Source organism: Campylobacter gracilis, assembly GCF_001190745.1.
Taxonomy (GTDB): Bacteria; Campylobacterota; Campylobacteria; order Campylobacterales; family Campylobacteraceae; genus Campylobacter_B; species Campylobacter_B gracilis.
Window position 1 is genome coordinate 2,114,673 of record NZ_CP012196.1, and the last position, 115,343, is coordinate 2,230,015.

The 115,343-nt window shown below is 46.4% G+C and carries 102 protein-coding genes, 13 tRNA genes and 1 pseudogene (1 of these 116 only partly in view); 61 read left to right on the forward strand and 55 right to left on the reverse strand.

Annotated elements, in window-relative coordinates:
* Positions 1-363 precede the first annotated feature (363 nt).
* From CGRAC_RS10480 to CGRAC_RS10490, 3 genes are all read right to left on the reverse strand, one after another.
* Positions 364-1,371, reverse strand: coding sequence for a hypothetical protein (locus CGRAC_RS10480; RefSeq protein WP_005870915.1), 1,008 nt, complete (start codon positions 1,369-1,371; stop codon positions 364-366).
* A gap of 191 nt (positions 1,372-1,562) precedes the next feature.
* Positions 1,563-2,912, reverse strand: a complete 1,350-nt coding sequence (locus CGRAC_RS10485) for a hypothetical protein (protein ID WP_050346354.1) — start codon at positions 2,910-2,912, stop codon at positions 1,563-1,565.
* A gap of 35 nt (positions 2,913-2,947) precedes the next feature.
* Positions 2,948-3,667, reverse strand: a complete 720-nt coding sequence (locus CGRAC_RS10490) for a TerC family protein (protein WP_005870921.1) — start codon at positions 3,665-3,667, stop codon at positions 2,948-2,950.
* Between the two features lie 44 nt (positions 3,668-3,711).
* Here CGRAC_RS10490 and CGRAC_RS10495 point away from each other — a divergent pair, with 44 nt between their 5' ends.
* Together CGRAC_RS10495 and CGRAC_RS10500 are read left to right on the forward strand one after the other, a co-directional pair.
* Positions 3,712-3,903: a hypothetical protein gene (locus tag CGRAC_RS10495; protein ID WP_005870923.1), complete on the forward strand. Its 192-nt coding sequence runs from the start codon at positions 3,712-3,714 to the stop codon at positions 3,901-3,903.
* A gap of 69 nt (positions 3,904-3,972) precedes the next feature.
* Complete coding sequence (locus CGRAC_RS10500; RefSeq protein WP_005870925.1) at positions 3,973-4,740, forward strand: hypothetical protein; 768 nt, start codon at positions 3,973-3,975, stop codon at positions 4,738-4,740.
* 526 nt (positions 4,741-5,266) lie between these two features.
* Here CGRAC_RS10500 and CGRAC_RS10505 read toward each other — a convergent pair.
* From CGRAC_RS10505 to CGRAC_RS10530, 6 genes and pseudogenes are all read right to left on the reverse strand, one after another.
* Positions 5,267-5,830, reverse strand: a complete 564-nt coding sequence (locus CGRAC_RS10505; RefSeq protein WP_005870930.1) for a ribonuclease HII — start codon at positions 5,828-5,830, stop codon at positions 5,267-5,269.
* The gene (locus CGRAC_RS10510; protein ID WP_005870931.1) at positions 5,827-6,252 is read right to left on the reverse strand and encodes an RDD family protein; all 426 of its coding nucleotides are present in this window, start codon (positions 6,250-6,252) and stop codon (positions 5,827-5,829) included. The genes CGRAC_RS10505 and CGRAC_RS10510 overlap by 4 nt, the downstream gene beginning before the upstream one ends.
* A gap of 102 nt (positions 6,253-6,354) precedes the next feature.
* Positions 6,355-6,966: an orotate phosphoribosyltransferase gene (gene pyrE, locus CGRAC_RS10515; RefSeq protein WP_005870932.1), complete on the reverse strand. Its 612-nt coding sequence runs from the start codon at positions 6,964-6,966 to the stop codon at positions 6,355-6,357.
* A gap of 3 nt (positions 6,967-6,969) precedes the next feature.
* A complete protein-coding gene (frr, locus tag CGRAC_RS10520; RefSeq protein WP_005870933.1) occupies positions 6,970-7,527 on the reverse strand; it encodes a ribosome recycling factor in 558 nt (185 codons plus the stop codon).
* Positions 7,528-7,805: 278 nt separating this feature from the next.
* Positions 7,806-8,159, reverse strand: a pseudogene (gene secG / locus CGRAC_RS11380) (preprotein translocase subunit SecG); the annotation flags it as partial.
* 94 nt (positions 8,160-8,253) lie between these two features.
* Positions 8,254-8,949, reverse strand: a complete 696-nt coding sequence (locus CGRAC_RS10530) for a Bax inhibitor-1/YccA family protein (RefSeq protein ID WP_005870935.1) — start codon at positions 8,947-8,949, stop codon at positions 8,254-8,256.
* 131 nt (positions 8,950-9,080) lie between these two features.
* Here CGRAC_RS10530 and CGRAC_RS10535 point away from each other — a divergent pair, with 131 nt between their 5' ends.
* Genes CGRAC_RS10535 through CGRAC_RS10545 form a run of 4 tightly spaced genes read left to right on the forward strand, consistent with a single transcriptional unit; the run spans position 9,081 to position 12,726 of the window.
* The gene (locus CGRAC_RS10535; protein ID WP_005870936.1) at positions 9,081-9,749 is read left to right on the forward strand and encodes a carbonic anhydrase; all 669 of its coding nucleotides are present in this window, start codon (positions 9,081-9,083) and stop codon (positions 9,747-9,749) included.
* A complete protein-coding gene (locus CGRAC_RS10540) occupies positions 9,715-11,829 on the forward strand; it encodes a mechanosensitive ion channel family protein (protein ID WP_082170451.1) in 2,115 nt (704 codons plus the stop codon). Before CGRAC_RS10535 ends, CGRAC_RS10540 begins: the two co-directional genes overlap by 35 nt.
* On the forward strand, positions 11,822-11,995 hold the full coding sequence (locus CGRAC_RS12250; RefSeq protein ID WP_005870938.1) for a hypothetical protein: 174 nt from the start codon (positions 11,822-11,824) through the stop codon (positions 11,993-11,995). Before CGRAC_RS10540 ends, CGRAC_RS12250 begins: the two co-directional genes overlap by 8 nt.
* Positions 11,995-12,726, forward strand: coding sequence for a superoxide dismutase (locus CGRAC_RS10545; RefSeq protein WP_005870940.1), 732 nt, complete (start codon positions 11,995-11,997; stop codon positions 12,724-12,726). The genes CGRAC_RS12250 and CGRAC_RS10545 overlap by 1 nt, the downstream gene beginning before the upstream one ends.
* An 895-nt stretch (positions 12,727-13,621) precedes the next feature.
* On the opposite strand, the gene CGRAC_RS10550 is transcribed toward CGRAC_RS10545, so the two are convergent.
* The 8 genes from CGRAC_RS10550 to CGRAC_RS10585 all read right to left on the reverse strand — a co-directional run bounded on the left by CGRAC_RS10550 (position 13,622) and on the right by CGRAC_RS10585 (position 24,271).
* Positions 13,622-15,409, reverse strand: a complete 1,788-nt coding sequence (locus CGRAC_RS10550) for a M3 family metallopeptidase (protein ID WP_005870944.1) — start codon at positions 15,407-15,409, stop codon at positions 13,622-13,624.
* A gap of 8 nt (positions 15,410-15,417) precedes the next feature.
* Complete coding sequence (gene dcuC, locus CGRAC_RS12665) at positions 15,418-16,293, reverse strand: C4-dicarboxylate transporter DcuC (RefSeq protein WP_227940500.1); 876 nt, start codon at positions 16,291-16,293, stop codon at positions 15,418-15,420.
* On the reverse strand, positions 16,241-16,810 hold the full coding sequence (locus CGRAC_RS12670) for a transporter permease (RefSeq protein WP_005870946.1): 570 nt from the start codon (positions 16,808-16,810) through the stop codon (positions 16,241-16,243). The genes dcuC and CGRAC_RS12670 overlap by 53 nt, the downstream gene beginning before the upstream one ends.
* A gap of 1,387 nt (positions 16,811-18,197) precedes the next feature.
* Positions 18,198-19,349: a toxin-antitoxin system YwqK family antitoxin gene (locus CGRAC_RS10565; RefSeq protein ID WP_005870951.1), complete on the reverse strand. Its 1,152-nt coding sequence runs from the start codon at positions 19,347-19,349 to the stop codon at positions 18,198-18,200.
* Positions 19,350-19,399: 50 nt separating this feature from the next.
* A complete protein-coding gene (locus CGRAC_RS10570) occupies positions 19,400-20,818 on the reverse strand; it encodes a hypothetical protein (RefSeq protein WP_005870952.1) in 1,419 nt (472 codons plus the stop codon).
* Between the two features lie 98 nt (positions 20,819-20,916).
* Entirely contained in the window at positions 20,917-21,423 is a 507-nt protein-coding gene (locus CGRAC_RS10575) for a DNA-deoxyinosine glycosylase (RefSeq protein ID WP_005870955.1), read from the reverse strand.
* 341 nt (positions 21,424-21,764) lie between these two features.
* Positions 21,765-22,976, reverse strand: a complete 1,212-nt coding sequence (locus CGRAC_RS10580) for a molybdopterin molybdotransferase MoeA (protein ID WP_005870958.1) — start codon at positions 22,974-22,976, stop codon at positions 21,765-21,767.
* Entirely contained in the window at positions 22,973-24,271 is a 1,299-nt protein-coding gene (locus CGRAC_RS10585) for an MFS transporter (RefSeq protein WP_005870961.1), read from the reverse strand. The genes CGRAC_RS10580 and CGRAC_RS10585 overlap by 4 nt, the downstream gene beginning before the upstream one ends.
* A gap of 105 nt (positions 24,272-24,376) precedes the next feature.
* Between CGRAC_RS10585 and CGRAC_RS10590 the strand changes: the two genes are divergently transcribed.
* From CGRAC_RS10590 to hcp, 8 genes are all read left to right on the forward strand, one after another.
* Positions 24,377-25,006 carry a non-canonical purine NTP pyrophosphatase gene (locus CGRAC_RS10590; RefSeq protein ID WP_005870962.1) on the forward strand — a complete coding sequence of 210 codons (630 nt, stop codon included), beginning with the start codon at positions 24,377-24,379 and terminating at the stop codon, positions 25,004-25,006.
* A gap of 74 nt (positions 25,007-25,080) precedes the next feature.
* A tRNA-Pro gene (locus CGRAC_RS10595) sits at positions 25,081-25,157 on the forward strand.
* 5 nt (positions 25,158-25,162) lie between these two features.
* Positions 25,163-25,239 (forward strand) — tRNA-His (locus tag CGRAC_RS10600).
* Positions 25,240-25,245: 6 nt separating this feature from the next.
* Positions 25,246-25,322: transfer RNA gene (locus CGRAC_RS10605), tRNA-Arg, on the forward strand.
* A gap of 15 nt (positions 25,323-25,337) precedes the next feature.
* Positions 25,338-25,414 (forward strand) — tRNA-Arg (locus CGRAC_RS10610).
* A gap of 49 nt (positions 25,415-25,463) precedes the next feature.
* A tRNA-Leu gene (locus CGRAC_RS10615) sits at positions 25,464-25,548 on the forward strand.
* 14 nt (positions 25,549-25,562) lie between these two features.
* Positions 25,563-25,637 (forward strand) — tRNA-Asn (locus tag CGRAC_RS10620).
* Between the two features lie 273 nt (positions 25,638-25,910).
* A complete protein-coding gene (hcp, locus tag CGRAC_RS10625) occupies positions 25,911-27,239 on the forward strand; it encodes a hydroxylamine reductase (protein WP_005870964.1) in 1,329 nt (442 codons plus the stop codon).
* A 672-nt stretch (positions 27,240-27,911) separates the two neighbouring features.
* On the opposite strand, the gene CGRAC_RS12100 is transcribed toward hcp, so the two are convergent.
* Positions 27,912-28,118 carry a hypothetical protein gene (locus tag CGRAC_RS12100; protein ID WP_005870966.1) on the reverse strand — a complete coding sequence of 69 codons (207 nt, stop codon included), beginning with the start codon at positions 28,116-28,118 and terminating at the stop codon, positions 27,912-27,914.
* Positions 28,119-28,131: 13 nt separating this feature from the next.
* Positions 28,132-28,962: a pyridoxamine kinase gene (locus CGRAC_RS10630; RefSeq protein ID WP_005870968.1), complete on the reverse strand. Its 831-nt coding sequence runs from the start codon at positions 28,960-28,962 to the stop codon at positions 28,132-28,134.
* 177 nt (positions 28,963-29,139) lie between these two features.
* Here CGRAC_RS10630 and menA point away from each other — a divergent pair, with 177 nt between their 5' ends.
* On the forward strand, positions 29,140-30,042 hold the full coding sequence (gene menA / locus CGRAC_RS10635; RefSeq protein ID WP_005870970.1) for a 1,4-dihydroxy-2-naphthoate octaprenyltransferase: 903 nt from the start codon (positions 29,140-29,142) through the stop codon (positions 30,040-30,042).
* 534 nt (positions 30,043-30,576) lie between these two features.
* Here menA and CGRAC_RS10640 read toward each other — a convergent pair.
* Positions 30,577-30,786, reverse strand: coding sequence for a DUF2695 domain-containing protein (locus CGRAC_RS10640; RefSeq protein ID WP_005870976.1), 210 nt, complete (start codon positions 30,784-30,786; stop codon positions 30,577-30,579).
* A gap of 447 nt (positions 30,787-31,233) precedes the next feature.
* Positions 31,234-33,081 (reverse strand): aryl-sulfate sulfotransferase, encoded by a 1,848-nt coding sequence (locus tag CGRAC_RS10645; protein ID WP_005870979.1) that lies wholly within the window; start codon positions 33,079-33,081, stop codon positions 31,234-31,236.
* 234 nt (positions 33,082-33,315) lie between these two features.
* On the opposite strand from CGRAC_RS10645, the gene CGRAC_RS10650 reads away from it, so the two are divergent.
* The 6 genes from CGRAC_RS10650 (at position 33,316) to CGRAC_RS10675 (ending at position 39,625) form a co-directional block, all read left to right on the forward strand.
* Positions 33,316-33,972 (forward strand): thiol:disulfide interchange protein DsbA/DsbL, encoded by a 657-nt coding sequence (locus tag CGRAC_RS10650; RefSeq protein ID WP_005870980.1) that lies wholly within the window; start codon positions 33,316-33,318, stop codon positions 33,970-33,972.
* 8 nt (positions 33,973-33,980) lie between these two features.
* Entirely contained in the window at positions 33,981-34,604 is a 624-nt protein-coding gene (dsbI, locus tag CGRAC_RS10655; RefSeq protein ID WP_005870981.1) for a protein-disulfide oxidoreductase DsbI, read from the forward strand.
* A gap of 39 nt (positions 34,605-34,643) precedes the next feature.
* Positions 34,644-36,293 carry a sensor histidine kinase gene (locus tag CGRAC_RS10660; protein ID WP_005870982.1) on the forward strand — a complete coding sequence of 550 codons (1,650 nt, stop codon included), beginning with the start codon at positions 34,644-34,646 and terminating at the stop codon, positions 36,291-36,293.
* Between the two features lies 1 nt (position 36,294).
* A complete protein-coding gene (locus tag CGRAC_RS10665; protein WP_005870983.1) occupies positions 36,295-36,987 on the forward strand; it encodes a response regulator transcription factor in 693 nt (230 codons plus the stop codon).
* Between the two features lie 146 nt (positions 36,988-37,133).
* Entirely contained in the window at positions 37,134-38,087 is a 954-nt protein-coding gene (locus tag CGRAC_RS10670; RefSeq protein WP_005870984.1) for a TonB-dependent receptor plug domain-containing protein, read from the forward strand.
* Complete coding sequence (locus CGRAC_RS10675) at positions 38,072-39,625, forward strand: TonB-dependent receptor (protein WP_005870986.1); 1,554 nt, start codon at positions 38,072-38,074, stop codon at positions 39,623-39,625. Before CGRAC_RS10670 ends, CGRAC_RS10675 begins: the two co-directional genes overlap by 16 nt.
* A 212-nt stretch (positions 39,626-39,837) precedes the next feature.
* Here the strand turns inward: CGRAC_RS10675 and CGRAC_RS12105 are convergent, their stop codons facing one another.
* From CGRAC_RS12105 to CGRAC_RS10690, 4 genes are all read right to left on the reverse strand, one after another.
* Complete coding sequence (locus CGRAC_RS12105; protein ID WP_005870988.1) at positions 39,838-39,978, reverse strand: hypothetical protein; 141 nt, start codon at positions 39,976-39,978, stop codon at positions 39,838-39,840.
* 169 nt (positions 39,979-40,147) lie between these two features.
* Entirely contained in the window at positions 40,148-40,798 is a 651-nt protein-coding gene (locus CGRAC_RS10680) for a thiol:disulfide interchange protein DsbA/DsbL (RefSeq protein ID WP_005870989.1), read from the reverse strand.
* Between the two features lie 255 nt (positions 40,799-41,053).
* Complete coding sequence (locus CGRAC_RS10685; protein ID WP_050346355.1) at positions 41,054-41,908, reverse strand: aldo/keto reductase; 855 nt, start codon at positions 41,906-41,908, stop codon at positions 41,054-41,056.
* A 129-nt stretch (positions 41,909-42,037) separates the two neighbouring features.
* A complete protein-coding gene (locus tag CGRAC_RS10690) occupies positions 42,038-43,810 on the reverse strand; it encodes an aryl-sulfate sulfotransferase (protein WP_005872686.1) in 1,773 nt (590 codons plus the stop codon).
* 188 nt (positions 43,811-43,998) lie between these two features.
* Between CGRAC_RS10690 and CGRAC_RS10695 the strand changes: the two genes are divergently transcribed.
* Complete coding sequence (locus CGRAC_RS10695) at positions 43,999-44,208, forward strand: tautomerase family protein (RefSeq protein ID WP_005872687.1); 210 nt, start codon at positions 43,999-44,001, stop codon at positions 44,206-44,208.
* Here the strand turns inward: CGRAC_RS10695 and CGRAC_RS10700 are convergent.
* From CGRAC_RS10700 to thiD, 9 genes are all read right to left on the reverse strand, one after another.
* The gene (locus CGRAC_RS10700) at positions 44,183-44,494 is read right to left on the reverse strand and encodes a Rossmann-fold NAD(P)-binding domain-containing protein (RefSeq protein ID WP_143297831.1); all 312 of its coding nucleotides are present in this window, start codon (positions 44,492-44,494) and stop codon (positions 44,183-44,185) included. The genes CGRAC_RS10695 and CGRAC_RS10700 overlap by 26 nt on opposite strands.
* Positions 44,495-44,581: 87 nt before the next feature.
* The gene (locus tag CGRAC_RS10705) at positions 44,582-44,848 is read right to left on the reverse strand and encodes a hypothetical protein (protein WP_005872690.1); all 267 of its coding nucleotides are present in this window, start codon (positions 44,846-44,848) and stop codon (positions 44,582-44,584) included.
* 69 nt (positions 44,849-44,917) lie between these two features.
* Entirely contained in the window at positions 44,918-45,877 is a 960-nt protein-coding gene (locus CGRAC_RS10710; RefSeq protein ID WP_005872691.1) for an NAD(P)H-dependent flavin oxidoreductase, read from the reverse strand.
* A 333-nt stretch (positions 45,878-46,210) separates the two neighbouring features.
* On the reverse strand, positions 46,211-46,855 hold the full coding sequence (locus tag CGRAC_RS10715) for an NAD(P)H-binding protein (protein WP_227940507.1): 645 nt from the start codon (positions 46,853-46,855) through the stop codon (positions 46,211-46,213).
* 193 nt (positions 46,856-47,048) lie between these two features.
* A complete protein-coding gene (locus tag CGRAC_RS10720) occupies positions 47,049-47,522 on the reverse strand; it encodes a hypothetical protein (protein ID WP_005872694.1) in 474 nt (157 codons plus the stop codon).
* A 21-nt stretch (positions 47,523-47,543) separates the two neighbouring features.
* Positions 47,544-49,127 (reverse strand): tannase/feruloyl esterase family alpha/beta hydrolase, encoded by a 1,584-nt coding sequence (locus CGRAC_RS10725; protein WP_050346356.1) that lies wholly within the window; start codon positions 49,125-49,127, stop codon positions 47,544-47,546.
* Positions 49,128-49,246: 119 nt separating this feature from the next.
* A complete protein-coding gene (locus CGRAC_RS10730) occupies positions 49,247-49,846 on the reverse strand; it encodes a YagU family protein (RefSeq protein ID WP_005872696.1) in 600 nt (199 codons plus the stop codon).
* A 271-nt stretch (positions 49,847-50,117) separates the two neighbouring features.
* Positions 50,118-51,269, reverse strand: coding sequence for an MFS transporter (locus tag CGRAC_RS10735; RefSeq protein ID WP_005872698.1), 1,152 nt, complete (start codon positions 51,267-51,269; stop codon positions 50,118-50,120).
* A 561-nt stretch (positions 51,270-51,830) separates the two neighbouring features.
* A complete protein-coding gene (gene thiD, locus CGRAC_RS12335; RefSeq protein WP_005872699.1) occupies positions 51,831-52,931 on the reverse strand; it encodes a bifunctional hydroxymethylpyrimidine kinase/phosphomethylpyrimidine kinase in 1,101 nt (366 codons plus the stop codon).
* 173 nt (positions 52,932-53,104) lie between these two features.
* Between thiD and CGRAC_RS10745 the strand changes: the two genes are divergently transcribed.
* The 8 genes from CGRAC_RS10745 to CGRAC_RS10780 all read left to right on the forward strand — a co-directional run bounded on the left by CGRAC_RS10745 (position 53,105) and on the right by CGRAC_RS10780 (position 62,855).
* Complete coding sequence (locus CGRAC_RS10745) at positions 53,105-54,238, forward strand: efflux RND transporter periplasmic adaptor subunit (RefSeq protein WP_005872700.1); 1,134 nt, start codon at positions 53,105-53,107, stop codon at positions 54,236-54,238.
* A complete protein-coding gene (locus tag CGRAC_RS10750) occupies positions 54,238-57,396 on the forward strand; it encodes an efflux RND transporter permease subunit (RefSeq protein ID WP_005872701.1) in 3,159 nt (1,052 codons plus the stop codon). The genes CGRAC_RS10745 and CGRAC_RS10750 overlap by 1 nt, the downstream gene beginning before the upstream one ends.
* A complete protein-coding gene (locus CGRAC_RS10755; RefSeq protein ID WP_005872702.1) occupies positions 57,383-58,840 on the forward strand; it encodes an efflux transporter outer membrane subunit in 1,458 nt (485 codons plus the stop codon). The genes CGRAC_RS10750 and CGRAC_RS10755 overlap by 14 nt, the downstream gene beginning before the upstream one ends.
* A 377-nt stretch (positions 58,841-59,217) precedes the next feature.
* Positions 59,218-59,305 (forward strand) — tRNA-Ser (locus CGRAC_RS10760).
* Between the two features lie 347 nt (positions 59,306-59,652).
* Positions 59,653-60,606, forward strand: coding sequence for a Dyp-type peroxidase (locus CGRAC_RS10765; RefSeq protein ID WP_005872709.1), 954 nt, complete (start codon positions 59,653-59,655; stop codon positions 60,604-60,606).
* 27 nt (positions 60,607-60,633) lie between these two features.
* Positions 60,634-61,248 carry a hypothetical protein gene (locus tag CGRAC_RS10770; protein WP_005872711.1) on the forward strand — a complete coding sequence of 205 codons (615 nt, stop codon included), beginning with the start codon at positions 60,634-60,636 and terminating at the stop codon, positions 61,246-61,248.
* The gene (locus CGRAC_RS10775) at positions 61,211-61,573 is read left to right on the forward strand and encodes a hypothetical protein (protein WP_005872713.1); all 363 of its coding nucleotides are present in this window, start codon (positions 61,211-61,213) and stop codon (positions 61,571-61,573) included. Before CGRAC_RS10770 ends, CGRAC_RS10775 begins: the two co-directional genes overlap by 38 nt.
* A 550-nt stretch (positions 61,574-62,123) precedes the next feature.
* A complete protein-coding gene (locus CGRAC_RS10780; RefSeq protein WP_005872719.1) occupies positions 62,124-62,855 on the forward strand; it encodes a hypothetical protein in 732 nt (243 codons plus the stop codon).
* A gap of 293 nt (positions 62,856-63,148) precedes the next feature.
* Here the strand turns inward: CGRAC_RS10780 and CGRAC_RS10785 are convergent, their stop codons facing one another.
* The 7 genes from CGRAC_RS10785 to CGRAC_RS10810 form a co-directional block, all read right to left on the reverse strand.
* Complete coding sequence (locus tag CGRAC_RS10785; protein WP_005872722.1) at positions 63,149-65,875, reverse strand: TonB-dependent receptor plug domain-containing protein; 2,727 nt, start codon at positions 65,873-65,875, stop codon at positions 63,149-63,151.
* 330 nt (positions 65,876-66,205) lie between these two features.
* A complete protein-coding gene (locus CGRAC_RS10790; RefSeq protein ID WP_005872725.1) occupies positions 66,206-68,947 on the reverse strand; it encodes a M16 family metallopeptidase in 2,742 nt (913 codons plus the stop codon).
* Between the two features lie 734 nt (positions 68,948-69,681).
* A tRNA-Ser gene (locus CGRAC_RS10795) sits at positions 69,682-69,769 on the reverse strand.
* Positions 69,770-69,826: 57 nt separating this feature from the next.
* A complete protein-coding gene (locus tag CGRAC_RS12260; RefSeq protein ID WP_005872732.1) occupies positions 69,827-69,982 on the reverse strand; it encodes a hypothetical protein in 156 nt (51 codons plus the stop codon).
* Positions 69,983-70,002: 20 nt separating this feature from the next.
* Positions 70,003-70,076 (reverse strand) — tRNA-Cys (locus tag CGRAC_RS10800).
* A gap of 16 nt (positions 70,077-70,092) precedes the next feature.
* Positions 70,093-70,179 (reverse strand) — tRNA-Leu (locus CGRAC_RS10805).
* A 27-nt stretch (positions 70,180-70,206) separates the two neighbouring features.
* Positions 70,207-70,281 (reverse strand) — tRNA-Gly (locus CGRAC_RS10810).
* A gap of 133 nt (positions 70,282-70,414) precedes the next feature.
* Here CGRAC_RS10810 and CGRAC_RS10815 point away from each other — a divergent pair.
* The 10 genes from CGRAC_RS10815 to CGRAC_RS10860 all read left to right on the forward strand — a co-directional run bounded on the left by CGRAC_RS10815 (position 70,415) and on the right by CGRAC_RS10860 (position 75,885).
* Positions 70,415-70,490 (forward strand) — tRNA-Ala (locus tag CGRAC_RS10815).
* 459 nt (positions 70,491-70,949) lie between these two features.
* Positions 70,950-71,315, forward strand: coding sequence for an Imm40 family immunity protein (gene imm40, locus CGRAC_RS10820; protein ID WP_005872734.1), 366 nt, complete (start codon positions 70,950-70,952; stop codon positions 71,313-71,315).
* Positions 71,316-71,438: 123 nt separating this feature from the next.
* Positions 71,439-71,828 (forward strand): hypothetical protein, encoded by a 390-nt coding sequence (locus CGRAC_RS10825; RefSeq protein ID WP_005872736.1) that lies wholly within the window; start codon positions 71,439-71,441, stop codon positions 71,826-71,828.
* Positions 71,821-72,342, forward strand: a complete 522-nt coding sequence (locus CGRAC_RS10830; RefSeq protein ID WP_005872738.1) for a hypothetical protein — start codon at positions 71,821-71,823, stop codon at positions 72,340-72,342. The genes CGRAC_RS10825 and CGRAC_RS10830 overlap by 8 nt, the downstream gene beginning before the upstream one ends.
* A 44-nt stretch (positions 72,343-72,386) precedes the next feature.
* Entirely contained in the window at positions 72,387-72,776 is a 390-nt protein-coding gene (locus CGRAC_RS10835; protein ID WP_005872740.1) for a DUF7674 family protein, read from the forward strand.
* Between the two features lie 48 nt (positions 72,777-72,824).
* Positions 72,825-73,199: a hypothetical protein gene (locus tag CGRAC_RS10840; protein ID WP_005872742.1), complete on the forward strand. Its 375-nt coding sequence runs from the start codon at positions 72,825-72,827 to the stop codon at positions 73,197-73,199.
* A 40-nt stretch (positions 73,200-73,239) separates the two neighbouring features.
* On the forward strand, positions 73,240-73,992 hold the full coding sequence (locus tag CGRAC_RS10845; protein ID WP_005872743.1) for a hypothetical protein: 753 nt from the start codon (positions 73,240-73,242) through the stop codon (positions 73,990-73,992).
* A 13-nt stretch (positions 73,993-74,005) separates the two neighbouring features.
* The gene (locus tag CGRAC_RS10850) at positions 74,006-74,632 is read left to right on the forward strand and encodes a hypothetical protein (RefSeq protein WP_005872745.1); all 627 of its coding nucleotides are present in this window, start codon (positions 74,006-74,008) and stop codon (positions 74,630-74,632) included.
* A 19-nt stretch (positions 74,633-74,651) separates the two neighbouring features.
* The gene (locus tag CGRAC_RS10855; protein WP_005872747.1) at positions 74,652-74,873 is read left to right on the forward strand and encodes a hypothetical protein; all 222 of its coding nucleotides are present in this window, start codon (positions 74,652-74,654) and stop codon (positions 74,871-74,873) included.
* A gap of 97 nt (positions 74,874-74,970) precedes the next feature.
* Positions 74,971-75,885, forward strand: a complete 915-nt coding sequence (locus CGRAC_RS10860; protein WP_005872749.1) for a DUF3137 domain-containing protein — start codon at positions 74,971-74,973, stop codon at positions 75,883-75,885.
* A 208-nt stretch (positions 75,886-76,093) separates the two neighbouring features.
* On the opposite strand, the gene CGRAC_RS10865 is transcribed toward CGRAC_RS10860, so the two are convergent.
* Together CGRAC_RS10865 and CGRAC_RS10870 are read right to left on the reverse strand one after the other, a co-directional pair.
* Positions 76,094-78,466, reverse strand: coding sequence for a ribonucleoside-diphosphate reductase subunit alpha (locus CGRAC_RS10865; protein WP_005872752.1), 2,373 nt, complete (start codon positions 78,464-78,466; stop codon positions 76,094-76,096).
* A 383-nt stretch (positions 78,467-78,849) separates the two neighbouring features.
* Positions 78,850-80,298 carry a DUF945 family protein gene (locus tag CGRAC_RS10870; RefSeq protein ID WP_005872754.1) on the reverse strand — a complete coding sequence of 483 codons (1,449 nt, stop codon included), beginning with the start codon at positions 80,296-80,298 and terminating at the stop codon, positions 78,850-78,852.
* Between the two features lie 138 nt (positions 80,299-80,436).
* On the opposite strand from CGRAC_RS10870, the gene CGRAC_RS10875 reads away from it, so the two are divergent.
* A complete protein-coding gene (locus CGRAC_RS10875) occupies positions 80,437-82,068 on the forward strand; it encodes a CTP synthase (protein WP_005872755.1) in 1,632 nt (543 codons plus the stop codon).
* The gene (recJ, locus tag CGRAC_RS10880; protein WP_005872756.1) at positions 82,058-83,638 is read left to right on the forward strand and encodes a single-stranded-DNA-specific exonuclease RecJ; all 1,581 of its coding nucleotides are present in this window, start codon (positions 82,058-82,060) and stop codon (positions 83,636-83,638) included. Before CGRAC_RS10875 ends, recJ begins: the two co-directional genes overlap by 11 nt.
* Before the next feature lie 472 nt (positions 83,639-84,110).
* On the opposite strand, the gene CGRAC_RS10885 is transcribed toward recJ, so the two are convergent.
* From CGRAC_RS10885 to CGRAC_RS10905, 5 genes are all read right to left on the reverse strand, one after another.
* Entirely contained in the window at positions 84,111-84,440 is a 330-nt protein-coding gene (locus CGRAC_RS10885) for a cupin domain-containing protein (RefSeq protein WP_040304307.1), read from the reverse strand.
* Positions 84,441-84,506: 66 nt separating this feature from the next.
* Positions 84,507-87,068: an NnrS family protein gene (locus CGRAC_RS11620; RefSeq protein WP_005872762.1), complete on the reverse strand. Its 2,562-nt coding sequence runs from the start codon at positions 87,066-87,068 to the stop codon at positions 84,507-84,509.
* Entirely contained in the window at positions 87,061-87,750 is a 690-nt protein-coding gene (locus tag CGRAC_RS10895) for an ATP-binding cassette domain-containing protein (RefSeq protein ID WP_172539840.1), read from the reverse strand. Before CGRAC_RS10895 ends, CGRAC_RS11620 begins: the two co-directional genes overlap by 8 nt.
* Entirely contained in the window at positions 87,750-88,547 is a 798-nt protein-coding gene (locus CGRAC_RS10900; protein ID WP_005872764.1) for an ABC transporter permease, read from the reverse strand. Before CGRAC_RS10900 ends, CGRAC_RS10895 begins: the two co-directional genes overlap by 1 nt.
* Positions 88,541-89,500, reverse strand: coding sequence for an ABC transporter substrate-binding protein (locus CGRAC_RS10905; RefSeq protein WP_005872765.1), 960 nt, complete (start codon positions 89,498-89,500; stop codon positions 88,541-88,543). The genes CGRAC_RS10900 and CGRAC_RS10905 overlap by 7 nt, the downstream gene beginning before the upstream one ends.
* A gap of 374 nt (positions 89,501-89,874) precedes the next feature.
* Between CGRAC_RS10905 and CGRAC_RS10910 the strand changes: the two genes are divergently transcribed.
* From CGRAC_RS10910 to CGRAC_RS10925, 4 genes are read left to right on the forward strand one after another with little or no spacing between them, the layout of a single operon-like run.
* The gene (locus CGRAC_RS10910) at positions 89,875-92,346 is read left to right on the forward strand and encodes a DNA methyltransferase (protein ID WP_005872766.1); all 2,472 of its coding nucleotides are present in this window, start codon (positions 89,875-89,877) and stop codon (positions 92,344-92,346) included.
* A 6-nt stretch (positions 92,347-92,352) separates the two neighbouring features.
* On the forward strand, positions 92,353-95,178 hold the full coding sequence (locus CGRAC_RS10915) for a DEAD/DEAH box helicase family protein (RefSeq protein ID WP_005872767.1): 2,826 nt from the start codon (positions 92,353-92,355) through the stop codon (positions 95,176-95,178).
* 50 nt (positions 95,179-95,228) lie between these two features.
* Positions 95,229-96,902, forward strand: coding sequence for a dihydroxy-acid dehydratase (gene ilvD, locus CGRAC_RS10920; RefSeq protein ID WP_005872768.1), 1,674 nt, complete (start codon positions 95,229-95,231; stop codon positions 96,900-96,902).
* A 55-nt stretch (positions 96,903-96,957) separates the two neighbouring features.
* The gene (locus CGRAC_RS10925) at positions 96,958-98,541 is read left to right on the forward strand and encodes a hypothetical protein (RefSeq protein WP_005872769.1); all 1,584 of its coding nucleotides are present in this window, start codon (positions 96,958-96,960) and stop codon (positions 98,539-98,541) included.
* A gap of 39 nt (positions 98,542-98,580) precedes the next feature.
* On the opposite strand, the gene CGRAC_RS12110 is transcribed toward CGRAC_RS10925, so the two are convergent.
* Complete coding sequence (locus tag CGRAC_RS12110) at positions 98,581-98,757, reverse strand: hypothetical protein (protein ID WP_005872771.1); 177 nt, start codon at positions 98,755-98,757, stop codon at positions 98,581-98,583.
* Positions 98,758-98,794: 37 nt separating this feature from the next.
* Between CGRAC_RS12110 and CGRAC_RS12115 the strand changes: the two genes are divergently transcribed.
* The gene (locus CGRAC_RS12115; RefSeq protein ID WP_407637291.1) at positions 98,795-98,989 is read left to right on the forward strand and encodes a hypothetical protein; all 195 of its coding nucleotides are present in this window, start codon (positions 98,795-98,797) and stop codon (positions 98,987-98,989) included.
* 16 nt (positions 98,990-99,005) lie between these two features.
* Here CGRAC_RS12115 and CGRAC_RS10930 read toward each other — a convergent pair whose 3' ends face one another.
* Positions 99,006-100,271 (reverse strand): 3-isopropylmalate dehydratase large subunit, encoded by a 1,266-nt coding sequence (locus tag CGRAC_RS10930; protein ID WP_005872772.1) that lies wholly within the window; start codon positions 100,269-100,271, stop codon positions 99,006-99,008.
* A gap of 97 nt (positions 100,272-100,368) precedes the next feature.
* Here CGRAC_RS10930 and CGRAC_RS10935 point away from each other — a divergent pair, with 97 nt between their 5' ends.
* The 12 genes from CGRAC_RS10935 to CGRAC_RS10990 all read left to right on the forward strand — a co-directional run bounded on the left by CGRAC_RS10935 (position 100,369) and on the right by CGRAC_RS10990 (position 110,920).
* A complete protein-coding gene (locus CGRAC_RS10935) occupies positions 100,369-100,893 on the forward strand; it encodes a nitroreductase family protein (protein WP_005872774.1) in 525 nt (174 codons plus the stop codon).
* Between the two features lie 5 nt (positions 100,894-100,898).
* Positions 100,899-102,221 (forward strand): NFACT RNA binding domain-containing protein, encoded by a 1,323-nt coding sequence (locus CGRAC_RS10940; protein WP_005872776.1) that lies wholly within the window; start codon positions 100,899-100,901, stop codon positions 102,219-102,221.
* A 49-nt stretch (positions 102,222-102,270) separates the two neighbouring features.
* On the forward strand, positions 102,271-103,035 hold the full coding sequence (locus CGRAC_RS10945; protein WP_005872778.1) for a phosphatidate cytidylyltransferase: 765 nt from the start codon (positions 102,271-102,273) through the stop codon (positions 103,033-103,035).
* Positions 103,029-104,114: a 1-deoxy-D-xylulose-5-phosphate reductoisomerase gene (gene dxr / locus CGRAC_RS10950; protein WP_005872780.1), complete on the forward strand. Its 1,086-nt coding sequence runs from the start codon at positions 103,029-103,031 to the stop codon at positions 104,112-104,114. The genes CGRAC_RS10945 and dxr overlap by 7 nt, the downstream gene beginning before the upstream one ends.
* A 189-nt stretch (positions 104,115-104,303) precedes the next feature.
* Positions 104,304-105,278 (forward strand): DUF3137 domain-containing protein, encoded by a 975-nt coding sequence (locus tag CGRAC_RS10955; RefSeq protein WP_005872782.1) that lies wholly within the window; start codon positions 104,304-104,306, stop codon positions 105,276-105,278.
* Between the two features lie 394 nt (positions 105,279-105,672).
* Positions 105,673-105,748, forward strand: a tRNA-Val gene (locus CGRAC_RS10960).
* Between the two features lie 234 nt (positions 105,749-105,982).
* Positions 105,983-106,252 carry an Imm32 family immunity protein gene (locus tag CGRAC_RS10965; RefSeq protein ID WP_005872783.1) on the forward strand — a complete coding sequence of 90 codons (270 nt, stop codon included), beginning with the start codon at positions 105,983-105,985 and terminating at the stop codon, positions 106,250-106,252.
* 31 nt (positions 106,253-106,283) lie between these two features.
* The gene (locus tag CGRAC_RS10970; RefSeq protein WP_005872785.1) at positions 106,284-106,604 is read left to right on the forward strand and encodes a hypothetical protein; all 321 of its coding nucleotides are present in this window, start codon (positions 106,284-106,286) and stop codon (positions 106,602-106,604) included.
* A gap of 105 nt (positions 106,605-106,709) precedes the next feature.
* Positions 106,710-107,114, forward strand: a complete 405-nt coding sequence (locus CGRAC_RS10975) for a hypothetical protein (RefSeq protein ID WP_005872789.1) — start codon at positions 106,710-106,712, stop codon at positions 107,112-107,114.
* A gap of 101 nt (positions 107,115-107,215) precedes the next feature.
* On the forward strand, positions 107,216-107,575 hold the full coding sequence (locus tag CGRAC_RS10980; RefSeq protein WP_143297829.1) for a hypothetical protein: 360 nt from the start codon (positions 107,216-107,218) through the stop codon (positions 107,573-107,575).
* Positions 107,576-107,935: 360 nt separating this feature from the next.
* Positions 107,936-110,008 carry a TonB-dependent receptor gene (locus tag CGRAC_RS10985; RefSeq protein WP_005872795.1) on the forward strand — a complete coding sequence of 691 codons (2,073 nt, stop codon included), beginning with the start codon at positions 107,936-107,938 and terminating at the stop codon, positions 110,006-110,008.
* Positions 110,009-110,128: 120 nt separating this feature from the next.
* Positions 110,129-110,920 (forward strand): class I SAM-dependent methyltransferase, encoded by a 792-nt coding sequence (locus CGRAC_RS10990; RefSeq protein ID WP_005872797.1) that lies wholly within the window; start codon positions 110,129-110,131, stop codon positions 110,918-110,920.
* A 47-nt stretch (positions 110,921-110,967) separates the two neighbouring features.
* On the opposite strand, the gene CGRAC_RS10995 is transcribed toward CGRAC_RS10990, so the two are convergent.
* The 5 genes from CGRAC_RS10995 to CGRAC_RS11010 all read right to left on the reverse strand — a co-directional run bounded on the left by CGRAC_RS10995 (position 110,968) and on the right by CGRAC_RS11010 (position 114,485).
* Entirely contained in the window at positions 110,968-111,174 is a 207-nt protein-coding gene (locus tag CGRAC_RS10995; RefSeq protein ID WP_005872798.1) for a hotdog domain-containing protein, read from the reverse strand.
* Entirely contained in the window at positions 111,174-112,175 is a 1,002-nt protein-coding gene (locus CGRAC_RS11000) for a hypothetical protein (protein ID WP_005872800.1), read from the reverse strand. The genes CGRAC_RS10995 and CGRAC_RS11000 overlap by 1 nt, the downstream gene beginning before the upstream one ends.
* 651 nt (positions 112,176-112,826) lie before the next feature.
* Positions 112,827-113,729 carry a WD40 repeat domain-containing protein gene (locus tag CGRAC_RS11005; RefSeq protein ID WP_005872802.1) on the reverse strand — a complete coding sequence of 301 codons (903 nt, stop codon included), beginning with the start codon at positions 113,727-113,729 and terminating at the stop codon, positions 112,827-112,829.
* 20 nt (positions 113,730-113,749) lie between these two features.
* Positions 113,750-113,875 carry a hypothetical protein gene (locus tag CGRAC_RS12780; RefSeq protein ID WP_005872804.1) on the reverse strand — a complete coding sequence of 42 codons (126 nt, stop codon included), beginning with the start codon at positions 113,873-113,875 and terminating at the stop codon, positions 113,750-113,752.
* Positions 113,876-113,930: 55 nt separating this feature from the next.
* Entirely contained in the window at positions 113,931-114,485 is a 555-nt protein-coding gene (locus tag CGRAC_RS11010) for a manganese efflux pump MntP (RefSeq protein ID WP_005872806.1), read from the reverse strand.
* 86 nt (positions 114,486-114,571) lie between these two features.
* On the opposite strand from CGRAC_RS11010, the gene CGRAC_RS11015 reads away from it, so the two are divergent.
* A complete protein-coding gene (locus tag CGRAC_RS11015; RefSeq protein WP_005872809.1) occupies positions 114,572-115,201 on the forward strand; it encodes a hypothetical protein in 630 nt (209 codons plus the stop codon).
* Between the two features lie 43 nt (positions 115,202-115,244).
* A protein-coding gene (locus tag CGRAC_RS11625; protein WP_005872811.1) for a DMT family transporter crosses the window boundary here: on the forward strand, positions 115,245-115,343 show its start. It continues 1,431 nt past the right edge of the window; only the first 99 of its 1,530 coding nucleotides appear in the window; the start codon lies at positions 115,245-115,247; the stop codon falls past the right edge of the window.

A 115,343-nucleotide genomic window follows, 5' to 3' on the forward strand; every position in this document is an offset into this window, starting at 1 on the left:
CTCGCCGCAGCTTTGTGTGTCACAGCCTCGCTCACTATAACTTCACACGCCGCGCCGCAGCTCCACATGCTACAGCTCTGCGCGCCTTAAAATTTGAAATTTTAAAACCCCGCTTTTTGATTTCGCGCTTTAGAATTTTAAGGCGCATAAAATCCCGCGCGTTTTGAAATTTAAAATTTTAATCCACGCCGAGTAATTCTGCAGCGTAAAATTTAAAATTCTGAAATTAAAATCCGCATCTTGAAATTATACGCTTCAAAATTTAGAATTTTAAAATTCCGCAGCCGAAATCATACGCGCCTGAAATTTGAAATTTTGTCGCGCTTTAAAATTTAGCGCACCCACCAAGCATCACGGTACCCATCAAAGCCCCTGCGCGCTAGAGGGCGCGACTAACTCCTCTATAATTCTACCGGGCTCGCAATGAATTATTTTACTCTCTATCGTAAATTTTTCGCCGTCAAATTTAAAGTATTGATATTCATCGACAAGCTCGCCGTCCGGGTATTTATCGCTATATTTTACCTTAAGAGCGCCCAGTATGCCGTTTTCAAAGGTCAAAAACGTCCTTTTAGCGTATTTATTCTTTATCTCGTCACTGCCGTCTAAATATGAGTATGAGAAAAAATCATATTCTATGCCGAATCGAGCGGAGTCGTGCGGCGGCGACACCAAAGAGCTCCTTTTAGAGCAGTCGCAATCTCCGCCGCATGAACGGACGTAGTGGAATATATTCGCTAGGTTTATACCCGCTTCGCTTGCTTCTACCGCCCAAAATTCGTCGTTTGTGAGCTTAGTAGAGCCCTTTGATGCTCCGTAAATAAGATATAGATTTTCTTTAACTTTAAAAACTTTTATCACTCGATCGCCGCCCCATGCGGTACCGACTGCCCAATCGCCGCAGGCGCAATCCCGCCTGCCGCCAAGAACGCATTCTTGCATCTGCTGCGCACCTTTGTCTGCAAAATCCATAATGAAATTTTGCCCGCCGCTTGCGTATTGATACGCTACGTAGCTCGCGCCCATCGTGCCGCCGGTGCTGATATCTACCGAATATGCCCGAAACTTGCCGTCCTGCGAGATCGCCATATTCGGGGCGAACCTCAAGGATTTTAAAATTTGCGGAGCGCTCTCGCCCGCGCTTTGCAAAAACTCCATAAACGCAGCCCTTAACCTAACGATGCTCTCGCAGGGTATTCCATCGGGGCGATGCCCGGCTTCGTCAATCTCCTGAAGCGCCGTGCTTAAATTTGCGGTTAAAATTTCCAGGCTTTGATCTTTTTGAGCGCTGTTTGTGCCTCCCGCCAAAGCGAGCGCCGCCTCGGCGAATACGAAGCTTAATAAGCATAAAAACGAGATTAAAATTTTCAAAACGGCTTCCTTTAAATTTCAATTTTTCGCTAGATTATAGCGCAAATTTGCGCCGCGCGAGATTTGGGTTTAGAATTCGTGCCGCTAAATTTAAAATCCAAATCCGCTCGCTGCGGAATTCTGCGAAATTGCGAAATTGAAATTCCTTGAAGTTGCAAAATTCCGCGAGGTTGTCGCTTGAAATTCGCCTTTCAAAGCATAAGGCTAAGCAGCAGCAAAAATCCGATGAAGCTTAGAGCGTTGCCAAAGTCGCCGCCGATGTGATCGCCGAGCCGCGTCAGCACGAGCGTGCCGCCCAGACGCAGACCTATTTGTAGCGCCACGCTCGCGATAAAATCTATCACGCGCCGAAGTCCGCTGCGCGTATCGCCGAGCTTCATGCCGCGGCTTTGATTCCAAAGCCCGCTTATGCGGTAGTCTTTGTAGCGGGCGCGGAGAATATCGCCGTTTTGCAGCTCGAAGCTCTGAGGGGCGTCTTTTGCTTTAGCGGGCGCCGCGACTTCGGCGGAGCGGGCGGAATTTATAGAATTTGCTGCGTTAGTAGAATTTGCAGAGCTTGTGGAATTCGCTGATTTCGCAAAATTCTTAACGCTCGCAGAATTTGCGGAATCTTCTGCGTTTAAATTCTTAAATTTCATACAATTTTCGCCGTCCGCAAGCTCCGCTAAATTTTGATCTACGCGTAGCGCGTCAGAGACAATACGCCGCTTGCTATCGCCCGATAAATACAGCCCGTCCAGCGCGAAGCCATAATAATAAACGTCGTCGCTTTGCAGTACGCGCACGCCGCTAGCATAGCCCTCCGCTTCGCCGCTTCGCTTGGGCTCTTTGGAGTGCGCGAGAGCCGCAAATATGCGCCCGAACTTTGCGGCGCGCCAGTCTCTTCGCATAAACCTAAAGCTGCAATACGCAAAAGGCGCGAGGATGAGCAGGGCTAGCAGTCCGGCAGGAGCCTTTGCATCAAAGATAAAGATTATGCAGTAGATACTCATCGCAGCTAGCGCTACGCCGAAGGCTGCGAATATCGCGGCGAGTGCCGTGCTACCGGCGTCCTTCCAGCGCTGTGCGCCTAGGCTTAGATTAACAAAGTCTAGCGGAGATGCGGCGGAGTTTATGCCGCTGCGATCTTTGTCCGATAAATCAGATGCTGTAGAATTTTGGCGCGCACTTGCCGCCGTATCGCTATATGCGTCGCGGTTTGAATTTGCGGTGGTGGAATTTCCGCTACTTGAAATTTCGCAGTTAGGGCGCTCTGCGGAATTTTCGCCGCTTAAAGCCTCGCGATCGGAATTTAAGCCTCTCAAAGCTTCGCGGCTGGAATTTGAGCTCGAAGCCTCATATATCACCGCCAGCTCGTCGCCCTCGCGTATCGGCAGATAAAGTCCGTCGCGTTTTAAATCCAAAATTCCTGTAAAGCACAAGCGCTCCAGTGTAAAGCTAAATTTCGCCGTATCTGCAGCCGCGAGTTCTAGCTTGAAATTCCTGGCCGTGCCGCGAGCAAGCTTGATACGTCGCGGCGAAAGAAATTTAGCAAATCCCATGCGCGCCTTTCAGATCTCGCAAAATTCCGCTCCTCCTATTTCGCGGCGGATTTTTTGCGGATCTGGATATTGATGAGCTCCACCAGCAGCGAAAACGCCATCGAGAAGTAGATGTAACCCTTAGGTATGTGAAAGCCCAGCCCGTCGGCGATCAGCGAGACGCCCACCAAAATCAAAAATGCAAGCGCTAAAATTTTGATCGTCGGGTTTGTGTCCACGAAGCGCGCGATCGCGCCGCTAGCGAGCATCATCACGCCCACGGCGATGATGACTGCGAGGATCATCACAGGTAGGTGCTGTGCCATGCCCACGGCGGTGATGACGCTGTCGAGCGAAAAGATGATGTCCAAAACGGCGATCTGCACGAGCGTGCCGCCAAAGCTCGCCTTGCCGCCGCTAGCGCTATGCTCGTGTGCCTCGCCCGTGGCGCTGGAGTGGATCTCGAGCGTGGATTTGACGAGCAGAAAAAGTCCGCCACCGATCAGTACGAGGTCGCGTCCGCTAAAATCGCGCGCAAGCACGCTAAATAGCGGCTTGGTAAGCCCCATGATCCAGCTTAGGCTAAGAAGCAGCAGTATGCGCGTGAACATCGCAAGCGCAAGCCCCATTATGCGGGCGCGCCCGCGCTGTGCCTCGGGCAAGCGGCCGCATAAAATCGCGATAAAGATGATATTGTCGATGCCAAGCACGATCTCAAGCCCCGTGAGCGTCGCCAGGCTGATCCATGCCTCGGGTGAGGCGATCCATTCAAACATCGGTTTCCTTTGGGTGAAATTTAAGCCGTGATGATAGCGAAAGTTTGGTTAAAATTTCTAAATTTTACCGCCTTTGTGCGCGAAACTGCGCGGAGAATTTCAGCGATGCGATGCGGACGGTTTATCTTGGAATTTTACCGCAAGACTATTTCGCTAAAAGGCGCAAAACGCCGCATGCGCGGCAGAATTTTGGCGCGGAGAATTTTTGCGGCGAAATTTTAAAATTTAAGCTCTAAATTTACCCGTTTTTAAGCAGGGGGGGGGGTAGCATTATTTTCTAGAAAATTCACCTCAAGGAGTTAAAGATGAAATATGTGCTAAGTGTCGCGCTGGCGGCATTTATTTTTGCGGGATGTGGCGAGGACGAAGTAGAGCTCGTGAAAAACTATACTCTGCCCGATTTTAAGTCTATGAGTATCGGCACGGCTATTGAGGGTTCGAAAATCTGCAAAAATATCACTTGGAACAAAGAGGAAAACGGCGGATTAAAGACGGTTAAGATGGTCTGCGACTTGGATATGGAGCGCATGAAAGCAAAGATAGTGCAAGATAAAACCGAGAGCCTTAAATCTTATAAACAAAGAGCATTGGATACATCTTTAAATAATGCTATGATTTATTACAAAAGTAAGGTCTATGATGAGCAAGGCCTGCTTAAGCTAGCAAAAGAACACTGCAAACTCAATGAGGTAAAATTCCAAGAAACATTTAAAACTAAAGGCAAAATAGAATTCGACGATGAAGATAAGATAGTTGATTGTGACGATAAATTAAAAGGGGAATTCCAAAAAGAATATAGCGTTGATTATATTATAGAATATCTTAAGAGAGCTGTCTATTACTCGCAGCTAACAGTAGAGCAATATGATGCAGTTTTTGGACGCAAAAAAGTAGAGTATCCATCAAAAGCTGTTATTGAGCTAAATTTTATCGTGAATGCCGATAAAAGCATAAGTTTGTCGGATAAATTTATGGTGACCGAAGATGTTGCCGATGATATTATTAAAACAAGTTCGTTCACTGGTAAAAGGGTGGCAGAAGACGCTTTAGTAATTTTCTACGAAAGAAAGTAAGTACCTCATCTCGCGGCTAAATTTTGATTAAATTTAGCCGCCTTTTTATATCAAAATTTCATTCAAAATTTTACGTGGATTTTAAATTTAAAGTGCAATGTTCTATCTCACCGTCGATATTGAATTTTGAAATTTAAGCTTCATTGCAGCGCGCGGACTGAATTTACGCTGCTCGGAATTTTAAATTTTATTCAGCATACTGTGCTGCGCGGATAAGCTAGCGAGCCGAGCTCGCAGTTTTAGATAAAATTCCGACCTTATACGGACTCTTACGAGATACAAAAGTACGGGTTAAAATTCCTGCAAGCAGCGCAAGAGTAGACTATAGCCGAGAGCGCAGGCTGTGGGCTATTAAATTTCTTGCTAGCTAGGCAAAAAGCGTATTCGCCTGCCAAAACTAGCGATTGTCGTATCGGCTGAAATCGGCGTGCTTTGCATTCAAATATGAGTTTCGGCGTCGTTTGCCAACGGAGTATCAACCGAACGGCAGACTTTGTCTCGCTGATCAAGCAAACTTACTGCCGCGTTAATCAAACAGCGAGGGTTGCAGCGATTTGATCTTGTAGCTTGCGCGGTGAAAAGGCGTGAGCCCGTACCGCTCGATCGCCGCGATGTGTGCGCGCGAACCATAGCCTTTGTTTTGCGCGAAACCGTATTGCGGGTAGCGCCGTGCGAGCTCGTTCATCGTGCGGTCGCGCGTGACTTTGGCAAGAATGCTCGCTGCGCTTACTTCGGCGATTTGCGCGTCGGCCTTTACGAGCGTCTGAAGCCCGCGTACGCCGAAGGTTGCGTTGCCGTCGTAAATGATCTGTCCGCTAAAACCCATAAAATACGCGAGAATCTGCTCAAGCGCCGATCTTAGACACGAGCTCAAGCCCGCCTCATCGACCTGTGCGCTTGAAATTTCGACGATTTTGTAGCGCGAGTTTTCGATGATCCGAGCGTAGAGCTCCTCACGGCGCTTCTCGCTTAGCTTTTTGCTATCGGCAAGTCCCGCGATCTCGCGCTGCAGCACGCAGCCCGCGACGCAAAGCGGTCCCGCAAGACAGCCGCGCCCCGCCTCGTCGATGCCGCAAATCTGCCCGCTCACTGCGCGTCCTTTCGCACGACGGGCGCAGCCCCGCTTAACAGGTCGTGTAAGTTCAGCCTATCTTTGCGAAAAAAGCAGATCAAAAGCCCGATGACGCTAAAGCCCGCAAGCACGAAGCATCCAAAGCGAGCTAAGGCTCTAAAGAAGCTTGCTTTGCGTCCGCTGCGAACGTCGATGAGGTAAAGCCCCGCGAGCTTGTAGCCGGGCGTCTGGGCGCTGCGGGCGTAAAATGCCGCGCAAATAGCGCCGTATGCGAGCCAGATAAGTGCGATTGCGGTCTGGTTGCGCCACAGAGCCTCTTTCGAGCCCAAGACGAGATAGGTAACGCCGTATAATAGGGGCATCGCGATGATAAAAAGATCGACGATGAAGGCCTTTACGCGCAGAAAAATCGGTGAAATTTTAGCTTTTTGTTTTGCCATTTCGATCCGTTTTGGATTAAATTTTAAAATTCTGGCGCGATAAATTTAGAGCCGAGAGGATAAAATTTAATCTCGTTGCGGTTTGTTAGTAGCAATCGGCGCCTAGTTTCCGCGACTGCCCGGCTTGATCGCCTTGCTTCCGGCAGCGCAGAGCGGGCAGGTCGCGGGCTCGTAAATTTCAAACTCGAAATTGCCTAGCGCAAAAAACGGCTTATCCGCGGGCAGCTTGGCGCCAGCCTTTGCACTGCTGCCCGCTAAATTTGCGACCTTGCAAAATCCGCGATTGGCAAGCGCGGCAAAGCCCACGACCTCGCCGCCGAGGTTTTCGATGAGCCTGGCGCTCTCAAGCGCCGAGCCGCCCGTCGTGACGATGTCCTCGCAGACGATAAATCTCTCGCCCTTGCGCACTTCAAAGCCGCGTCGCAGGCTCATTACGCGATCTACACGCTCGGTAAATATGAAGCGCTTTTTTGCCGCGCGAGCTAGCTCGTAGCCCGCTAAAATTCCTCCCAGCGCGGGCGAGCAGACACTATCAAACTCCACGCCCGCTTTTTCGATGATTGCGGCGAGCTCGTCTGCTAGCTGTCCTGCTAGCTGCGGATCCTCAAGTACTTTGGCGCTTTGCAGATAGAATTCCGAATGGTTGCCGCTTGAAAGCAGAAAATGCCCTCGCAGATATGCGCCACAGTCGCGATAGATTTTTTCTATATTCACAGCTCAGACCTTCAAAAGCTCGGCTTCTTTAGCCTTGACTGCGTCGTCGATCTTGGCGGAGTAAGAGTCGGTGATCTTTTGCACCTCGTCGTAGCCCTTTTTAGCGTCGTCTTCGGAGATAGCTTTGTCTTTTTCGAGCTTTTTAATCTCGTCGTTGGCGTCTTTGCGGACGTTGCGAATGCCGATTTTTGCTTTTTCGCCCATCGCTTTGGCCTTTTTTGCGTTTTCTTGGCGTTGCTCGACTGTCATCGGCGGGAAAAATAGTTTTACGCTCTCGCCGTCGTTAGTAGGGTTTACGCCGATATTCGCCGCTGCAATCGCGCTTTCGATCGCCTTTAGCATCGGCTTTTCCCACGGCGTGATCGAGATCGTGACCGCATCGGTCGAAAGGACGGTTGCGACTTGATTTAGCGGAGTTTGCGAGCCGTAATAATCTACTAAAATATGATCTAGGATCGCCACGCTCACCTTGCCGGTGCGTAGCGTCGTAAAGTCCTTTTTCAAAGCCTCGATAGCTCGATCGCCGTTTGCTCTTTGCTCTTTGTAGATAGCTTCTAGCATTCAAATCCTTTAAATAAAATTTGCGAAATTATAGCGTTAAAAAAATAAGAATAGCATTTAAAAGCGCGGATTTTGCGCTTTTAAATTTTAAAATTTAGAGTTTATTTGGTTGTGTTTTGATCTGCGGAAACAGCGCTGGCATTGGTATCGCTTACGGCGCTTGATGCTTGAGACCGAGCAGGCGCGCTAGCTGCGGCAGTATCGGTCGCAGGAGCTGCTGGCTCTTCGATTTTCGTATCCGTCGCATTGATCTCGCCGCTAATTATAGAATTTGATTCGGTGCTTGCCGGAGCGAAATTAGGCTTTGCGCCTGAAGCAGGGATGGATGGCACGCCAGGAACAGCGTTTGGCACGGATTTAGTAGCATTTGCTTCGATCTTTACGCGATCGACTACGGAAGATTTAGCATCTTGCTGATAGAAATACGCAAGCACCAGTGTATTTATCACGAATAAAATTCCCATTGCGGCGGTAAATTTAGCTAAAAATCCAGCCGGACCCTTCGCACCAAATAAGCTTTCGTTGCTTCCGCTGTATGCGCCAAGTCCGATAGAAGAGCTCTTTTGCAGTAGAACGGAGATCGTAATTATCACGGCAAAAACGACTTGTAAAACTAAAAATAACGTAGTCACTATAAAACCTTTTGAAAAAATTGAATTTGCGATTATAATAAAAGATTTATAAATTTTAAGTTAAGAGTGCACCGCACGAAGCGGTGCGTAAAATTTAGTCTCTGCTTGCGCCGAAAATTCTTAGCAGCGAAAGGAAGAGGTTGTAGATGTTTAGATACATATCTACGGCAGCCATTATCGGTGAAGTGTAGGTGCCGTTTATAATATTTTTAGTATCGTAGATGATATACATCGAAAAGATTAAAGCCGAAAAAGCTGAAATTGCTATATCAAGCACGGTGCTTTTGAAAAAAAAGTAGTTCAAAAGGCTTAGCACGATAATAGCCACAAGCGATACCAATAGCGGCTTGCCCCAAGAATCGAAATTTGTCTTTGTATTCATCGCATAAACGGTGAGAGCACCGAAAGTAATCGCTGTAGCCACAAACGCATGCGTTACTACGTCTCCGGCACCCGCTGCGATATAAATAGCGATTAATTTACCTAGAGTAAGACCGGTAATAAAGGTAAATGCAAAAAGCAAAACCAGCGCAATCGTGTTGGCGCCGCGATTTACAGCTGCTTGCATACCGAAGATCAGCCCCATTAAAAGCACTAGATATAAAAATGGATGAATAGCCAAGCTCACGCCGAAACTCATCGCCACAAAAGCCCCTGCCGCTGCAGCTATCATCGAAGCGGTTAGAAGCGCGTAGGTTTGTTTGATAGTCTGAGAGATTCGTCCTTGTTCCAGTGATGCGTCCGATAGTTCATAGCCGTCCGCGTAATTTCGTCTGTCGTATAGACTCATATTTTTCTCCTTCTTTTGATTTATGAGCGGGGAGTTTAGCGAAAATTTGGTAAATATATCATTAAAAATTCCCAGAATTCTATCTATTTATGAAAGTAATATATAATTCCCGACTTTTTTAAGGAGAAAGTATGCCCAGCCAGTTAATAAATGGAGCTATTAAATTTATGGAAGAAAATTTTACCGAGCATGCCGAGCTTTTTGGAAGTCTGGCAAATCATCAAAAGCCCCACACGCTTTTTATCGGCTGCTCTGACTCGCGCGTGGTGCCGAGCCTAATTACCTCGACGCTTCCAGGAGAGCTTTTCGTCGTACGAAATATCGCGAACGTCGTTCCTCCATACCGCATTAGCGAGGAATTTTTAGCGACTACCTCAGCGATTGAATACGCACTATATTCGCTAAAAATCAAAAATATCATCGTTTGCGGGCACAGCAACTGCGGTGGCTGCGCGGCGCTATTTTACGACGCTAAAAAACTCGAAAAAATTCCAAACGTAAGGCGCTGGCTAAATTTAATGCAGCCCGTAAAAGACGAGGTCGAAAAGCTCAAAGATCTCGGCACCGACAAGCGTGAGTGGATCACCGAGAGATTAAATATTATAAATTCCATGCAAAATTTACTTAGCTTTCCTGGCATCAAAGACGCCTACAAAAACGGCGAGATTAAAATTTACGGCTGGCACTACGTCATCGAAACGGGCGAGCTATTCAACTACGACGACGAAGGCGCGCATTTTACGCTATTAAATAAGGGAATGGATTATGAAAAAATCTATAATCAGCTTTTTAACGATTAGTCTTTTTAGCGTCGCTTTAGCGTTTGCAGACCTCAATACGACCGGCGAGGGAAGCTTTGTAGAGACAAATTCTTCCGCTCCAGAGGCAAATCTTACTTTAGAAAACAACAAAACCGAGATCAAAAAGGAAGTCGCTAAAATTCTATCCAAATCCCTCGGTGCGGAGGATGGCAATAAAACTGAAGTAATAAATATGATCGCAGAAAAGGTCGCCAAAACGGAGACTTCGCAGAAAAAAGCTCCTAACGGCGAGACGCTTATCTCTGTAATCAAAGAGATTAAAAAGCTAAATTTGCAGCGTAGCTCCCTGCTTAACGGCGGCGATGCCAACGCGAGCAAAAACGAGCTGGACGCCATCGATCGCAATAAAGCCAAGCTCTTTGATCGCCTACCTTTCGCGATTACGCAGCAGGATATGGATATCGAAAGCATAATGTCGTATGCGCAAAATAAAAAGAACATCCAAACTACACTAAAAAAATACGCCAAAAAGCAGAGCTCTCCCGAATACGTAAATGCAAGCGCGGATTTAGAAAAGATGGAGATGGCAGAGATCTTTTATACCTCGCTTATGAAAATTGAGGATATGTTTGTAAACGGCGCAAGCAGAAGCGCGCTTGAAAGCGAGCTAAGTAGCACGCTACTAAATATCCAAACTAGGGATTTTAGCAAACTTAATGATTTGAAAAACAATCTAAGCAGTCAAGAGCAGATAGACGCCCTAGAGTCTAAAATCAACGATTTGAAAAACGACAAGCAGACCTACGACGAGGTGCTTACGTATCTATCGCGAAATAGCGATCTGCTCGCAAGTAGCGTGGTTTTTACGAGCTTAAATTTTAAATCGGTAATCGATTATATCAACGATAAAATTCCGTTTAAGCTCAGCCACGTAAATTTCGGCAAACTCATTCTAATCACACTGATTACGCTATTTTTCTACTCGCTTCGCAGGCTGCTTGCCAACATCATCTATTTCGTATTTAAATTCTTTAATAAAAGCTTTTCGCTGGATAGCGAAACTCTAAAAACGCAAGTAGTAGGCATCATCAAGCGTCCGATGGGTATTTTACTGATCGCTTATTCGGTCGATATCTGTCTTAGTATATTTTATTATCCGGCGCCTGTGCCGATAAAATTTGCAAATTTATTCTCGATCATTTACGTGGTGCTTTGGGCATGGCTCATCATCGAAATTATCGACGGTTACGGCATTGTCGTGCTTGGAAACATCACGAAAAAAGGCGTCAGAAAAGATATCATAAATCTAGTCGTTAAAATTCTATATGTCATCGTAATCATCATCGCCGCACTTTTGGTGCTAAAGCGTCTGGGCTTTGACATCTCGGCGCTTATGGCATCTCTTGGAATCGGCGGACTTGCGATCGCGTTTGCGACCAAAGACATCATCGCAAATTTCTTCTCATCCGTGATGCTATTATTTGATAACTCGTTCTCGCAAGGAGATTGGGTCGTATTAGGAGACATAGAAGGAAACGTCGTAGAAACGGGCTTTAGAAAGACGACGATCAGAACCTTTGACAACGCTCTTGTTTTTGTGCCGAATTCCAACATAATGGCGCAAAATATCAAAAACTGGAGCCGCAGGAAGGTAGGACGGAATTTAAAGCTTACCGTGGGCGTCGAATACGGCGCGAGCACGGCTCAACTGCGAAAGTGCGTAAACGACATCAAAGAGATGTTAAAATCTCACCCGGGCATCGCTCAATCTGCCGATACGGCGCTAAATTCTAAAGATTTTCGTATGCGCTATAGACAAAATATGGTCTCTATCGACGATTTAGCGGGCTATAAAAGCACCATGTTCGTGGCGTTAGATAGCTTTGGCGATTCGTCCATTAATATTTTAGTTTACTGCTTCACAAAAACCGTAATATGGGCAAATTTCATCCAAACCAAAGAGGATGTTTTATTTAAAATAATGGAGATCGTGGAGCAAAACGGACTATCGTTTGCCTTCCCATCGCAGAGCGTTTATATCGAAAATATCCCGGAAATAGCAAGCGAATGCGTAAAATCAAAAGTAAATTCCAACGATAAAGGAGAGCAAAATGGCTGATTTCGATGATTTCGAAGACGAAGAGTTCGATGAGGACGAATACGAGGACGATGATCTAATCGGAGGCGATGAGAGTTACAACTACAACTACGACGAGGATGATTACAGCTACGAAGACGACGACGGTTTCAACGATTATAGCGATTTGGACAGCGAGGATTATTAGTGTTTAGATCCAGGGCGCTACCTTTCGATCCGCGCGCAAATAAAATCGTGAGCTTACAAAGCTTAAAATTCCATCACGGCGGGCTTTGCGAGGACTACGTCTCCACCCTAAATCGAGACATAGCGGACACGCCGATACAAAACGCGGATCTTTTTACGATCATCACGCAGTCTTTCAGGGAGGCGCGCGGCGAGGAGTGCGAGTTTTCGCAAATTTCAAAGCTTTATCAAATTTGCCTAGGCTTTAGCCGTATTTTTAACAACGCCTCTGAAATTTACAACCACGATTTTTACTTCGATTGTATCGCGCAGCCCAGCAAGCCTAGCGGCGAGCTAACGGACGCTTTAGCTCAGGCTTTCGGCGGGATAGAAAATTTTAAAAGCGAGTTTTTAAAGCGCGCGATGGGGCTTTTTGGCAGCGGCTGGTGCTGGCTCGTATGCGATGAGCGTGGCGCAAATTTAGAAATCATCACGACGCAAAACGCGGACACGCCGATCGCACGCGGCAAAATTCCGCTTTTAGCCTGCGATCTTTGGGAGCACGCCTACTACATAGATTATCAAAATGCGCGCAAATCCTACGTGGAGAGTTTCTTGCGTTTTGCGGACTTCGGCTTTGCAAGCGACGCCTATTCCTGGGCGAAAAAGCAAGGGCTTAGCTCCGTGAAGCTCTACATCAGCGAGCTTCATCCCGCCGCATCTTCGCGCTGCGATTGCGGCTACTGCGGCTAGATTTGAGTTTTCGTTACACAGCTTTAAGCACCGCGAATTCTCGCCTCTCTATGACCGCCGCGCGCTAAATTTCAAGCACCTTTCGCTTCTTGACGTCTATATTCTACGACACAAATACTGCGGCATCGCGAGACCCTGGGCTTGCTATCTCGCCGTATAAAATTTACGTGGATTTTGGTCTTTAATCCATTTAATGCCTTCAAATTAAAATTTTGCAGATTTTAATTTGAAGCTCATCTCGCTTAGACCCACGTTTGCCGTTCTTGCGTACTAAATTTCATTTCGCCGCACTACCGTCTGACAACTCTGTCTTTTCAAACACGCTAAAATTTTATCGTATGCGTTTTACTCTGCAAATACAGCGTCACACGGATGCTTACATGAAATTTCGCTTAGCAGCCATGCCGGCTAAAATTTTAACGTTGTCGCGCGCGCATCGAAATTTTAACGCTTATGAGCGGATATTTCGTAAAATTTTAAAGTTACAAATAAGCGGTTCGTAAAATTTTAAGATTGCGATAGGCGGCTCGCTCTTTGCCTCTGTAGCAGAAACAACCGATCTACTTCCTGCGTTTGCGTCGTATCGCCGCGCAGCCCGTGCCGTGTCTTTCGCATTGGCACTCTATTGCATCGCTTGGTGTTTAAACTCGCTCGCATTGCTAAGCGACATAGCGTCGCGAGCACGGCGTATGATTTGAAATTTTCCCCAATCTATCTCAAGGATCGCTTCGGCGCTTCCTAGTACCGATAAAATTTAAATTTTTCGCGCGCTCGGTAAGATCCGTTTAGCAAAGCGGGCGGTAAATTTTAAAATTTCGACCGTCTAGCTTCATCCACCCTTGCTCACCTCTCTCGCGCCTTGTGCCCGCACTCTTTGCTAAGTTTTGCGCCCGTTTTACTCCGCTCGGTCCTTTGATTTATCAAATTTTATCCGCTCCTCGAGCCGCTTAAACTCGTCTGCGTAAATTAGCGCATTATCGACGCACTCAAGCCAAAACTCCAGCGTTCGCGCGTCCTTGCCGAAGTGCTTTTGCAGCAAAGCTTCGACGCTCATCACGCCGCATTCGCGCAAAAACGCCTTGTACGCGCTGATAAATTTATCGCCCGAGCGCCTAAACTCGTCCAGCAAAAACTGCGAAAGCAGGTAGCCGACGGTGTAGGGGTAGTTGTAGATGTATTGATCGGTCTTGTAAAAATGTAGCTTAAAGTACGGCAAAAAGCCCTCCGCATCCTGCGTCGTATCGCCGTAGCGTCCTCGCCACGCCTTTTGCATGAGCTCTTCTATCTGCGCCACGCCGACCGCGCCCTTTTGCCTAGCCTTTAAAAAAGCGATCTCAAAATCAAACCGCACGCCGATGTGTAGCATGAAATTTGCCGCCGATTTTAGCTCCTGCCACAAGATGTCAAAGGTCAAATTTTTATCCGCGCTATTTTTTCGCAGATAGTTTCGCAACACGGCTTCATTAAAGGTGCTAGCAGCCTCGGCTAGCGTCATAGGAAACTGCGTGTGCAGCGCGGGCAGATCGCGCATGATCCAGTAGTGCCACGCGTGTCCGAGCTCGTGCGCCTGCTGGATCATATGCGCCTGCGTGCCCATGTAGCTAGAAAACACCCGCGGCTGACGAAATTTATCAAACCTCGTATAAAATGCGCCGCCTGCTTTGTTTCCGCGCACCTGCGCCTCGATCCAGTTTTTATCCAGCATCATTTTAATAAATTCGGGAATTTCCTCGCTAACCTCACCCAGAGCCTCGCAGATCGTCTCTATCGCCCGCTCGTAGGGGATCTCCTCCGTGCTAGCGAAAGGAGACGGCGCGAGCAGATCGCAGGCGTAAATTTTACCCTGTGGGAAGTACTTCGCGCGCAGGCTCACGCACTCTCTGATCTTGTCCGATCTGCGATCTAGCGCCGCAAACATCGCCGTTACGGCCTGCTCGCTGATCTTGTTTTGCTGCAGGCTAGGCGTGAGGATATCCGTCTCTGCTGCCCTAAATTCGCCCAGCCTAAAGCCCTGAAGCAAATTTAAAACATCCGCGTACAGGCTCGCGTGCTTATCGTAATGCTCCGCCAGCCCGTCAAACACGCTCTTTCGCAGCGTCGCATCAGGCGAGCCCTTTAAAACGCCCGCGCATTTTGAGAGATTGTAGATGCTTTTTACGCCGTTTTTATCAGTAGCCTGCACGGCGATGAGGTTGTTTAGATGTCTAAATACGCCGTAAAGCGGAGCGAAACTGCTAGCCGCCGCGTCTTCGTAAATTTTACGCTCTTTTGCGTCAAATTTTGCCCGCCAGCTACTTTTGCGCTCGTCGTAAAGAAATTTTATCCGCGCAAACTCCTGCGTTTGGCGCGCGGTGTCAGAGGGATCTAGCGCGTCTATCTTTTCAAAAATGATCTCTTTCGTCCGCTCAAGACGCAAAAATTTCTCCCTGATTTTCGCCTCGGCCGCGCCTACTCGTTCGTCTTTGGTGTCGCCGCTTGATTTGCAGCGGCAAAACGCGAGCAAGGAGTTTGCTTCCTCAAATCCGCGCTCGTATGCGTTTATTAGTAAATTTAGTCCGCCGCCCGCACCTAGCAGCTCCTCTATCTCGCCTAAAATTTCGTCCAAATTTGACAGCGCGTCCGTAAATCTCGCATCGTCAAAGTCGCCGTACGCGTCCTCAAACGTCCATCTAGGAAGCTCCATTTTACGCCTCACAACGAGAGTAAAAATACGAAAATATGGTGGCTAACGAGGCCCAAGACCGCCGGCACGCTGCAGCGTTTGACGATATCGAGCGGACTGCACTTTAGCATACCGGCTATCGCGACGACCACGCCTGCGACGGGCGAGAGAGGGCGAGCGATAGTCGAGGCCTGATGCATCGGTAGTACGAGCATCACGGAGTTCACGTTTAGTTTGGCTGCGATATGCGGCACCATCTCGATGAGCGGGTAGAAGCTCGCGCCGTTTGAGCCAGAGATGATCGTAACAAGCGTCGTGATGACGACGAAAAGCACCGACATGCCAAATCCGCCAAAGCCAAGTGAATTTGCGAGCCCTACGATACTATCGAGCATGCCTAGCGCCTTAAAGCCTTCTGCAAATACGCCCGCTGCGATGATAAGGATCACGACGCCGCTTAGGCTCTTGCCCATCGCTTGGAAAAATACCTTGACCCCCTCGGCAATCGGGTCAAATTTAAACCCATGCCTGACCGCTTCAAAAAGCATCGCGATGACGATCGAAAGGATGATGATCGCTGAGATGTCAAGCTTGATAGAAGCGATGCAGTACTGCGAAAATACGACCACCAAAATCATCGGTAAAAACGGCAGTATCGCGTAAATTTTAGGCGCGGCAGCCTCGGGATTTTGCACGGCGCCGTCAAATTCCATCACTTCGCCCACGTGCTCGCTGCACACCCAGCCCTCTTTTTTATCCAGATATCTGTTCCAAAAAACGAGCGCGATACCCATCACGATCGAGGTCGGAAGCGCGGCCGGAATTTTATAGATGAAAACGTAATCTAAAATGCTAAGTTGCGTGGCCTTCGCCGCGGCGGCGGTCGATGCGCCTATGAGTACCATTGAGGCGGCTCACGACATCGCGCAGATCGAACCTACGGTGAGCTTGTTTAGTCCAAGCGAGATGAGTACGGGTCCTAGCAGCGCAAGACATAGTACGCCAAGCCCCCACCGCGCTCGTGATAACCATGCTGATGAGCTTAGCCATCGCAAATGCGACGAAAACCATGACGTATGGGTTTTTGATCCTAGCAAAGCGCTTCGTAGCGATAGAGACGAAAGCGTGATTCGCGCCGATATGCGTCATATAGCTCGCAAAGCCGACCATAAACATGATGATAAGGCCTAAGCTTGCAAATCTGTTTGAGAACATATATCGGATAAACTCGATGATGTTTAGGTAGGCGTTACCCGTCGCTACGGCCTGTTTGGGCATAAAATTCCCCGTGCCTAGCGCGACCGAGCAGATCAACATAAAAACGCCCGAAAGAAAAAGCACGAGCGGCGCGTACTTGCCCCGCACTATCGCCCAGCCCACGATAAACAGCACTACCGTGCCGATAATAATGCCCGCAGTCATTTTAGCTCCTTTCGCGGTAAAATTTGAGCGAATTCTACTACGAACCTCGATATTTTAAGTTAAAACGGAGATTATTTTTCGGCTTTCTCGTGCCAGGGATACTTTGCGCGATCTTTGATTGATTGAAATTTTACATTTAGGGCGCGGATTTGCGGCTGAATTTACAAAATTTAAAGCAGCTCTCGGCTCAGCAGAGGGGACTGCGGCGCAGCACAGAGCGGATGCGGCGATGGAATTTATTTTCCTCGCTTGTGCGGCAGCACACGTCGACTAGATGCGCGGTGATAAACAGCGTGCGACGCGGCGATAGAATTTTAAATTTTACCCCCTCTTTCTTATGCGGCGACTAGCGCGCGGCAGATAGATATGCGGCGTAAAACGGCGCGCACTGAGAGCTTTTGGCAGCGGTCGGTTCTCGTGCGACGCGGCGAGCAGTGTGCGACCGGCAAGCGGGCGCGTGCAGCAGATACTGCGTTTTGAAGTCGCGATTAAGCCAGGGTAATAAGAATTTTAAAATTTCTCTGTCCGCTTGGGTGAAATTTACTGCGCCAAAGGCGGGGTGCGGCGGGTTTAAAATTTACGCCCGAATAGCACGGCTTGCGGATCGCGGGTTAAATTTAGCGAAATTTGATCACCAAATTTACCCTTTCGGCGGTTAAAATTTTAGCGTCGTTTCGGTTTAAAATTTCGCTTTAAATTTTAAAAATTTACACCGCGCCAAAGTTGCTCGTTACGCGGGAAAAACAAACCGCATCGAAAAGCTAAGCTATACGCGTCAGGCGATACCTGCGCGCTATGTGTGCCAAAATACCGCACGGAATTTTACTGCATCAGCGCAAATCGCGCGACGAGCTACGCTGCACGAGACTTCATCAAAGGCAGCAGTCGTATTCGCGCGTCGTATAAAGCCGCTAGACGTAGAATTTTACTCATTTAACACAACACGCTACTTCGCAAGCACAAAATTTACCCCGTTAAGGCGGCACTCGTCGCACGGCATGCAAACTATACTAAAAGTGCGAACCACGTTCGCTTAAATCCAAAGTTATACTCAATAAAATTCAAAGCCGCACCACAAAAATACAAAAACCGCATCCGCTCGAAACGTAAGTCGCGCCTATTTAAAGCATATAGCCGCGATCAATCAAAATTTGTACGAGACGCAAAGCTGAGATCAATCGAAACGCGAAGCCGCGTCTATTTAAAGTGTAGAGCTGCGCCTAATAAAATTAAAAGCCGCCCTCGCTCAAGGCACGAAACCGTTCCGCTCAAAAATATTGCGCCCGCAAAACGTAAAGCCGCGTCTGCTTAAAATTCAAACCCTATTTTAAATTTTAAGCCCACTCAAAGCCTCAAACCCGCTTAAAATTTTAAAATTTAGCCCGCTTTACTCCCTCGTTAGCCCGTTTTTATCGGATTTGTCGCTGATTAGCTTGCCGCTTTCGTCGTATTTTTTGGCGCGCACGAGCCTACCGCGCTCAAACTCGCCCTCGGCTTCGAGCTTGCCGTCTGCGTAGTAGTGCTTCGCCGTGCCCGTCTCCAGGCCATCTTTGAACGTCACTCTAGCCTTGAGCGCGCCGTTTTCGTGGTAAGTTTCATAAAGCCCGTGTTTGCGCCCGTCTCTGAACATCACCTTCGCCGCAAGAGCGCCGTCTGCGTAGTATTGCTTACTCGTGCCCGTTTGTCTGTCGCGCTCAAACTCGTATTCGCCCTGCAACGCGTCGCTTGGATAATATTCACGCACGGCGCCGTCGCGCTCGCCGTCTTTAAAATTTTCTGCTACGCGTGTCTTACCGTCCTCGTAAAACAACCTCCAAACGCCCTGTTTACGGTCATCCTTGTATGCGCCGGCCTCTCTTAGCGCGCCGTTTGCGTGATACCATTTCTCTACGCCTTGCCGCTTACCCTCTTTGTAGCTCCGCATGCCGCGCACTTTGCCGCTTTTGTAATAATCCACGTCCTTGCCGTTTCGCAGTCCGCCCTTATACGTATGGCGCGCGCTTACTTCGCCGCTTTCGTAGTAGTCGGTGAAAACGCCCTCGCGCCTATCCGCTTTATACGCGCCCTGCTGCTTTAGCTTGCCGTTTCCTTGATAATACAGCTTGTAAAAGCCCTCGCGCTTGCCGGCTTTGTATTCGCTCTGCGACTTCAGCTCGCCGCCGTCTGCGTAGTAGCTCTTTGCGACGCCGTCGTACAGACCGTTTTTTAGCGGATATTCGTTTGAGGGCTTATCTCTGCCGTCAAAGTAATCGCGCTGAAGCACCGCAGTGCCGTCCTTTACGTCGATCTCTCGGATTAGCGTGGGCGGCAGCGGCTTTGCTCTGGGATAGACGACGCCCATAAAATTTACGTCGTAGAGATCCTCGACGCTGTAGTGCAGCACCTTGAGCGCCCCGCTATAGGGCTTATCCGCTACGAAATACAGACCGTTTTTCAGGACCGGCTCGGGCTGCATTACGATTTTTGGCTCCAGAGCTTGCGCGCCTAGCGCCAAAAACGGAAACAGAAGTTTTAATGCGCTTGTATTTAAAAATTTCACAACTTTAGCCTTTATATTTTATAAATACTGCCAATTAAAGCTATTTTGAATTAATTTTTATTCTTTTGCTTTATCAAATCAATCAACCATTCTGGTAGTTGCTTCATTTTGGTTATAATTCCATCACAGTCTATCAATTTATCAGAGCTTTTTGATTTATCTAAAAAATCACTTGGGTTTTTGGAAATAATATTGATTGTAGAAGCCATTAATTCCTTTAGTAATTCTGGATTAGTTTCATTTAGATTAGATATTTGCTCTTTATAGCTAGCATAGGAACTCGCAACTGCAACCTTATGAGCATATTCTTGCTCTAGCCTCATGGCTTCTTTGCGTCTATTTGAGCAAAAGATGGCAAGCCAGATAAAAGGTAAAGCCATGGTTATTTTTGAAAAAAATCCAAAAATCATAATGTAAATTTTATCACTAGGTATTATGGATACATTATAAGTTTTATTTACTCCGCCTTTTATTTGGGATATTTCTGTAATTACTGCGCTAATATCCTTATTTAAAATTTCATTTACTCCAATAAAAGTCCATGCGGCAACAGCGGCTATCGCAATTATGCTTAAAATAAACCCAATATCCCACCTTCTAACAGTTTTTCTAATTGCATCTCCTTGTTGTTTATATGACGATGACAAGCTTGCATTTGTAGCTTTTTCATTTAAATCTTTAATGATTTTATCGTATTCATCGAAGCGTTGTTTCATGGTATTTTCATATTCATCTAAATTTTCAAACATATTGTCAAGTTTTTGTTCTAAGCCTCCACTGCGAACATTATCATTTAGTTCGCCGAAAATCCTTATATGAAATTTTCCTATTTCTTCTAATTTTTGCGAATTTTCGATAATTTTTTCTTTAGTTGCTTCCATATCCTGGGTTATTTTATTTCTTGCATTTTCTATTTCTTGCTGTATAGATATATCTTTATTTTCTTGTCTAACCACCAAATGAGTTCTAAAATTTTCTATCTCATTACAGTATCCGCAAATTTCACCATATTTTTGTGCAAATTCGTCATTGGCAATACTGAATTTTTGTATAGAATTCTCAACATCTGCTATTTTATTTTTTATCTCATCTAATTTTAAATCATCCAATGATGTCTTTATGGCATCATTGTATCCCGCAATCATCCCCATAATGGTTGATTCTGCTTGATCTTTTGGAATATATATGGTTGAATATTTAGCTAATATTATTAAGGCATTGTCTACAATGGTAGTCAAATGCCTCGTGCTTCTATTCCAATTGACAAAGCAGTTTTGAAATTCTCCGAAAAAAGAATTCGGCAGTAGATTTTCATCCAATAAATTTACATAGCTTTCTATATAAATTAACGCTTCTTTATTTCTGGCGAATTCCTGTGTTTCGTTTTCTGGTATAGATTTAATATCTAATGTATTAACCGCTTCTTTTAACTGCTCAAAACTATTTAAAGAATTACTGATTTTTGACATTTATTTTCCTTGTGATAATGGTTATACCTAAAATTTTAGCACCATTTTAATTATACATTTCTTTTAGGTAATATACAAACTTAATAAATTTGCCAAATTTAAGTCATTTTTAACACGTCCGCGACGATCGTCCACTCGCGCACCAGCCTTTCAAAACCAAAATTTGCATTCGCAGGGCTCGTGGACGGCAGCTTGACGGGCTCTTTGCCCGTTGCGTTTAAAATTTGAGTTTTTAGATATTTTTCGCAGATTTCGTGCGCCTTGCCGCCGTTTGCGTAAACTTGCACGATGCGTGCGCCGCTAAAGATCGGTTCTAAATTTGCAGGCACGACGGCGGTCATTTTGGCGTCGCTCGAACCCTTTATCTCGCAGCAGATCGCAGCGTCGTAGATGGCGATGCCGCGGGTGAGCAGGAATTTTATCTTTTCGTCCGTGCTCGCAGGCGGCGGCGCGTTTAAAATCCCGGCCAGCACGCGCCAGAAGCGATTTTGCGGATTTGCGTAATAAAAGCCAAAATTACGAGAAACGACGGAGGGGAAGGAGCCGAGGATTAAAATTTTAGAATTCTCATCGAAAATCGGCTTAAAAGGGTGGGTTTGGCTCATTTTACACCCGCTTTGTATTCGCCGAAAACGCCCACTGGAGCACCATATAATTTATCTTTCATTTTTGCTTTATCTCCCGCAAATACCCGAATTCCGCCCGCAAAGCAGCTTGGGGCTGAAATTGTACGGCGGCAAAGATTAGCGCGCTAGCTTTATAGCGGCGTGCGGTAAAAATTCTAATGAGCCCGCCTCGGCGCGCGATTTGGGTCTAAATTTCAACTTTTCAAACCACAAAATAGAGCTTTCGTAGCCAAATTTAACGCCTCGCAGCGGCAAAATTTTAGCCCTCGCGGCAGTTAAAATTCCATCTGCCGCCGCAATCGCCTCTGAACCGCTGCGCGCTAAATTTTAGGTACCGAGATTACGCGCACGAGTTCGCCTTTTTTGAGCTCTTTGACCTCTAGCGGCGCGACGAGCAGGACGCTATCGTCGTCTAAATTGTTCAAAATCGCGCTGGAGCCCTGCCTTTTGCTTTGTAGGCTAACAAAAAGCCGTCCGTCTCTGTTTTGCAAGACGGCGGGTATAAACTCCAGCCACGGCGTCTTTTTTACGTAGTCGTGATCCAAGATTGCGCTAAATTCCGTGCTTTCGTGCACGCCGAAAGATCTTTGTAAAAATACGCGCAAAAATAAAATGCACGTAATGAGCGCCGAGAGCGGGAAGCCCGGGAATGCGAAGATATATTTTTCGCCGGTTTTGGCTACGCGCACGTGGCGGCCCGGTTTGATCGCCGCACCCTTTACGATGAGCTCAAATTTTGATTGCAGCGTGCTTTGCACGAAGTCGTAGTCTCCGACGCTCACTCCGCCGCTGGTTAGAAGTATGTCGGCGCTCTGTAAAGCCGATAGGATAGCGCCTTCTAGCTCTTTTTCGTCGTCGCGCGCGATCGGCATTATCATCGCTTCGTAGCCTAGCTGCGTTACTAAATTTGCAAGCGCGATGTGGTTGGAGCTGTAAATTTGAGCGTCGTTTTCGAGCCTCTCGCCGAGGTCTTTTATCTCGCTACCGGTGGCTAGGATTGCTACTTTTGGGCGGACGAATACGCTTATGTGAAATAGACCAAGCTCGGCTAGCAGCGCGATCTGCGAAAAGCCGAGCTTCGTGCCGCTACGAAGTAAAAGCTCGCCCTCGCGGTAGCTCTCGCCCGCCGCGCGCACGGCAAAGCCTGCAGGAACGGGCTTAGTGACGACGATTTCGCTGCCTTGCACCTGCACGTTTTCGATCGGCAGAAGCGTGTCGCTGCCCTCGCACATGAGCCCGCCGGTGAAGGTTTTGACGCACTCACCCGCCTTTGCCGCAGCGCTAGGCATCTTGCCTGCAGGCGTCGTGCCGACGATCTTAAATTTCGCCCCCTCGCTCAGATCCGCGCCCTTTAGCGCGTAGCCGTCCATCGCGGCGGTCGGGCGGCGCGGAGTGCTAAAAGGCGCCGCGACGTCGGTAGCTAAAATACGCCCCAGCGCCTGCGTGATCGCAACTTTTTCGATGCGCGAAGACTTTTGCACCGTGCTTGCGAAGCGCCCCATCGCACTTTCAAATTTTTCAAATTCCATCATTTGCCTCCTACGATTTTATAAATTTGATCTTCATTTATCAGTTTTGAGTTAAATTTCACAACGAGTTCGCCATCGGTCTCGTAAATTTCAATAATGCCCTTGACACCCTGCAGTGCGGAAAAATCGCCACCTTTAGGAAAGTATAAATTCTTAAAAAGTTTTGGATCGCTCAGCCTAGAAAGTAGCACAAGCCAGATCACACCCAAAACCGCGACACCAATGCCTAGCGCTTCGATGCCGATTTTGCCAAAAAGTGCACCGCCACATAGCCCGCCCAAAAAACTGCCAAAAAATCCGAACGAATTAAAAATCCCAAGTGCGGCGCCTTTTTGAGCGACTTTGGCAAATTTGGACGCAAGGCTTTGCATAATGGGCTCATGCGCGTTAAATCCCACGAAAAAGAGCATCACGCCCACCACGAAAGCGCTCGCCCCGCTAGCAAACGCAAAAATCAAATACGAAGCGATAAAAAAGCAAATGCCGATAAGTAGAATTTGCTTAGCTAGTGCGCGCTTTTCGCCTAAAGCGCCGCTCGCACCCATCGCAGTAAAGCCGAATATCGCGCCTAGAGCATAAATTTTGGTCAAATCACTTTTGGAAAGTCCGAATTTTTGCACGAGCAAAATTGGAATTAGAAAAAACGCTGCCGTCATGAAAGCTTTTTGAAAAAAATTCGTTAAATTCATAAGCATTAAATTTTTATCGCTCAAAAGTGAGCCGAGCGGAACCTTTTGGCGCAGGGAGCGGATATGCGGTTCGGTAGGTACTACGAAAAAAAGCAGCACCAAGCATAAAAGCGTAAGCGCTGAACTTAAATGAAATAGGCTGGCAAGTCCAAATTTAGCGCTTAAAAGCGGACTTAAAATCATTGCTACGCCAAAGCTCACGCCTATCATCGCGCCCATTACCGCCATCGCCTTGCCGCGCTCTTCCTCTCGCGTAAAATCACTAATTAGTGCGGTGGCTACGGCTCCTACGGCACCGCAGCCTTGCAAAAAGCGCCCAAAAATCATCGTATAAATGCTCTCGCTCGCCGCGCAAACGCAAGCGCCCACGATAAAAAGCGCCAGCCCTATCGCAAGGGTTTTCTTTCGCCCAATCTTATCGCTTAGCACTCCAAATGGCGTTTGCAAAATCACTTGCATAATCGCATAAATTCCAAAAAGTAGCCCCACTAGACTTTCGTTTGCGCCGTGTAAGCTCAATGAATACAGGCTAAGCACGGGCAGCAAAATAAATAATCCAAAAAACCTCGTAGCGATGATAAAACTAAGCGGAAGGACGCTTTTTAGCATAATCTTAGACCTCAAATAATATGAAATTTGCGCCGATTATAGCCAAAAATCGTAACGAATTCTTTGATTTTGGGTAAAATGGCGGCTTAAATTTAAGGAGCGAGGATGAAAATTTTACTTGCGACGAGCAATAAAAATAAGGTAAAAGAGATAAAAGAATTTTTCACGGGATACGACGTGTGCGCGCTCAGCGAGGTACTTCAGCCTTTTGAGATCGACGAATGCGGCACGAGCTTCAAACAAAACGCGCTTATTAAAGTTCGCGCAGTGTATGAGGTGCTAAAAAGTAAAAATTTACAGAGCGAATTTTTTGTGCTAAGCGATGATAGTGGTATCTGCGTGGACGCGCTGGGCGGGGCTCCTGGGATATTTTCGGCGCGCTTTAGCGGAGCGGACGCGACGGATGCGAGCAACCGCGAGAAATTAGTCGCTAGCCTGCGCGCCCTGGGGCTAAAGGAGAGCCCCGCGCATTACACGGCAGCGATCGCGCTAAAATGCGATCTGGGCGAATTTTGTACGCATGGCTTTATGCACGGCACGGCGATAACGCAGCAACGCGGACAAAACGGATTCGGATACGATTTTATGTTTATTCCGCGCGGATTTGACCGCACGATCGGGGAGCTGCCCGCTGCGGTGAAATTTAAAATTTCGCACCGCACGAAGGGGCTAACGCTGATGCGAATTTTATTGAAAAATTTAGAAAAACAGATGAGACTTGCTAAATTTCATTAAATTTAAAGCCGCAAAAAGCGGAATTTAAGAAAAAATATATATAATACACTTTTTATTCAATCCACGAAAATCTACGGAGCGTAGCGCAGGCTGGTAGCGCATCTGGTTTGGGACCAGAGGGTCGAAGGTTCGAATCCTTTCGCTCCGACCATTGTGGTGAGTTTAGCTCAGTAGGTTAGAGCATCAGATTGTGGTCCTGAGGGTCGTGGGTTCGATTCCCACAACTCACCCCACTTTATGCGCTCGTAGCTCAATTGGATAGAGCAACAGACTTCGGATCTGTAGGTTGAAGGTTCGACTCCTTTCGAGCGTACCACTGATTTGATATTTTGCGCTCATAGCTCAGTTGGATAGAGCAACGGCCTTCTAAGCCGTAGGCCAGAGGTTCGAATCCTCTTGGGCGTACCATATTAAGCTCATATTAAGAGCTTTTTGGCTAATATGCGCTTTCTTTTTTGCGGATGTGGTGAAATTGGCAGACACACCAGACTTAGGATCTGGCGCCTCACGGCATGAAGGTTCAAGTCCTTTCATCCGCACCATCCATTCTACGCGTTCCGGATTAGCTCAGCGGTAGAGTAGGCGGCTGTTAACCGCTTGGTCGCTGGTTCGAATCCAGCATCCGGAGCCATATATACTCAAAAACTCCTTTAGACCCCTGGTTTTATCGATATTTAAAGAGCTTTAAGTTTTCTTGGTTTTATAAAAATTTGTTTCAGAAATTTTTTAATATTCTAATTTCTCGTTATGCTTTCTAAGCAATCTAGAATACCTTATTATAAAATTTAAAATTCTCATTTTGTAAATAAATTTGATAAAATTTAGCCATTTATTGATTATAATCAATTTTTTTGCCTAAATAAAATCTTAAAATTACCAACTAAATTTTTTATAAAGGATTTCTATGAGCGACAATCTAGAGATGTTCTGTCATCAGTGCCAAATGAGCGCGCCCGAGGGCTGCGGCGCCAAAGGCCAAGACCGCGGTACCTGTGGCAAAAATTCCACATTAAGCCTGCTTCAAGACACTATGGTTTTCGGACTTAAGGGCCTTAGCGCCTACCGCCACCACGCCCGTGAGCTCGGCGCCGATACTAGCGCGGTCGATACCGTTATGGGTGATACGCTGTATTTTACGCTGACGAACTCAAATTTTAACTTCGACGAGCATATCGCGCAGCTGATGGCCGTCGGAAGCGCGGGCGTGCAGATGATGGATATCTTAAGCGAGGCGCATACCGCAAAATTCGGCGTACCGACCCCGGTTAAGGTTAGCCAAAACAAGGTCGAGGGCAAGGCGATTTTGGTCAGCGGACACAATCTGCACGCTCTTGAGGCGCTGCTAAAAGCGACCGAGGGCAAGGGCATCAATATCTACACCCACTCCGAGATGCTTCCTGCGCACGGCTATCCGCAGCTTCGCAAGTATCCGCACCTAAAGGGCAACGTCGGCAAGGCGTGGTTCGATCAGACCAAGCTTTTTAACGAATTTAAAGGCGCGATTTTGATGACCACCAACTGCATCGTGCCGCTTCGCTCGTCCTGTAGCTACGCAGAGAGGCTGTTTGGCTACTCTATCGCTGGCACCGACGGCATCAAACATATCCAAAACGACGATTTTACGCCGCTCATCGAGTGCGCGCTTGCGTGCGGCGACGTGAGCATGGACAGCGACGAGAGCTTGGTGACGGGCGGACACTATAAGACGATTTTGAGCCTCGCGCCGCAAATTCTAGACGCGATCAAATCGGGCAAAATCCGCCGCTTTTTCGTCATCGCCGGCTGCGACGCGCCGGGCAAGGGACGCGAGTATTACCGCGAGCTAGCGCTTAGCCTGCCGAAGGACTGCGTGATTTTGACCTCCAGCTGCGGCAAATTCCGCTTCAACGACGTGGATTTCGGAAACGTGCCAGGCACCGAGCTTCCGCGCTATATCGATCTAGGTCAGTGCAACGACAGCAACGGCGCGGTCAAGATCGCTCTAGCGCTTAGCGAGGCTACGGGTATCGCGGTAAACGATCTGCCGGTCTCGATCGTGCTGATGTGGATGGAGCAAAAGGCGGTCATCATCCTGCTTGCGCTGTTTAGCCTAGGCGTTAAGAATATCAACGTAGGCCCTACGGTGCCTGAGTTTTTCAACGACGAAATTTTAGGCTTTTTGGTGCAAAATTTCGGTCTTCGCCTAATCAGCGGCGACGCGCAGGCGGATCTGAAATACTTCCTGGGCGAATAAATTTTATAGCGAGGCAAATCGGGTAAATTTAATTCGGCAAAGCTTCGATTTTAAATTTACCCTTTATACGCCGCTTTTAGCGAAGCTAGCCTATCCACGGCCATTTTTGCACCGACGCTCATATTTAAATTTTACGACTATGCCGTCCTTCTTAATTTAAATTTTAAAATCATATAATCTCGCCAAATGCTTAGAAAAATTTAATTAAGTGCTTTTTTTACACATTCAAATTCCAATCGTCTTTGCTATTACAATCCTTCTTTTTCTGTGTAAGTATTTATCTTATCCGTATCGCTGCCGCTTATAGTAACCGCTATAGTATAACCGTCTTGATGCTTGGTATCTCATAAAATTTTCCGTATCATCTCATTTTTCGCTATCAGATATTGCAATTTAGTGCCGTTAATTTTATATCCATCTTTATTTAATTCTTCAAGCATCCTCTTTAATAATCGCTAAAATTTTAAATAAATATAGGATTTAAATACGGATTTTAATCTAAATTTTGAGAATACTTTATGAATGCACGGCTTGTGGGAATAAAATTTTAAGCAGATTTTGTACGAAATTTCAAAATGCAGCTCAAGCTCGCAAACAGATAAATTCACTGCAGCCTTGCGTTTAGAATTCTGCGCTAGTGATAAATTTTGCATCTTTACGTCGGCGCAAATTTTAAAATTCTATGCAGGAGATAAAATTATAAGCCGTGCAATGCATGAATTCTAAAATTCCACATCGCCTATAGAATTCCGTGCCCCACACGACACATAAATTTTGAAATTTTAAAATTTCACGCAGCAGATGAAATTTAGGAATTTCCTTTTGCGGTAAAATTTTAAAGCTCTCCCACAAATCCTCTGTCCGCGCGGCGAGTTCCAAATCCGTCTAGAACTTAGATTTTCCTCACCAGCTCGGGAATTATCGCTTCGAAATCCACCCCTTCGTATCCGTTGCGCTCATCGTCGCTCATCGTCTCTTTGATCGTGCTTACGACGAAGTCCGCGGCGATGCGAACCGCCGTTTCCAGCGACTTGCCGCGCATTATCGCGCCGAAAGCTACGGCTGCGAAAATATCGCCGGTGCCGTTAAATTTGACCGGCAGCAGCTCGTGAAAATACTCGTTCGTCCTGCCCGTGCGCGCATCGTAGCTGAAAACCCCACACTGATCGGCGATGTAGCCGATGCCCTTTAAAATAACCTGTCTAGCGCCCAGCTCTCGAAGCCTTGCAAGCAGATCCATGATGAAATCTTTATCTGCGTCCTCTCGGTACGGCACACCGGTGATCGCGCAGGCCTCGGTGATATTAGGCGTGATGACGTCGGCCTGGGCGCACAGAAGCGCCATCATGCGGGCAAAATCCTCGTTAAAGCCAGGATAAAACACGCCGTTATCACCCATACAAGGATCGACCAAAATGGTCTTGCCCGCGCCGCCGAAGCTCGCAAATAGCTCGCCCATAATCTCGATCTGTGCCGCCGAGCCCAAAAAGCCCGTATAGATGCCGTCAAACACCACTCCGCGGTCTTTCCAGTGCGCCATGATCGCGCGTATCTGCGAGCTTAGATCGCAAAAGGTATAGCCCGAAAAGCCCGTATGCATCGATAAAACCGCCGTAGGGATTACGCTGGTGCTCATTCCCATCGCGCTAAGTATCGGCAATGCAACGGTCAGCGAAACCTTGCCCACGCAGGATATATCTTGAACGGTAAGAACTTTTTTCATCACAATTCCTAAAATTTTTGGCTCTATTTTACCGCTATTTATATTAAAAAGGGGAATTTAAATAAAATTTACTCTACGAATAGTCTAAATTTATAATATTTTTGGTGTTTTTCCGCTAAATTTTATCTCGGGTTCGCCGTAAATTCGGCGTATAAATTTAACAACAAAAGGTAAAAAATGATAACCGCAAAGGCTCTTTACGCATCAGCTCGCCTTAGATCGCTGCCGCTTAGCGTCTCGGGCGTACTGCTCGGTAGCGGCGCAGCATACGGCGCGGGCGTATTTAGAGCGGATATTTTCGCACTGGCGCTGCTTACGACGCTACTGTTTCAGGTACTAAGCGACTACGCCAACGACTACGGCGACGCGGTAAAGGGCACCGACGACGAGGGCAGACTGGGGCCGCGTCGCGCGATACAAACGGGGCAGATGAGCGCGGCCGAGATGAAGCGCGTCATCGTCGCTACGGCGCTACTTTCTGCATTTTCAAGCCTCGCGCTAAGCGTTTTGGCATTCGGCGAGCGGTTTTATCTCGTACTGCTGTTTTTGGCGCTGGGCGGTGCGTCGATATATGCGGCGATCCGCTACACCGTGGGCGCTAGAGCATACGGATACCTGGGGCTTGGCGACGTTTTCGTGTTTTTGTTTTTTGGACTACTAAGCGTGCTGGGCTCGTACTTTTTATACGCGCGTTCGCTCGATGCGGCGCTGCTGCTGCCTGCGTGTGCGTGCGGGATGCTAAGCACCGCCGTGCTAAATCTAAACAACATGCGCGACATCCAAAACGACGCGCTCAAAGGCAAGCGCACGATCCCCGTTCGTATCGGACTGCGCGCCGCTAAGCGCTACCACTACGCGCTGATCGCGGGTGGAGCTAGCCTGATGCTTTGCTACTCGCTTTTGCGCGGCGAGCAGGGCGTAAAACTACTCTACGTAATTAGCTTTGCGCCGCTTGTGTGGCACCTATTTTTCGTCTTAAAAGTGCGGGAGTGTCGCGACTTCGACGGGCAGCTAAAGGTCGTCGCGCTATGCACGTTTGCGATGTCGGCGCTGTTTTTCGTCGGGGAAATTTTGGGCTAAATTTAAATGCCGCGCAGATAAAATTTACGTCGGCACCGCAGCAAAGTCCTCTCACGCAAAAGCGCTTTGTGCGAGTTCTCCTAATCTTGCAATCAACCTGCTTGTCGCACAGCAAAGCGTCTGCGGCAAGCTCGCTCAATGAAAACGTCCATAGCATATCCCTGTCCGCCTGATGGCTACTGCAATAAAATTTAAGGGGCAAACTCTAGATCTCCGCGCCGTCTTGTATCGTTAAATTAAGCGAGCATACCGCTCTTAAGTCCATACAAGCCCCATCACACCACGCTTTAATTGCCGTTTAACGGCAGGTCGCCCGCCTTTTGCGTCAAATTTAAAAACTAGAGCATTAATGCTACAAAAGGCCCGCGTGTTTGGCGCGGTAGGTTTTGTGCTTATTGCACGGCGACAGTTCGCACCGCAAACGCTGCTTTAGCCCTACTTTTGAGCCCTCGCGCCACTAGAATTTTACTAAATTTTACGCACTGCCTCTTTGAAACGACGCTTGCGAAACCATATCTTTCTGCGCACAGCTCCCTAAAACTCGAAGCAATTTTGCACGTTGCTTAGAACTTCGCAATCGCAATACCTGCCGTTTTGCTCGCAAAAGTCCAAAACCGCCGTCTCGTTCGGCATGCGGCGAGCTCGCAAAAACTCCAGCGTGAGCCTATGCGTGCCGTCGCAGCCACGATGCGCCAAGCCCTCGCCTAAGAACTCAAATAGCCGTTCAAACTCCGCCCTACTCATCGGCAGGCTCTTTTCAAATGCATCTCACTGCCGCTGCGCCGCGAACTTTTTGAGTTCCTTTTTTCTGGATTTTTCCACTATTTCTCCTTTGCTGCGCCGCCTTGCCGCACGGATATCCTTTGGATGCATTAACCTCATACCCGTCGTCCCCCGCCCTCAAGCGGGATGCAAATTTCATCCAAACCGTGCGCTAGCTCGTCTATACCGAAATAACGCTTATTAATTTTAGCAGAGCGAAATTATAGCAAAAGCAGAGCGCGAAATCGCAAATCCGATGATTAAATTTTATCTAGAATAAAGAGCTATGTTTTCGGCTAAATTTTACCGTACCGAGGGATAAAATTTGCCGAATTCGGATGAAATTCTATCGAGTAGATGTGTAGAATTTGACCATAAACTAAAACAAAAGCGGCCGCGCTCGAAATACGGCCGCTAAATTTTAAAATTTTACTTCTCAAACGCTTTTTCTAGGCTAAACGGAAACGCCTGATAGCCCATCGCGTTGGTCATTTTTATCTCGATTGACGGCTCTTTTGCGCCCCATTCAAACTCGTTGATGTGAGGGCTAGGCACGCCGACCGGGCGGCCTTTGGCGATGTCAAACTGCATGCCCGCGACCGCGGAGTAAACCATCACGCTATCAAGGTCGTCTTGATACTGCGCTAGCGAAGTGACCGAGCTGTACCACTCGCTGCCGCGCTGTTTGCCGTACTCCCAGACTTGCTCGACGGTTTTAGCTTTTTCGTCGATTTTATAGACGACCGCGCGGGAGTATTTCATACCCGCCATCGCAGGCTGCTCCATGCCGCGGGTGTCGCCGTTGTCAAAGACGGTGAGATACACTACGCCCTTTTTGGACTTGCTATCGATGCGAAATGCCGTATGTTGCGTCCACTGCCAGTCAAATCCGCCCTTCTCGCTCTCATATCCCGGGCATTTTGAGTACTCGTCCTCGCAGACGATCTTTTTGCCGTCTTTATCTACGGGTTGAAGCAAAAAGCCCTTAAATTCGTCCTTCCAGCCCTTGTGCGCGCCCATTATCCATTTGATCTTTTTGTCGCGGCCGATCTTGATGACGGCGTCTTGGTGGCGGCTGGAGATGATGATGCTATCGTCGCTTGGATCATAATCCACGCTATTTACGTGCGCCCAGTTGCGTCCGGGGCCCGAGCCCACGATGTCGCCCCATTTTTCGTTCGTATCCATCGCGGCTAGCTCGTCCGTGCTCGCGGTATGACCAGCCTTGCTAGCGTCGATATTTAGGCACACCGCGCCCTGATCGAGCGTTTTTAGCACGATATCGCGGTACGGATCTAAAATTTCATACAGCCTAAAATCATCCACGACGTTGCCGTCTCTATCGACCTCGACGATGACGTCGCGCACGGTGCGGACGTTTTTGCCGTCGGCGCGTTTATAGTTGGCGTTTGCCGCGCGTAGGAAATAGTGTCCGTTTTGCGCAACGTCCATAGAGTGCGAGAAGTCGTTGTAGCTCGCAGGTAGCTCGCGGTTAAAGATTTCTCGTCCCATTATGTCGTATTTGGCGTATCTTTGGCCGTATCCCCACGTCATCGCGCCGTCGTCGTTTTGCTTAAAGCCCATCATGACGCCTGCGGAAAAAGGCTGCTTGAGGTCGTAAATTTTACTCGGCTCCAGATACCAGCGCACTTCGCCTTTGGTGTCTAGGATGAAGTTATTGGGGCTGTAGTTCCACTCGATCGCGCCGCCTGCGGGGTTGTTCCACACGACTTTGGTGCCCTTGCCCGTTTTATTTACGAAGTTATTTACGTAGTAGAGGCGGTTTGCAAATTTCGCGCTCGGAGCCTTTACGACTTCGATTTTATCAAACAGCGCGCCCTTTTGAGACGGCATGCCCGAGCTTTCTAGATAAATCGCGGGCGCGTAAATTTTATAGGTTTCTTTTATGTGTTCGGTTTGACCCTTATAAATTTTATCATACTCGACCTCGACGGTGTTTTGATAGTCAGGGTAAAGTCCAAAAACAGGGATTCCGCCGTGCGTACGCAGATGCTTATCGGCGACTTTATAGCTGATAACCTGACCACCCGGCTTTGGTACGATAGTGACTTTCGCGTTTGCTAGCGTGTAGCCGCCGTTTTTGATCACCGCCGTTAGAGGCGCGATGTCGTATGGGTTTACGACTACTTCGCCGATCTTGCCCGGGATGCCGTAGTCGATGTGTGCGCCGCTAGGTCCGCCGATAGCCAGTGCAGCCGTGCTTAGACCGCCTAAAAGCGCCGCAGCTAGCGCAAATGAGGAAAGAGTTCGCTTCATCTTATTCTCCTTTGAATTGATTTGATATCGTAATTTTAATCAACCTCGCTAACGTAGAAATCACGCGTTTATTAAAACTTGCTTAATTGTAAAAAATAATTTCAAATTTTATCTTTTGTGCCAAAATTTAGTCGAAATTTTATAAATTTAATCTAAAATTTATCTTAGCGTGAGTTCTGCGGCGGCGAGAGAATATAAAATTAACGCAAACAAAATCATTTTAAGGAGCATTCCATGAACCTACTTTCTAAATTTAGCAAAGGCTTTTTAGCCGTAGTGATGTTTGGCGCCCTTAGCGCGTCAGCATTTACCGAGGGCGAGGACTACGTAAAGCTGCAAAAGCCGCTATCAGTGGAGCAAAACACGCTAGTTAAGGTCTTTAGCTACGCATGCCCGTTTTGCTACAAATACGACAAAACCGTCACGCCGAAGGTCGTAGAAAAGGTCGCGGGGCTAAAATACGTACCGTTTCATTTAAAAACCAAGGGCGAATACGGCGAGGCAGCGAGTAAAATTTTTGCCGTCTTAGCCGTGATGGACGAGGAAAAGGGCGTGAGCCTGCTGGATGAAAACTCGCTGTTTAAAAAGGCGAAATTTGCCTACTATAAAGCATATCACGATCAAAAGCAACGCTGGAACGACGGCAAGGACGAGGCTGCGTTTTTAAAGACGGGGCTTGATGCGGCGGGTATCAGCGAGGCGGATTATCAAAAGAAACTAGAAGATCCAAAGGTTGCCGAACTGCTTAAAAAATGGGACGAGAGCTACGACGTAGCCAAGATCCAGGGCGTGCCGGCGTTTGTCGTAAACGGCAAATACCTCATCATGACGAAGTCCATCAGCTCTATCGACGGCATGGCGCAGCTAATTGAAGAGCTGCTTAAAAAATAGGGCGCGGCATGAAATTTGCGGAAAAAATAGCAAAATTCGCAGACAGCCGTCTGCCGTGGGCGATCCTCGTAGCGGTGAGCGTCGGACTCGTGGTGCTGGCGCATTCGCTGTTTCAAAACTACGTCTATATGCCGCCTTGCGAGCAGTGCGTCTATATCCGCTTTGCATTTTTGTGCATGGCGCTAGGAGGGCTAGTCGCGATCATAAATCCCAAAAATTTACTTCTCGCGCTCGCGGGCTACCTGCTAGCCTTTTGGGGCGCAATCCAGGGCATAATGTATAGCGTAAAACTCGCCAAAATCCACGACGCCGTGCACGGAGACGAACCGTTTGGCGTACAGGGCTGCTCGACCGAGCCGCACTATCCGTTCGGCCTACCGCTTGAGCGGTGGGCGCCCGATTGGTTTTTGCCTACGGGCGACTGCGGCTACGACAGTCCGCTGGTGCCCGAGGGCGTCACGCTAAGCGGCTTTCAAAAGTATCTCGTGGATCTTTACGGGGACGGCTGGTACCTGATCCCATCAAGCAAATTTATGTCGATGGCCGACTGTACGCTGATCGGCTTTGGAGTCTGCTTCGTCGTGCTTGCCGCGATGTTTATTTGCAAAATTTTAACTCTGAAAAAAGCTTAAATCGGTCTAAATTTAGACCGATTTTGCTATACTCGCCGCATGAGAGCCTTACGCGAACATAATTTTAAAATCTACTTCATCATCATTTTCGCGAGCCTTTTCGTGGTGCTTTTGGGCGTGAAAAACTACGAGGACGCCAAGGCGCAGATCGTGGCGCTCGCGGATAAAAACAAGATCGCCGCTAGCGAAAATATGGTCGGGAATTTCTCGTTTTGGCTAGACGAGCGGCTGCACTCCCTGGTGCGCGCGGCTAAATTTATGCAAAACGCGGACGCGATACGAGACGACGAAAAGCTCGGCGGCTTCATACGTCTTTTTAAAGAAAACTCCGCAGAATTCGACGCCTTGCAGTTTTTGCGCGAGGATGGAGAAATTTTCGTAGACGGCAAAGAGCTAGGCGACGATGAAGCGATGCCAAAGAGCCTGCGCACGGGGCTTGTTTGGTTCGAGGAGACCAAAAGCACGCTCGCGCCTACGGTAAATTTTATGCAGCGCCATAAAACCTTAGGCGAGCCGACGCTAAATTTATGCGTGCCCGTCATGGACAGCGGCTCGTTTGCGGGGGTGTTTTGCGGCGTGGTGAAGCTGCAAAACATACTAAAAAATATGGAAAAATTTAAACTCGCGCCCGATTCCTACGCCTTTATCGTCACTCACGGCGGCGAAATTTTAACCCCGATGAAAGATGCGGCGCTAAAAAAGCAGATCGAGGATAAATTTAAAGAGCTTTTTTTGCGAGGCGAAGATATCACGAGCCTAAATATCGGCTCGAATTTCATCTCCGTCGCAGAGATCCCCACGCTAAACTGGTTCATCGGTGCAGGCACCGATAACGAAAAGGAGCTAGCCGCGCTGCTTAACTCCGTGCTAAAAAACGCTCTCATCCTGCTTTTTGCGTTCGCGGCGCTGGCGCTCGTGGCAAATTTCCTCCACAACTTTATGTACTCAAAAATCAAAAACCTGCAAGACGACTACGAGGCCCTGCTCAAGCACAAAGCGCGTATGAGCGAGGCGGGCGAGCTAATCAGCGGCATAAATCATCAGTTTATCCAGCCGGTTAATTCGCTAAATTTGATGATCTCAAGCCTACTCATGCTGCAAAAGGACGGCAAGCTAGACGCCGCGACGCTAGAGCATATGCTGCAAAAAGGGCAGGCTGCGACCGTGCTTTTAAGCGATACGATCGAGATTTTTAGAAATTTTTACAAAAGCAGCGACAGCCCGCAAAAATTTAGCGTGCAGCGCTGCATAAAAGACCTACTAAAGCTCATGCACACCGAGCTTAGCAAGGCAAACGTCGCGGTAAGCTTGCGCGAGTTTAAAGACGAAGAGGCCACGCAGCGCATGGGCATCGTGCAGCAAATTTTGCTCATCCTCATTCATAACGCCAAGGACGCGGTCGTGGAGCGATACAAAGAGCAGATCGCCAAGCGGCAGGTTTTTTTGGACATCAAATTTGAAAACGGCACGTGCAAGATAGCCGTCACGGACTACGGAAGCGGCGTGAGCAAGGCGGCTCGGGATAAAATTTTAACCCAGCCAAAAACTACCAAAAAGCAAGGAAGCGGCATCGGGCTGTATTTTGGCAAAAAGCTAGCAAACGAAAAGCTTTCAGGCGACATTAGGCTACTAAGCGCGGGCGATCCGACGACGTTTGAGCTGAGTTTTGAGATAAATTTAAAGGAGTGAGATGCAAGAGCACTTAAAGCTGCTTAAAGACCTGAGCGTCCTCATCGTCGAGGACGACGAGATCGCAAGGGAGCTGCTAATAGGCGGGCTAAAGCCCTACTGCCTAAGCGTCTGGGGCGCGGCGGACGGGCTGGAGGGGCTGGAGCGCTTCAAAAAGCTAGCTCCCGTCGTCGTCATCACCGACATCCACATGTCCGCGATGAACGGCTTTGAGATGATGAAGGAGATGATACGCGTCAAACCCGCGCAAAAATTTATCGTCTTCACCTCCTACGACACCGACGACAACCTCATCAAGAGCATCGAGCACGGCGCGGCGTCGTTTCTAAAAAAGCCCGTCGATATCGCCGCGCTTTGCCGCCTGCTCGTGGCTCTAACCTACGAAAAGAACGAAAAGTTTGTGTGTCTGGGCCCGCAAACCAGCATAAATCTCGCCAAAGAAAAGATCTACAAGAACGGCGAGGAAATTTATCTATCTTTTTTGCAAAACAAGCTCTTTTGGCTCTTTGCATACAATCTAAACAAGCTCGTGAGCTATGAGATGATCGAGGAGTTCGTCTACGAGGGCGAGCAAACGAGCAAGGGCGCGATACAAAATGTCGTGCTGAGGCTGAAGCGGGAGCTGGGGGTTAAATTTAAAAATATCAGTGAAAGCGGGTACATAATGCTAGACGAGGAGCAGGGCAAAATTTAAGCACAATATCCACAATTGAAAAAGCTTTTTAAAAATATATTTGTTAAAATTTTATCGCGATAAATTAGCGGTTAATATCGAGCTGGATTTATAAAACTTTAAAAATATATGATGTAATATTTCGTAAAATTTCTAAGGGGATAATTATGAAAAATTTTAATAATATCTCTTTTGCCGTGGCCTTTATTGTTATTAATATTTCCTTCGCGCAAGATATATATTTGGGACGCATAGAAGTGATTGGTGAACAAAACCGAACAAATCCGCAGTCCAGCGAATACGGCTCTTCAAACACCGTTTCGCAAGAAGAGATAGAAAAGATGCCTAAAAAGGAAAGCACTATCGCTGAAGCGATAAAAGCCAATCCAAACGTCGCTTTTAATAAAAAAGCTGATAAAAGCATAGATAGCGGCGAAATTTCACCTAAAGATTTTAGCATCAACGGCGCAAGCTATTATCAAAACAACTTCTTAGTAGATAACGTAAATTTTAACTACGATCTGGATCCCGCAGGCAAAAGACCATCTCGCGGTCTTTGGTGGGCTCCGACGCTAGGCTCTCAGGCTTTAAATTTAGACACTGATTTGTTCAAAAGAATCAAAGTTATCGATAGCGGCGTCTCAGCCAAATACGGCGACTTCCAAGGTGGCGTGATAAATACAAAAACCAGAGATCCAAAAGAGGGCTTTCATGGAATTTTGAGCACGAGCTATACAAGTAAAAAATGGAGCAAAATTTTCATTGATCCATTAGTGGAACAAAACTACACGGATAATACCTCAATGATGTGGCTAAATAAAAGCGACTTTGTCAAAAAACGCTACCGAGCGGGCATAGAAGGCTACGTGAGCGAAAATTTTGGACTTTTGTTTGATTATACGAGGACGAGCTCGGTGATAAAAAATATAACAAAACCTGGCGTTATGGATAGCAGTATCGCAACCCAGCCCGATGATAAAAGAAAGGCGGAAAACTATTTTCTAAAAAGAATCATAAACGCAGGCGATAACGTCGTTTTAAGGCCAAGCTTTCTTTATGCGCTACAAAAAACAGAACCTCTATCGAATACGATCTGGGTTCGGATATGGATCTGCACCTAGGCGGATACGTTGCATCTATCGAGGCGGACGTCGATCTTGATAACGTATTTTTAGAGCATAGCTTAAGCTACTCAAAATATACAACTTCAAGATACTTCGACGATAAAGATGGTCTTTATGAATACAGAAAATCAAATATCAAAAACTGGGGAAATTATAATTTCAGGGGCGCAACGTATTCGTATCAAGGCGGGTTAAATGATATAAGGGAAAACCAGAAAAACTTAAGTTACAAATTTGACGCTAGCTTGAAAGAATTTGAAGCTCTCGGCGCGCTTCACGCCGTAAAAAGTGGCTTTGAGTTCACATCACAAAGAGGAAGCTACGAGGTACTTACGCCTTACGTGCGCTACAGCAATCCAAGCGCCCTACCTGCAGGCTACGTCTGCGCTAGTGGCGACAAGACTTGCATAAATGACGATAGCTTTGGCGGACGAGGTCAATTCCTAAAGACTAAAGACTACTATGGCGATGTCAAAAATACTCTAAATTTACATAAAATTTCTCTTTATATCGAAGACGAGATGAGATTTGGTAAATTTAAGATCCGCCCAGGCGCCAGGATTGAAAAAGATAGCTTTAATAACGATATAAATATCGCGCCTAGACTTGTGAGCGAATATGAATTCTTGGATAAAAATTTTCTAGGCTTTGGGCTGAATCGATACTATGGGCGGAATTTTTTCGCGTATAAAATTTTTAACGATATGCAAGCGCATTATAAAACCTATACTAGAACGGCGCCTAATCAAGAATTCACCCTTGACGAAAGCGACAAAAACAACAGGCTAAGCACTGATTTAAAAACCCCTTATGACGATGAGCTTAGCCTATTTTACAGAGGCGATATACAAAATGCGCGACTAAATTTAAAATATGTCAAAAGAAAAAGTAAAAACGAAGTCGTAGGAATGTCAAGAAGCAAGGTAGGCTTGCCCGCGCTTAGCGGTCTTGCGAACGAATACTACGTCTATATGAATAAGGGTAGGAGCAATACCGACATAACGACTTTTAGTATTCAAAATATCGAGCCTTTGATGCTTATGGGGATTGAAAACGATCTGGAATTTTCCGTAACCTACACGCATAAAAAGAAAAATTTTAGCTCCTATACCGACATAGACATCGATGATCCCGTTTATTACGAAGGAAGCGTCATAAAAAAGGGTGATTTGCCGGTGATTGCTTTTTATACTCCGGTCATTGCAAGGCTCGGGCATAACATAAATTTCTCATCGTTTAACATTTCTAATTTCATTACCTACACTGGTAAAACCAATACGCTGATAAGCGGCTATGATAGAGCGCTTGGGATGCGAAAATATAGCAAATTTAAACTCCCGTCCTACGTGACGTGGGATATGAGAGTGGGCTTTGAGCAAAAGATCGCAAAGGATCTTAGATTTTTCACAAATCTCACTATCAATAATATCCTAAATAAAAAACATGCCATCGAAGCTGGAACATACGACGGCAAGGTGTATTATGACTACGATCTAGGACGAAATTTCTGGCTTGAGGCGGGAGTTAGGTGGTAAATTTAAGGCATATAACTTCGGCGTTCGCCTGATTTGATAAATTTAGAAACGCAAGCCTAAAAAGCTTTAAAATTTTAAAGCTTTTTAGTAGCGAAGTCTCATAACGAGCACAAAGTTAAAATTCGCTAAGCGCGAGAAATCATGAGTTAGGAACTTTTGAGCGGATATCACTTATCGTCTAGCCACCGATTGCATAGTCATCAGTAGAAATTTCATTTATCGCCACGATGAAAGTTTTTTGCCTCGCTCATAACTTCGACAAAACTTTGCTTGAGCTCTCTTTTTGCCGCGGCTTCCTTTTGCCGCTTACTAAGCCCACCGTTTTCCTTCATCATAACGTTAATAATCGGCATTTACCCCGAATCCATTAAATTTGAGATGATATTTAAATTTTCAAGTGCAAATCTGCCACTATTTTGGCGTAAAAGCGATCAAAATTTTAAAATTTTACCATGCCGCTTAGGGGCAAAATTTACTAGAAACTTTCCCATCGCGGCTAAATTTGATATGGCGCGGCAAAACCTATTTCGCCAGCAGCTCTTTTACCGCGGCGACCATTTCATCGACGGAGCCGAACGAAGCCGTGTTTAAGAGATACTTGCCGCTGACGACAAATGCCGGCACGCCTGAAATCACTGCGACTTCGTAGCCCGCGTCCCATTGCGCGAGCAGAGCCTGCGCCTTTTTGCTAGCAAGCGCGGCTTCGTATTCGCTCATGCTCACGCCTGCAGCATCTAGCGCGGTTTTGATGAACCTTTGTTTGTCGCTACCGCCGCCGAAATCATCCTTTTTGTCGTGGATCGCTTTATAAATCGCAAATTTCGCCTTTTTAAATTTCGACTCGTCGCTTAGCAGGCTCACATCGTCCTTTTCATCAATCACGATGAGCGCTGCGAATATACCGCTCGCCGTCTGTCCGAACACGCCTTTAGTCTTTAGGTGCCATGGCAAAAACTCCGTCCCCTCAAGCTTTTTCATCAGCTGCGGCGTGACCGTTCTATCGAACGCATAGCAGTGCGGACACTCGTAGTTAAAAATTTTAACGACGCTGTTTTTCGGCACGTTTAGCGGCTTTTGTAGCACTTGATAATTAACGCCCACCTCTAGCGCGTTTGCGCCTATGCAGAGCAGGCAAACGGCGGCTAAAGCTTTAAAAAATTTAGCGATTTTCATAAAATTCCTTTGCGGTAAATTTTAAAGATTGTATAAAATAAAGGGTAAATTTGAGATTAAGCGGACAAAGGCAAGGCGGCTCCCACAGAAAATATATAAAGTAGCAGGCTACGCCACCAACGCAGCTTGAGCAAGCGGGCTAATTTATCGCCACAAGCTCTATCTCTGATCCCGTTCAGGTTTAAATTTAATAGTAAGGATTGCATGCTCGCGGCTTAATTTTAAAGCATGCAATCCGCTTTAATTTAATAAATTTTACTTATCAAAAGCATGGATTATCCACTTTACGCGCTCAGGATCTGCATGGTCGAAAAACAGCGTCTTATCAGTATCAAGCGCAGCGATGGCAGCCATATCATCAGGCGCAAGCGCAAAATCAAAAATGTCGAAATTTTGCTTCATCCTCTCGATTTTAACGCTTTTTGGAATGACGATGATGCCGCGCTGAATTAACCAGCGCAAAATAACCTGAGCCGAGCTTTTACCATATTTTTCGCCGATACCGCTTAGCACGGCATTTTTAAATATATCGTTTTTGCCCTCGGCAAAGCTAGCCCACGATTCAAATGCTATGCCGTAGCCATCAAGTACGCGCTTTAACGCTTCACGCTGATAAAACGGATGGCACTCAAGCTGATTTACCGCAGGGATGACGCCGCTGTTTTCGCATAGATCGACGATCCGATCGGCGTAGAAGTTGCTAACGCCGATAGAGCGAATGCGCCCCTCATCGCGCAAACGTTTCATCGCTCGCCACGAGCCATAAATATCGCCATATGGCTGATGAATGAGATAAAGATCAAGATACTCAAGCCCTAGCTTTTTCATCGACGCATCGAAGGCTTTTAGCGCGCGCTCTTCACCTGTGTCGTTAATCCAAAGCTTAGTAGTGATAAACAGCTCCTCGCGCTTTAACCCGCCTGCAAGAGCCGTCTTAATTGCTGCACCCACGCTTTCTTCATTAAAATACGCCTGCGCGGTGTCGATGAGACGGTAACCCACGCTGATCGCATCCTCAACGCATCTTTGCGTCTCTTTCGGATCTACCTGAAATACGCCAAATCCTAAAATCGGCATCTTGTTGCCGTCGTTTAAGGTTAAATACTGCATTTTAGCTCCTTTGCTAGAAAAATTCATCTTATATAAAAATTTAAAATTTCGCGTTTAAGTCGTAAAATTATACTCGCACCAAAGCGACAGGTGGAATTTAAAAGCCAAATTCCAACCTGTCGCGAAATTTTAATAATCAAAGATATTCGGATCGATCACCAGCGCACGGTAGGCCACGTCGTCTCTAGACGCAGACTCCGCGTCCATTTCAAATTTGACGTCATTTGTCTTCGGATCGATCTCCACTAGCACCATTTTGATCGTTTTATCAGGCTTTAGTAGATAGACGTTCGAACTTGAGATGAAGTACGTACTTTTATCCTTTTGCCACTCCACGTTGCTAGTAACCGCGCTGTAGAAGTCAAATCCGCGCTCCTTGCCAAACTCCCACGTCTGCTCGACGGTGCCCTTTTTCTCGTCGATCTTGTACTCGACCGCGCGAGAGTATTTTTGCTCTTTTAGCGCAGGCTGCTCCATGCCGCGGCCGTCGCCGTTGTCAAATACGCTGATGTGCTTTACAGAGCCCTTGTTGTCGTAGCGCGGAGTCAGCCACGCGGTGTGCTGCGTCCACGACCAGTCAAAATCGCCCTCGCATCTTGAGTTTTCGCATTTGATCTTGTTGCCGTTTTTATCCACGGGCGCTAGCACTTTTTCTTTAAAGTCCGCACTCCAGCCCTCAGGCGATGCGAGGATCCATTTTACCTTTTTGTCGCGGCCGATCTTAACGATGCCTTGATGGCGAAGCGAGAGGATGATGCCGTCGTCGCTAGGATCGTACGAGATGGAGTTTACGTGCGCCCAGTTGCGTCCCGTGCCGGTTGAGGTCACGTCGCCGAAAGGCAGATCGTCGCTTATTTTGATCTCTTTGGCGTCCATGTCGATATTTAGGCATACGGCACGAGCGTCAAGAGCCTTGATGAGGTTGCTGCGGTAGACGTTTTTACCGAAAATTTCATTCAGATCCCACTCGTCCACGACCTTGCCGCTGCCATCCACTTCGATGATGTGATCTCTGATCGTGTGCGAAATTCTGCCATCGGCGTGGTGGTAGTTATATTTACCGACGCGAAGCAGCAAGTGATCGCCTTTTAGCGGCATCACCTCGTGGCTAAGATCGATGTAGCCGCGCGGCAGCTCGCGATTATACACCTCCTTGCCCATCATATCGTAGCGCATATATCGCTGCGCCATGCCCCAGCTCAGATCGCCGTTTGGCAGCTGGTGAAAGCCCATCATCATGCCGCCGTCCATCACTCTGCGTTCGCTGCGATCGTAAAATTTCTGATAGTCCAGATACCATCTGACCTCGCCCTGCGTATCGACGACGAAATTTTCGGTGAAGTCGTTCCAGCTAGCCGCACCGCCGTTTTTCCAATCAAGCGGCTTATAAACGCTCGTGATCGTGTTGTTGATGAGATAAAGCCTGTTTTTAAACGCAGGATCGACCTTTTTGACCTTCATCTTTTGCATGTGGCTAAATCTATAATCGCGGCTATACGTCACGATCGGCTGAGCGTAAATTTTATACTTTTCGACCTTCTTTTCGCCGTTAAAAACGTAGCTTACTTCGACCTCGTTTAGATAGTCCGGATACAGCCCCCAGATCGGCACGCCATCGTGCGTCAGTAGCGCATGCTCGGAGACGTTATAGGCGATGTCGATGCCGCCGTTCGGCTTACCGAGCACCCGCACGTGGATATCCTTGATGTCCTTGCCCGCCCTATCGATGACGGCGGTTAGAGGCGCCACGTCGTAGGGGTTGATAAACACCGAGCCAAGCTCGCCCTGGGTTTTTACCTGATGCGCCAAAACGCCCGCACTCGCAGTCTGCGGCACCGCTATAAGCGCGCCGCTTGCCAAGGCCGCAGCCAAAACGATAGAACCGAAAAAATTCTTACGCATATTCGCTCCTTTTGGGTAAATTTATCAAATTTTACTACTACCAAATCACATAATAATCATACTAGCTTTAAATCAAATTTAAAGTTAAATTCTAATATATCTATTTAAATTTTAGAACGCAAGCGAGACGGGTAACAGGCTAAAATTTGATATAATTAGCCCTGCTTTATCAAATTTAAGGAGAGAAAATGCCATTCGTAAATATAAAAGTAGCCGCTCCGGAGCCTACAAAAGAGCAAAAAAAGCAAATCATCGCCGAGATTACGAATACGCTAGCACGCGTATTAGGCAAAGACCCAGCCGCAATACTCGTGATGATCGAAACGCTCGGTATGGACAGCATCGGTAAAAGCGGTCTAAGTCTTGAGGAGATCAAACAAAATAAAGAGAAAAAATGAGCGAATTTTTATAGGATTTTGAGCTAAAAATCACGCTCGCAGCGGGCGATACTTGCGCCGCTAAGCGGTCTAAATTTACCGAACACGCAGGCGGGCAGCAGTTAAAAACCGCCGCCGCAAGCTGCTCTAGCGGGCGAACATCCGACCTCTCGCCCAAGATTATCGGCGGACGGACGATCTGAAGGCTGTCAAAGCCAAGCTCGCTCACGCTCTGCTCGATACGTCCTTTAGCGCGCAGATAAAAGCTTAGCGAACCTTCGCTCGCACCCGGAGCCGATACGAGCACAAAGCGCCGCGCAGCCCCGCACCATCGGCACACCCTGTTCGTAAAACATCTCCACGCCCTCAAGCTTGCCCGCGTCGGCGCGCATACTTATCGTGCCCATTTTCCCATTTTGGCCACCAGCTGCGTTTGAGAGACGAAAGGGACTTGCACGGCGAATTTGCCGCTCTTTTCAAAAAGCGAGCGGGTAAAAGAGCCCGCGCCCATGACCGCCGTTAGCTTGTCGTAGTCCAGAGGGCAGACCCATGACGCGCTCATCACGTCCCGCACGCCGTCAAATTCGGCCGAGGCCATGACGGTCGGTCCGTGATTTATGAGGCGATACGCCTTGTGAAGTTCGACAGGTTTTAATGCCATTTTTTCTTCTTTGATTTTGATAAAATTTAAATTTTATTTTTTGCCGATAATGCCCTAAATTTGGCAAATTTAAACAAAATCGGCCATAAGCTCGCCGACGATTTCTTTGGCGCTTTTTATCTCTTTTATTAAGCTAATACCCGAATTTACGTATATTATGCCGTTTTCTATATCGCCGTCTATCATTGCAAGCCTTAGCGGATTTAGTCGCTCGATTTTTTGCGCCACTACTTCCTTGTCGCCGTTTAGATACATTGCGTTTAGCTCTTTGGCAAATTTACTCGGCACTACGCGTTGATAGTCCGAAACAAAAAATAGCTCGCTAGAGCCCATAGATACGATGCTCTCTTTTGCCGGTTGCGCTGCCGGGCACTCGGTGCTAGCGATAAATCTAGTACCCACGTAAACACCGCTAGCCCCAAGCGCAAAGGCTGCTCGTACGCCTCTAACGTCGTTTATCCCGCCCGCAGCCATCACGGGCACGCTCACGGTATCGGCGATAATCGGCACGATGCTAAAAGTACCTATTTTATTTTGCGGGAGCACTCCACCCTTATCGTATCCCGTGGCAATTATAATATCTGCGCCCTCTTCTTGTGCCGCGCGAGCCGAATTTACGCTTGGCGTAAGCGCTCTGTGCACCAAAACTCCGCCGTTATCTTTTATAAATTTAAATAGCTCCGTTTCCACTATGCCGACAAAGAAAAACGCCTTTACGCCAGCCTCAAATGCCGTTTCCATAACCCTTAGCACATATTTTTTGTCATTATCGTTTCGACAAACGATATTTACGCCGTAAGGCTTATCGGTTAGCGCCTTTATGCGTTCAAATTCTCGTTTATATCGCTCTTTCGTATTTAAATTTTCAGCGTCTCTGCCGGCATTTGGCCCCAGCACGCCCATTCCGCCGGCATTTGATACGGCAGCTACTAATGCGGCGTTTGTTACGTTATTCATCGGAGCTTGCACGATAGGCAAGCTGATGCCCAAAATCTCGCACAGCTTTGTCGATTGATTAAAATTTTTCATATTCTTTTTCCTTCTTTTTTCGTTAAATTTTCAGCTAACGTACCTGCCCTCGGCGCCTCTTTGCAGGTTTGTCACTATTTTTGGCGTTTTGTCGGCTTTGGATATTTTCGGCGCTAGCTTTTTAGCTCAAACCCCGTCCGCCGCGCTAAATTTGAACCCGCGCGCCGGGAACGATAAACGCGCAAAAACGCCGACGCGCACGGAGGTCAAAGCCCCAAATTTTCTATCAAATTTCGCTTTTAGGTAGCGGTAAATTTAAACGCTCGCCGAGGCAATCGCGTAAATTTGATTATCCGTGGATAAATTTAAGAGGCGAGGGCTTGCAAAATTTGCCTAATCCTGCAAGCCCATCAAATTCGAGCTACTACGCAAACTCTTTTGGATGATAAATTTGCACGCCCTTGCCGTCCGTTTGAGCGGCGGCGATGACGGTGGCGCGCGATTTTGCGCGCTCATCGGGCGGTAGTTCGCTAAGATGCCCCTCGGCAAAAGCCCGAACAACCAGATCGTAAAGAGCTCGCTGAGGCGCAGCTCGTTACGTTCGCTTTTTATCGCGGGCAACCTGGCAATTTGCAGGTTTTCATAGCCCAGCGCGCCGATCTTTTTCTCGGCCTTGCCCTTTGCCCTCATGTAGAAAAATCTCGACCGTTCGTCCGCGCCGTAGGCGGAGATGAGCACGAAGCGGCGAGTGCCCGCGGCGATGCCCCATTTTGCGGTGTTTACGGGGTAGCTCACGTCCACTTTGTAAAACTGCCTGCGGCTGCCGGCTTGCTTCATCGTCGTGCCAAGCGCGCAGAAAATCTCGTCTACGCCTCGCGGCTCTATCTCTTTGATTTTGTCGAAATTTACGATCTGCACCTCAAGCTTTTCGTGGCTAAATTTCAGCTCTCTGCGCGCCCAAACGACGAGTTTATCGTAGTTTTGGCTTTCGCAAGGCCCTCGCACGATCTCGCGCCCGACCGCTCCCGTAGCGCCCACGACCAAAGCCGTTTTCCCATTTTTGCTCCTTTGATTAAATTTTTATAGACGGCAGATACCGCGAATAACCGAATCAGCTCGGTATTAATGCCCTAAATTTACGTCTTAGCCTGCTGAGCAAGCCTAAGTCCTGGCGCGCTTGGATTAAATTCTTTCGCGGCGCGCAAATTTGGCAGGCTTAAAATTTCACCCGCTATTTTCTGTGGATCTTATAGCCCTTGCCGCTTTTTGTTTTTAGCAGCGAAATTTTTCCGTCTTTCGAAACGTAGTAGCCGCCCTTAACTTTGCTTAAAATTTCGCTCTGCGGCAAGCTCGCCCAAAAAATTTCTACCCTACTTTTATCCGCGGAAAATATCCCGTAGATCGCAAGCGCAGTGTTATCGGGGTCGTCCAGCTTCATGTCAGCGACATCGAAAACCTGCACGCAGCTATTCTTGATCTTTGAAAAGCTCTGCCCCGCGGCGATTAAGCAGCCGTACTCGTCCGTGCCGCCGCCTACCATCGGCGTCTGCACTGCGGGCACCTTGCAGACGCCCTCACTCGTGCCGCAGTCCGCAGCCGCGCCTTCGCTTCTCTTATCCGCTTCCTTGCCTATCTTTGCATCGTGCGCCGCGCAGCCGCACAAAAGCAGCGCGGCAAAGGCCGCGGTTAAAATTTTGCCTCTCATCTTTACTCCTTTAAATAAATTTTATCTGCACTCAAAGCTACTCGCGCTATTTTCGTCGCCGCCCACGTAGATAGCCACTTTTGGATACGCGCAAATAGGGATCTGCTTACCGGCGCGGCTCGTGCTTTTGCCTAGCAGGCTAGATGGAGCCGTTCCCTGCTCGCACCACGCTTCAAGCGCGCTTAGCGGATCGACGTCATCGATGCCGTTGCCGCCGCCGCAGTGATTCATCCCAGGCAAGGCAAAGAATCGCGCAAATTCGTCCGCATTCGCGTTCGTTTCCACTAGTTTTTTGAACCAATCGCGCTGATTCATCGCCGAAAATACGGGATCGGAGACGCCCGTTACGATGATGAGTTTGCCGCCGTTAGCGCGGAAGCTATCAAGCTTGGTTGAAATCGCATCGTTTATCGCCGCGGTCTCGAACGTTCGCTCTACGTCCTTATCAAAATCAAAGCTCATCAGATCAAACTCCGGTTGCGGCGGCGTCAAGAAATAATAATTCATCGAGCCCTTTGAGAGCACGATATTTCTAGCATTCGGCTCGGCGCTTTGCGAGTCGCCAAGCTTCCACATGCGCCAGCCGGGCTGATTTACCCCGGCATCGTAAAACCAGCCGCTGTAAATTTGCTCGCCCTTGCTGTTTTTTGCGCCCTCAAATATCGCCTTTATCGCAGAAATTTTATCTTTGGGCAGATCAAGGCCGCTAGGATCAAATTTACAACGCTCCCAAGCGCCGATGATTCCGTCTTTTAGGCCGTCGAGCGCATCGCATTTATCTAGAACCGCCTTGCTTAGCTTATCTAAATCCTCCTGCGTAAGGGCGTTTGCAAAAATTTTATCCCCCGCGGCGTTTTTAGGCGCGATCTTCATAAGCTGCCGGTTGTCCCACTGCTCCGCTATCGCCGCGCGCGAAAGCCTAAAGCCGGGATTTGCCGCGATTACGCCGTCAAATTCCAGCGGATACCTCTGTGCTGCCATCAGAGCCGAGCGTCCGCCGTTTGAGCAGCCCATAAAATAGCTGTGCGCGGGCGCTTTTTTATACGCCGCAAAAACCAGCTGCTTTGAGACGCTCGCGACCTTGCCGATAGCCTGATACGCATAATCTAGCCGCGCCTGTTGCTCAAGTCCGAACTCGGGCGTAGGCGTAGGATGTCCCGAATCGGTCGTGACGACCGCATAGCCCCTCATAAGCGCGGGCGTTGCGCTGCTAGTGCGGATAGGCACGGCGCCAAGAGCCGGCGCTACAAAGCCGTCCAAGCCGCCTCCACCCTGAAATAGCAGCTTGCCGTTCCAATCGCTCGATAAGCGAAGCTCAAATTTTATGCCGTAATGCTTGCCGTCCGAGCCCGTGCGGGAGGCTATCTCGCCGTGAATTATGCAGTGAGGTGCGGCTTTTAGCGTCTTTTTAGCTCCGCCGGTTAGCGCAGACATCTTATCGGCGCCGATTTCGCCGCTTTGATTCCAGATCGCTTCGCTAATCTTTGTATCGTAAATTTTCGTGCCCTTTAGCGCCGCGCAAGCCCGCTCGTCAAAATCGCTCGCAAGCGCTCCCTGTAAGCCTAAAGCAGCCGTAAAGGTTGCAACTAAAATTTTATGTTTCATTGATGCTCCTTTTGAAATTTTATTAAACATAATTCTAACATAAAAATTTATCGTGATTTTACTGCGTTTATAAGAAATGATGGAATCCCGCACTAAACGGGGCGGAATTCCAAATTTAGCTAGAAGAGCGAAGCACCCGAGCGGTCCGCGGGATCGGGCTCACCCGTTACGCGATTTCGTAGATCGCGACGAAATACTTCGATCGCCCAAAACCAAACCGCGTGCCCGAAAAATTCCGAAACGTGCTCATACCACGGAAGCTGAAAAAGCGGCGGCGTAAGTCCTAAAAGCGGCAGCGTGATGCAATGCACCGCGATATTTACGACGATACCGAACGCGACGCCCTGAAATAGCGTGATTTTAGGAAATTTCTCGGCAGCAACGCAATAAAACACGGCAAAGCAGACCGAAAAGATGATGTGCGTTAGCATGATCGAGTTAAACGCGTGGCCTGCGAAGGTGTAAATCGCGGCATTTGGGTCGCTAAGCCCAATATAATCGCGCAAAAAGACGTAGGGCGGATTTAAGAAATTTCGCGAGCAGTCGATCGTGTCTGCGGAACGGATGAGCTTTTCAGCGCCGCATGCCGCCTCGAACATATCCTGCGGCGAACGCGGAGGTAGTGGCACTTCGCCGCCCCATTTTACGAATGCGCCGATGATGCCTGCAGGGATACCCAAAAGCGCCATTAGACCGAAGTGAGTTTGTGTTTTTTGCATGATAGCTCCTTGTGTAATTTGTAAAATGTCGCAATGATAGTATAAATTCCTTTAAATAAAAATGAGGAATTTGAAATCTGTTATAAAAATTCTAGCGATGTTTGACTTAAATTTAATAGACGAAATTTGCTCGCGAAATCTTGCTTTTTCGCGCCTTCGCCTGTCTAAATTTTATCCGCCAGAGCTCTTTGCTGAAGCAAAATTTTAAATTTCAAAGGCGCGTACTTAATTTTAAATTCTCTTTTTCATTTCTCCGAATTGTCGCGGAGCATTAAATTTCTCGCGTACCCTTAAAGCTTGCACGGTAAAAAATCAGCAGCGCGGCGGCTAACGCAGCAAAGCCGCAAAATAGCCCTTGGTAGCTTAAATATTCAAGCGCCTTGCCACCTACGGCAGTACCGATACCACCTCCGAAAAATATCGCCGTGCCTATGATCCCAGAGGATAGACCTTTGGCGGAGCCGCAACGAAGCGCTGCGCTTGCTAGGACCGACTGCGCACAAACATAGCCAAATCCCAACAAAAATGTTCCTACATATGCAGTGGCAGCGAAGCAACTCGCCAAAAGGCACAGCGCCGAAGCGGACGCCAAAAAGCCGAGGGATAGAATTTCTTTTAGCGGCAACTTCTCTTTTAAATATCTAGCAGCGTTTCCTGCCAAAAAGCAAGCGACGCCGTAAAGCATAAGGCAGGCTCCGGCAAAATTTGAGCTCAAGCCTAGCTTTTTAAGTAGATAAGCGCCTATGAATGAATACGCCCCAAGCACGATTACGCCGTTACATAAAGCCAAAAAATAGCTTCTCAAAAGCGCAGCATCGCCGCGCAAGCTAGCTATGGATTTTACGAAGCTCTCGCCTTTGCTTTTCGGAGCGTCTTTGAAATTTAGCGTAAATAGTGATACGAAAGATACCGCAGACAGCGCAGAAAAGGCTAAAAATATCTCCCTCCAAGAAAATCTAGCCACCGCCCATCCACCTAAAGCCGCACTCAGCCCCTGCCCTAAAAATACCGAGCCCAGAAATATCGCTACGATTTTTTGTCTATCCTTCTCGTCATATGCATCGCCTATAACGCCGAGGCAGACAGCGATTATACCCGCTGCCGCGCATCCCGTGCAAAAGCGAAATAAAACAAGCCACGCTAAACTTTTTGCAGTGGAGCAAAGAAGCGTAAATATCGCCAAAAAAAGCATTAGCGAGATTAAAATTTTACCTCTGCCGTAGCGATCGCTAAGATGTCCGTAAACCGGCTGAAGTAAGCCATAGGGGATCAGATATGCCGTCAAAACTGCGGAGGCGGCGCTTACCTGCACCCCAAACGTATCTGCGATGCTAGGTAGTAGTAGCGATGCGATCCAGTTATCTGCGGCAGAGATTGTCCCCGAGGCGATGATTAAGGGTAGTAGTCCTTTTTTGCAGCGCATTTTAAATTCCTAAATTTACGTAATTTTAGCCATTATAACTCTTTTGCTAGAAAATTTGGAATTTTAGCAAGCCCTGTAAATATGAGGCGGCGGGCATAGATCGCAAGTTCGCAACGGGGACACAATGCCGCGGCAAGTACAACGCAATGGTCGGTATACAATGATGCGTCTACCTTGAGCAACGTGAGCAGTGAGTGCATGTATTTCTAACTCTCTTTTTTCGCGTATAAAGCCTTATGAGAAATAACGCAAATTTAACAATGCCACGAAGCAGAGCTGTAGCATAAGGCAAATAAGAAAAGCCCTAACTTGTAACGCGAACCCTACAATAAAATTCAAAAATTCTTTAGAATTCTACGCGGATTATGATGCCTAAAAATCAACTAAAATTTTAAGTGCGCATATCCCCGTAGCGCACGCTTTTTAGCCACGTAATCTCATCGTTTATAACAAGCCGCAACGAACCGTTTGTATATAATCTTGTGCCGCTAGGTTAAATTTAATTAGCAGCGGAGCCTTGGAATTTTAACGAATGAGGGGCTTCAACGAGCGCTTGAAATTTTAATCCGGGGCGATGATTTTGATTTCATTCGCGCAAGATCCGCCAAAGTCCGCGCCGAAGGGATCTTGGACCGTGAAATAATGATCTATCGCGCCGCATCCGTGCCCGATCTGCTCACCCCAGCCCAGCGCCCTGCGTACGAAGCCCTTGGCATGGGCGACGGCTCTGGGCAGGCTAAGTCCCGCCGCCAGCGCACACGCGATCGCACTTGAGAGCGTGCAGCCCGTACCGTGGGTGTTACGCGTAGAAATTTTCGGCGCGGAAAATTCGTAAAATTTGCCGTTTTCATACAAAATATCGACCGCGAAATTTGTCAAATCCGCGCCCTCTCTGCTCGGTTCAAAACCAGCGCCTAGGGAGGCTGCGGATAAATTTTGTTCAAAAGAGGGCTTCTCGTTCGCAGTTAAATTTTTGCATTCGCTAGTAAAATTTTCACTCGCGAAATTCGCGCGCTCCGTCAAACCCGCAGAATTTTTGAGGGCCCCGTTTTCGCCCATCTCGCGCCCAAAAGCTTTAAAATTTTGCGCCGTATCCGCATCCTCCGCGCCGCAAGCCCCGCTCGCACCCGCAAGATCGCCTCCTTTAATTAAAATCGCGCCGCTAAAAAATTGCGAAATTTTAACCGCAGCGGCGCGCATATCGGCTAAGCTTGAAATTTTCATCTCCGCCAAGACCTCCGCTTCGCGCACGTTAGGAGTGATGATCTCCGCGGCGGGGGCGAGCTCGTATTTTAGCGCATGCAGCGCGCTTTGTTTCATCAAAACTCCGCCGCTAGTAGCGACCATCACGGGATCTAAGACGACGTTTTTCGCGCCGTGCTTGCTCAGGCTCTTTGCGATAGCCTCGGCAACCCCCTCATTGGAGATCATTCCGATTTTAACGGCGTCCGGAAAGATGTCGCTAAAAATCGCATCGAGCTGTGCCCCCACAAAATCTGGCGAAACGTCCAGCACGCCGAATACGCCACGCGAATTTTGCGCCGTAAGCGCCGTAATAGCGCTCATAGCAAACATCTTGTGCGCGCTAATCGTCTTGATATCGGCTTGAATGCCCGCGCCGCCGCCGCTATCAGATCCCGCGATAGTAAGAATTTTTCTCATAAAAAGCCTTTAAAATTTTAGCGCGATTATATCGAAATTCCGCTATAATTCCCCAGATATATTATTTTACGGGCTAAATTTAAGTTTTATTTATATAGTTTTTATTATAATTTATAATTTATTCGTAATAACTATTACAAATACAAAATTTTAACCCAAATAGAGGAATTTACATGAAAAAAGTCGCTAGTTTGATTTTCGCAGCGTTTTTAGTTTCGGGCTGCTCCTATTTCGAAAAAAAGGAGGAAAGCGGCGCGAAGCAAGGCGGCGAGACCCCCGCGCTACCGGTTGGTGTATTTATCGCCAAATCCGCCGACGTGCCGATAATTTTAAAATTTAACGGACAGACCGTAAGCGAGCTTGAGATAATGCTAAAGCCGCAGGTTTCGGGCACCATCGAAAAGCAGCTTTTCGAGCCGGGTCACAGCGTCAAAAAGGGCGACGTGCTCTACGAGATCGACCGCTCGCGCTACCAAGCGGCGTTTGACAGCGCAAACGCTAATCTGCAAAACGCCTCGGCGGACTACAAAAGAGCCAAAGCGCTAAAAGCTAGCAACACGATCTCTCAAAAGGATTTCGATACCGCAAAAGCGGCATTTATGGTAGCCGAAGCAAATTTTAAAAGCGCTAAGATCGATCTTGATCACTCGCTCGTAACCGCGCCTTTTGACGGCATGGCTGGCGATACGCAAAAAGACGTAGGCGCATACGTAAACGTGGGCGAGGATCTGGTTAGGCTTTCTAAATTTGATCCGATCGACGTGGAATTCGGCATCGCGGACGTCGATAGGCTGGAGCTTGATGCAAATTTAAGAAACGGGCAGTGGAAGCAGCTGGGTCGTCAGGTAAGCATAAATCTCGGCGGCAAGGACTACAATGGCACGCTAAGTTTCATCGATAGTGTCATCAATACAAACACAGCGTCAGTCAGCGCCAAAGCTCAAATTCCAAATCCAAGCTTGGAAATTCGCCCGGGCGTTTTTACTAAAGTAAGCGTCGATGGCTTTTATCAGAAAAACGGCTTTAAAATTCCGCAAGTTGCGCTCAAGCAAGATCTTAGCAACACCATAGTCTACGTCGTGCAAGACGGAAAGGTCGCTAAAAAGGTGGTCAAAATTTCGGCGCAAGATACCCGTACGGCGACGATCTCAAGCGGACTGCAAGACGGCGATCAGATCATTTTGGATAATTTTAAAAAGATCAACGTGGGCTCCAAGGTCACTCCCGTACCCGCAAGCACCGATCCCTACGTAGCGGGGCAGCCGAACGAGCAACCGTCTCAGAGCAATGCAGAAAGCGGGAAATAATGTTTTCTAAATTTTTCATCAACCGCCCCGTTTTTGCCTGCGTCGTTTCGATCATCATCGTAATCGCGGGCGTTTTGGCTCTTAAAAATTCCTCCGTCGAGGAGTATCCGCAACTCACGCCGCCGCAAATCGTCGTTAGCGCTACATATAGCGGCGCGGACGCGCAAACGATCGCCGATGTCGTCGCAGCCCCTCTTGAAAACGCGATCAACGGCGTTGAAAATATGATCTATATGGAAAGTTCGGCAAGCTCCTCCGGTGATGTTCGTATCAACGTATATTTTCAAATCGGCACAAATCCAGCAGATGCGAAAGTCAATGTAAACAACCGCGTCACGCCAGCTCTTACGCTACTTCCCGACGAAGTGCGTAGGTACGGCGTAACCGTCACCGAGCGCAGCAGTACGATGCTCGAAGTGCTTGCGTTTTACGATCCTAGCGAACAGATGGATGTCGTAGAGATGCAAAACTACGTAGCTATCAACGTCGTAGATGAGCTAAAGCGCGTGTCGGGCGTCGGAGAGGCTCAGGCGCTGGGCACGAAAGATTATGCGATGAGGATCTGGGTTAAGCCTGAGCTGCTTAAGAAATTTAACGTTACGACCGCCGAGATAATCGCCGCAATAAGCGAACAAAATAGCCAATACGCCGCGGGTAAGATGGGCGAGCAGCCGATGAACTTAGGCAATCCCTACGTATATGCGATCAAGCCTGAGGGTCGTTTAAAAACCGTCGAAGAGTTTGAAAATATCATCATACGCGCGCAAAAAGATGGGAATTTCTTGCGCGTAAAAGATGTCGCCGAGGTCAAACTTGGCGGCGCAAGCTACAATATCTCGGCGAAATTTAACGGTAAAGAGATGGTGCCTGTGCTTATCTTTATGCAAAGCGGTGCCAACGCTCTAGCCGTAGTTGAAGCGGTAAATAAGCGCATAGACGAGCTTAAACCAAATTTCCCAGGCGAGCTGACCTACGACGTCGCCTACGATACGACTAGCTTCGTAAAAGTCTCGATCGAAGAGGTCATTCATACTTTCATTGAAGCGTTAATCCTCGTCATCATCGTTATGTATATGTTCTTAGGCAATCTTAGAGCGACGATCATTCCGACGCTTGCTGCGCCTGTGTCGATCTGCGGCGCGTTTATCGGAATTTACGCCTTCGGATTTTCAATAAATTTAATCACTCTTTTTGCGCTTATTTTAGCTATCGGCATCGTCGTGGACGACGCCATTATCGTGATCGAAAACGTAGAGAGAATTTTACACGAAGAGCCGGATCTTAGCGTCAAAGAAGCCACTACAAAGGCGATGGGCGAGATCGTAGCGCCCGTCATCTCGATCGTGCTCGTGCTCTCAGCGGTTTTCGTGCCGGTTGCGTTTATGGAGGGCTTTACGGGGGTTATGCAGAGGCAATTTGCTTTAACGCTCGTAGCCTCGGTATGTTTTTCAGGCTTCGTAGCCCTTACGCTAACGCCCGCACTTTGCGCCCTGATATTGCAAAAAAAGGAATCCGAGCCGTTTTTCTTTATAAGATGGTTTAATAATCTTTTTAGCATCTCAACTAAAATTTACGCCGCAGGCGTCGGCATGGTTTTGCGCCATGTGCTAATCAGCCTCGTTTTTGTGGGCATCATCATCTATGCGATGGTGAAGCTTCTTGTGCTCACTCCTAGCGGCCTGGTACCTAATGAGGACAAAGGCTCGATTATGGCGATGACTACGCTTCCATCGGCATCTACTCTACCTAGGACGGAAGCCGATCAGGATTTCATCGCAAGCATCGCTAAAAAGTATCCAAACGTAAAAGATATAACCCAAATCACGGGATACGATATGCTAGCCGGAGCGCTCAGAGAAAACGCGGGAGCTTTTTTTATGAAGCTAAAAGACTGGAAAGATCGCCCGGGCGATGAAAATTCCAACTTTGCCTTAGCCGCCGCGCTAAACGGGCAGCTCTACGGCGCCGATCGCAACTCGATGACCTACGTCGTCACGCCGCCGCCTATTATGGGTCTTTCGCTTACGGGCGGATTTGAGCTCTACGCGCAAAGCACGACGGGCAAGAGCTACGATGAAATTCGCGCCGATATGGATCGTGTAACTGCCAAAGCCAATCAGCACCCCGCTTTAAAGCTCGTGCGAACGACGCTGGATACCGATTTCCCGCAGTATAAGCTCTATCTCGATAAAGAGAAGATAAAGATGCTAGGCGTTAAGATAGCCGACATTTTCACCGTGCTAAATTCCACCATCGGGCAGTATTACATCAACGACTTTAACCTCTTGGGGCGCACGTTTAAGGTCTATATCCGCGCTACGCAAAACTACAGAGACGATCCTAATGATCTAAAATCGCTCTACGTCCGCAGCGGCAGCGGCGATCTGATCGCGTTAAATTCTTTAGTAAGGCTTGAGCGCTCGCTGGGTCCTGATTCCGTTAATAGATTTAATGCCTTCCCTGCCGCGCAGATTATGGGTGAGCCAAACACGGGCTACACCTCGGGTCAGGCGATTGCAGCGATCCAAGAAGTCATAAAAGAGGAGCTTCCTAGCGGATATTCGATCGGTTGGGCGGGCTCCGCGTATCAAGAGGTCAGCGAGACGGGTAAGGGCGCGCAGGCATTCGTATTCGGAATGATCTTCGTGTTTCTGATCCTGGCGGCTCAATACGAAAGGTGGCTCATGCCGCTTGCCGTGCTTACCGCCGTGCCGTTTTCGGTATTCGGCGCGCTCGTATTTACATATTTCCGCGGGCTGAATAACGACATATATTTTCAGATCGGACTTTTGCTTCTAATAGGTCTGGCGGCGAAAAATGCGATTTTGATCGTGGAATTTGCGATGAACGAGCACCTAAACAACCACCGCCCGATCGCGGAAGCTGCCGTCGAGGCCGCCAAGATGAGGTTCCGCCCTATCGTTATGACGAGCCTTGCGTTCGGCCTCGGCGTGCTTCCGATGGTTATCGCCACCGGCGCTGGCGCTGCTAGCCGCCACGCGCTAGGAACCGGCGTCGTAGGCGGAATGCTCGCGGCATCTACGATCGCGATCTTTTTCGTGCCGCTATTTTTCTACCTGCTCGAAAGCTTCAACGCCTGGCTCGATAGACGCGGCAAAAAAGCCCAAACTAACGAGGTGAACGATGAAAATAAATAATGCTCTTTTAAGCGCCTTGACGCTTGGAATTTTACTCTGCGGTTGCAACTTCAAGCCCGTTACGCCGCAAAAGCAGACCGGCTTTAAGGCGGATTACGCGAGCACGAACGTTAGCACGCAGTGGTGGAAAAGCTTTAACGATCCGCAGCTAAACGCCCTGATCCAAAGCGCGCTGGAGCAAAATTCTGACCTGCAAACCGCGCTGAATAACGTCGAGTACGCGCGCGTAAATTTAGGGCTGAACAAGCTTGAATATCTGCCGAACGTAAATTTAAGCGGCAGCGCGGTGCGCCAAAATAATTTCGGCAACCGCCCCGATCGCAACTCTCACGGCTCGTATCAGATCGGCGCCGTGCTAAGCTACGAGATCGATTTTTGGGGGCGCGTGCGCAACAGCGTAGATTCGGCACAGGCGAAATTTAACGCTACGAAATACGACTACGAAACTGCTAAAAATACGATTACTAGCACGGTTGCGACGACATATTTTACGCTGCTAGCACTAAAACAGCAGGAGAAAATTTTAAAAGACAGCCTAAAAAGCTATCAAGATACGCAAAACTACCGCAAAAAGCAGCTCGATGCGGGCGCGGTTAGCGAGATCGTATTTTATCAGGCCAAAGCTGCGGTGCAAAGCGCCGAGGCAAGTCTGATAAGCGTGCAAAATCAGCTCTCCGCAGCTCAAACTTCGCTAAATATCCTAACGGGCAAGAGCTACGATGAAATTTTACGCGGCACGGCGCAGACCGCCGCGAAAATGCCTAGCGCGCCGCAGATCCCAAGCGGAATCCCAAGCGACGTGATCCTGCACCGCCCGGACGTCGCAAGCTCGCTCGAAAATCTACGCTCGAGCAACTTCTTAGTGGGCGTCGCCAAGGCGGGCTACTTCCCTACCTTCTCGCTTACCGGCTCGGCAGGATACGCAAGCGGCGAGTTTGACAGGCTATTTACTGCAAACGCGAGCACGTGGAGTATCGGTGGCTCGCTCGTAGGGCCGCTGCTTGATTTCGGCCGCCAAAAAAGGCGCGTAGAGCTTGCAAATTTAGAGCAAAACGCGAGCTTCATCGCATACGACAAGGCGCTTAAAACCGCTTTCGGCGACGTTCGCGACGCGCTTGTAGGCGTACAAAATGCCAAATTGAGACAAGCAAGCCTCGCCGATCTCGTCGCTTCGCAGAGTAAAATTTATTCAAACGCCTCAAGCAGGTATCAGGCGGGCTACAGCGACCATCTGGAGTTTTTGGATTCGCAGCGTAACCTGCTTAGCGCGCAGCTGAATAAAGTGCAGGCTGATCTTGACGTGCTAAGCGCGACGGTAAACGCCTACAAGGCGCTCGGCGGCGGCTTTAGCATAGAAGATAGCGAAATAAAGGCGCTTATCGGCGCGGAGAAGGACGTGCAGCCCGATATGTCCGCCTTCCCGAAGGATAGAATTTTTAATTAGCTTTCTAAATTTACGAGCGGCGCGAAATTTCAGAATATCCTAAATTTAAAGCGCCGCCCAGTTTTTACGGCGCAAGCGGATCGTTTAAAAAATCTGCTTGCGCTTTTTAAATTTAGCCCTGCGGCGGGCGGCAAATCCAAATTTCAAAGATAATCTAAATTTTAAAATGGCCGCAGCAAGGTAAAATCGCCGCTCGTCTAGGAAGTGCAAAGCAACCGGGCTTAGCGGCTCGATAGAATTTCAAGCAGCACGGCGAAATTACAAGCGCTACGATAGAATTTCAAGCGCAGAGTTTTAAATTTTAAGGCGAGCGGTTGCGCGCCGAAACGGAATTTGGCAAAATTTTAGATTTTCGCTATAATCGCGACTTTTAATTTAGATGGGTGTCCGAGCGGTTGAAGGAGCACGCCTGGAACGCGTGTAAAGTGCAAGCTTTCGAGGGTTCGAATCCCTTCCCATCTGCCACTACTTCAATTCATACTCTTAGACTCAAGCGCCTCAATCGCAAAAAAAGCTTCGAGACGGCAGCGCTCGTTGGCAGCAAGCGGCTCTCGTCCGCGCAAATAAAATTCCACGCTTTTAAATCATCGTTCCGTCGCTGAAATAAAATTTCGCGCGTTGCGCCTTAAAATTTCTTAAAATTCCACTCTGCGGCATTCTACTCATTTCAAATTTAGATCTGGGGGCTACGCTTGTAAAATTCTATCCACAAAATTTCGTACCTAAATCCTGCGCAAATTCCGCCCAAACGCGCGTTATTTACCGATATTGCGCTAAAATTCCTTTTAAATTTTATTTTGAAGGAGAGAAAAATGAGCGAAGAAAAAAGTTGCGCCTGTGCGCATGTCAAATCCCAAAACGTAACCGACGCGCCCGGCAATAACACCGTGTTTATGATCTGGCGTTTTGGTGCAGACAAGACCGCCTGCAAAAAGGCTTTCGAGGGTCTTTGCGCTCTGGTGATAAATTTAAACAAAACTGCCGTTACGAGATTCGGCGCGGCTAGCGAAACAAGCTGCGTGCTGGGCGTGGGCTTTGAGGCTTGGAAAATGCTGGGCTTGCCGAAGCCTTTGCCGAAGGAGCTAAAAAATTTCGAAGAGATTAGAGGCGATAAGCATGCTGCGCCCGCTACCGGCGGCGATATTCATATCCACATCAGAGCGGCAAATCAAGCCGTTTGCTACGATATGGCAAGCGAGATTAGAGCCGCGCTAAAGGATGTCGCGACTTGCGAGGAGGAGATCTGCGGCTTTAAATACTACGACGGGCGCGCCATCATAGGCTTTGTGGACGGCACCGAAAATCCCCAGGGCGCAGACCGTGACTTTTTTGCTAAGGTAGGCGACGAGGATGCCGCGTACAAGGGCGGCAGCTACCTTTTCGTGCAGAAATATATCCACGATATGAGCGCATGGAACGCCGCGGGCGTCGCCGAGCAGGAGCGCGTCATCGGCAGATCCAAACAAAACGACATCGAGATGAGCGAAGAGATAAAACCTAGCAACTCGCACTCCGCCGCAGCCAACGTCGGCGACGATAAAAAGGTCGTGCGCGACAATATGCCGTTTATGCAAGGCGGCGAGACGGGAACCTACTTCATCGCCTACGCAAGCACCTTTAGCACGCTGGAGCTGATGCTTGAGAGCATGTTTATCGGCCGTCCGCGAGGCAACTACGACCGCCTGCTAGATTTCAGCGTCGCAAAGACGGGCGCGCTCTTTTTCGCTCCGACCTTCGATATGCTGCAGGCTTATGGTGCAGAGTAAATTTAGCTTTAAATTTAAAGGCACGCGATGTTTTGCGATCTAAGCCCGTATCAGAGCAGGCGCTGCAAAGAGATCATAGAAAATAGAGCCGAAAACAGCGAAAATATCAGCGGTTTACTGGAGTTTATAAACTCTAAATTTAAGGTCCGTCCTATCAGCGCGTTTTACGGCGCGGGCAGGGACTCGGCGCGGCTTAAGATCGTGCTTCGCTTCGATAAAGATGCCGCAAAAATCACCGATAAAAAGTGCATCGAGCACTACCTTGTCCGCACGCCGCTTTTCGAGAAACTAAACGGACTTAAGAATTTTTATATCTCGGTCGAGTCCTTCGAGTCGCAGATCCGCACCGATCTGATCCAAGGCGCGGTAGAGGAGCTGCTGCGAAACCGAAACGAGCTTTTAGCGCCGCTTAAAATTTGGTATATCGCAGCGGTGTCCGACGCGCCCGTAGTTTTTTATTTCACGAGGCAAGATGCGGCACGCCGCGAAGGGGGCGGAAAGATAGAGCGGCTAATAAGAAATTTTATAGAGAAAGCGCAGGACGCCAAATATCTGAGCCACATGGAATTTAAGCTGTTTTTTGACAGCAAGGAGTCCGTGGATCTTGAGTGCGGCGGAAATTTGTTCTATTATTTTAAATAAAATTTTGCAAAGGAGAGAAAATGGATGCGAAGCTTTGCAGAAGGTAACGCAGCTCTCGCGAGGGCTTGAGGAGGGCGGCGTGCAGAGTCTAAAAGCAGCACTTGAGGGCGAAGGCGACGAGGTTAGCAAGACGCAAGCTCGCGTGATCTTAGGCGAATACTATGTGATGAAGGGCGAGCCCGCGCAGGCCAGGGAGTATCTAGGGCCCGTGGCGCAAGACGCCGAGCGACTGCGAGACCAATACGACGACCTGCTAGACGATGAAATTTGCAGAGCCGATATGCTTTTGGATATGATCGAGCGCTTCGGGTTTTTGGCGGAATAAAACGGCTCGCGATATGCGGCGGCAGAGATAAAAATTTAAGATCGGGGCGAAATGCCGAAATATTGATTTGAAACCATAGAGCAAATGCTGCTAAAATGCGTGGCCGAGGGCGGCGAGCCATAGCCCAGCTTTCGCCTGCGCGGCGCGCAATACTTGATCATCGCCTATGCGGATCGTTGCTCGTTTCAAAGATGCGCGGATGAAGCGGGCGCAAACGCAAGCGGCGAGTAGTATTTTGCCACGCTGCGAGAACTCTACGGCGCGCCACAGATAGACGGACGCTCGCTAAAAGAGCTTTGGAGCGAGGCGGATGAGTTTTATTGCTTTGATTTCGAGCCGTGAGATCGCGACATTTTATGCGGCGGCGCGGTAAGCGCACGCGGTACCGATACGCGGCGTTGATAAATTTGAACAAAATAAAATTTTGAAAGGACGCAAACGCGATCTACTTGGGATCGCGTCGCTAAGGCGTGCGGCGAGGTCGGCAAATTTAGTGCCGCAAAATACCCGAGCCGCTAGCGATAAATTTTAAAACAGAGTAAAAAATTTAATGAAAAATTTTAACGATGAGCCGCAAAAGTCGCAAAAGCTGCAGCAGTCGCAGTCTAGGCAAAACGCCGAGCGCCGAAATCCGCCGCAATTTGGCAATAAACCCCTTGTCGTCAAAGACTACAACATCGCGGTATTCTTTATTTATAATCTATTCTTCGCTCCCTTGGCGGTACCGGTATTTCTATACATAGGGGATATTTTCCCATACTATACGCCGTTTGTTTCCGTAGCATTCGCCGTCGTGTCCTATCTCAACAGCGCCCATACGCGCTTTGTTCATTTGACGAACAGGAGCATCAACTACGTCAATAAAGGCAAAATCACGAAATCTATAAAATTTGATGAGATATCGCTCATAAAGCTCACCGCTACGCCGCTATTCGGACATATCGTGCCCGCTAGAAATTCCGCAGGTATTGTGCTTTCGTTCATCGTGATAGGCGTTGCGTTTGCCGGATTTTTACAGAGCCTTAGGGGATTTATAATTTTTATTATGAGCCTGACGGCATTGGTTTTGCCTTTTTTCATCTCCAAACTGATTTTTTCAAAGATCACGGAGGGGAAATTTAGCTTCCGCGCGATCGATACTTTGATCATCTATGACGGCAAGGGCGGATTTATCAGCTTTATGATGAGCAGAGCGGACTTTGAAAGGGTTTGCCGCTACATGCTTAAAGAGCGGCGGATCAGCCCGTCAAAATTTCAAAAGCAGTTTGTGATATTTCAATGAAAGGGCTTATTAAGCGATATCGGCGTTAAAATTTAAAAAGTTGTTTCGACTTCTTAGGTTTGGGCGTAAATTTTGTAATTTCGCATGCGTTAAAATTTTACGGCGTGCACATTAAATAATACGATACGCACGCTAAAATTTTACAGCGCGCGGTACGAAATTCTAAGGAGCACGGCGTGAAATTTGAAATTTCGCAAAATGCCGTAAATTTCAGAAAATTTCACGAAATTTTGCGGAGGCGCGGAATTTCGCGGAGCCCTGAAATTTTAAAAGCTCCGCAAATTTAGCTCACGCTACCACCGAATGCCCGCCTCCAGCCAAAACTGCCTGCCTGCTTCATAGACTAGATCGAGCGAGGTGTCGCTGCTAAGTCTTGCTTTGTTGCGCTTATTTAGGACGTTGTAGATGTCTAAATTCGTAAAAAATTCCACCTCGCCCGCCATCTTTTTAGCGTATCCGATGCGCGCATCCCAGCTGTAGCTTTTGCCGAGATTTACCTTTTCGTATTTATCGTATCTGGCAGGATACTTGCCCGCAGGCGTCCTGCCCGTGCGAGCGATCGCTTCTTGCGAGCCTTTAAACGAGAGGAAGTTATTTACGCTGATGCCGTAGCTTGGAATTTTAGTGATGATATTTAGGCTTGCAGTCCAAGGCCTAGCATAGTCCTGCGCCGGAAGCTCCGATAGCCTCATCAGCCTGCCGTCGTATTCGATGATCTTTTCATCTTCGAGCGTTTCTCTATCAAGCGATATGTCATAAAGGGTGTTGTTCGTTTTCATCTTGATGTGTTCAAAGCCTAGCTCAAAGCCATTTAGCGTACCGAAGGCCTCGTAATCATCGATCGTTTTAATGCCGAAGGTTAAAATTTTATTTTCACTTCTGCCGTCATTAGTAAAGGTTTGATAGTTGTTTTGGTAGTTCGGATTCGGCGCTAGACCTAGATCTCTTCGCGTAGATTTGATGATCTGATCCCTGCCCTTGCGGCTTACGTATTTGCCGAAAAACTCAAAATTCCCGAGCTTTTGCTTCGCCCCGAATACAAGCTCATCCTCATAAGGCACCTTTAGCTCGTTAAATTTAGTTAGAGATGGGTCTTTTGGCAGTTGCGTCCAGTTTTGAGTATAAGCATTGCGCGGGCGCGTGTAGGTAGTGGCAAGACCCTCTCGACCTTCTCTTAATTTGTAGGTAAAGAGATTGCGTCCGTAGTAGCGGTTTGCGCCGAAGCTAATGATCGAATCGCCGTCGCCAAAAATATCGTAGTAGCTGTTAAATCTCGGTGCCGCAGTCGTTTGCTTCATATAATCGTCCCTATTTAATCTTACGCCCGGTCGTAAGGTAAGATCGCCGATTTTTATCTCATCCTCCAGATAAACCGCCAAGCTTTTCATATCTACCTTAGTATTGCCCTTGTAATAGCTTTTTCGCGTAAAAAACTGGCCGCTTCTACCACGCCTCGCAAAAGAATCGTCTATCGAGCAGAGCTCGTCATTCGGATCGCAAGCATTTACACCCGCAGGTAGCGGTGCTATTCCGCCAGCGGTCATAAACTCTTTTTTTACGTTAAATTTAGCCTCTTGCTTTTTAAACTCAAAGCCTGTGATAAATCTATGCTTGCTGCCGCCGAGATCAAATTCGTTAAACTCCAGATCCGCGTTGTATGAAAGGCTCTTTTGAGTCTGATCGAGATCCCCAAAGCCGCCCTCTATCGCTGCGGCAGATAAAATTTTACTGCCCCAATTCTTTACGTTTGAGTATTGCCAAGCCCTGTAATATTCATTCTCTGCATCGCGCGAACTTTCCAGCTTGCTGTAGGATAAAATTTGATTAAATCTAGCAAAATCGCCATCGTAGTCGGCTTTAAGCGCTAAATTTAAACCGCCCGATTTCATATCGGCGTAAGAGTCTTTGACGTGGTCGTTAAACATCTTGTTTCGCTCGGGCGCGTAGGTTACGCTAGGCGTGATAGTTAGGCGGTCGTTTGCATACCAAAGCGCCTTTAGAAAGTAGTTGTCTATATTTCGCCTCTGAACTCGCTCGGTGATGGTCGTATCTGCGTTGTATCTTCTGTCGTAGGCCTTGAGCGGAATTTTACTTCTAGTGTTGGTGTAGCCGAACATCAAGCCCAGATCCTCGGTAACGGTGCCCTCTAAATTTAACCTAGTGATCCACTTATCGAATCTCGGCTGATTTAGCGGAGTGGCGGAGTTTTCAAAGCTCTGTTCATCGCCGTAGATATGGTATCTGGTCCAGCTATCCTCGGTGTGCTGCATCGAAAACTTACCGTGAAAGCCCGCGCGCGGATCTCGCGTCTTAGCCTCCACCACGCCGCCGGTAAATCCGCCGTATTTGGCGGAGACGCCGCTATCGTGCACCTCGACGCTTCGTAAGAAATCGCTATCGATCGCCATACCTTGCGAGACGGAATTCATCGTATCAAACGCCGAAAAGCGCGTAGGATTGCCGCCCGGATTTCTAGCGGGATCGAGATCGTTATTCATATTCGCGCCGTCAAGCATAAAGTTATTTTGCCAATACTTCGCGCCGTTAATGCTTATGTTTGCGGGGCTGATCTCGCCTAGCGTCGTGCTCTGGCGGTTTGTGGAGCTGAATTGCACGTTTGGGTTGGTACGCAGAAGCTGCACGAAATCGCCGTTACCGCTAGGCATCGACTCGATCATCGTCCTGCTTATTTTTTGCGTACCGCCATAGCTATCGCCGACGCTCGTCAGGCTCGAGTCGATGTTGCCGACGACGACTATTTCGGGGAATTTATAACTATTTGTCGTCGCAGCCGAGCTCTGCGCGCCTGGATTTTCTTTGGTAGAAGCGCTCCTGGTTGCATTATTTTCAGACGAATCCTGCGCGGCACTTAGGCCGCAAAGACACGCCGCGACTATTAAGGAGCGTGCAAGCCCCCCCCCGCAGCGATTTTGAGTGGATTTCTCGCCTTTTACGGAAGCGGAATAATTGCGGCCTGCGCCGCTTTTACATGGCTTACAGGCCCAAAAACCGACAATCATCTTTTCTCCTTTTTTGAAAATAAAAATTAAGACTTAGGAAATTTAGCCAATAATATTTTAAATTTCAATTAAAGTGATAACAATTATACGACTTATGCAATCAACAGAAAAAATGTAACAAAATAGCGATATATCGGCGAGATAAATCTATTTCAAAATAAAATTTATCTAAAATCTATGCACGGTACAGATGGGCTTAATTGAGTTTTATTCTTGGGTATATTTTTAAAGTACGTAAATTTGCGGCGCCAAAATTTACCGCGCAAGCGCCGTTAAATTTAAACGCACTTAGTAAATTTCTCCGAGTAAAATTTAAAGACGCCGAGCCCGTTAAAATTTCGGCGCGTTTATCCTCACCGTCTCATCGGTGTCAAAAATATATGTCTGCGCCGCCTCCGCGATATCCTTCGGCGAGATGGAATTTATGATCTTTTCAAAGGTCTTAAAATCGGCGATCTCCTCATTCCAAAGCGCGTATTTTACGAGCGCGTCGTTCCAAAACTCGGGGCTTTCGCGAGCGGTACGCGCCGTGATGATCTGAGATTTTTTAAAATTTTCAAGATGCCGCGCTACGTCCGATCCGCCGCCTGCGATTTCTGCAAAAATTTCTCTAATTGCGGATAAAATTTGATCCGTATTTTGCGGCGCGCAGGAAAACGAAATATGAAGGCTTGAGTGCTCGTACGGGATGCGGCTTAGGCTCGAAGCGACCGAAAAGCCGTAAGTACGCCCCTCGTCCTCTCTAATGCGCTCTCTAAGGGCTTCCTGAAGCACCGAAGCTAGAGCTGAAATTTTTATCGTATTTTCAAGCGAGTGCGGGGCGGATCTGTTTATTGCGGTAAGCGCGACGTCGCTTCTAGGGGAGTTTTGATAGTTGCGCATAAAAACGTGCCGTCCGCTTAAGCTGCGAATTCCGTCGTCTTTAAAATCCTCGCGTTCGCCGCGAACGGGCAGGCTCGCCAGATATTTTTTTATGAGGGCTTCGGCGTCTTTTAACTCAAAATCGCCGCTAAGCACGAAAGTGTAGGATGCGGCGTTGCTAAATTTATCATAGATGATCTTTTTCAACTCCTCTGCGTTAAGAGCTTTGATCTGCGCGGCGCTTAGCGGGCGCATTCGCGCATTGCCGCCGTAAAAAAACTCGCTAAATTCCCTGCTAAATTTATATCCGGGCAATTTCTCGTTTCGCGCAAGCTCATCGAGCGATTTGATCTTTAAATTTTGCAGCGCCTTCTCGTCCACGCGCGGAGAGCTAAGCTCTAAGTTTATCGCTTCTAGCAGCCATTTTAGATCCCGCGAGCCGCAGCTTCCATAAAATCCATGCGAGAACGCGGAGATGTTTTTGCGGTAATTCACCTGCCGCCCGCTTAAAATTTGCGAAATTTCATAATTGTTAAACTCGCCTGCGCCGCTTTCGTTTGAAAGCATCGCGGCAAAACTACCAAGCCCGGGATGCGCTAGATTGGACATTCCGCCTCTGCTTACCGCGGCAAACGAGATGAAATCCTTGCGCGTCTTAAGCGGCTTTAAGATCACAGTCGCGTTATTTTCAAGCAGGTAGGTATAAAATTTAAATTGCGAATCAAGGCTCTTGCTTAAAATTTTGCCCTCGGGTAGGTTTTTAGAAACCAGGCTATCCGGCAGTTTTTTATGCGCGGCATGCGTATTTACCGCCTTAGCGCCGCTTTGCAGCTTTTTAAATTTAGCCTCATCCAGATTATATCCTGAGCCGCTAAAAACGCTTGCGTGCACCTCGCTTAGATCCGTAAGGCGCCTAAATTCTAAATTTAGCTCCTCTAGGCTGATCTCGCGCAGCAATTTTACCTCCAAATCACGCTGTTTTACGGCGCTAGGCAGAACGGCTCCTGATTTTACGGCATGAAGAATCTCTCTTGCAAAAAACGCGGAATTCGCGCTTTTTCTGCGCTTAAAGGCGCTGTGCCGCGAGCTGATCAAAGCATCCTTCGCAAGGGCGAAATCGCGCGCATCAAAGCCGCTATCTCGCAAGCCTTTGATTAGCCCGAGCGCCTGCGAGATCGCGCCGTCAAAGTCTCCGCCCAAAACGGCGACGTCAAAGCTATAGATCGTTTTTTGAAACTGCAAATTCGACCTGGAAAAATTAACTCGCAGCAGCGCGCCTTCGCTAGCTTTTGCCCGCTCATAAATCGTAGAGATGAGGCTTGAGATAAGCTCGCTTTTTAAAATTTTTCTCGCATTCGCCTCGCTACTCGGCGGCGCAAATTCCTCCCAAAACGAAATTTTGACGGAATTTAGCGATGTTTCGTTCGTATCGTAATTGTAAATTTTCAAACCCTGCCTAGACGGAATGCCCATATCCTGGCGAGCGTAGGAGTTTGTATTTTTAAGAGGCGAAAAATTTTGCTTTAGCAATTTTAAAATTTTATCCCTTTTGAAATCGCCCACGGCTATAAATTTCATAGACCTGGGCTGGTAAATTTTTTGATAAAGCTCCTTGATTCGCTGCGCACTTACGGATTTTACGACCGCCATATCGCCGATCGGCGCACGATTAAAATACGCGCTGCCGCCGTAAAGCTCCTCATCCATCCGCTCGTAAAGCCTTGCGATCGGCGTATCACGGCTGCGCGCCTCCTCGATTATGACGCCTCTTTCTTTTACGAGCTCGAGCGGATTGAACTCCACTCCGTCCGCAATCGAAGCAAAAATTTTAAAAACGTCCTTTAAATTTTCTTCGCTAACGGCGATGCTAAGCGTGTAAATCGTGCTGTCGTAGCCCGTCTGCGCATTTACGTCGGCGCCGAATTTCACGCCCAGGCTCTGCAATTTTTTGATGAGCTCGTTTTTGCTAAAATCGCGACTTCCGTTAAAGGACATATGCTCGATGAAGTGCACAAGCCCGCGCTCATTAGGGCTCTCGTCGATCGAGCCCGCATCCACGACCAGATAGAAAACGGCGGAATTTTTAGGCACGGAATTTTCTAAAATATAGTATTTAAGCCCGTTTGGCAACGCCCCCCGCAGGACGGCTCCGTCCCACTCAAGCGCAAAAGCTCCCGCACAAAGCAGTAAAAATAGTAAAATTTTTCGCATTTAAGCCTTTCATTTATTTCTAGTCAAATTCCGTCTCGCAGATATTTCGGCAGACTTTTCTCTTTTGGCTTATCAAGCTGCCCGCCTGCGCCATTCTGTGCTATTTTTTAGATTTGCTCGTTTGACCCGTCAGCCTGCGATATTTCTTAAATTTGCCAACTTTTAACCCGCCTGTTTGCTGTGCCAAACCCGGTCTGCTTCGCTAGTTTACCGGCTCTAGCTCCATACCGAGCAACTTCTCTCGTTTGGCGCATCGCCCAAATCGGCAAATGCATCGATCTTGCTCTGCGCTGAGGCGGCGGCGCGACAGCATAGCGGCGCGGGCGCAAATTTTAAAATTTACTTGCACCAGGGCTAAATTTAAAAAGCGCAAATCGGTAAATTTTAAAATTTTGCGCTAAACGCGGCGAGCTGCTAAGCTTTGAAATTTTATAACTAAATTTCGCAATTATCTTTCACAGTCGCTTTTATGTCCAGACGGACAAATATTTAAATTTGACATCGCTTTTTTCTTGCTGCTCGCTATTTTAATACGGAATGATCAAACAAGCCACTGACGCGCAATCTTGGCTTCTTCGCCGTATGACGTTTTGGTGCTCCGCCTATAAACGCGCCGCCCTAAACTGCCGTTTGCTACAGGATAAAATTTTAGCCTAAAGAGCATTAAATGAAAATTAGTATAAATAAAATGTGAAATTTTTGAAGTTAAAATGGAGTTTTGGATTAGATTAAAATGGCCGGGAGATAGGGATTCGAACCCCAGGAGGCTTTCACCTCAACGGTTTTCAAGACCGCCGCTTTCGACCGCTCAGCCATCTCCCGATTAAGGGCGGGTAAATCCCGCCGTAGTTCGCGCAGATCAAGACCTGCACGTGCAATTTATTCGGTTTTTTCTCCGACCCACTCGGCACCGTTATGAACCTTTTCTTTGGTCCATTGAGCCGCGTTGCGCGAGTCCTCTTTTACGCCGTGCCAAGTATTAGAGCACCCGCTAAAAGCCATCAATGCCAAAAGAGCCGCTAGTATGTATCTCATAATAACTCCTTTTTAGGATCTGGAGGCGACACCCGGATTCGAACCGGGGATCAAAGCTTTGCAGGCTCATGCCTTACCACTTGGCTATGTCGCCGCGCCGGCTTATTAGGTGGTGCCCGGAGCCGGACTTGAACCGGCACGGAAAAAATTCCGAGGGATTTTAAGTCCCTTGCGTCTACCGATTCCGCCATCCGGGCACGTTTAATACAAAACAGAATGTAAAATGGAGCGGGAAACGAGAGTCGAACTCGCGACATCAACCATGGCAAGGTTGCGCTCTACCACTGAGCTATTCCCGCGCAAAGAAATGAAATATTACCCAATGCAAGCTTAAAATTTCATTTTATAGCGGCCCTTGCAGAGAAAATTTTGGCGTAGCGCCGGAATTTAAAAATTTTGTAAGTAAAATAATGTAAAATTACAAAATCTTTTGGGGTTATAGCTCAGCTGGGAGAGCGCTTGAATGGCATTCAAGAGGTCGGCGGTTCGATCCCGCTTAACTCCACCATTTAAGCTATTCTTAAGTTTTAATCACTTCTTTTAAATCTCTTTTACTTCCTTTAAATACCGATATCTAGGGCTTTTAGTAATTTTAATTATTTTTGTTTCTTTTTATGTTATAATTGTTTTAGAATAATTCAGTTGTTTATTAGGTTAGTTAAAACCTATTAGGTCAGTTTTACAGAAAGAGCAATGATATCGTCTAAAAGCCCTTTGGCGCATATATCGCACAAAAAAACCAAAAAACGGCATAAGCGAGAGCTATATCGCAAAAATCATTAAGATGAACGAAAAATATATACTTCCATCTTTTGACGAGCGCGATATAAAGACGATGAAATATAGTGATATTTTAGAATTTTAAACCAAAATGATCCGAGCGCTAGTTATCTTGCAATGCTTCATCGCCTAATAAACGATATAGAAAAGTCTTTGCAATAAATTAATTTTAATGAAAGGAGAGATTATGTCAGTTGAAGAAGATGGCGCAGCGTTTATAGATGAAGACTACGTAAATATCGTGCCGCAGGATCTTTTAGAGCGCGGTATACGCCTAAGAGAAGAGTACGGAATTTATGATATCGCTTGGAAATTTGATGATGTAATGGAGGTGCTAAAAATCACAAGAGGCAAAGGTATGATTATCCTAGGAGGAGACGTATATCGCCTAAACGGTAATGAGCCCATAATCACATATGACAACTGGTATACCGAAGAGGAAGATGACAATGCATTCGAATTGGCAATCGAATATATCACTAAGTATCGCGCTAGAAATGGAGATGATTTTGCATATTGCCCAACTATTTGTCCTGGGCGGGTGCCCAAATGAAAATTTTAGCCTCCAATACAGAATATCTTGGCTTTTAGTCATTTTCAGATAAATATAAAAATATGCACCGAACTAAATGCCGATGTATGTGTAGATAGGATATAAAAGATTTTAGGAGTAGCTTTGAAAGACAACGAAGTAGTTTTAATACTATCGATCGAAAGCGATAGGGATCTATCCGAGACAATAAGCAGCAGCGGCATATCCACAACAAAAACCTGGCACAAAGGAGATTTGAAAATAAAAGGCTCTATTTTAAAATACAAAAATTTTGGCTTTAGCATAGAGGAAAAATTTTATGATATACCTTCTGCGGGAGATCTAATTAAAAAATTCTTGGCAGATATAAATGTCGCGAGGAGTATAAAATTACAAAGCGTAAAAAAGCTGCTAAGAGTCGTGATTTACAGCAACTGTAGCTTGCCAGGTCTATACTACGATACGGACTTGCTAAGGCTATTAGCGGGTAACAATATAAATTTAGATAATGACGTGTATTTTTTAGATGAATAAATTTGAATTGCATACTAAAATAAAAGAGCTAAAGGTGCGGCTTAAACTGCAAAAGCCGGAAATTATAACAAATCCTGTACAGAAGGATAAGTTTGTCGAGCAAGATTTGTGCAGTAAAGATCTGTGTGATTTAGACCATAGCACGATCAAACTTTTATCGGGAGATTTGCAGGTTTTCAATGACTATTCTTTCAGGTATTATATCCTGGATTTTATTGATTTTTACGAGCGCTTCGGCGATGAGGCGATTATAGAGGATATGTTTATTCAGGCATTTGCACCACCTATGCGGCGAGCACGAGCGAAACAATTTAGCAGGGATGAGGTAAAAATAATCATAGATTTTTTACAAAAACACTATGAAAATATTACAAGAATTACGCATACCAAGAAATATAAAAAGTTAAAACTCTATGAGCAAGATGAAATTTATATACCATTCAAACATTTTGAAAAGGAGATGAAAAATGCGATAAAATTTTGGGAGAAGTATTATAAGGGCAAAAATTTATAAGGATTGGCAAATGTGCTTAATAAAGACCGATTTGGGCAAATATAATGTGCTTAATAAAGACCGATTTGGGCAAATATGAGGAATATATCTATTTCTTTATAGAGAAAAATAGGGCGTATTTTAGCGCCTATCAAGAACAGATATTTCCTTTCGATATGGAGTACATACCTAGCTTATTGTGGCTGCTTGCATCTTTTGCAGAAACTACAATTAAAATTTTTGACGATTTGGACGAAAAGACAAGAAATGAAATTTTCGATTTTGTGGAAAAGGGAGCGGCAAGCGAAGACGAATACATCGGCACGGCGTTTTGCACCGGCTTTGTTGAAACAATTGTAAATATTGCGAAAGAAGACGAATATAAGATAGTTAGCAAATATTTTAGAAATGAGACACAAGAATATGCCGCCGCTTGGATGAAATTTGGCGAATAGCTAGGTCGAGTTTTATTCAAGTCATACTTTAAAACAATAAGGAGCCGTATGCCTAAACATGAATTTTTACTTAAAAAGACAAAAGAAAATATTTTCTCTAAAGGGCATAGTGTAGTAATTAGCGATGATCTGATACTTCATATTTCGCACTCTCTTGAGTGGGTACAAACCACATGGAACGATGAGGAAAATTTGAAAAAAGGTCTAAATTACTATGGCTATAGCTGGATAGAAGATAAAGCTAAATTTAGAGATATAATATGCACTTGGAGGTCGCTTTTCTTGAGCGCGGATGAGCAGATTGTTTTTGATAAAAATTGCGCGCTAAATAAATCCTCGGTTATCGAGCAATTAGACAGCCTATTGGAACTAATCGATTCGGCAATTAAAAACGATTTATATATTTTGCATCTAGGGATTTAGCAAGCGTGCCGCGATTTAATAATAAAACAAAAGAAAGACCATGAAAAGAAATTATAAAAAGATAATACCCGTAAGAGGTAGAAGGAAATTTTCGATTAATAATTTTAGAAAAATTTTCGCGGAGGGCGATATACTGCAGATCGGTCAAAGGCGGTTTTTATTTTGTAGCTGGAATAACCTGCTGCGTATAAACGGCGATAATTCGGGGAAGTTTATAGTATTGCCGCCCGAAGCTAATGCGAAAAATAATAATGGTCTGATTTCTAAAAAGTGGATATTGGAGAATTTAGATTTTGTATGTGATACCGAGTCGCCCAGAAATATAAGCATATTTTCTTATTACGATAGTTTTTTAGCCGAATACAAAAGGATAAATGATAAAATTCCTGCAAAATTTACTTATAAATTTTTAGAATTCAAAGACGATCTAAAAAATGGAGATATTATAGAGTGTCACAAGGCTTTTCGTCCATATGATCGAAAGATAAAATTTATCGTCGCAACCGATACGAAAGGATGCCCGAGACTACCCTATCTGGAGGGGTTTTATTCCGGTATGTTTGCGCCTATTGGCTATAGCGATAAAATGCACTCGAATAAAGGACGGGAATATGCGATAAGCTCGAGTTGGCTAATTAAGAACTGGGAAGCCGCCTTTGTCGGTAATTGCGATATAAGACACACTTATGTAAATTTACAAAACCGAAAAGAAATTTTAAATTTTACCGATAAGCAGTTAGAAAATTTTGTTAAAAAGAAGAGAAAGAAATTAAAATTTAAATGGAAAAAGTAGATAAGGATTTTAAATGATTGTAAAATGTATAAAAGAAGATAGGCATGAGCATCTGAGATTAAATAGAACCTATTTTGTTCATGGTATCCAATATGAAGAGGGACGGATTTATTATTGGATATTACCGTTTGAAGACGATATAGATTACAATCGATTTAATAGCGAATATTTTCAAGTAATCGATGAGACGGTGCCTACAAATTGGAAATTTGGGATGCATAAGGGATTTTTTGGATGTTTTACCGCATCTTACGAAGAGGCCGCAACCGACGAAGATCATTATGGAAGGCTTATCGACGGCGATCCAATAGAGAAGAAAATTTTTAAGAAGAGAAGAGCCGAGATGATCGATGATGTATATAATACGCATATCATCAAGGATTTTAACCGTTTCATACATGATCTAAGCTCTAATCTATCGATACAGATGAATATCGCAAATAAAGTATTGGATATAGAGATATCGGACGCAAACGCTGAGGCCAAACATCACAAAATGAATATTTTAAAGGATGACGGATATAGCTGGTATTTGATAGAATCAGACGCGAGCACCTTTAAAGCCAACTTTACAAATGATTATTTAAGACCCGTATTAAAATATCTTAAATTGTGGCTAGGCAGAAAGAATTTTAGATAACAGGGCAGAAAGGTTTAATATGGCGAGCGCATCCGATAAAGAAATTTTTATAAAAATTTTAAACGAAGATATTGATGTGTGGCGCCCGGTAAAGGCTGCTCAAATCGCGCAATATATTTTTAAAATTACCGATACGACGAATTTTGAATCCGAACTGGATGAAATTTTAGAATTCAAACAGGGCGATATTGTAAAATGCAGAGAAAAAGACGGCGATTTCTATGCTTTTGAGCTATTATAAAAACCCGCCTTATAAATAGCAACGCGCTTATCATATGGCTTGATTTAATCCCATTTTTCGCTATAATGAGCGTCAAATTTCACTCACGGGGATAGCGATGAGCCTTGTTTCTTACGAATTAAAAAAGCAAAAACTAGATGGAACGTGCAATGTGGCGCTTTGGAAGGCGCGTGGCGGCGTGGCGGCAGTAGTACTGGCGCTATTTATTGCTATGCGCAAGGATTTCGGAGATTTCTCGTTCCTGTTTTTATTGGTACTGCTAGCTCTTGCTTATCCTGCTTACAAATACCTAGCTGTGCGCATTTCGCGTAAATTTGAAGCGCTCAGTGAAGAGGCCTTCAAAAACGAATTTTTGCTTTGGATCGCAAAGGAGCTGCGTCTTACCTTTCAGCCTTTCGGCGCGTTTTTACTCGATGAAATTTACAAAAATCCGCTCCGTAAAGAGGCAAATCTATGCACTTGCAAGCACGCTATAGTGGGCAAGACGCCCGAATTTGGCATAAAAATCGGTGACATCTGCCTAAGCCGCGATTTCGATAAAAACAGAGAAAATCGGGTATTTGAGCTGGATAAAATTTTGCATCTTAAAAAAAAGGATGATACGGCGATTTTCGACGGGCTTTTTGCAAAATTTGATTTTAGCGAGACCTTCGATAGTAAAATTTTAGTCGTGCCGCGCGGAGAGTTCATCTTCGGCGCATCGGATCTGAAGCTGCTTAAAGACAGCCCGCACCTAAGCGCGTCGTTTGATGTTTATCTCAACAATTCCGCCGCCGCCGCATTTTTGCAAAACAAAAAAATTTTAGAAAACATGCAGACGATCACCGTAAATTTATTTGGTAAAACCGAGCTTTATCTGGGCGAAAACAGCCTTGTAATCGGCGTTGAAAATAGCGAAATTTTCAAATCCGCGCCGAGCTCGCAAAGCGCGAAGTTGCTCGAAAGCCTAAATAAAATGATCGAGATCGCTAAAATTTTCGCCTATCTCAAAAAGCTCGGGCAGGTAGAATAATCTACGCTCTAAATTTGAGCGAGTGCCGTTGAAATAATTTGGTTTTTGCGAAGGCTGCGCTTTTTTGCTCGTCCGTTATTAAATCAAACTACTTCGAAAGGCAAAGAATTCTTTAATAAGCACTTTCGCTTTGCTATCGACCTTAAACGCTTAAATTTTTACAAAATTTTATGGCGGCTCTTAAAAAATTCCAAAATCTCTTAAAATTTCACTGACACCCCTCGCACTCAATAGAGCGATCCGCGACGTTGTTTAGCTTCTCGCTATCTGGGCTTTCGGAGCGTAGATAGTAGGTCGATTTTAGCCCCAGCTGCCACGCAAGCGTGTAAATTTCGCTCAGATAGCCGCCGCTAGCTTTGTCTAGGCTCATGAAGATATTTAGGCTCTGGCCTTGATCAATCCATTTTTGGCGGATGGCGCCCGCCTTTACGAGCAGGCGCTGATCGAGCTCGTACGCAGGCACATATGCCTGCCACGTTTTCGGGCTTAAATTCGGCACGACGACCGGGATCATGCCGCTTAGGTTGTGCTCGAACCATTTGCGCTTATATACCGGCTCGATCGTCTGCGTGGTGCCTACGAGTATGCTGATACTCGATGTCGGCGCGATCGCCATCAGATAGCCGTTTCGCATGCCGTCGCGCTTTACTTTCTCGCGCAGTCCGTCCCAGTCGCAGCTGCTCTGCTCAAAGAGCCCGCCGCGCTTAACGAGCGCTTTGGCGTTTTCGTTCGCTAAATCGATCGGGAAAATTCCTTCACTCCACTTCGATCCCGCAAAATCAGGGTACCTGCCCTTTTCTACGGCTAAATTTGAGCTTGCCTTGATCGCGTTAAAGCTCACGTTTTCCATTATCCTATCGATCAGTTCGAAGTGCTCGTAGCTGCCCCACTTCACGCCGCGCTCGGCCAGCATCTGCGCTTCGCCCATTACGCCGAGCCCTATCGCGCGCGTTTTTAGATTGGTGTGTTTGACCTTGGCGTGCGGGTAAAAATTTAGATCGATGACGTTATCGAGCATCCGCACGGCGATCGGCATCACGCGAGCTATCTCCTCGCGGCTGTTGATTTTGCTTAAATTTACGCTTGCGAGGTTGCAAACCGCCGTCGCGCCCTCGCTGCAGCCCTTTTCTACGATAAAAATTTCTTTGCCGCCCAGCGTGTCTAGCGCGGTGATCTTTTTCGCCTTTTTTACGATGCCCGCGTCGGTTCTTACATCTTCGTTTTCCTCAAACAGCCTCTCGCTGCCGTCGGCAAAGACGACTTTGATTTTGTAGTGGTTCGGCGCCGTGTTTTGAAAGATCTCCGTACATAAATTTGAGCTCCTGATCAAGCCTTGATGCGCGTTTGGATTGATGCGGTTGGCGTTATCTTTGAAGCACAAAAAGGGCATGCCCGTCTCAAAATAGCTCGTTAAAATTTTCTTCCAAAGCTCCTTTGCCAGGATGGTGGATTTTGAAATTTTATCGTCGGCCTCGTATTGCTCGTAGCGCGCCTCAAATTCCGCGCCGTATAGATCGCTCAAATCGCTTACTTCTGCAGGATCGAATAGCGTCCACTTGCCGCCGCTTTGAAGCCTTTTCATAAACAGATCGTTTATCCACAGCGCGGGAAAAATTTCATGCGCGCGGCGCCTCTCCTCGCCCGAGTTTTTGCGCAGATCTAAAAAGTCGCTCACGTCCATGTGCCACGGCTCGATATACACGGCGATAGCGCCCTTGCGCGTGCCCAGCTGATCGACGGCGACGGCGATGTCGTTCGTGATCTTTAAAAACGGAATGATGCCGCCCGCGGCGTTTTTATGTCCGTCGATGCTACCGCCCATCGCGCGCACCTTGCACCAGTCCCAGCCGATACCGCCGCCGAATTTGCTCAGAAGCGCCATCTCCTTGTAGCTATCAAAAATCCCTTCGATATTATCAGGCGTGCTTCCCACGTAGCAGCTGCTTAGCTGATGGCGCGTCGTGCGGGCGTTTGAAAGCGTAGGGGTCGCGAGCATGACTTCAAATTTAGATATAAGATCGTAAAATTTCTTCGCCCAGCTCTGGCAATCAAGCTCGTTTTGCGCAAGGAACATCGCGATCGCCATAAACATCTGCTGCGGAAGCTCGATCGGCGCGCCGCTTTTATCCTTGATGAGGTAGCGATCGTAAAGCGTCTTGATGCCGAGGTAGTTAAACTGCAAATCGCGCTGCGGCTGCAAGTAAGAATTTAGATCCTCTAGATCGTATTTTTCCTTTAAGCCGAGCATTATGCGACCCGCCGCCTCGCCGCGAGCGAAGTAATCCTCCAGGCTGTTGTAGCCGCTAAAGCCCGTTACCTTGTGATATAGATCGTATAAAAATAACCGCGCGGCGACGAAAGTCCAGTTCGGGCGGTCCACGTCGATCTTCTCGACTGCGGTTTTGATGAGGGTTTGCTGAATCTCCTCCGTGGTGATCATATCGCGAAACTGGATCTTTGCGTCCACCTCAAGCTCGCTAAGGCTTACGTTTTCCAGACCCTCCACTGCCTCGCTCGTGTATTTTTTAATCTTGCTTACGTCAAGTTCCTCGGTTCTGCCGTTGCGTTTGATTACTTTCATATCGTTCCTTGAAATTTAAAAATGCAAATTTAGCGTTAGTTTCCCAATATAAAATACGTCGTCAAAAGAGGCGGCGTAATAAATGCCGCTCATCTCCGCCGTCTTTTAAATTTACGCTAGCTGCGCTGCAAAAGCGCGCATTATAGCCAAAATTGCTTAAGCCTATCTGTCATTGCAAATATGAGATTTTGGCTTGTAAGTTTTAAAATTTAGCGAAGCGGGCGGCAATGATATGGTAAAATTCGAGCGAAATTTTATGGCGCCGCTGCGAAATTATGCAGGTAAAAATTTACGCGAAGCTTTGCGAAATTCTGCGCCGAGAAAGTAAGAAATAAAAAGAGCTTTGCAAGCGGATTTAAAATTTGCTCGCAAAGCTTAAAAATTTAGTTGTGCGGTAGTGGGATAGGCTTTCCGTTTAAGATCATAGAGTTGCTTGCTTTATCGAAGCTAAACTCCATCTTAACCCCATCTCCATCAGGCTTAAGAAACTGCGAGCCGTAAACTTCCGCCATCGGCGCAAAATCGCGCAAGCTGTCATAAGGCGATAAGAAGTCCGTGATGGTCGTATTTATCGTAGCTTTGCCATCCAAGCTCATACGCTTAAAAAGCTGCGTCTCGTCGATGTAGCCGCCTACTAGCGCGCTTGCGTTAAAAGCAAATTTCTTACCGAGGCTATTTTCAAACGAAAAATCATTCACGTTGATTTTCATATCATCTTTTAGCAGCTTCATAAAAAGCTCTTTATTTTCCGCTAATTTTTCGCCTTCTTGCGGATTTGAGACAACAGACAGATATTTTTCGAAAAGTGCGGCGCTAAAGCTGGTATCGACGCCTAAATGGATGTTTCGCACTAGCACATCGGCGATCTTTAAGCTTTGGGCTTTATCGCTTTCGTTGAAATTTAAAATTCCATCTTTTACGCGGTAGCTACCTTCTGTGCTCATATCCGTAACTACGACGAAGCGCTGCTTATCTACAGTTACGACGAGCTCTTTTGTGCTGCCTGCAAAATCTATGTCATTCAAAAAGAGCTTGGTTATATTATCGTCTAGATCTTGGATGCCGTTTTTAAAGTTTGCCTCATAGATAAGATCCTTTATATCAAGACCCGAATCCTTGCCGTCGTCTATAAAAATTTCACCGATTTTAAAACCCAAGGCTTTTATCGTTTTTCCGCTCATATCGCTCGTGCCGTTTAGGCTAAGGCCTGCAAGACGCCCCATTCCGCCATCTTCGAGCACATTTATATCGGCTAGCTTTGCGCTAAATTTAACCTCTGTAGGTCCGTAGTTTAGATGCGTGCTAAGCGGCGCGTCAGTCTTAAACAGCTTCTTGCAAGGCTCTGCGTAATATGGCGTCTTAATCGTTAAAATTCCGTCGCTCTCAAATCCATCCGCAGCATTTTTTACGCTATGCTTGATAGTGTAGTCATAGCGAAAAGCAAAATCCTCCGGGAAAATTTTAGCAGGATCCGGCTCGTCCGTATCGTTGCTATCTTGCGCGCCTGCTTTTTCCTTTAGCTTGCTAAAGCCTTCAGCAAGGCTTTTTTGCAGTTTCTCTTTTTTTACTACGCCTTCGATAAAGCCGCTTGAGTTGCTATCTCCCGGATAAAATTTAGCGCTTTTAGTCTCGAAAATTTCGTTTCTAGCGATAAATTCCGCAATCTGCTGCTCAATCGCCGCGCTGGCACTCTTGCCGACCGCACCGTCAACCGTTTTGGTTATGCTATCGTTTACACTTTTAGCTACGCCCGTTTTAGCGTCCTTCGTCGCTACAAAAACGCCCACTATAAGCGCTACGATGACCACTAAAGCCGCGATGATCTTTTTCATCATCTCTCCTTTAAATTTAAAATTTATTTAGGTGCGTATTTTGCCGTAAATTTCTAAAATTTTCAAATTCTAGCTTAGTGTGCTTTAACCTAAAAGAAGTTATAATCGCGGCATTAATATCAAAATTTAGGAAAACTTATGGCAAAACAAACGAAATATATTTTCGTCACCGGCGGAGTGCTGAGCTCGCTGGGTAAGGGCATTGCGGCGGCGTCGATCGCGACGCTTTTAAAGCACGCGGGGCTTAAAGTGCGTATCCTAAAGGCGGATCCTTATATCAACGTCGATCCCGGCACCATGAGCCCGCTGGAGCACGGAGAGGTTTTCGTCACCGACGACGGCGCGGAGACCGATCTGGATCTTGGGCATTATGAGCGGTTCTTGGATGAAAATTTAAGCCAAGACAACAATTTCACCACGGGCAAAGTTTACAGCTCCGTCATCGAAAAGGAGCGCAGGGGCGATTATCTGGGCAAAACGATCCAGGTTATCCCTCACATCGTAGGCGAGATCGTGCGCCGCATAAAAAAGGCGGGCGAGGGCAACGACGTGCTGATCGTCGAGATCGGCGGCACCGTGGGCGACATCGAGGGACTGCCCTTTTTAGAGGCGATCCGCGCGATGAGAGTGGAGCTGGGTAGAGTAAATACGATGAATATCCACCTCACGCTCGTGCCTTTCATCAAGGTAGCAGGCGAGCTCAAAACCAAGCCCACACAGCACAGCGTAGGCGAGCTGCGCCGCATCGGTATCAGCCCCGATATGATAATCTGCCGCTCCGAAATGCCGCTAAATCGCGCGCTTAAAGATAAGATCGCGCTAAGCTGCGGCGTGGATAAAAACTGCGTCATCGAAAGCCCCGATAGCGCGAGCATCTATCAGATCCCGCTTGCGTTTTTGAAGCAAGATATTTTAACGCCGATCGCGGAAACTCTAAGCTTAAACAAGCTCGAAGTCGATATGAGCAACTGGGACAGCCTCGTTAAGCGCGTCATCGTGCCTACGAACGAAACTACGATCGCCTTCGTCGGCAAATATATCGATCTGAAAGAAAGCTACAAATCCCTCACCGAGGGGATCATCCACGCGGGCGCGACGCTTGATACGCGGATAAGCTTAAAGTGGGTAGATAGTGAAAAAATTGAAGCGAGCAATGTGGATGAAATTTTCCGCGACGTAAACGGAATTTTAGTCGCGGGCGGCTTCGGCTCGCGCGGAGTAGAGGGTAAAATTTTAGCCATAAACTACGCGCGGATGCATAAGGTGCCATTTTTGGGAATTTGCCTAGGGATGCAGCTTGCGATGGTGGAGTTTGCGCGCAACGTCTTAAAATTGAAAAACGCCAACTCCTCGGAATTTGACCCTCAAACCGAAGATCCGGTGATCTACCTCATCGACAGCTTTATCGACGCAAGCGGCAAAAAGCAGATTCGCACGCACAAATCCCCTATGGGCGGCACTATGCGGCTGGGCGGCTATGACTGCGACGTCAAAAAAGGCTCGCTTTTGGGTAAAATTTACGGCGAGCAAAAGACCATCCGCGAGCGCCACCGCCACCGTTACGAAGCCAATCCGAAGTACCGCGCCGAGTTTGAAAAGCACGGGCTTATCGTCTGCGGCGAGAGCGACGGGCTTATCGAAGCGGTCGAGCTAAAAAACCATCCGTTTTTTCTGGGCGTGCAGTTTCACCCGGAATTTACCAGCCGTCTAGTGCGCCCAAATCCCGCTATTTTGGGCTTTATCGAAGCATCTATAAAAAATGCTAGGTAAAAATGAGATAAGGGAAATTCTAAAATCGAGATTTGCGAACGATCGGCATACTAAAATTTCTGAAATTCCCTTACCCTGCGATCTGAAAGATACCTATAAGGCGGCTTTGCGCATAAAAACTGCCATCGAAGAAAACCAGCGCATAGCCGTAGTCGGCGATTATGACGTCGACGGTATCGTAAGCACCGTCATAATGAGCGATTTTTTCAATCAAATAGGCGCGGAGTACGTCATTAAGATCCCGAACCGCTTCACCGACGGATACGGGCTAAACAGCGAGATCATAGGCGAGCTTGAGGATGTAGATCTCATCATCACCGTAGATAACGGCACCTCCGCGACGGAAGCCGCCGAAATTTGCGCCCAAAAGGGGATCGATCTCATCATCACCGATCATCACATGCCCCCGCCCGTGCTGCCAAGAGCTTATGCGATAATCAATCCGAAGCAGCCTGACTGCACCTTCCCAAATATCGAAATTTGCGGCGCGCAGGTAGCGTGGTATCTCGTAGGCGCGCTAAAAGAAACCCTCGGCGTGAACTACGATATGGCAAGCTCGATGGATATCCTCATCATCGCCATAATCGCCGATATGATGGAGCTGCGCGACATGAACCGCGCGCTTTTGCGCTTCGGTATCAAGCGGCTAAATAGCTCAAACCGCGCCTGCTTCAAGGCGATTAAAGAGCATTATTTTAAAAAGCACTTCGAATTCGACGATATCAGCTACACGATCGCGCCGCTTATCAACTGCACGGGGCGTATGGACGATGCGACGATGTCGTATAACTTTTTATGCGCCAAAAATATTAGAGAGGCGAACCACTACCTAGAGACGATAAATTCCATCAACAACTCGCGCAAAGAGGAGGAGAAAAGCCTCTACGACGAGATCGTAAAAAGCGTCGATCCGAACGACAACGTCATCGTCGTGTGGGGTCCGCAGTGGCACGAAGGCATCATCGGCATCGTCGCAAGCCGCCTAAGCAAGACCTACAAAAAGCCCGCGATCGTCTTTAGCGTAAGCGACTCGCGCGCCAAAGGGAGCGCGCGCAGCATCGGTAAATTCGACATTTTAGAGCTGATCTCCTCGCAAAGCGAAATTTTAACGACCTTCGGCGGACACAAGGGCGCTGCGGGCGTGGGAATCGATCCTGCGCTGCTTCAGGAGTTTAAGCGGCGCGTAAATGAGCGCATTACGCCTAAGGATCTGAGCGATTTTAGCGCGCAAGACGATCTGCTGGGCGAGCTGGACGCGTCGCAGATAGACTTCGAGCTGCTTGAAATTTTAGAATTTTACGAGCCGTACGGGCAGAAAAATCCTCGCCCGCTCTTTTGTATCAAAGGCGCGCGTGCCCGCAATATCAGGGAGATCGGCAAGGAGGGCAAGCATATCAAAATGGCGCTTGATAAAAACGGCGGCAGCGTCGAGGCGCTGTTTTTTAACTACGACTTTTTGCCGCGCGCGGGCGAGCGGGTCGACGTGATCTTTACGATTAGCAAAAACAACTTCCGCGGCACGATCACGCCAGAGCTCATCATCAAGGAGCTAGCTCCGAGCGAAAGCTAAATTTTAAAATTTAGGCCGGCTTGGCGTGCATTTCGCGCAGGACACGGCCTTTAAATTTAACTCTCGATCTATGAGCTAGGCCGCGCATTGCGCACTCGGCGGGTTCGCCCTACTACAGCGCCCGTCTACTCTACTCGCCCGATATGTATTGCACGCTCGGCGCGACTTTGAAATTTAATGCGCGAGCTATGGATTTGACTTGCGATGCGAGCTCAAGCGTGCGATTTCGGGCTCGGTACGGCGCGCAAACGCGATGTGTTATTTTCAGCTCCCGCACGGTTTGCAAAACAGACGAAATTTTTGTGCGCGGTAAAAGTAAAATTTAAACGTTTCTAAATTTTAAAATTTTGCGAGGGCGAGTGAAAATGGTCTGAAACAGACAGAAGAAGCCCTGCGAATGGAATTTCGGATAAAATTTTATAAAGCGGCGGGCGGGCTAAATTTAAAATTTGACCCGCCCTAAACTCAGAGGCTAAAAAACCACTACTAAAAACCACTTAAACGGCGCGGGTGCCGAGATCGCGTGCGGCAAGCCCGCAGGCATTACGATGCTTTGCCCCGCTTTTACGCGGTGTTTCTGCCCGTCGATCGTGAAATCGCCCTCACCCTCAAGCACGTAAACGAACGCGTCGCCATCGGATTTATGCGAGCTGATCTCCTCGCCGCCGTCGAAGGCGAAAAGCGTCATATTCAGCGCAGGATTTTGCGCGAGGGTGCGCGAAATCACCTTATGAGGGGCCACTTCGACTAGCGAAGCAAGCTCTACGGCCTTAGCGGCATCGATATTTTTGATGTGTTGCATAAGCTCTCCTTGAAATGAAATTTGATCGATTTTAGCCAAAATTTGGCAAATCCGCTTTGATGATTATCAATCCGGATCCGCGCTGAAAGGATTTTTCAGAAAGATCGGGATGAAATTTATCAGATATAGCGCGACTGCGGCGATGAAAAGCGCCGAGGGGATCATCACGTATAAAACAAAGCTCTCGCCCGCAAAAACGGCTCTTAAAGTCCCCGCGCTCAGAGCCAAAACGAGCGCCGCGCGGCTTAGGCGCGGGAAGTTTAGCGGCGAAATTCCGCTGTGGCGCTGGCCGGCGATCATTCCCACGAAAAGTATCGCTCCGTAGATATAGCAGATCGCGATGACGTGCAGCGGCGCGGCAGCGTATCCCCCGCGTATCAGCTCCCAGCCCAACCACGCATAGCCCGCCGCGCACGCAGCTTGCAACGCGTAGTAAAACGCCATATAGTGGCGGCTTAGAATTTCGACGTAGTGAAGCTCGCGAAGTTTCGCCAAAAACAAAAACCCAATGCCAAGCGCGATAAATCCGCACGCCGGCTCGCTTAAAAATGGCGTCGCGAGCGCCAAAGCGAAGGCGAGGAAAGCGGCTAAATTTTTGTAGATAAAATTTGGAATAAAAACGGCGTCTTTGAGCCCCGCCTCTCTTAGCGCTTCGTTGCCGATTACCACGCTTATGCGGTAGCTTACGACGGCGATTGCCGCGACGTTGATATGCACGAAGCTAAGCAAAAACTTCTCATTCTCGCTCGCGCCATAGGCGGCAGAGCAGGCGCAAAACGCCGCAAGGACTGCCAGGATGCTAAAATTATTCGAGTTTTTATCCAGCCACAAAAGCCATGCCGCAAAGATGAAAAATACCGCCCAAAACAGCGCCGTAATCGCAGCCGCAAGCCGTAAATTTAAAAAGCTCGCGATAAAAGCTGCGATCAGGCAGGCGGCAAAGGCGAGCGAGACGGGCTTTAGCGAGCCCTCAAAATTCGTCCAATCGGGCAGCGCGGTAAGCAAAAACGCCGCGTAGATGCACGAAGGCGCCAAAAACAGAAAATAAAATTTATGAGCGGCGACATAATCGATCGCCAGTGCATCGGGTGCTAAAAAGCTAAGCGCGCCTAGCGCCGCAAAAAAGCAGGCGCAAAGAACGAAGGCGCGCATCGGATGGGAGAAAAAATTTCTCGCGCGCTCACCTTTAAATTTAGGCGCGTAAAAGCCTAGCCGCTGCGCCGGGCACGGCTCGGAATTTTTGAGCTCCTGCGACGAAACGGGCTCAGTTTGGTTTTGCGTGGAATTAACTTTGGAATCCTGATCGGAATTTTTAGAGCTCTGCGAGAAGGTTTGAACAGAACTCGGCTCGGCATGGCTTTGCGCGCGCGCGGATTTAAAATTTTGACTTTGATCGGAATTTTTGGCGCTTTGTAAGAAGCTTAGCGGGAAATTCCGTTCGGAATTTTTAATGTTCTGCAAAAAGCTCGGTTTGGAATTTGGCTCGTAGTTTCTGCCGCTTTGCGAAAAACCCTGAGTGGAATTTTGATCGTAGCTTTTACCGTTTTGTGAGAAGTCCTGCGCGAGGTTTTGATTTTTGAAACTTTGCGCAGGATCCGCCTCTAAATTTCGATCGGAATTTTTAGCGCTCTGCGGGAATTTCGGCTCAAAATTTCGGCCCGAATTTCCGAAACCTTGCATAGACCCAGCTTCCCTGCCGCGAGCGAAATTCCAAAAATTTCGTATAAAATTTAAAGCGAAAATTTTGAAATTTTGTGCGGGCTCTGTCTCTAGGCTCCGAGCAAAATTTTTAAAATTTTCTGTGAAATCGGGGGCGGAACGTCTGAAATTTCGTGCGGCTTCGCAGCCTCTGTGCCTGTGCCAGAGGCTAGGTCTGCACAGCGTGCCGGCCTCGCTCTCAAAGTAAGAACTACGCGGCGCGAGAATTTTACTTTCGAAGCCCAATCTGCGCGGTGTGGGGGCTTCGCGCCCAAAACCCGTCAAATTGCGCGGATTAGCGCTCTTGTCAGCACCTTCGCCGGCGCGGATTTGCTTTTTTAAATTTACAAATTGCGAGGCAGCGAGGTTAAATTTCTTTAAATTTACGGAGCCAAAATTCTTAAAATTGCACGCGTCGTGTAAAATCAAAAAATTCCGCACCGCACAAAAGGTGCCTAGAGCGGGATTTTGCTCGCTACCTAGCCCACTTGCATCGCAAAACAGCGAGCGATAGGCGCTCAATCCGCACGCATCAAAACTGCAACGCGGAAAGGCGTCTCGGTTCGCGCCAAATTTGTAGTACAAATGAACGCCCTGCTTCGCGTCAACGCGCCGCAAGTAAGTACTCGCGCTAGAGCCGCAGTATGCATCACCGCTAAATTTCGCCGAATTTCGCGCGGCAAAATCGCAGCGCCCTGCGCCGTTCAATAGCACGCTCACGCTATAATCGCAGTTCGCACGGCTGCGCAGTTCGTATTTCGGTGTGATAAAATCGCAGCGCCCTGTATCCTGTGAGAGGCTGTGTCTGCCCGCGCCCGGATCGCGATGCGCACCAAAGCTCCGTTTGCTCGCGCATAGGCCGCAACGTAAGTTTAAATTTCGTGCGGAACCTCCCTGTTCGCGCGCACTAAATATAAAATTTCTATTCATAATAGCTCACTCCCCTAAACTGCTCGCTTACCACGCGCTCTTCGTACTGCTCGTCGCGCGCGCTTAGCGGTTCGTCCAGGCTCACGATGCGCCTAAGCCCCATCCCTTTGGGCTCAAGCTCGATGATCTCGTGGCTTAGGCGTGCGGCTTCGAAGCGGTCGTGGGTCACCAAAAGGCAGGCAAGCCCCTCGTGCTCGATCTTTGAGACCAAAATTTCGATCAGCACGCCGCGCAGATCGCGATCTAGACCTACAAATGGCTCATCAAGCAGCGCCAGATCGCAGCCGCTAAGGATAGTGCGCAAAAACGCCGTGCGCTTTTGCATGCCGCCGCTTAGCTCGCGCGGGAATTTATTCAGATCGCTCGGGCTTAGCCCGATCTTTGCGGCAAGGGCGTAAATTTCGCTCACGCCCGCGGGGCTAAAAATTTCGATATTTTTAAGCGCCGTGAGGTTCGGCAGCAGGCGGTTTTCTTGAAACAAAAAGCTGATTTTCTTAAAGCCGTTTTCGATCTGCCCGCTTTTTTTATCCTCCAGCCCGCAGACCAGCCGCAAAAGCGAAGTCTTGCCGCAGCCGCTCGGGCCAAAGAGCGTCTTTACTTCGCCCGCGCGCAACTGCAAGGAAAAATCTGAAATTATAACGTCGCGCAGAATTTCGTAGCGCAGATTTGAAATTTTTAGCATCATCTGCTCCACGGCATCAGTAAAATTTGAAGCGGCTTGGTCACGAGATAATCGAAAAGCGCCGTAAAGGCTATGGCTAGGCACACATACGCCATGACCTCGACCGTATCGATATTGACGCGCGCTTCGGCGATCTTTGCGCCGATGCCGTCGTTCGCGCCCAAAAGCTCCGCCATTACAAGCACTTTCGCGCCGTTGCTGACCGCGACGTAAATCGCAGGGAGCAGCCGTTCGATTAGATGCGGCGCGTAGAGGTAGCGCAGTTTTTTAAAAAAGGAGCTTTTGTAGCTGTCGAAAAGCTCGGTGTATTCGGCGCTCACGCTAGCCATCGCCTGCGCCGCGGACGCAAAAGTCATCGGCGCGACGACGATAACGACGGTAAAAAGCACGCTTGTATCGCCGAAATGAAACCAAAATATCGCAAGCACGATCCAAACGATGGGCGGAGTCGAAAGAAGCACGGTAATTAGCGGATTTAGAAAGGCTCGCAGGCTTTTGAAATACCCTGCCGCAAGCCCGCTGCAAATCCCCGCAAAAAGCGCGAGAAAGGTGCCTGCAAGCGCGCGCTTAAGCGACAGGACTAGATCGTTTGCGGCGAAATTTTTTAAAATTTCGCACGCCTTAGAAAAAACAGCCGCGGGTTCGGGCAGGATGAGCGGCCCGTAAGCCTCGCTCGCCACCTGCCAGACGGCTATGAAAAAGCACACCGCCCCTAGGCTCGCAAAGCCGCCCCATAGATAGTCTATGACGTAAAATACGGGGTTTTGAGCTTTGCGAATTTTATCGATTTTTAGCATAGAAAAAACTCGTCCTTAGGCATCGCGCCGCCGATGAGCTTGGGGTTAAATTCCATCAAAATTTCATAAAATTTCAAAAGCTCGTCCTTGATCTCGCTAGGCTTTTTGACGCACAAATTCGACATATCGATGCTCATAAATATCGCAGGCGGCGGCGTAGGAAAGAAATTTGTCCCGATCGCCGCGGCGCTTTGTTTGTTTGCTTTGATCCACGCAAGCGCGTCTGCCAGATCGGCATTTAAAATTTCAAAATCTGCCTTTCTCGCGGCGTAAAAATCGGTATCGGCGATGATGCCTGCTTGCGGGATGATGGGCTTTACCGAAAACGCCTGCGCCCACATATCGCTTAAATTTGCCCCTCGCTGCACGGCGATGCCTGATACTTTGCCCTTTAAGATCATAGCGCTTGCTAGTGGCTCGACCGTGATCGCGACGTCGTAGTCTTTGGCCAAAAACAGCTGCGCGCTCTCTGCGGGGCTAGCGGTGTAGTCGATATTTAGCCCGCCAATGCCCTGCTTTTTCGCTATGGCTCGCACGATGATGTCCAGCATATCGTTTTTAAAAGGCATGACGATCTTTTTGCCCTTCAGCTGCGCAAATTCCGTTATCTTCTCGCCTTTGCTCATCACGAAATTTAGCCCCTCGGTGAGGATATTTACCATGCCGATCTTGCGCCCTTGATTTGCGAGGTTCACCCCCACGTTGCTAGGGCTCATCATAACCTTATACTCGCCGCTTGCTACGCCCGCGCGAAGCTGATCGGGATCGCGCCAAAGCTCAAGCTTCGCGTCGTATTTTTTGCCGATCTGCCCCTGCATGCACGCAACGCCGATGATGAGGCTAGGCATCGCGGGCGCGCCGTAGATAGTAAAAGCTTCCTTTGCAAAAAGAGGGCTAGCAAGCCCGCTAGCCGCCAACGCAGACGTTAGTTTTAAGAAATTTCTTCTTTGCATATTCTCCTCTTTTCATTCCTGCCAAACGGCAAGATTTTGATAATCGATGTGCAATTATATCAAAAATAGGAGTGATTCGGTTTGATTAAGCTCAATAGTCCGGTTTTAAATTTTAATGCGTTAAAATTTAAAACGCCCCGCAGCGGTAAAATTTTATGCTAAAATGGAGAAAATTTCAATTCAAGGACACAAAATGAGAAGCGACATCATCAAAAAAGGCTATACGCGCGCGCCGCACAGAAGCTTGCTAAGAGCGACGGGATAAAGGACAGCTATAATGGATGTTTTCGCATGCCAATAACTGCTTCAAAATTAGGTATTTAAAGCTATCCGTAATTTAAAAATAGTTATAATTTAAATTAAAAAGGCTTGCAATGGATTATAAAAAAGCATTTTACTCAAAACTAGAAGACTGCTACTTGGGTGCAAAGATCAAGGATACGAAAGATAAAAGCGGTTTTGGTAATCTTTTAAGCATAAAAGAGCGATACTTTGAGCATATTAAGCAAATTTTAGATAAGCGAATTCCGTCAACGGACGATTTTGACGAACACGAAATTTATAACAAGCTTTACACATTTTTCGACAGTTATCTAAACGAAACCGGCACGCCGTTTTTTACCGATACGCCTATTTATAAAAATATCTATGCAAAAATTTACTCAAATTCTAAAGACACGAGCCTATTTTATAAAACGCAAAATTTATACTACGTAAAATCGGACGTTATATATAAAAGTATGACGCTAAGCGATGAAAACGCTAAATTTGCAGTGGAATTTAACGCAGACGAGTTTCGCCGCTCAATCGATAACGTAAAATCAAAGCTAATTTTTAAATTCGCCGGACTAGACCAAGGTGCGAATTCACAGGCGCAAACTTCGCTAATCAAAATAAACGTAACGAATCAAAGCGAGCTATTTAAGGACTTAAAAAGCGTTTTTAAGCAAGGAAGCGGCGAATTTACGGACGATTTCCTAAAAGAGATAAAATTACTTAAAATCGACGAAGACGAGCTTAAAAAGGTATTTCGTAGCTACAAAAAGCAAAACGAAGTGGATTTTTTTATCCATAAAGACGCCGAGAATTTTTTGAAAGAGCAGTTCGAGTTATGGATGTTTAGCCATCTTTACGGCGATAGCGAGACACATAAGTGGCAGTCTTACGCGATTGAGAGATTACAAAAAATCCGCAATATCGCATTTGAATTAATCGAGATCATCGCCAAATTTGAAAATGAGCTAAAAGCGATTTGGCTAAAACCGAAATTCGCCAAAAATACTCAATACGTTTTTACGCTAGATTTAATCCCTAATTTCGATGTTTCGCTCGTTACCGACAAGCAAATTGCCGAGTGGAAAGAGTTAAATTTAGTCGACGTTAATTTCACCACCGATACCTTAAAAACAGAATTTGAAAAGTTTAAATTTCTACCGCTCGATACGAAATTTTTAAGCAATAAAAATAGACTGGATTTGCTTAGCAGGTTTGAAAATCTAGACGAAATTTTAAACGGCGAACTAGTAAAATCGGATAATTTTGCCGCGCTAAATACTCTGATGCCTCGTTATAAAGGTAAAATCGATCTCATCTATATCGATCCACCGTTTAACACGGGCTCGGACTTTGAGTATAAAGACCGCTTCCAAGATGCGACGTGGCTGACGTTAATGCAAAACCGCCTAGAGCTAGCACGTGAAATTTTAAGCGATCGCGGGAGCTTTTATTTACACCTTGATGAGAATGCCGACTTCTTAGGCAGAATGCTTTTAGACGAAATTTTCAATTTTGATGAGTGTAAAAAAATAACCTTTAACACAAATGCTACAAAGGACGAGGAAGCTGATTTGTTTGGTTATAAAAGCTTTGGTAATAATTTTGCGCTAAAGAGTTCGACTATATTTTTTATAAAAAATGGAAATAGTATATTTAATAAATTATGGAAACCGAACAGAAACATAAGTCAATTAAATTTAGGTCAGCTAGATCTAATAGCTGTGGCTAAAACAAATTGTCCCAAAAAAATAAAAGACTATAATTTTTTAATTGAACAATATGAAAACGATAAATTAAAATTACAAAGTGTTGATATTTCTAATGAAAAAATATATCCAGTAGGTGATATATGGAACGATATATATTCTTTTACGCAATCAGAGATGAGAGTTAGTGAAAATATTTCTTTTTATAGCTCACAAAAACCAGAACATATGATTAGACGTATTATACAAGCCAGCTCAAATCAAAACAATTTAGTTTTAGATTTTTTTACTGGAAGCGGAACTACTTGTTCGGTAGCTCATAAACTAAAAAGAAGATGGATCGGCATAGAAATGGGAAATCATTTCTATGAAAAGTATTTAAGTTTTAACAAAGAAAGCAAAACATTTGAGTATAGACTTGGCTTATTAGGTAGGATGAAAAATGTTTTAGCAGGAGATAAATCTTTTTTTGCTATGAATAAATCCAGAAGGTCGTCGCTATCTAATATCATTGGCTATAAAGGCGGTGGAGCGTTTAGATACTACGAACTGGAAAGTTACGAAGAGGCTTTAAATGAGTGTGAATACGCACTAGATGAGAACGGTGTAATAGATTATCGCAGATCACGTAAGCTCATAAAGAAGCTAAATAAGGGTGAAAAAGTGTGCCTTGATATGGTCGGATACAGAGGTGAATTTGACATTTTTTTGAGTTATTCAAATTTGACTGGCGCGAAAATCAAACGAATTTTTGCGCGTGACGACGTAGAGTGCGCGGAATTTGAAAACGGTGAAATAATGCAAAAAGATGACATCGATATGGCAAAATTTCCTAAAATCCGCGACCTAATCTGGTGGGAGTAAAATAAAATGAAAATCTTGACCGATAAACTAATCCTAGCCGAAATTTTAAAAGAGCGAAATTTGAGCGCGGAAGCAGACGCTCTGAATTTGAGCGATTTTTCTAAATTTAAGCTCACCGATTACCAACAAAGCGCGGTAAAAAGTGCGCTAAAAATCTTAGAGTTTTATTACGCAAGCCATCAAATTCGAGGTAGCGATAGTGCAAATTTGCACAGTTCAAATAATCAAAGCAAATTTAGCGAGCGCGAAATTTTGCTTAAAAATTACCGTAAATTTGGCGCAAATTTAAATACACACGAGATTAATCGCGCCAGTTTTTGGATGGCGACGGGAAGTGGAAAAACGATCGTAATGATAAAACTGATTTGGGCGATTTCGCGGCTGATTAAGTTTGATATTTTACCTAAAAAGCCAATTTTACTTCTTGCGCCGACCGAGCAGATTTTAAGCCAATTTAAAGAGCGAATAAATGAATTCAATCGCTATCAAAATGAGCAAATATACGCGCGCGATTTAAAAGATTTCGAGAGCGCGAATTCCGGGCTAAATTTATACGATACGACGCTTTTTATCGCCCGTAGCGATTTGCTGGAAAGTACCGAAAACACGAGTAAAAAAGATGCAGGTAAAAGGCTAAATTACGCAAATTTTAAAAATGAAAACGGCTGGTATATTTTACTAGATGAAGCGCATAAAGGGGACAGCACCGATTCCGTGCGAAAAGGCTACATAAACGAATTAGCAAGCGGTAAAAAAGACGAATTCCCTCGCGGATTTATCTTAAATTTTAGCGCGACTTTTACGGACGGAATTGATCTAAAAACCTGCGCATTTAACTATAATTTACAAAAATTTAACGACCAAGGCTATGGCAAAAATATCGCGATATTTGAAAATAAGCTAAATTTAGATGATTTAGAGCAAATTTTGCAAAGCTTTATAATTTTTACGTCGATTAAGATTTCAAATCGCCGAATTTCGCGAAGATTATCAGATGCCCTTTATCATGCGCCGCTAATCATCGCTGTATCGGATAAAGTAAATACGCAGGATGCCGGCATAAAACGGTATTTTGAGGCTATTTGCAAGGTGCTAACAAACGACGTAGATATCCCTAAAATAGTTGAAAATTTAGTCCAAATTTTAAATCAGCTTGAATTTGTTTTCGGCGGCGAGAAAATTGGCGATGAATTTATAAAAATAGTTAAAAATGTCGATGCAAAAACTATGCGTGAAGAGCTATTTTACTCACAAGGTATTTCAAGTTTAGAGGCTTGCATAATCAAAGGCAATGATAAAGAGGTGGCATTTAAAAGTAAAAACGCCGGTAAGCCTTTTATGCTACTAAATATCGGCGATACGAAAGGTTGGAAAAAAGAGTATCTAAACGAGCTTGGCGTGCAAAGTGAAATCGATGTAGATAGCGGTTTTTTCGCACATATTAACGAGCGAAATTCTCCGATAAATATAATGCTTGGAAGCAAAGTTTTTAGCGAGGGCTGGGATAGTAACCGCGTAAATTTGATAAGTTTTATAAATATAGGCTCGCGCTCGGCAAAAAAATACGTAACACAAACTATAGGACGAGGCGTTAGAATCGAACCTTTTAAAAACGAACGACGACGTTTGCAATACACAAGTAATTTTGCAGCTTTGGAATTTGATGAAAAAGAAAGGTTAAAAGAGCTTGCAAGCGGTCCAGAAACACTTTTTGTTTTTGCTAGTGACCCGAAAGCGATAGAGGCTATTTTGAGCGAATTGGAGCAATTTAAAACCGGTGAAATTTTAAAAGGCTTTAAAAAGTCGCAGACAATCAAACCGTTGCTTTTACCCCAATATGAAGACGAAGCCTGCGAATCAAAGCCCTATGTAATTTCACGCCCCGATTATAAAAATTTAAACAAGTTTATAAACTCTTACGATTTGGACGTTTTACTACTTAGCTCGGAGTTAAAAAGTCCCGATTTAGGACTTAGCACAATAAATAAAACGCTTAAAAAAGACGAAAAATTTATAAAAATTAGTGGAGCGACCGAAAAATTTCAAAACCCGAAATTTACACTATGCGAAATAGATAAATTCCATAAATTTAAAAATAAAAAATTAAAAGGTTTTAAAGAGGTTGAAAATGAAATTTCTCATTTTACAAAATTTAGCACGACGTTTGACAAAGACGAAATATCAAAGATTAACGAAGCGATTTTAAATTTATTGAAATCTAAAAGCGAAGATGAGCTTATAGATGAGTTAGAAAGCAAAAAAATTACGTCTAGAGAGTTTGCTAATTTAATAAAACAAAATAAAAAGGATTGTAAAATTTTAGGCTTTAAACTAGATGCTAATTTGGCTCGCCATTACTATAATCCACTTGTGATAGATGCCGATAATAAAGCGCAAATAGTATATGCGATAAGCGAAAAAAGCGAAATAGAATTTTTGGAGGATTTAAAGACCGGTCTAAATGCGCTTGACGGCTTTGAATGGAATTTTTGTAAAATAGTTCAAAACGTAGATGAAATTTACGTGCCGTATTTTGATGAAGAAGAGCAAATTTGGCGTAAATTTTATCCCGACTTCATATTTTGGCTAAAACAAGATGAGATTTACGAGATAGTTTTCGTCGATCCAAAAGGCCTAAAACACGGCGAAGGTGCGAGATTTAAAGCAAATGGGTTTGAAATGATTTTCGGCAGTAAAAATTTAGAATTTAATGACAATAAAATTATTGTAAAACTCGCCTACTACAATAAAGACCCGCACATCCCACAAGGGCTTGAAAAATATGTTTTTTCAAGCATAAATGAAATTTTCAAAACCGAGCGGAAAATTTAGTTTTATTTAGTTACAATCGGCACAAAAAATTTAATTAAAAAGGATCAAATTTGAGAAGCGACATCATTAAAAAAGGCTATACGCGCGCGCCGCACAGAAGCTTGCTAAGAGCGACCGGGCTAAAGGACGAAGACTTTGAAAAGCCGTTTATCGGCGTAGCAAACAGCTTCATAGAGATCATCCCGGGACACTTTTTCCTCAACAAATACTCCGAAATTTTAAAAGACGAGATCCGCAAAAACGGCTGCGTGCCGTTTGAGTTTAACTGCATCGGCGTGGACGACGGCATCGCGATGGGACACAGCGGGATGCTTTATAGCCTGCCTAGCCGCGAGCTGATCGCAAACTCGATCGAAACGGTGATGAACGCCCATGCCCTGGACGCTCTGGTCTGCATGCCAAACTGCGATAAAATCGTACCCGGCATGGTGATGGGCGCGCTTCGCGTGAACGTACCGACGGTTTTTGTTAGCGGCGGCCCGATGAAAAAGGGCTACACTAAAAAAGGCGAGCCGATCGACCTGTCTACGGCGTTTGAGGCGGTGGGTAAATTTGAAACCAAAGAGATCAGCGCCGAGGAGCTAAAAGAGATCGAGTGCGCCGCCTGTCCGAGCGGAGGCAGCTGCTCGGGGATGTTTACGGCAAACTCGATGAATACGCTGTGCGAAGCGATGGGTATCGCGCTAAAAGGCAACGGCACCGTGCCTGCGCTTACGCCAGAGCGCGAGGAGCTCATCCGCAAGGCGGGACGCCGAATTTGCCAAATCGCGCTGGATGAAAAATACAAAATCCGCAATATCGTGAATGAAAAATCGATCCAAAACGCCCTAGTCGTCGATATGGCGATGGGCGGCAGCAGCAACACTGTGCTGCACATCCTGGCTATCGCGCGTGAAGCGGGGGTAAATTTACAGATCGCGGGGCTCAACGAGATCAGCCGCAAGATCGCCCACATCGCCAAAATCAGCCCGAGCTTGCCAAATATTCACATGGAGGACATCGACCGCGCGGGCGGCCTAAGCGCCGTAATAAATGAAATTTCGCGCCGCGACAACGGGCTACTGGGTCTAGACGCGCTAACGGTAAGCGGCGAAAGCCTAGGCGAGCGTGTCGGAGCTAGCGCCATAAAAGACGAATCGATCATCCGTAAGGTCGAAAACGCTTACTCGCAGGTCGGCGGGCTGGCGATTTTGTTTGGGAATTTAGCCGAGCAGGGCTGTGTCATAAAAACCGCGGGCATCATAGGTGAGCGCAAATTTAGCGGCAAGGCCGTGTGCTTTAACAGCCAAGACGAGGCGATAGAGGGCATCTCAAACGGCAAGGTAAATAAGGGCGACGTGGTCGTCATCCGCTACGAAGGGCCGCGCGGAGGTCCCGGCATGCAGGAGATGCTAAGCCCAACGAGCCTAATCATGGGGCGAGGGCTGGGCGCGGACGTGGCGCTGATCACGGACGGCAGATTTAGCGGTGCTACGAGAGGGTTAAGCGTCGGACACGTAAGCCCAGAAGCTGCCGAGGGCGGCATGATCGGACTGCTACAAGACGGCGACATCATCGATATCGACGTAGATATGTACGCGATCAACGTACGCCTAAGCGAGGAAGAGATCGCCGCGCGAAGGGCTAAATTTAAGCCGATAGAAAAGCCACTACCGTTTCGCTGGCTACGAATGTATCGCAAGCTAGTAACGAACGCTAGCAACGGAGCGATTTTGGAGGCGTAGAATTTAAAATCGGCAGGTATCGTAGTTTTAAAAATTTAAATAAGGAATGATTTTTATGTTTGAGGGAAATTTTACTTATAAGGATTTGAAACTAGTAGATGATGAGATAGACGCGCTTTCAAATTTTAAAAACCTAAATAAACAATGGTGCCATGCACATAACATAAATAAAATTATTGATAAATTTAAGCATAAAATAAGTATAGGATGGGGAATTGAGTGTATAGAGAACCTCCTGACAAAATGTATTAAATACGAAAACAAAATCGATAAAATCAGATCGTATGTGAAAGACATAATGGATAATAAATATAATCTTTTATCAGAGGAATCAAAAAAGGATATTGATGAAATCTATATTTCACTAACTTACCTTAAAGAAAATGGTATAAATTCTATAAGTATATATACAATAAAGAAGCTATCAACTGATTATGAAAAAATACTTAGAATATTAAAAACACAAAAAGAAATTGCTAAAAAATCAATAAAAACTATAGATATTGAGGATAAAAAGAAACTTTATACAAAATTTCTTAAAAACGAGAGTGAAATATATAGAATTTATAATAATTTACCGGATAAATTTATCAAAGACAAAAAAACATATATAAGCCATGTTTCAAATTCTATGTTAAGCGACGCAAAAGAAATCATAGCAAAAGGTATAAAATATAAAATATTTTCTGTATTAAATTTTGTAGTTTTTGGAGCGCTTCTTTGCATACCATATTTTTTAGAGCTAAGAAGAGTGCCGGAAATTTCTATAGGCAGCATACCTATATCTTTAGTTGCAGTTTTTGCTATTGCTGTATTTTTGACTTTATATTTTTGTATTCTTGTATTTTTACAAAATTACTTTTTATTTAGATGCTGGTACGAAAGTAAAAATAAAATCAAATACTGTTTTATAGGAGTAGATTTTGTTGCAATACTATTAATGGCCCTTTTTCCACTAATTTATTACATATTAAATTTATCGTATTCTTCACATAGATGTCTTAATGATATAGGTTGTTTATTTGGAAGATGTCTAGGTTTGCATGCAATATTACTAGTATACTTTTTTTGTAAATTTTGGTGGGATAATAAAGATGAATTGAGCAATATTTTTCTAGCTGCTTTTTTAATATTTATTTCCGATTTGCTAATATTGATAGCTATTTATTTTAACTATGCAGATGAATACATTCTTATAGTGGTTTCTATGGCGATTCTTTCTTTTTTAATAAGACTTCTTCAAATTAGTAGACAATTCGCATACAGAGTTCTTTTATTTGTATTATCTTTTATGGCTTTAGTATTTTTACTATTTGCTAGTAATAGTGGATTTTTTGTTAGAGTTGTAGGTCTGGCGAATTACCAAACCGACTTTGATATCAAAAAAGAAAATATACCGGAATACGTAAATTTAGAAAATATCAATAAATGCAAAAATACGCAGGATAAAGACATAAATTTTATAAAATATACTTGCATATCTGACGAAATGCCAAGTTCGACGGTAAAATTTAAAAACATCCTCGTAAAAGTAAAATCAGACGGCAGATATTGGCTAGAAGTCGTAGCAAAAGATCAAAATAAAAGTAAAATAAATGATTATAGATTTTGGATTTCGGAGAAAAATATTATAAACTAAATAAAATACTGTTAAAACTTTATACTAATTTTAGTAATATCAAATTTTAACTATATCTTCGAATTTATCATTCGCTATTTCAAAAATCGCTTTGATATTTTCCTTCGTATAGAGCTTATCTTTGCGCCAGTTTACCGCGTAGTCGTAGGCTAAATTTACAATCTCGTCTAGCGTCTCGCCTTTGATGCCGACGATTTTTATGGCGAACGAGGTCAAATTTCGCCTATCCGCGAGTAAAGTCTAGATATTTCGGGTGATCGTAGGCAGTTTGTTAGCAGGCTTTGGCGCACATTTGGCATTTGGTTGCAGCCTACTTAATTATTTCACTAGACCGCCGTATTTCTCGCTACGTACGTGGATCTTGCTGTGTTTATGGTGTTGGCGTCTACACCAGGATCAAGCAAGCAAATTCATTAGGTTACATATAGACAAACCGCATTGCCATTAAGTTTTAAATCCTAAATCTACAAATCCCGCGGATCGGCGATCTTACCTGCGACGGCGCTAGCTGCGGCGACGGCGGAGTTTGCCAGATATACTTCGCTCGTTCTATCGCCCATGCGGCCGACGAAATTTCGATTGGTCGTGCTTACGCAGCGCTCGCCCACGCCCAAAATCCCCATATATCCGCCCAAGCACGCGCCGCAGGTCGGGTTACTCACGACTGCGCCCGCTTCCACGAAAATATCCCACAGCCCCTCTTTTTGCGCGGCTAAAGCAATCTTTTGCGTCGCAGGCGTGATGATGAGGCGGGTTTTGCGCGCGACCTTGCGACCTTTTAAAATTTGCGCGGCGATCCGCAGATCGGAGAGTCTGCCGTTGGTGCAGCTGCCGATAAAGACCTGATCGACGGCGATGTCATCGCGCACCGCCTCGCGCACGCTCTTGCCGTTGCTAGGCAGGAACGGATACGCAATCACCGGATCAAGCTTGCTAACATCGATCTGTAAAATTTGCTCATAGTTCGCGCCCTCGTCGGAGTAGTGAAATTTCGGCTCGGCGCGCAAATTTTTATCCGCCAAAAATTCCTTCGTGATCTCATCGACCGCGACGATACCGCTCTTGCCGCCCGCTTCGATTGCCATATTGCAAAGCGAAAATCTGCTATCCATATCCAGATACTCCAGCGCGTCGCCACAGAATTCCAAAGCTTTATAGCGCGCGCCGTCCACGCCGATGAGGCGGATCACTTCTAGGATCAGATCCTTGCCGTAGATGTGCGGTGCGGGCTTGCCGTGAAAGATCACTTTGATCGTAGGAGGTACTTTGAACCAATTCTTGCCCGTTATCATCGCGAAAGCTAGATCGGTGCTGCCCATGCCCGTCGCAAATGCCCCAAGCGCACCGTGGGTACAGGTGTGGCTGTCCGCGCCGATGATGACATCGCCGGGTACTACGAGCCCCTTTTCAGGCATCAGCGCGTGCTCGATACCCATATCCTTTTCGTCGAAGTAGTTTTTCAAATCATGCTTGTAAGCAAACTCGCGTGAAATTTTAGCTTGGTTTGCACTTAAAATGTCTTTCGTAGGGATGTAGTGATCCATCACGATCGCAAAGCCGTCCGGGTTGGCGAGCTTTTTTGCGCCGCTAAGCTCGAACTGCTTGATCGAAATCGGCGTCGTAATGTCGTTGCCGATGACCATATCAATGGTGCTTTCGATGATCTGTCCCGCAAAAACGGCCTTGCCCACGTGCTCGCTAAAGATTTTCTCCGTGATCGTCTGCTTCATAAAATCTCCTTTGTATCGGTTAAATTTGCGCGATTTTAGCTAAAAAATCATAAATTTTTGCAATTTTATGTATAATTGAGCCGCAAGGAGCGAGACGATGGAAATTTTAGATATTTTTGCAAACCGCAGAAGCGTAAGAAAATATACGGATACGCCGCTTGAGGACGAGGCGCTGGATAAAATTTTAAAAGCGGGCCTGCTTGCGCCGTCGGGGCATGCACGCCGCCCGTGGGAGTTCATCCTCGTGCGCGACAAACGGATGCTTGAGCGGCTAAGCGCGTGCCGCAGCAGCGGAGCGAATATGCTAAAACAGGCCGCGGCCGCGATCGTCGTGATCGCAGATGAGCAGAAACAGGACGTCTGGATCGAGGACTGCTCGGTAGCGCTAGGCTACATGCATCTTGCCGCAAGCGCGCTAAATCTCGGCAGCTGCTGGGTGCAGGCAAGGCTGCGCGCCGCCGCGGACGGACGCAGCTGCGAGGAGTTTTTGCGCGAGGCGCTGGGCTTTCCGCCAAATTTCAAAGCAGAAGCGATACTAGCCCTCGGCGTACCGCAACAGCGCCCGAGCCCGCACGATCTGCAGAAGCTAAATTTAAGCAAAATCCACAAAGAGAAATTTTAACGCGTATGAAGTATCAAAACTTAATTCAAATTTGCGAGTACCTATGCGCCAAACGCTTCCTTTCGCACATTAAGCGCGTAGGGGATAACCTTTTTAAAGTCTGCTTTGACGGCAACGAGACGCTGTTTTTTGATATGAATAAATCAGGCTGCAATATCCACGAAAATGACGCTTTTACCGAAGGCAAGGTTTACGCGGCGCCCTTTGACGTGCTACTTGCCAAGCGCTTCGTAAAATCGCGCATCACTTCCGTTAGCGTGCCAGAAAATAATAGAATTTTATGCCTTAGCGTAAGCCAAAACGCAAGCTACAAAACCCAAAGCTCAAATATCTACTTCGAATTTACCGGGCGTTTTACAAACGTAATAATCACCGATGAAAACGATGTGATTTTAGAGGCGCTACGCCACTTCGAGACGGAATTTAGACAGATCAAGGTAGGAAGAAAACTCCGCCATCTGCCGCCTGCAAATATTAAAGAAGCCCCCGTGCCAAAAATTTCGGACTTTAGAGCATTTTTCCGCGCGGAATTTAACGCGCTAAATGCGGATCGCTTAAACTCGCTCAAATCCGCAAAAATCACGGCACTAAATAAAAAGCTAGACTCGGTGCGCGAGGCTTTAGGCTCTTTGCAAAGCAGCGCCGAACTACTGCGAAGTGCCGAGCTTTTAGGTGCGAAAGCTGCCTTGCTAAAGGAAAATATCTATAAAATTCCAACTAGCGCGCGAGAATTTACGCTGCAAAAAGAAGACGCCGAAGCGGTAGAATTTAAACTGCAAAAGCCTGCAAGCGCCACTTTGGGCGAGCTTTACTCCGAGGCAAAGCGTCTGCGCCAAAAGGCTGCAAATATCCATATCGAAGAGCAAAATTTAAAGGAGAAACTCGCGTTTTATGAGAATTTAAAATCGCTCGTCCTTGCTGCACAGGACGCACACGAGATCGAAATTCTAATGCCTAAGCGCACGCAAACTAGGCAAAAAAGCAAGGAAAAAAATAGCGAATATGTAGCGAACTTTTATCTAGGAGATTTTAAAATCAGCGTCGGTAAAAACGAAAAAGGCAATGAGCTCTTACTAAAAAATAGCTCCAAGTCCGACCATTGGTTTCATCTTAAGGATATTCCAAGCGCACACGTCATCGTAAAGACAAATAAGCAAAGTCTAAGCGAAGAGGTGATCGAATTCGCCGCTAAAATTTGCGTGAGCTTCAGTGCAAGCGGCAGCGGAAAATATCTCGTCGATTACACCAAACGTCAAAATGTCAAAATCAACGAAGGTGCTTTCGTAAACTACGTAAATTTTAAAACAATCAGCGTTTTAAAGCCGTAATAAGCGAGCTTGCAGTATAATTATTCAAAATAAATTCCAAGGAAATTCTATGAAGCAAAGAATAATCACGGCAAGCATTTTACTCGCCGTATTTTTAGCTCTAATTCTCATAAACGCCAGGTGGCTAAATTTCGCCGTATTTGCGCTGATACTCGTGCTGGCGTTTTTTGAAAGCCTCAAATTATGGGGTCTGGAGGAAACAAGCAAAAAGTGGCTCGCGCTGGCGATCGCGTTTTTTGCGCTGCTACCATTTACGCAGACCGACGAACCCTTCGTCTCAGCGCTAAAAGTTAGCATCCTGATGATCCTATGCGTCGCCTCTGTCGTAGCCTTTACCAAGGGCCCTAGCCTAAAGATCACGCTTCCTTTTATCTATCCCGTTGCGCCGATATTTTTTATGTGGGCGGCTTATGATGATTTCGGGGAAGTTTTTCACTTCGTTTGGCTGATCTTTATTATCGTAGCTAGCGATAGCGGCGCATATTTTATCGGAAGAGCCTTTGGCAAAACTCCGCTAAGCGCTAGCTCGCCGAATAAAACCGTAGAAGGCGTGCTAGGTGGTCTTGCGCTCGCGCTTATCGTTAGCCTCATTTATGCGCGCATCTTTACCAATATGCCACCGCTTGAAATTTTAGGAAAGACCATCATCATAGCAATTTTTGGCGTGTTCGGCGATCTGTTTGAGAGCTACCTAAAGCGCGCGGCGGGTCTTAAAGACAGCGGCGCGCTCTTTCCCGGACACGGCGGGATCTTAGACCGCATCGACGGCTATATGTTCGGCGCAATCGCGATGGCGATAGTCTATTCATGGTAGTTTTAGGCTCCACGGGCTCTATCGGCACAAACACCCTAGACGTAGCCGCGCGTAGCGGCAGTATGATCGAAGCGCTTAGCTGCGGGCGCAATATCAAGCTTTTAAACGAACAGATCGCAAAATTTCATCCAAAGCTCGTCTGTATCGCGGACGCGCAGCAAAAAAGCGAGGTAGATCACGAGCGCGTATTTTGCGGCGCGGATGGAATTTTGCAGATGCTTGCGGAGTGCAAAAGCACGACCGTGGTAAACGCTCTCGTAGGCTTTGCGGGCATGATGCCTAGCCTAAAAACCCAAGAGCTCGGAAAGAGACTGTGTCTCGCCAACAAAGAAAGCCTGGTCGTCGGCGGGAAATTTCTGCAAACGGATAAAATTTACCCGATCGACAGCGAACATTTCGGACTGAAATTTTTACTTAGCAACGCTAAAACCCCCGTTTCGCGCCTAATCATCACGGCTAGCGGCGGCGCGTTTTATGACGTGCCGCTAACGCAGCTGGGTTCGCTCACGCCGCAAAACGCCCTCAAGCACCCCAACTGGAAGATGGGCGCGAAGATCACGATCGACAGCGCCACGATGGCGAATAAGCTCTTTGAGGTGATCGAGGCGTTTTGGCTCTACGGTACGCGCGAGATCGATGCGCTTATCGAGCGCACCTCGCAGATCCACGCGCTGGTCGAATTCGCAGACGGCTCTACGACGGCGCATATTAGCAGGGCTGACATGCGGCTAGCCATCGCGCACGCGATGTTTAGCGGCGACGTACGGGAGCAGATCGCCGCGCCCGTAGATCTGTGCTCGCTACGACCGATAGAATTTAAACCGATCGACGAGATGAAATTTCAAATTTTTACCCTCAAAGACGCGCTGTTAGCAAACCCCGATCTCGGCATCGTCATCAACGCCGCAAACGAAGCGGGCGTAAATGCGTTTTTGCAGCAGCGGTGCCGCTTCACCGACATTGCGCGTGTCGTGCTAAAGTGCGCGGAAAAATTTAACTCGCCTAGCGTGACGGATGCGGACGCGCTTGTAGCGGTGGATGCGAGCGTGCGAGCGTATGCAAACGAACTGCTGAAATAAGCTTTCCTATCGCGAGATTTTTATATACTGCGACTTGAGCTTGACGGCAAATTTCAATGCGCACGGCTCGCGCAAGTAGCTGTAAAATTAGCGGTATCTAAACAGCGCGCGCCTATTGCGCCGTATCGGGTGCAGATTTATGCTGTGCCACAAGGTTGCACCGTTAAATTTAATAAATAGAGGTTTAGCGTGGATATTAAAACCGTCATAGATTTAGAAAAGCAGCGCAAACAGCTTAAGAAAAGTCGCAAATTTTGGAAAATTTTAAGTTATCTCGTAGCGTTTGCGGTTTTCGGTCCGATGCTTGCGCTCGCATTGATAATCATCTTTCTCGATTTTCCCAAACTCGATCTTGGCGTAGAAAGTTTATTTCTTTTAGCCGCGTCTATTTTGGCAATAATCGGCATGCGGGACGAATTTTACGAGTGGATTTTCGAGCGCAAAACCGAGCGGTTTTTGATGCGTTACAAAGAGCTTTATCTCAAGCCCTATATCGAAAGCCTGGGCTTTTCGTATAAAATGGGCGCGCTTTTTCAGGAAAAAGAGGTAAGGGCAAGCGAGATATTTGACGGATTTGATAGATTTCGCGCGGATGATCTGGTTTGCGCGAACGTGGACGGAGTGGATTTTATGTTTTGCGACATAAGGCTGGAAAAGGATGTTGGCACGGGAATCCCATTTATTTTTAAAAATAATTACGCCACATCTTTCGAAGGACCCTTTTTTGTGGCAAATTTTAATAAAAAAGTCCGCTCCGACGTTTTTGTTTTCTCGGACGTGGCGGCGCCCGCAGGCATAGATTTACCGCCTTCGGGGCTGCCGCGCGGGCTATGGAGCAACCGCAAAATTCCGATAGATAATGCGGATTTCAATGCAAATTTCTCGGTTTACGCAAGCGATACGGTGGCGGCTATGTATATCTTGACGCCTGCGCTGATGGAGAAAATTTTATCTCTTAAACAGCTTGTGAAATCGAACATCTCGCTGAGCTTCAAGCAAAATAAAATTTACATCGCGATAGCTCGCGGCGCCGATAGTTTCGAGCCGAGCTTGGATCAGCCGATACTCAATGCTCGCATCGCAAAGGATATCAAAGCGGATCTGGACGCGATGTTGCAAATCGTAAAAATTCTAAAGTTGAATGAAAAAATTTGGACATCTTAGCCAGGCGCAAGGCGGAGCGAGGCGAGCGAGCGAAATAAGGTGGGACGAAGCGAGTAGATGAAACGAGGCGGGGTAGAGCAAAGCGACTAGATAGAACAAAGCGGGGCAGAATAAGCTGCTCGGGCAAAACACGCGAGTGTCGTGCAAGCGCGATAAAATTTCACGCGGGATTGCGAAATTTTAGTAATGGTATAAAATTCCGCGTGGGATTGCGAATTTTAGTAGCGGGATAGAATTTTGCGCAGGGTTTCGGCAAGATGATGAAATTTCGCGTAGAATTCGACGGGGTTTTACATCGCGGCGAAATCTTATATAGAATTTCGGCGGAATTTTACGAAAAATTAAAATTTGCTTGCTATTGAGAGATTTTTTTGATATACTGCCGTTTCTTTTTGGCCCCGTAACTCAGTTGGTAGAGTGTCACCTTGACATGGTGGAAGTCGTTGGTTCGAGTCCAATCGGGACCACCACTTAAGCTATTTTTAAGTTTAAATCACTTCTTTTTACTTCCTGCTTAAGTTGTTTTAAAATTTTAATCCACTTCATTTTCGCGCACAGCACCTGTCTTAGATTTAGTTATTCCGACATCTTTCATTTTTATTTTAGATATAATTTTTCCAGAAATACTATGAGATCGATTAAGCGATCAATGAGATAAATTTTATCGGCAACCGATTAAATTTAGAAAGGAGTATCGGAGATATATGGGACAGTATGTTATAAAAACATTAGATTACTGCGCAGAAAAGGGGCTGCGGCTACAATGGGAAAAGGACTTCGCGATCTCCGTCAATACTCTTGAAAACGAAGTTACTATAAGGGCGAATAAAAGCGGACTCATATCTCTTGCCAGGCATTTGCTTACTTTAGCGCAAGATTCTGCGCCGAAACATTCGCATATACATCTGGATGAGTATAATTCGCTTGAGGAGGGCTCGGCGGAACTTATAAACCAAAAAGATACCGAGCGATAAAGATAAATTTTTATGCTAAAGGAAGGCGACAATGAGGGAGAAACACATTGTAGAGTTATTATCCTCCGCAATCGAAGGAGACGGGATCATATCCGTAGTATTTAAATTTTTCCATATAGATTGGGGATACACGCTAGAGGAGCTCGATCTAATTATAAATTTTGGTATAAAAAATGGCGATCTCCTTATAGAAGATATGCATGATGAAAACAAGCACTACGACAAAATAGATTGGCGGCTAGATAATGTGTATCAAGAGATCGTTGTGGTAGATATTTACAAATATATGCCATTGCTATTTTCTAAACATCCGACGGTACCGGATCCTTATAAGCAGTTCATTACGGAATGAAATTTGCGTATGACAGCACGGATAAAACTATAAAATTTAAAGGATCGGACAGTATGGCACAAAACGTTATAAATAAAGCAGATCATAACGAAAAGGAGCAGCGCAATGCTAGATAGAATTGCCTCTTTTTTGACAGGCATAATGTGCTTCTTATATCTTATAAATTTTACGGTACATAAACATGTAAAGATAGGCGAGAAATATATTAAATTTGATGATGCGGGTATTTTATGGGCATTGCCCGCAACTGTATTTTTAATAGCGGGTATTTGCTTCTTTTACCTCGCCTTCCGCTCTGAAAAGAGCATAAAAAGATACCCAGAGTATATGTGGTGTGCAGACTGCAGTAAATTTTACCGATACGAGGATGTCAAGGATACGGATCAAATTTGCCCGGACTGCGGCAAAAAGCTTACTGAGTATAATGACGGCGACTACTGGAAAAGAAACGCTCCTCATCAAGGTGCTAAAACTCCGAAGATCAAAAAGCGTAAATTTAAAAAGAGATGAAATTTTGATTTGTTATAGAGGAATATATAAAAATGCTAAATAGAATTTTTGCATTAATCGGCTTTTTTGCTTTTTTCGCATGGGGGCTGACGGCCGCTTTATTGGAAAAAGTCGATATAAAACCCGGCTTTATGGCATCGGTAAAGCTTGAAAGCACATATCTGCGTATCATCATAGGAATTTTATGCTTTGCGACGTGCGCTTTCTTTTTATATCTCGCATTTCGCCCTGAAAAAAGCGTAAAGTATTATCCTAAATTTATACGCTGCAAAGGGTGTCTTAAATTTTATAATTTCTCGGACGTTAAAGATAGGAGCGTTTGCCCTAAGTGCGGAGGCGAACTGCAAGATTATGCCGAGATAGAAAAGTGGAATCAAATAGAAAAGAATAAAAAGCTTGAAAGATATTATAAATTTGAAAAAGAGTGGCTAAAGAAGGTGAGCCATGATAAAAATAATTGATGCGCAAGCAAAATCAAAAAGTCTTAGGAATAAAAAATGAGCGCTAGGATAGGTTTAATACTTTTTGGCGCATTTTAGACGGATATGATTTTAGGGATTGACTAAATTTTAAAATTCCAGCTAGATCCGCTTTGCGAATTTGCCGTTTTAAAAACAAACGCCGCCAAAGAATCTAAATTTAAAACCGAAATTTTACCGCACCCAGCAAAACGCTCGAAATTAAAATTTCATCCAAACTACGCCTAAATTTTAAAAAATATATCTTTAATCTTTGAAATTTATTATTATTTAATCAAGAGAAATTATAATATAGCATTTGCAAATCATTCGCAAAATCTTAATTTTAAATAGGGGAGAGTGATGTTTAAGAAATTTTATCTTTCAAATGCCGCGATCGCGCTAAGTTTGTGCGCTGCATTGCAACTAAACGGAGCCGAAAATAACGCTACGTCCGCAAATATCAGCGCGCCTAGCGCAGGGGCGGTAAATTCCGCAGCTCATAAAAGCGCTTCCGGCGCGAACGCCACAAAGCTGGGCACCATCGTAGTTACCGCGACAGGTTTTGAGGATATGCTTAAAAACGAGGTTCGCAACGTCTCGGTCATCACTGCGGAGGATATGGAAAATCGTGGCTACCGCGATCTGCGCGAAATTTTAGAAAAGGCACCGGGGGTTAGCTTTCACGGCGATACGGTCGATCTGCGCGGACAGGGTCAGAAGGCAAATACCTCCGTAAAGGTCCTTCTTAACGGAGTCGCGCTCAATATGATCGACACGACGCCGACGAGCATTCCGATCGATCTAGTTCCGATCGAAGATATCGAGCGCGTGGAGATCATCCCCGGCGGCGGTAGCGTGCTTTACGGCAGCGGCACCAGCGGCGGCGTGATAAATATCATCACGAAAAAAGGCGCCAGATACCCCTACGCCAATATCTCCACCAAGATCGCATCGTATAATTACAATGATCTAAATTTGGGGCTCGGCGGAGGCGTGAGCGATAATCTGTTTCTAAAAACCGCCGTTAAGGGTTTTAAGCAGCGCGGATACCGCAAGGGCGAGAAAAATACCGGCTACTACGGCTCGCTCGGGATGCATTATAAAATTTCGGACGATCAAAGCATCTCTTTCGATCCGAGTTTTTATCGCGCCAGAACCTATTCCGTGCCTACTCTGGGTCTTGCCGAGCTTAAAGCGGATCGCCGCCAGCAGGGAGGCGAGAGAACCTTTACTAAAAGCACGCGACTAAATTTTGACTTGGATTATGCGGTGAAATTCGGCGATAGATTTGAAGCAAATTTACAGCCTTATTACCAAGATATTAGAATTTTGCAAAAGGGATTTGTGATGAAAGATCGCAAAGAGGGGGCAAATTTAAAAGGCAAGCTCGACTACGACAGCGGCGAGTTCATAGCGGGATATGATTATCTCAAAAACAAGGGCTTCCGCAGGATAAATTTTGATGCCGCGATGAATCCTATGATGAGCCTTTCGCAGCTTACGATCTTTGATATGCAGAAACTTACCCACTCGGTCTATGCTTTAGAAAAGCACAATTTCACCGATCTGTTTTCGCTTAGCGCGGGCGGTCGGTTTGAGCGCGCCGAATACAAAGTAGATCGCGAGGTCTCTACGACGGTGCGTAGGATGGGGCGCATCTTTCATACACAAGAAAGCACACACGTAACGGATGATAAAAACAACTACGCTTTTGAGATTACGCCGAATTTTAATTATTCCAAGGATGGCAACGTCTATTTTAAATTTGAGCGCGGCTATATCTCGCCGGGCCCTAATCAACTCATCGACAAGCTCGGTCGCAACGGCCCTTACGTGCTTAATAACCTTAAATCCGAAACCTTTAAAACCTACGAGATCGGTCTTAAGGATCTTATCTACGGGCAATACGTAAGCGCTACGATCTTTTGGACCGATACGAAAAACGAGATCATAAACGAAACTTTGGGCAGCTCGATCACCGACGGTTGGCTTTTTATTAATATCGACGAGACGCGCCGCAAGGGCGTGGAGCTGTATGCGGAGCAAAGTCTGCTTTCAAATTTAAAGCTCAGCGAGACCTTTTCATACGTCGACGCCAAGATCCAATCCGGTGCGAATAAAGGTAAGCAGGTTCCGTTGGTGGAGCGCTCGAAGTTCGTTTTGGGCGTCGATTACGAGCCGATTAGAAATTTGACGCTGATGAGCGATTTTAAATATTTCTCATCATCGCACGACGCCAACCACGATAGGATCGACTCGCGCACGATCGTGGATCTGGGCGCTGCGTACCGCTTCGCAAGCGGATTTTTGATAAGCGCGGGAGTCAAAAACGTCTTTGACGAGGAGTACAATTACAACCAAAATTTACGCGCAGACGACTATACCCCGGCTCCAGGGCGCAACTACTACGTGGAGTTTAAATACACCTATTAGCGCGCGTTTAAATTTAGGCGGGGTTTTGAGCTGCGGACTTTAAAATTTACGGGCGAAATTTAAAATTTTGCCGCGGCACGCTTTGCCGTCGCGAGATTAAATTTAATAAAAGGAGCGAAGATGAAACCGGACTATAAAAACTGGGTGCCTAAGGGCATGATCGCGTCATTTGCCGCGGGTGCGGGCGTGGCGTTAGTTTTGTTTTTGATTTTCGGTGTTTGCGGTTTGGGTGTTAGTGGTGCGCTAAGAGGCGTGCTAGCTGGGCTTTTCGGCGCAGCGACGCTGGTTTTGATCGGCTTTACGATCTACTGCATCTTTTGGTACCGCGCGTTTGATTACGGCGGCAAGCGTCAGCTTTCGCGCGCGATCGTAGAGGGCACGGCAAAATACGTGGATCTGCCTGAGGGCGGTCGCGGGCTGGACGTAGGCTGCGGCAGCGGCGCGCTAACGATCGCCGTCGCTAAGCGCAACCCGCACGCATCGGTGCTAGGCGTAGATCGCTGGGGCTTTGAGTACGCGTCTTTTAACAAGCAGCTGTGCGAATCCAACGCGCGCGCCGAAGGGGTGCAAAACACTAGCTTTGAGCAGGCCGACGCCACGCAGCTACCCTTTGAGGACGGCAGCTTCGATGCGGTGGCGAGCAACTACGTCTATCACAACATCATGCGCAAGGATCGCCAGGCGCTGCTTTTAGAGACGCTCCGCGTGCTTAAAAAGGGCGGCAGCTTCGCGATCCACGATCTTTTCTCGCGCGGAAACTACGGCGATATGGATGCTTTCATCGCGCATCTCAAGGAACAGGGCTATGAGCGGGTTGAGCTCATAGATACGACGCAGGGGCTTTTTATGGGGCCGCGCGAAGCCAAATGGCTGATGCTAGGCAGTTCAAAGCTTCTGGCGGGTAAAAAATAAAAAGCCTTCGTAATTGCTGCTTTACTATTGCGGACATCTTTTTTAGCTCAGCTATTAATATGTCGTCCAGGACGGCTGAGCTTTTTAAATTTAGCCCAAATCTCGCTCACGACGAAATGTCCGTCCTTACTAAAAGGCTTAACCTCCGGGTCGAAAAACATCTCGCTGCGCGCCCTTTCGCAGTATTTTATATAGTTTGCGTGATAGACTATGCCACCCGCGTCGGTATCTTCGTAGTAGATTCGTATTTTCACTACATTAAACCTCGTGATTCAAAATTTACCTTAAGTTTAATTATTCTTGTAAGACCTTTTATTTCTTTAATAATTGATAATTCCGAAATAAACTTAATTTTTTCACTCAATCTAGCATCTAAAGGTAATTCTGGAAAATCTTTACGCATCAAAGCCTCATTCGCTTGAAAATAAAATCTCCTCCTCATATCATCCATATTTAATACGATATAAAATACTCTTTCATTATTGCTACCAGAACTATCGTTTTCAAAGTATATCCCGCAATCTGCTTCGTTTGTTTCAGAAAAAAGCTTATCAGGGAATTCGTCTTTACTTATAAGATTTATCAAGGCTCCTTTATCATTCGTGGCAAATAAAAAAGTATTTATTTTTGGGATTTCTAGGGCATTATTATGATGAAAACAATCTTTTAACAATTCGGTATATTCATCAATACATATTTCATGACAATCTAAATACTTTTTAATGTACGTTTTTACTTCATTAAAGTTGCAATCGTTTTGTTCTATAGTATTAACTATATTGTTTATTGCTTGTAGCATATTATTTAATACTGGCAATCTAGAATGCGATACTATGTTTATGCCCTGTGCCCAAGCTAGATTAGTGGCCTCTTCATCAAAACCACTTGCAGAGAATATTATGGGAATATCCAAAAATCTATATTTGTCATTTCTTTGTGAAGATATGTAATTTTCAGATATATCCTTGTACGTTCCTATATATTGCCTAATAAAGGATTTATCTACTTTTTTATCCCAAAATTTACACTCTGTTAGCAATCTTATCGGAAAAACAAACGGTATATTTTTAGAATAAATTCCTACAAAATCAATTTGATGATTAGTTCCTCTACCCTCTATTTCCCCATCTTCAGATACTATGTTGCCGTTCAAAATACCAGAACAATCTTTTTTGCATTTTACAAACCCATTTTGTTCTAACCAATATGAAATAAAAATTTCATATAGATATCCACGCATTTGAGCTTTTTTCATACCACAATTCCTATATTAATTTTTATAACAATACTATCACATTGTTCTTTAATTTATTCCACATTAAATAAAACTCATACATATTTCTCAACCTTTTTTACTATTAAACTCTAATATTTTTGCTAAATTTTGTTTAGCTCTTTAAAAAGCTCCGTTAAGCAACTCTTTTACGCTCGGCTTTAATAAATTTCTTTAAAAATTGCGTTTATATTCTAGCAAACATAAATTCTGCCTTTGCCGATGGCTTGTCTATTTGTGAAAGTGGAAAAATTTAGCGTAAAATAATAGAAATATCAAAAAAGTGGTGGTAAAACGAGTAAAATTTTACAAATGCGAGATCGTGTGACAATATGTGCTAGACGAAATAAAAGTTTTATGGGCGAGCAATGTTGTAATCTTGTGGTCTAAGATGGGCCTGGAAGGATGGCTTGCTGCAGGAGGCGTACGAAAATCCGGCGCGGATGTGGTGCAACCGTAGCTCATCAAAGAAGGCTACGGCAAATAGAGGATCGTAAAATTTGGTGACGGTAACCGCAGAGATAAAATTTTATCGGATTACACAGCGATGGAATTTTTAAAATTTTGCCATGGAATTTATCAAAATTTTTGTGAAGTTTAGTCGGCTCATCGGAAGTTTTAAATTTTACAATTTTAAACCTGATATAGACTAAAGCAGCCGTAGTCGGTGCGCACGACCAAATTTTTGTTACCGTTTGAATTCTCAAATTTCGTCTCGCATCGCTTTACGACGTGCTCCAGCTCAAAGCTAAGCGTCAAATTTGCGCTTTTTAGATCAACGATGTGAGCCTTACCATAGCTGATTAGCGCGAGCCGCAAACCGTCCGCGCTAACGCAAAGCTCGTCCGCCTCGGCGCATTCGCCTCGCAGCCATGCGGGCTTAAGTCGCTCGCCGCTTGCAGCGTCAAGGCAAACTAGCTTGCCCGCATAACGCTCCTTACCCAGCACCGAGCCGTCCGCCAAAAAGCAAATTTTATCAAAAATGCCGAAGTCGCCTTTTATCTCGTTTAAAATTTCGCCGTTTAGCGTGCTTAAAATTTTGATCTCGTTTTGCTTGCAGTGAAGCGCCAGCCGCGCGCCGTCATCGCTGATCGCGGCGCAAAGGGTCGGCGTATAGTTTTTCATTTCGGATTTGTACTCGCTAAGAGGCGAAATCTCGCCGCCTCGAAAAGTAAAAATTTGACCGAACATCGCAAACGCCGCCGTATCTTTTGCCGCGCAAACGAAACTCGTAAATTCTTTGCCGTTTTTAAAGCTCAGCCGTTGAGAGAGATCGCTAAATTCGCCGCTTGCTGGATCAAATTTAAAGATAAAATGATCCAGATCCAAAAGCAAAACCTCGCCCGCGCGCTCAGCCTGCCATGCAAGCGGCTTTGGCAAAATAATATCCCCTTTTATCGCGCCTTCCGCGCCCGCAAAGGCTAGCGCGCCCGTGTATCCGCCGCCGATATAGACGTGCGAACTCGCCTCGCCCGCTTTTGCGCCCGCGTTTTGCAGGACGTAGCCTTTCTTTAGGCTCTCCCACTTCTTTTTCACGCAGGCTTTTTGCGCCTCGTCTATACTGGCAAACTCCTTTTGCGTCTGCCTCGTTTTGCCGTTTTGACGCTCTCGCTGAGTAAAATTTGACCCTGCACGCGCAAATTTAGGCGATCGCCGCCGCTTAAATTTATTAAATTTTTCATTTTCGCCCTTGTGAATTAGTTTTAAAAATTATCGCAAAGCGGCGCTTAAAAGCCGCTAAATATCGATAACGCCGAGGTGCGAGAGTAAAATTTTAACCCCGATTAGGATTAAAATCACGCCGCCTAAAACGAGTGCCTTTGAGTGTAGATATTCGCCCGTTAGCTTGCCTGCGTAGCACGCCGCGACGCACAGCGCGAAGCAGACGAGCCCGATGACGCTACAGGCGTAGAGTATGTTTATCTCGCCAAAGGCAAACGTCATGCCCACAGCCATCGCGTCGATGCTGGTAGCGATCGCGCCCAGCACCAGCTCCTTCGTGCTTAGGCGTAGATCTGGCTCGTCCTGCTCGCGATGGGATTCCGCGATCATCTTAATGCCCAAAAACGATAAAATTCCAAACGCGACGAAGTGATCGATTTCTGAGATAAATTTTACGAAATTTATCCCCAAAGCGTAGCCTGCTAGCGGCATTATAAACTGAGCCGCCGCGTAGAAAAATGCGACGCGAGCGATCTGCGCAAATTTAAAATTCGGATATTTCGCGCCGTTTGAGATACTAAGCGCGACGCTGTCCATCGCAAGCGCGAAAGCGATGAGTAAAAGCTCCATATTTAGCCCTTTCGGTATTATAAAAGCGTTGATTATACATTAAAATTTTCGAAATAAAATAATCAATCTTTAATTAGGGAAAAACTTTGCTTAAAAAATTAATCTTTTGTTTATTGCCGCTATTTGCGACTGCTAGCTGGGAAGAGGTCGCCGTAAAGGGACTGGACGTGATGCTTAGTGCGGGCGCGGGCGATAGCGAAAATTTTAAAAACTCACTAAGCACTTTGATAGAGCGTGCTGCAAATGAATACGAACGCACTGGCGTACAGGATTACGAGCTCGATCTGCCTAGCTACATTACCGAGCGCGCGGGCAAAAAAAGCATCGCCGTGCAGAATATGCAAAGGCTGGCGAGCAAGAAGCTAAGTCTTGCCATAGAGCCGATCAAAAAGCTCGTACTAGCTAAAATAAAAGATATGTCCGAAGCCGATACTAAGGCGGTAATGAGCGGCGAGGTGCTATTCAGCCACTATCTGCGCACCAACGCCTTTGATGAAATTTACGAAATCATTCGCCCTTTGGCACGTGAACTAGGAGCCGATGCGAGCTTTGCTAAAAGCTTTAAAAGTGCCGTCGGACGCGAGCCTGGAGATGATTTTAGTAGCGAATTCAGCAGCGCCTTTATCAACGAAAGCTTCGATTTTTTAAGCAAAAACGAAAGGGAGTTTCGCAAAAACTCGGGCGCGATTTTAAACGCCATAAAGACGATCAGATAGGCGCGGCTGCACCAAGATCTCAGCGAAATTTTACTTTAAATTTATGAAAAATTCTATCTCGGAGCTCGCGGAAAATTTTAATTCAAAATCCGCTTTAAATTTCGCGACTCTTTCGCCAAATTTAAAGTCCGCGCAAATTCCG

What these genes read in the sequence shown, in the direction of transcription:
- CGRAC_RS10680 (WP_005870989.1), bottom strand. Translation starts at nt 40,798, where the DNA reads ATGAAAATCGCTAAATTTTTTAAAGCTTTAGCCGCCGTTTGCCTGCTC.
- CGRAC_RS10510 (WP_005870931.1), bottom strand. Translation starts at nt 6,252, where the DNA reads ATGGCAAAACAAAAAGCTAAAATTTCACCGATTTTTCTGCGCGTAAAG.
- CGRAC_RS10670 (WP_005870984.1), top strand. Translation starts at nt 37,134, where the DNA reads ATGAAAAATTTTAATAATATCTCTTTTGCCGTGGCCTTTATTGTTATT.
- CGRAC_RS10935 (WP_005872774.1), top strand. Translation starts at nt 100,369, where the DNA reads ATGGAAATTTTAGATATTTTTGCAAACCGCAGAAGCGTAAGAAAATAT.
- CGRAC_RS10865 (WP_005872752.1), bottom strand. Translation starts at nt 78,466, where the DNA reads ATGAAAGTAATCAAACGCAACGGCAGAACCGAGGAACTTGACGTAAGC.
- CGRAC_RS10755 (WP_005872702.1), top strand. Translation starts at nt 57,383, where the DNA reads ATGAAAATAAATAATGCTCTTTTAAGCGCCTTGACGCTTGGAATTTTA.
- CGRAC_RS10975 (WP_005872789.1), top strand. Translation starts at nt 106,710, where the DNA reads ATGCTAGATAGAATTGCCTCTTTTTTGACAGGCATAATGTGCTTCTTA.
- frr (WP_005870933.1), bottom strand. Translation starts at nt 7,527, where the DNA reads ATGCTAGAAGCTATCTACAAAGAGCAAAGAGCAAACGGCGATCGAGCT.
- CGRAC_RS10730 (WP_005872696.1), bottom strand. Translation starts at nt 49,846, where the DNA reads ATGCAAAAAACACAAACTCACTTCGGTCTAATGGCGCTTTTGGGTATC.
- CGRAC_RS10630 (WP_005870968.1), bottom strand. Translation starts at nt 28,962, where the DNA reads ATGAAAAAAGTTCTTACCGTTCAAGATATATCCTGCGTGGGCAAGGTT.
- CGRAC_RS10895 (WP_172539840.1), bottom strand. Translation starts at nt 87,750, where the DNA reads ATGCTAAAAATTTCAAATCTGCGCTACGAAATTCTGCGCGACGTTATA.
- CGRAC_RS10830 (WP_005872738.1), top strand. Translation starts at nt 71,821, where the DNA reads ATGAATAAATTTGAATTGCATACTAAAATAAAAGAGCTAAAGGTGCGG.
- CGRAC_RS12105 (WP_005870988.1), bottom strand. Translation starts at nt 39,978, where the DNA reads ATGCCGATTATTAACGTTATGATGAAGGAAAACGGTGGGCTTAGTAAG.
- CGRAC_RS10665 (WP_005870983.1), top strand. Translation starts at nt 36,295, where the DNA reads ATGCAAGAGCACTTAAAGCTGCTTAAAGACCTGAGCGTCCTCATCGTC.
- CGRAC_RS10990 (WP_005872797.1), top strand. Translation starts at nt 110,129, where the DNA reads ATGAAACCGGACTATAAAAACTGGGTGCCTAAGGGCATGATCGCGTCA.
- CGRAC_RS10875 (WP_005872755.1), top strand. Translation starts at nt 80,437, where the DNA reads ATGGCAAAACAAACGAAATATATTTTCGTCACCGGCGGAGTGCTGAGC.
- CGRAC_RS10725 (WP_050346356.1), bottom strand. Translation starts at nt 49,127, where the DNA reads ATGAAACATAAAATTTTAGTTGCAACCTTTACGGCTGCTTTAGGCTTA.
- CGRAC_RS10785 (WP_005872722.1), bottom strand. Translation starts at nt 65,875, where the DNA reads ATGATTGTCGGTTTTTGGGCCTGTAAGCCATGTAAAAGCGGCGCAGGC.
- CGRAC_RS10705 (WP_005872690.1), bottom strand. Translation starts at nt 44,848, where the DNA reads ATGGCATTAAAACCTGTCGAACTTCACAAGGCGTATCGCCTCATAAAT.
- CGRAC_RS10750 (WP_005872701.1), top strand. Translation starts at nt 54,238, where the DNA reads ATGTTTTCTAAATTTTTCATCAACCGCCCCGTTTTTGCCTGCGTCGTT.
- recJ (WP_005872756.1), top strand. Translation starts at nt 82,058, where the DNA reads ATGCTAGGTAAAAATGAGATAAGGGAAATTCTAAAATCGAGATTTGCG.
- CGRAC_RS10905 (WP_005872765.1), bottom strand. Translation starts at nt 89,500, where the DNA reads ATGCAAAGAAGAAATTTCTTAAAACTAACGTCTGCGTTGGCGGCTAGC.
- CGRAC_RS10580 (WP_005870958.1), bottom strand. Translation starts at nt 22,976, where the DNA reads ATGATGGAATTTGAAAAATTTGAAAGTGCGATGGGGCGCTTCGCAAGC.
- CGRAC_RS10710 (WP_005872691.1), bottom strand. Translation starts at nt 45,877, where the DNA reads ATGAAAAATTTTAATCAATCGACAAAGCTGTGCGAGATTTTGGGCATC.
- CGRAC_RS10850 (WP_005872745.1), top strand. Translation starts at nt 74,006, where the DNA reads ATGATTGTAAAATGTATAAAAGAAGATAGGCATGAGCATCTGAGATTA.
- CGRAC_RS10735 (WP_005872698.1), bottom strand. Translation starts at nt 51,269, where the DNA reads ATGCGCTGCAAAAAAGGACTACTACCCTTAATCATCGCCTCGGGGACA.
- CGRAC_RS12670 (WP_005870946.1), bottom strand. Translation starts at nt 16,810, where the DNA reads ATGACTGCGGGCATTATTATCGGCACGGTAGTGCTGTTTATCGTGGGC.
- CGRAC_RS11010 (WP_005872806.1), bottom strand. Translation starts at nt 114,485, where the DNA reads ATGGAGCTTTTACTCATCGCTTTCGCGCTTGCGATGGACAGCGTCGCG.
- CGRAC_RS10690 (WP_005872686.1), bottom strand. Translation starts at nt 43,810, where the DNA reads ATGCGTAAGAATTTTTTCGGTTCTATCGTTTTGGCTGCGGCCTTGGCA.
- CGRAC_RS10915 (WP_005872767.1), top strand. Translation starts at nt 92,353, where the DNA reads ATGAAAATCTTGACCGATAAACTAATCCTAGCCGAAATTTTAAAAGAG.
- thiD (WP_005872699.1), bottom strand. Translation starts at nt 52,931, where the DNA reads ATGAGAAAAATTCTTACTATCGCGGGATCTGATAGCGGCGGCGGCGCG.
- CGRAC_RS12780 (WP_005872804.1), bottom strand. Translation starts at nt 113,875, where the DNA reads ATGAAAAATTTAATAAATTTAAGCGGCGGCGATCGCCTAAATTTGCGC.
- CGRAC_RS10640 (WP_005870976.1), bottom strand. Translation starts at nt 30,786, where the DNA reads ATGAGTAGGGCGGAGTTTGAACGGCTATTTGAGTTCTTAGGCGAGGGC.
- CGRAC_RS10965 (WP_005872783.1), top strand. Translation starts at nt 105,983, where the DNA reads ATGGGACAGTATGTTATAAAAACATTAGATTACTGCGCAGAAAAGGGG.
- CGRAC_RS10780 (WP_005872719.1), top strand. Translation starts at nt 62,124, where the DNA reads ATGAAAAATTTTAACGATGAGCCGCAAAAGTCGCAAAAGCTGCAGCAG.
- CGRAC_RS10530 (WP_005870935.1), bottom strand. Translation starts at nt 8,949, where the DNA reads ATGAGTCTATACGACAGACGAAATTACGCGGACGGCTATGAACTATCG.
- CGRAC_RS10840 (WP_005872742.1), top strand. Translation starts at nt 72,825, where the DNA reads ATGCCTAAACATGAATTTTTACTTAAAAAGACAAAAGAAAATATTTTC.
- CGRAC_RS10765 (WP_005872709.1), top strand. Translation starts at nt 59,653, where the DNA reads ATGAGCGAAGAAAAAAGTTGCGCCTGTGCGCATGTCAAATCCCAAAAC.
- CGRAC_RS10900 (WP_005872764.1), bottom strand. Translation starts at nt 88,547, where the DNA reads ATGCTAAAAATCGATAAAATTCGCAAAGCTCAAAACCCCGTATTTTAC.
- CGRAC_RS10570 (WP_005870952.1), bottom strand. Translation starts at nt 20,818, where the DNA reads ATGTCAAAAATCAGTAATTCTTTAAATAGTTTTGAGCAGTTAAAAGAA.
- CGRAC_RS10770 (WP_005872711.1), top strand. Translation starts at nt 60,634, where the DNA reads ATGTTTTGCGATCTAAGCCCGTATCAGAGCAGGCGCTGCAAAGAGATC.
- CGRAC_RS10575 (WP_005870955.1), bottom strand. Translation starts at nt 21,423, where the DNA reads ATGAGCCAAACCCACCCTTTTAAGCCGATTTTCGATGAGAATTCTAAA.
- CGRAC_RS10660 (WP_005870982.1), top strand. Translation starts at nt 34,644, where the DNA reads ATGAGAGCCTTACGCGAACATAATTTTAAAATCTACTTCATCATCATT.
- CGRAC_RS10835 (WP_005872740.1), top strand. Translation starts at nt 72,387, where the DNA reads ATGTGCTTAATAAAGACCGATTTGGGCAAATATGAGGAATATATCTAT.
- dsbI (WP_005870981.1), top strand. Translation starts at nt 33,981, where the DNA reads ATGAAATTTGCGGAAAAAATAGCAAAATTCGCAGACAGCCGTCTGCCG.
- dxr (WP_005872780.1), top strand. Translation starts at nt 103,029, where the DNA reads ATGGTAGTTTTAGGCTCCACGGGCTCTATCGGCACAAACACCCTAGAC.
- CGRAC_RS10720 (WP_005872694.1), bottom strand. Translation starts at nt 47,522, where the DNA reads ATGAGAGGCAAAATTTTAACCGCGGCCTTTGCCGCGCTGCTTTTGTGC.
- CGRAC_RS10650 (WP_005870980.1), top strand. Translation starts at nt 33,316, where the DNA reads ATGAACCTACTTTCTAAATTTAGCAAAGGCTTTTTAGCCGTAGTGATG.
- CGRAC_RS10645 (WP_005870979.1), bottom strand. Translation starts at nt 33,081, where the DNA reads ATGAAGCGAACTCTTTCCTCATTTGCGCTAGCTGCGGCGCTTTTAGGC.
- CGRAC_RS10870 (WP_005872754.1), bottom strand. Translation starts at nt 80,298, where the DNA reads ATGAAAAAGATCATCGCGGCTTTAGTGGTCATCGTAGCGCTTATAGTG.
- CGRAC_RS10930 (WP_005872772.1), bottom strand. Translation starts at nt 100,271, where the DNA reads ATGAAGCAGACGATCACGGAGAAAATCTTTAGCGAGCACGTGGGCAAG.
- CGRAC_RS10585 (WP_005870961.1), bottom strand. Translation starts at nt 24,271, where the DNA reads ATGCTAAAAAGCGTCCTTCCGCTTAGTTTTATCATCGCTACGAGGTTT.
- CGRAC_RS10910 (WP_005872766.1), top strand. Translation starts at nt 89,875, where the DNA reads ATGGATTATAAAAAAGCATTTTACTCAAAACTAGAAGACTGCTACTTG.
- CGRAC_RS10855 (WP_005872747.1), top strand. Translation starts at nt 74,652, where the DNA reads ATGGCGAGCGCATCCGATAAAGAAATTTTTATAAAAATTTTAAACGAA.
- CGRAC_RS11620 (WP_005872762.1), bottom strand. Translation starts at nt 87,068, where the DNA reads ATGAATAGAAATTTTATATTTAGTGCGCGCGAACAGGGAGGTTCCGCA.
- CGRAC_RS12250 (WP_005870938.1), top strand. Translation starts at nt 11,822, where the DNA reads ATGGCTGATTTCGATGATTTCGAAGACGAAGAGTTCGATGAGGACGAA.
- CGRAC_RS10590 (WP_005870962.1), top strand. Translation starts at nt 24,377, where the DNA reads ATGAAAATTTTACTTGCGACGAGCAATAAAAATAAGGTAAAAGAGATA.
- CGRAC_RS10860 (WP_005872749.1), top strand. Translation starts at nt 74,971, where the DNA reads ATGAGCCTTGTTTCTTACGAATTAAAAAAGCAAAAACTAGATGGAACG.
- CGRAC_RS10685 (WP_050346355.1), bottom strand. Translation starts at nt 41,908, where the DNA reads ATGCAGTATTTAACCTTAAACGACGGCAACAAGATGCCGATTTTAGGA.
- menA (WP_005870970.1), top strand. Translation starts at nt 29,140, where the DNA reads ATGATAACCGCAAAGGCTCTTTACGCATCAGCTCGCCTTAGATCGCTG.
- CGRAC_RS10695 (WP_005872687.1), top strand. Translation starts at nt 43,999, where the DNA reads ATGCCATTCGTAAATATAAAAGTAGCCGCTCCGGAGCCTACAAAAGAG.
- CGRAC_RS10940 (WP_005872776.1), top strand. Translation starts at nt 100,899, where the DNA reads ATGAAGTATCAAAACTTAATTCAAATTTGCGAGTACCTATGCGCCAAA.
- CGRAC_RS10535 (WP_005870936.1), top strand. Translation starts at nt 9,081, where the DNA reads ATGCCCAGCCAGTTAATAAATGGAGCTATTAAATTTATGGAAGAAAAT.
- CGRAC_RS10490 (WP_005870921.1), bottom strand. Translation starts at nt 3,667, where the DNA reads ATGTTTGAATGGATCGCCTCACCCGAGGCATGGATCAGCCTGGCGACG.
- imm40 (WP_005872734.1), top strand. Translation starts at nt 70,950, where the DNA reads ATGTCAGTTGAAGAAGATGGCGCAGCGTTTATAGATGAAGACTACGTA.
- CGRAC_RS10925 (WP_005872769.1), top strand. Translation starts at nt 96,958, where the DNA reads ATGTTTGAGGGAAATTTTACTTATAAGGATTTGAAACTAGTAGATGAT.
- CGRAC_RS10675 (WP_005870986.1), top strand. Translation starts at nt 38,072, where the DNA reads ATGGATCTGCACCTAGGCGGATACGTTGCATCTATCGAGGCGGACGTC.
- CGRAC_RS10485 (WP_050346354.1), bottom strand. Translation starts at nt 2,912, where the DNA reads ATGGGATTTGCTAAATTTCTTTCGCCGCGACGTATCAAGCTTGCTCGC.
- CGRAC_RS10945 (WP_005872778.1), top strand. Translation starts at nt 102,271, where the DNA reads ATGAAGCAAAGAATAATCACGGCAAGCATTTTACTCGCCGTATTTTTA.
- CGRAC_RS10970 (WP_005872785.1), top strand. Translation starts at nt 106,284, where the DNA reads ATGAGGGAGAAACACATTGTAGAGTTATTATCCTCCGCAATCGAAGGA.
- CGRAC_RS10745 (WP_005872700.1), top strand. Translation starts at nt 53,105, where the DNA reads ATGAAAAAAGTCGCTAGTTTGATTTTCGCAGCGTTTTTAGTTTCGGGC.
- CGRAC_RS10885 (WP_040304307.1), bottom strand. Translation starts at nt 84,440, where the DNA reads ATGCAACACATCAAAAATATCGATGCCGCTAAGGCCGTAGAGCTTGCT.
- CGRAC_RS10550 (WP_005870944.1), bottom strand. Translation starts at nt 15,409, where the DNA reads ATGGAGCTTCCTAGATGGACGTTTGAGGACGCGTACGGCGACTTTGAC.
- hcp (WP_005870964.1), top strand. Translation starts at nt 25,911, where the DNA reads ATGAGCGACAATCTAGAGATGTTCTGTCATCAGTGCCAAATGAGCGCG.
- CGRAC_RS10500 (WP_005870925.1), top strand. Translation starts at nt 3,973, where the DNA reads ATGAAATATGTGCTAAGTGTCGCGCTGGCGGCATTTATTTTTGCGGGA.
- CGRAC_RS11000 (WP_005872800.1), bottom strand. Translation starts at nt 112,175, where the DNA reads ATGAAAAAAGCTCAAATGCGTGGATATCTATATGAAATTTTTATTTCA.
- CGRAC_RS10845 (WP_005872743.1), top strand. Translation starts at nt 73,240, where the DNA reads ATGAAAAGAAATTATAAAAAGATAATACCCGTAAGAGGTAGAAGGAAA.
- CGRAC_RS10540 (WP_082170451.1), top strand. Translation starts at nt 9,715, where the DNA reads ATGAAAAAATCTATAATCAGCTTTTTAACGATTAGTCTTTTTAGCGTC.
- CGRAC_RS10985 (WP_005872795.1), top strand. Translation starts at nt 107,936, where the DNA reads ATGTTTAAGAAATTTTATCTTTCAAATGCCGCGATCGCGCTAAGTTTG.
- CGRAC_RS10790 (WP_005872725.1), bottom strand. Translation starts at nt 68,947, where the DNA reads ATGCGAAAAATTTTACTATTTTTACTGCTTTGTGCGGGAGCTTTTGCG.
- CGRAC_RS12260 (WP_005872732.1), bottom strand. Translation starts at nt 69,982, where the DNA reads ATGAGATACATACTAGCGGCTCTTTTGGCATTGATGGCTTTTAGCGGG.
- dcuC (WP_227940500.1), bottom strand. Translation starts at nt 16,293, where the DNA reads ATGGTACTCATAGGCGCATCGACCGCCGCCGCGGCGAAGGCCACGCAA.